This is a genomic window from Mesorhizobium sp. M0923, from assembly GCF_040319365.1.
Classification (GTDB): domain Bacteria; phylum Pseudomonadota; class Alphaproteobacteria; order Rhizobiales; family Rhizobiaceae; genus Mesorhizobium.
On sequence record NZ_JAMYNW010000007.1, the window covers coordinates 1 to 112,987 of the forward strand.

At 63.2% G+C, this 112,987-nt stretch carries 105 protein-coding genes and 2 tRNA genes (1 of these 107 cut by a window edge); 54 read left to right on the forward strand and 53 right to left on the reverse strand.

The window, feature by feature from the left end; genetic code table 11:
* Positions 1–184 (forward strand): hypothetical protein (locus NKH89_RS13755; protein WP_352909113.1); only part of this gene is annotated, 184 nt, incomplete at its 5' end.
* A 75-nt stretch (positions 185–259) separates the two neighbouring features.
* Positions 260–1,249 (forward strand): BMP family lipoprotein, encoded by a 990-nt coding sequence (locus NKH89_RS13760; RefSeq protein WP_352484655.1) that lies wholly within the window; start codon positions 260–262, stop codon positions 1,247–1,249.
* A gap of 67 nt (positions 1,250–1,316) precedes the next feature.
* Here NKH89_RS13760 and NKH89_RS13765 read toward each other — a convergent pair whose 3' ends face one another.
* Positions 1,317–1,526 (reverse strand): SlyX family protein, encoded by a 210-nt coding sequence (locus NKH89_RS13765; RefSeq protein WP_031194007.1) that lies wholly within the window; start codon positions 1,524–1,526, stop codon positions 1,317–1,319.
* 181 nt (positions 1,527–1,707) lie between these two features.
* On the opposite strand from NKH89_RS13765, the gene NKH89_RS13770 reads away from it, so the two are divergent.
* The 6 genes from NKH89_RS13770 to deoA are packed head-to-tail and all read left to right on the forward strand — an operon-like array spanning position 1,708 to position 7,879.
* Positions 1,708–3,240 (forward strand): ABC transporter ATP-binding protein, encoded by a 1,533-nt coding sequence (locus tag NKH89_RS13770; protein ID WP_023719006.1) that lies wholly within the window; start codon positions 1,708–1,710, stop codon positions 3,238–3,240.
* Positions 3,237–4,376, forward strand: a complete 1,140-nt coding sequence (locus NKH89_RS13775) for an ABC transporter permease (protein WP_352484653.1) — start codon at positions 3,237–3,239, stop codon at positions 4,374–4,376. The genes NKH89_RS13770 and NKH89_RS13775 overlap by 4 nt, the downstream gene beginning before the upstream one ends.
* 1 nt (position 4,377) lies before the next feature.
* Entirely contained in the window at positions 4,378–5,349 is a 972-nt protein-coding gene (locus NKH89_RS13780; RefSeq protein ID WP_352484652.1) for an ABC transporter permease, read from the forward strand.
* Positions 5,350–5,355: 6 nt separating this feature from the next.
* Positions 5,356–5,748: a cytidine deaminase gene (gene cdd / locus NKH89_RS13785; RefSeq protein WP_023719008.1), complete on the forward strand. Its 393-nt coding sequence runs from the start codon at positions 5,356–5,358 to the stop codon at positions 5,746–5,748.
* Positions 5,745–6,563, forward strand: coding sequence for a purine-nucleoside phosphorylase (locus NKH89_RS13790; RefSeq protein ID WP_023719009.1), 819 nt, complete (start codon positions 5,745–5,747; stop codon positions 6,561–6,563). Before cdd ends, NKH89_RS13790 begins: the two co-directional genes overlap by 4 nt.
* A complete protein-coding gene (gene deoA, locus NKH89_RS13795) occupies positions 6,563–7,879 on the forward strand; it encodes a thymidine phosphorylase (RefSeq protein WP_352494674.1) in 1,317 nt (438 codons plus the stop codon). The genes NKH89_RS13790 and deoA overlap by 1 nt, the downstream gene beginning before the upstream one ends.
* Before the next feature lie 3 nt (positions 7,880–7,882).
* On the opposite strand, the gene NKH89_RS13800 is transcribed toward deoA, so the two are convergent.
* From NKH89_RS13800 to NKH89_RS13810, 3 genes are all read right to left on the reverse strand, one after another.
* The gene (locus tag NKH89_RS13800; RefSeq protein ID WP_023719011.1) at positions 7,883–8,443 is read right to left on the reverse strand and encodes a TIGR02281 family clan AA aspartic protease; all 561 of its coding nucleotides are present in this window, start codon (positions 8,441–8,443) and stop codon (positions 7,883–7,885) included.
* A gap of 100 nt (positions 8,444–8,543) precedes the next feature.
* Positions 8,544–9,173 (reverse strand): uracil phosphoribosyltransferase, encoded by a 630-nt coding sequence (gene upp / locus NKH89_RS13805; RefSeq protein ID WP_023675320.1) that lies wholly within the window; start codon positions 9,171–9,173, stop codon positions 8,544–8,546.
* 136 nt (positions 9,174–9,309) lie between these two features.
* Positions 9,310–10,284 carry an adenosine deaminase gene (locus NKH89_RS13810; RefSeq protein ID WP_352484651.1) on the reverse strand — a complete coding sequence of 325 codons (975 nt, stop codon included), beginning with the start codon at positions 10,282–10,284 and terminating at the stop codon, positions 9,310–9,312.
* 168 nt (positions 10,285–10,452) lie between these two features.
* Between NKH89_RS13810 and ubiE the strand changes: the two genes are divergently transcribed.
* The 3 genes from ubiE (at position 10,453) to coaBC (ending at position 14,404) form a co-directional block, all read left to right on the forward strand.
* The gene (gene ubiE, locus NKH89_RS13815) at positions 10,453–11,229 is read left to right on the forward strand and encodes a bifunctional demethylmenaquinone methyltransferase/2-methoxy-6-polyprenyl-1,4-benzoquinol methylase UbiE (RefSeq protein WP_352484649.1); all 777 of its coding nucleotides are present in this window, start codon (positions 10,453–10,455) and stop codon (positions 11,227–11,229) included.
* Between the two features lie 70 nt (positions 11,230–11,299).
* Positions 11,300–12,874, forward strand: coding sequence for a 2-polyprenylphenol 6-hydroxylase (ubiB, locus tag NKH89_RS13820; protein WP_352909117.1), 1,575 nt, complete (start codon positions 11,300–11,302; stop codon positions 12,872–12,874).
* Positions 12,875–12,940: 66 nt separating this feature from the next.
* A complete protein-coding gene (gene coaBC / locus NKH89_RS13825; RefSeq protein ID WP_352909118.1) occupies positions 12,941–14,404 on the forward strand; it encodes a bifunctional phosphopantothenoylcysteine decarboxylase/phosphopantothenate--cysteine ligase CoaBC in 1,464 nt (487 codons plus the stop codon).
* A gap of 18 nt (positions 14,405–14,422) precedes the next feature.
* Here coaBC and NKH89_RS13830 read toward each other — a convergent pair whose 3' ends face one another.
* The 6 genes from NKH89_RS13830 to NKH89_RS13855 all read right to left on the reverse strand — a co-directional run bounded on the left by NKH89_RS13830 (position 14,423) and on the right by NKH89_RS13855 (position 19,717).
* Positions 14,423–15,922, reverse strand: coding sequence for an MFS transporter (locus NKH89_RS13830; RefSeq protein ID WP_502896893.1), 1,500 nt, complete (start codon positions 15,920–15,922; stop codon positions 14,423–14,425).
* A 373-nt stretch (positions 15,923–16,295) separates the two neighbouring features.
* The gene (locus NKH89_RS13835) at positions 16,296–16,769 is read right to left on the reverse strand and encodes a DUF992 domain-containing protein (protein ID WP_023719019.1); all 474 of its coding nucleotides are present in this window, start codon (positions 16,767–16,769) and stop codon (positions 16,296–16,298) included.
* Between the two features lie 136 nt (positions 16,770–16,905).
* Positions 16,906–17,751: a tetratricopeptide repeat protein gene (locus tag NKH89_RS13840; RefSeq protein WP_352791346.1), complete on the reverse strand. Its 846-nt coding sequence runs from the start codon at positions 17,749–17,751 to the stop codon at positions 16,906–16,908.
* Positions 17,752–17,912: 161 nt separating this feature from the next.
* Positions 17,913–18,185 carry a 30S ribosomal protein S21 gene (rpsU, locus tag NKH89_RS13845; RefSeq protein WP_023675331.1) on the reverse strand — a complete coding sequence of 91 codons (273 nt, stop codon included), beginning with the start codon at positions 18,183–18,185 and terminating at the stop codon, positions 17,913–17,915.
* A 265-nt stretch (positions 18,186–18,450) separates the two neighbouring features.
* Positions 18,451–18,849 (reverse strand): SET domain-containing protein, encoded by a 399-nt coding sequence (locus NKH89_RS13850; RefSeq protein ID WP_352909119.1) that lies wholly within the window; start codon positions 18,847–18,849, stop codon positions 18,451–18,453.
* 109 nt (positions 18,850–18,958) lie between these two features.
* Positions 18,959–19,717, reverse strand: coding sequence for an SDR family oxidoreductase (locus tag NKH89_RS13855; protein ID WP_352484642.1), 759 nt, complete (start codon positions 19,715–19,717; stop codon positions 18,959–18,961).
* Positions 19,718–19,914: 197 nt separating this feature from the next.
* Here NKH89_RS13855 and NKH89_RS13860 point away from each other — a divergent pair, with 197 nt between their 5' ends.
* The 7 genes from NKH89_RS13860 (at position 19,915) to NKH89_RS13890 (ending at position 26,603) form a co-directional block, all read left to right on the forward strand.
* The gene (locus NKH89_RS13860) at positions 19,915–20,655 is read left to right on the forward strand and encodes a hypothetical protein (protein ID WP_352909121.1); all 741 of its coding nucleotides are present in this window, start codon (positions 19,915–19,917) and stop codon (positions 20,653–20,655) included.
* Between the two features lie 128 nt (positions 20,656–20,783).
* Positions 20,784–22,037, forward strand: coding sequence for a sarcosine oxidase subunit beta (locus NKH89_RS13865; RefSeq protein WP_352909122.1), 1,254 nt, complete (start codon positions 20,784–20,786; stop codon positions 22,035–22,037).
* The gene (locus NKH89_RS13870; protein ID WP_023719024.1) at positions 22,037–22,459 is read left to right on the forward strand and encodes a hypothetical protein; all 423 of its coding nucleotides are present in this window, start codon (positions 22,037–22,039) and stop codon (positions 22,457–22,459) included. The genes NKH89_RS13865 and NKH89_RS13870 overlap by 1 nt, the downstream gene beginning before the upstream one ends.
* Before the next feature lie 8 nt (positions 22,460–22,467).
* On the forward strand, positions 22,468–22,764 hold the full coding sequence (locus NKH89_RS13875) for a sarcosine oxidase subunit delta (RefSeq protein ID WP_023719025.1): 297 nt from the start codon (positions 22,468–22,470) through the stop codon (positions 22,762–22,764).
* Complete coding sequence (locus NKH89_RS13880; RefSeq protein ID WP_352909124.1) at positions 22,761–25,754, forward strand: sarcosine oxidase subunit alpha; 2,994 nt, start codon at positions 22,761–22,763, stop codon at positions 25,752–25,754. The genes NKH89_RS13875 and NKH89_RS13880 overlap by 4 nt, the downstream gene beginning before the upstream one ends.
* A complete protein-coding gene (locus NKH89_RS13885) occupies positions 25,747–26,325 on the forward strand; it encodes a sarcosine oxidase subunit gamma (RefSeq protein ID WP_352845533.1) in 579 nt (192 codons plus the stop codon). The genes NKH89_RS13880 and NKH89_RS13885 overlap by 8 nt, the downstream gene beginning before the upstream one ends.
* A 53-nt stretch (positions 26,326–26,378) precedes the next feature.
* The gene (locus tag NKH89_RS13890; RefSeq protein WP_023719028.1) at positions 26,379–26,603 is read left to right on the forward strand and encodes a hypothetical protein; all 225 of its coding nucleotides are present in this window, start codon (positions 26,379–26,381) and stop codon (positions 26,601–26,603) included.
* A 100-nt stretch (positions 26,604–26,703) separates the two neighbouring features.
* On the opposite strand, the gene NKH89_RS13895 is transcribed toward NKH89_RS13890, so the two are convergent.
* On the reverse strand, positions 26,704–26,943 hold the full coding sequence (locus tag NKH89_RS13895) for a DUF680 domain-containing protein (RefSeq protein ID WP_352484636.1): 240 nt from the start codon (positions 26,941–26,943) through the stop codon (positions 26,704–26,706).
* 190 nt (positions 26,944–27,133) lie between these two features.
* A complete protein-coding gene (locus NKH89_RS13900; RefSeq protein WP_352909126.1) occupies positions 27,134–27,775 on the reverse strand; it encodes a TetR/AcrR family transcriptional regulator in 642 nt (213 codons plus the stop codon).
* Between the two features lie 193 nt (positions 27,776–27,968).
* On the opposite strand from NKH89_RS13900, the gene NKH89_RS13905 reads away from it, so the two are divergent.
* On the forward strand, positions 27,969–28,670 hold the full coding sequence (locus NKH89_RS13905) for a hypothetical protein (protein ID WP_156948069.1): 702 nt from the start codon (positions 27,969–27,971) through the stop codon (positions 28,668–28,670).
* Between the two features lie 27 nt (positions 28,671–28,697).
* Here NKH89_RS13905 and NKH89_RS13910 read toward each other — a convergent pair whose 3' ends face one another.
* Both NKH89_RS13910 and NKH89_RS13915 read right to left on the reverse strand, forming a co-directional pair.
* Positions 28,698–29,192: a MaoC family dehydratase gene (locus NKH89_RS13910; protein ID WP_352857436.1), complete on the reverse strand. Its 495-nt coding sequence runs from the start codon at positions 29,190–29,192 to the stop codon at positions 28,698–28,700.
* Between the two features lie 39 nt (positions 29,193–29,231).
* Positions 29,232–30,047 (reverse strand): SDR family oxidoreductase, encoded by an 816-nt coding sequence (locus NKH89_RS13915; protein WP_023719033.1) that lies wholly within the window; start codon positions 30,045–30,047, stop codon positions 29,232–29,234.
* Positions 30,048–30,385: 338 nt separating this feature from the next.
* On the opposite strand from NKH89_RS13915, the gene NKH89_RS13920 reads away from it, so the two are divergent.
* Positions 30,386–30,529 carry a hypothetical protein gene (locus NKH89_RS13920; protein ID WP_352484631.1) on the forward strand — a complete coding sequence of 48 codons (144 nt, stop codon included), beginning with the start codon at positions 30,386–30,388 and terminating at the stop codon, positions 30,527–30,529.
* A 34-nt stretch (positions 30,530–30,563) separates the two neighbouring features.
* On the opposite strand, the gene NKH89_RS13925 is transcribed toward NKH89_RS13920, so the two are convergent.
* On the reverse strand, positions 30,564–31,391 hold the full coding sequence (locus tag NKH89_RS13925; RefSeq protein WP_023719035.1) for a MurR/RpiR family transcriptional regulator: 828 nt from the start codon (positions 31,389–31,391) through the stop codon (positions 30,564–30,566).
* A 145-nt stretch (positions 31,392–31,536) separates the two neighbouring features.
* On the opposite strand from NKH89_RS13925, the gene NKH89_RS13930 reads away from it, so the two are divergent.
* The 17 genes from NKH89_RS13930 to NKH89_RS14010 all read left to right on the forward strand — a co-directional run bounded on the left by NKH89_RS13930 (position 31,537) and on the right by NKH89_RS14010 (position 50,113).
* The gene (locus tag NKH89_RS13930; RefSeq protein WP_023719036.1) at positions 31,537–32,361 is read left to right on the forward strand and encodes an N-formylglutamate amidohydrolase; all 825 of its coding nucleotides are present in this window, start codon (positions 31,537–31,539) and stop codon (positions 32,359–32,361) included.
* A gap of 22 nt (positions 32,362–32,383) precedes the next feature.
* Positions 32,384–33,952, forward strand: coding sequence for an amino acid permease (locus tag NKH89_RS13935; protein ID WP_352494685.1), 1,569 nt, complete (start codon positions 32,384–32,386; stop codon positions 33,950–33,952).
* Between the two features lie 84 nt (positions 33,953–34,036).
* On the forward strand, positions 34,037–35,407 hold the full coding sequence (locus NKH89_RS13940) for a glutamine synthetase family protein (protein ID WP_352494686.1): 1,371 nt from the start codon (positions 34,037–34,039) through the stop codon (positions 35,405–35,407).
* A gap of 137 nt (positions 35,408–35,544) precedes the next feature.
* Positions 35,545–36,933 (forward strand): aldehyde dehydrogenase family protein, encoded by a 1,389-nt coding sequence (locus NKH89_RS13945; RefSeq protein ID WP_352494687.1) that lies wholly within the window; start codon positions 35,545–35,547, stop codon positions 36,931–36,933.
* A 42-nt stretch (positions 36,934–36,975) separates the two neighbouring features.
* The gene (locus NKH89_RS13950) at positions 36,976–37,467 is read left to right on the forward strand and encodes a DUF2569 domain-containing protein (RefSeq protein WP_352494688.1); all 492 of its coding nucleotides are present in this window, start codon (positions 36,976–36,978) and stop codon (positions 37,465–37,467) included.
* 37 nt (positions 37,468–37,504) lie between these two features.
* Positions 37,505–38,677, forward strand: a complete 1,173-nt coding sequence (locus NKH89_RS13955) for an iron-containing alcohol dehydrogenase (RefSeq protein ID WP_023719041.1) — start codon at positions 37,505–37,507, stop codon at positions 38,675–38,677.
* 244 nt (positions 38,678–38,921) lie between these two features.
* Complete coding sequence (locus NKH89_RS13960; RefSeq protein ID WP_352909130.1) at positions 38,922–40,028, forward strand: ABC transporter substrate-binding protein; 1,107 nt, start codon at positions 38,922–38,924, stop codon at positions 40,026–40,028.
* 72 nt (positions 40,029–40,100) lie between these two features.
* The gene (locus NKH89_RS13965; RefSeq protein WP_352494690.1) at positions 40,101–40,994 is read left to right on the forward strand and encodes an ABC transporter permease; all 894 of its coding nucleotides are present in this window, start codon (positions 40,101–40,103) and stop codon (positions 40,992–40,994) included.
* Positions 40,991–41,785 (forward strand): ABC transporter permease, encoded by a 795-nt coding sequence (locus NKH89_RS13970; RefSeq protein WP_352909132.1) that lies wholly within the window; start codon positions 40,991–40,993, stop codon positions 41,783–41,785. Before NKH89_RS13965 ends, NKH89_RS13970 begins: the two co-directional genes overlap by 4 nt.
* A 15-nt stretch (positions 41,786–41,800) precedes the next feature.
* A complete protein-coding gene (locus tag NKH89_RS13975) occupies positions 41,801–42,865 on the forward strand; it encodes an ABC transporter ATP-binding protein (protein ID WP_023719045.1) in 1,065 nt (354 codons plus the stop codon).
* Between the two features lie 341 nt (positions 42,866–43,206).
* Positions 43,207–43,593, forward strand: a complete 387-nt coding sequence (locus NKH89_RS13980) for a class I SAM-dependent methyltransferase (protein WP_023719046.1) — start codon at positions 43,207–43,209, stop codon at positions 43,591–43,593.
* The gene (locus NKH89_RS13985) at positions 43,529–44,365 is read left to right on the forward strand and encodes a class I SAM-dependent methyltransferase (RefSeq protein WP_198030481.1); all 837 of its coding nucleotides are present in this window, start codon (positions 43,529–43,531) and stop codon (positions 44,363–44,365) included. The genes NKH89_RS13980 and NKH89_RS13985 overlap by 65 nt, the downstream gene beginning before the upstream one ends.
* 27 nt (positions 44,366–44,392) lie before the next feature.
* Entirely contained in the window at positions 44,393–45,343 is a 951-nt protein-coding gene (locus NKH89_RS13990) for an NAD-dependent epimerase/dehydratase family protein (protein ID WP_352909133.1), read from the forward strand.
* Between the two features lie 17 nt (positions 45,344–45,360).
* Positions 45,361–46,533: a glycosyltransferase family 4 protein gene (locus NKH89_RS13995; protein ID WP_023719048.1), complete on the forward strand. Its 1,173-nt coding sequence runs from the start codon at positions 45,361–45,363 to the stop codon at positions 46,531–46,533.
* Positions 46,534–46,601: 68 nt separating this feature from the next.
* Positions 46,602–48,152 (forward strand): cation:proton antiporter, encoded by a 1,551-nt coding sequence (locus NKH89_RS14000; RefSeq protein ID WP_352494694.1) that lies wholly within the window; start codon positions 46,602–46,604, stop codon positions 48,150–48,152.
* Between the two features lie 193 nt (positions 48,153–48,345).
* A complete protein-coding gene (locus NKH89_RS14005) occupies positions 48,346–49,260 on the forward strand; it encodes an endonuclease/exonuclease/phosphatase family protein (RefSeq protein ID WP_352494695.1) in 915 nt (304 codons plus the stop codon).
* A 7-nt stretch (positions 49,261–49,267) separates the two neighbouring features.
* On the forward strand, positions 49,268–50,113 hold the full coding sequence (locus NKH89_RS14010; RefSeq protein WP_023719051.1) for an EamA family transporter: 846 nt from the start codon (positions 49,268–49,270) through the stop codon (positions 50,111–50,113).
* Here the strand turns inward: NKH89_RS14010 and NKH89_RS14015 are convergent, their stop codons facing one another.
* From NKH89_RS14015 to NKH89_RS14075, 13 genes are all read right to left on the reverse strand, one after another.
* Entirely contained in the window at positions 50,114–50,425 is a 312-nt protein-coding gene (locus NKH89_RS14015; RefSeq protein WP_023719052.1) for a Dabb family protein, read from the reverse strand.
* 10 nt (positions 50,426–50,435) lie between these two features.
* Complete coding sequence (locus tag NKH89_RS14020; RefSeq protein WP_352494696.1) at positions 50,436–52,064, reverse strand: GMC family oxidoreductase; 1,629 nt, start codon at positions 52,062–52,064, stop codon at positions 50,436–50,438.
* Positions 52,065–52,093: 29 nt separating this feature from the next.
* On the reverse strand, positions 52,094–52,855 hold the full coding sequence (locus tag NKH89_RS14025; protein WP_023719054.1) for a 3-ketoacyl-ACP reductase: 762 nt from the start codon (positions 52,853–52,855) through the stop codon (positions 52,094–52,096).
* Positions 52,852–54,366: a GMC oxidoreductase gene (locus tag NKH89_RS14030; protein ID WP_352481921.1), complete on the reverse strand. Its 1,515-nt coding sequence runs from the start codon at positions 54,364–54,366 to the stop codon at positions 52,852–52,854. The genes NKH89_RS14025 and NKH89_RS14030 overlap by 4 nt, the downstream gene beginning before the upstream one ends.
* 5 nt (positions 54,367–54,371) lie before the next feature.
* Entirely contained in the window at positions 54,372–55,487 is a 1,116-nt protein-coding gene (locus tag NKH89_RS14035) for an ABC transporter ATP-binding protein (protein WP_023719056.1), read from the reverse strand.
* A gap of 4 nt (positions 55,488–55,491) precedes the next feature.
* Positions 55,492–56,436 (reverse strand): carbohydrate ABC transporter permease, encoded by a 945-nt coding sequence (locus tag NKH89_RS14040; protein ID WP_023719057.1) that lies wholly within the window; start codon positions 56,434–56,436, stop codon positions 55,492–55,494.
* Positions 56,433–57,392, reverse strand: coding sequence for a carbohydrate ABC transporter permease (locus NKH89_RS14045; protein ID WP_023719058.1), 960 nt, complete (start codon positions 57,390–57,392; stop codon positions 56,433–56,435). Before NKH89_RS14045 ends, NKH89_RS14040 begins: the two co-directional genes overlap by 4 nt.
* Before the next feature lie 144 nt (positions 57,393–57,536).
* Complete coding sequence (locus tag NKH89_RS14050) at positions 57,537–58,790, reverse strand: ABC transporter substrate-binding protein (RefSeq protein ID WP_031194023.1); 1,254 nt, start codon at positions 58,788–58,790, stop codon at positions 57,537–57,539.
* 60 nt (positions 58,791–58,850) lie between these two features.
* The gene (locus tag NKH89_RS14055; RefSeq protein WP_023719059.1) at positions 58,851–60,362 is read right to left on the reverse strand and encodes an aldehyde dehydrogenase family protein; all 1,512 of its coding nucleotides are present in this window, start codon (positions 60,360–60,362) and stop codon (positions 58,851–58,853) included.
* A gap of 15 nt (positions 60,363–60,377) precedes the next feature.
* The gene (locus NKH89_RS14060) at positions 60,378–61,154 is read right to left on the reverse strand and encodes an enoyl-CoA hydratase/isomerase family protein (RefSeq protein WP_023719060.1); all 777 of its coding nucleotides are present in this window, start codon (positions 61,152–61,154) and stop codon (positions 60,378–60,380) included.
* A complete protein-coding gene (locus tag NKH89_RS14065) occupies positions 61,147–62,748 on the reverse strand; it encodes an acyl CoA:acetate/3-ketoacid CoA transferase (protein ID WP_352909135.1) in 1,602 nt (533 codons plus the stop codon). Before NKH89_RS14065 ends, NKH89_RS14060 begins: the two co-directional genes overlap by 8 nt.
* Positions 62,745–63,761, reverse strand: coding sequence for a Gfo/Idh/MocA family protein (locus NKH89_RS14070; protein ID WP_352909136.1), 1,017 nt, complete (start codon positions 63,759–63,761; stop codon positions 62,745–62,747). The genes NKH89_RS14065 and NKH89_RS14070 overlap by 4 nt, the downstream gene beginning before the upstream one ends.
* Positions 63,758–64,813, reverse strand: a complete 1,056-nt coding sequence (locus NKH89_RS14075) for a LacI family DNA-binding transcriptional regulator (protein ID WP_352909138.1) — start codon at positions 64,811–64,813, stop codon at positions 63,758–63,760. Before NKH89_RS14075 ends, NKH89_RS14070 begins: the two co-directional genes overlap by 4 nt.
* A 244-nt stretch (positions 64,814–65,057) precedes the next feature.
* Here NKH89_RS14075 and NKH89_RS14080 point away from each other — a divergent pair, with 244 nt between their 5' ends.
* Both NKH89_RS14080 and fcl read left to right on the forward strand, forming a co-directional pair.
* Entirely contained in the window at positions 65,058–66,212 is a 1,155-nt protein-coding gene (locus NKH89_RS14080) for a dihydrodipicolinate synthase family protein (RefSeq protein ID WP_352909140.1), read from the forward strand.
* A 163-nt stretch (positions 66,213–66,375) separates the two neighbouring features.
* Entirely contained in the window at positions 66,376–67,338 is a 963-nt protein-coding gene (gene fcl, locus NKH89_RS14085; RefSeq protein ID WP_352481930.1) for a GDP-L-fucose synthase, read from the forward strand.
* Positions 67,339–67,430: 92 nt separating this feature from the next.
* Here the strand turns inward: fcl and NKH89_RS14090 are convergent.
* Positions 67,431–67,505, reverse strand: a tRNA-Val gene (locus NKH89_RS14090).
* Between the two features lie 103 nt (positions 67,506–67,608).
* Complete coding sequence (gene cpdR / locus NKH89_RS14095; protein ID WP_006199474.1) at positions 67,609–67,971, reverse strand: cell cycle two-component system response regulator CpdR; 363 nt, start codon at positions 67,969–67,971, stop codon at positions 67,609–67,611.
* Between the two features lie 153 nt (positions 67,972–68,124).
* On the opposite strand from cpdR, the gene NKH89_RS14100 reads away from it, so the two are divergent.
* On the forward strand, positions 68,125–69,066 hold the full coding sequence (locus NKH89_RS14100; RefSeq protein WP_023719085.1) for an N-formylglutamate amidohydrolase: 942 nt from the start codon (positions 68,125–68,127) through the stop codon (positions 69,064–69,066).
* Between the two features lie 358 nt (positions 69,067–69,424).
* Positions 69,425–70,198 (forward strand): histidinol-phosphatase, encoded by a 774-nt coding sequence (gene hisN / locus NKH89_RS14105; RefSeq protein WP_352909142.1) that lies wholly within the window; start codon positions 69,425–69,427, stop codon positions 70,196–70,198.
* A gap of 151 nt (positions 70,199–70,349) precedes the next feature.
* Here the strand turns inward: hisN and NKH89_RS14110 are convergent, their stop codons facing one another.
* Positions 70,350–70,808 carry a styrene oxide isomerase gene (locus NKH89_RS14110; RefSeq protein WP_023719087.1) on the reverse strand — a complete coding sequence of 153 codons (459 nt, stop codon included), beginning with the start codon at positions 70,806–70,808 and terminating at the stop codon, positions 70,350–70,352.
* A 144-nt stretch (positions 70,809–70,952) separates the two neighbouring features.
* Complete coding sequence (locus NKH89_RS14115; RefSeq protein WP_023719088.1) at positions 70,953–71,927, reverse strand: alpha/beta fold hydrolase; 975 nt, start codon at positions 71,925–71,927, stop codon at positions 70,953–70,955.
* Between the two features lie 475 nt (positions 71,928–72,402).
* Between NKH89_RS14115 and NKH89_RS14120 the strand changes: the two genes are divergently transcribed.
* Entirely contained in the window at positions 72,403–72,867 is a 465-nt protein-coding gene (locus tag NKH89_RS14120) for an Hsp20 family protein (RefSeq protein WP_023675381.1), read from the forward strand.
* A 93-nt stretch (positions 72,868–72,960) separates the two neighbouring features.
* On the opposite strand, the gene NKH89_RS14125 is transcribed toward NKH89_RS14120, so the two are convergent.
* Positions 72,961–74,013, reverse strand: a complete 1,053-nt coding sequence (locus tag NKH89_RS14125; RefSeq protein WP_352790804.1) for a threonine aldolase family protein — start codon at positions 74,011–74,013, stop codon at positions 72,961–72,963.
* A 475-nt stretch (positions 74,014–74,488) separates the two neighbouring features.
* Between NKH89_RS14125 and gltB the strand changes: the two genes are divergently transcribed.
* Positions 74,489–79,219, forward strand: coding sequence for a glutamate synthase large subunit (gene gltB / locus NKH89_RS14130; RefSeq protein ID WP_352909144.1), 4,731 nt, complete (start codon positions 74,489–74,491; stop codon positions 79,217–79,219).
* A gap of 143 nt (positions 79,220–79,362) precedes the next feature.
* Positions 79,363–80,817: a glutamate synthase subunit beta gene (locus NKH89_RS14135; protein ID WP_023719091.1), complete on the forward strand. Its 1,455-nt coding sequence runs from the start codon at positions 79,363–79,365 to the stop codon at positions 80,815–80,817.
* A gap of 36 nt (positions 80,818–80,853) precedes the next feature.
* Here the strand turns inward: NKH89_RS14135 and NKH89_RS14140 are convergent, their stop codons facing one another.
* Positions 80,854–82,104 carry an SGNH/GDSL hydrolase family protein gene (locus tag NKH89_RS14140; RefSeq protein ID WP_352494705.1) on the reverse strand — a complete coding sequence of 417 codons (1,251 nt, stop codon included), beginning with the start codon at positions 82,102–82,104 and terminating at the stop codon, positions 80,854–80,856.
* A gap of 26 nt (positions 82,105–82,130) precedes the next feature.
* Positions 82,131–83,357, reverse strand: a complete 1,227-nt coding sequence (locus tag NKH89_RS14145) for a lytic murein transglycosylase (RefSeq protein ID WP_023719093.1) — start codon at positions 83,355–83,357, stop codon at positions 82,131–82,133.
* Positions 83,358–83,564: 207 nt separating this feature from the next.
* Between NKH89_RS14145 and galU the strand changes: the two genes are divergently transcribed.
* On the forward strand, positions 83,565–84,470 hold the full coding sequence (gene galU / locus NKH89_RS14150; RefSeq protein ID WP_023719094.1) for a UTP--glucose-1-phosphate uridylyltransferase GalU: 906 nt from the start codon (positions 83,565–83,567) through the stop codon (positions 84,468–84,470).
* A 129-nt stretch (positions 84,471–84,599) separates the two neighbouring features.
* On the opposite strand, the gene NKH89_RS14155 is transcribed toward galU, so the two are convergent.
* A complete protein-coding gene (locus NKH89_RS14155) occupies positions 84,600–86,351 on the reverse strand; it encodes an outer membrane beta-barrel protein (protein ID WP_352481934.1) in 1,752 nt (583 codons plus the stop codon).
* A 150-nt stretch (positions 86,352–86,501) separates the two neighbouring features.
* On the opposite strand from NKH89_RS14155, the gene NKH89_RS14160 reads away from it, so the two are divergent.
* Positions 86,502–87,503: a KpsF/GutQ family sugar-phosphate isomerase gene (locus NKH89_RS14160; protein WP_023719096.1), complete on the forward strand. Its 1,002-nt coding sequence runs from the start codon at positions 86,502–86,504 to the stop codon at positions 87,501–87,503.
* A 7-nt stretch (positions 87,504–87,510) separates the two neighbouring features.
* On the opposite strand, the gene NKH89_RS14165 is transcribed toward NKH89_RS14160, so the two are convergent.
* The 8 genes from NKH89_RS14165 to NKH89_RS14200 form a co-directional block, all read right to left on the reverse strand.
* Positions 87,511–87,975 carry an NfeD family protein gene (locus NKH89_RS14165; protein ID WP_023719097.1) on the reverse strand — a complete coding sequence of 155 codons (465 nt, stop codon included), beginning with the start codon at positions 87,973–87,975 and terminating at the stop codon, positions 87,511–87,513.
* Positions 87,976–87,979: 4 nt separating this feature from the next.
* Positions 87,980–88,927, reverse strand: a complete 948-nt coding sequence (locus tag NKH89_RS14170; RefSeq protein ID WP_023719098.1) for an SPFH domain-containing protein — start codon at positions 88,925–88,927, stop codon at positions 87,980–87,982.
* Between the two features lie 129 nt (positions 88,928–89,056).
* On the reverse strand, positions 89,057–90,121 hold the full coding sequence (gene hemH / locus NKH89_RS14175; RefSeq protein ID WP_352481936.1) for a ferrochelatase: 1,065 nt from the start codon (positions 90,119–90,121) through the stop codon (positions 89,057–89,059).
* Positions 90,122–90,272: 151 nt separating this feature from the next.
* Positions 90,273–92,423, reverse strand: a complete 2,151-nt coding sequence (locus tag NKH89_RS14180) for a 5'-nucleotidase C-terminal domain-containing protein (protein ID WP_352494709.1) — start codon at positions 92,421–92,423, stop codon at positions 90,273–90,275.
* A 303-nt stretch (positions 92,424–92,726) separates the two neighbouring features.
* Positions 92,727–93,101, reverse strand: a complete 375-nt coding sequence (gene omp10 / locus NKH89_RS14185; protein WP_023720183.1) for an outer membrane lipoprotein Omp10 — start codon at positions 93,099–93,101, stop codon at positions 92,727–92,729.
* 187 nt (positions 93,102–93,288) lie between these two features.
* On the reverse strand, positions 93,289–94,734 hold the full coding sequence (locus NKH89_RS14190) for a homospermidine synthase (RefSeq protein WP_352909147.1): 1,446 nt from the start codon (positions 94,732–94,734) through the stop codon (positions 93,289–93,291).
* Positions 94,735–94,856: 122 nt separating this feature from the next.
* Positions 94,857–96,095: a hypothetical protein gene (locus NKH89_RS14195; RefSeq protein ID WP_352481941.1), complete on the reverse strand. Its 1,239-nt coding sequence runs from the start codon at positions 96,093–96,095 to the stop codon at positions 94,857–94,859.
* Between the two features lie 158 nt (positions 96,096–96,253).
* Complete coding sequence (locus tag NKH89_RS14200) at positions 96,254–97,303, reverse strand: LacI family DNA-binding transcriptional regulator (protein WP_023720186.1); 1,050 nt, start codon at positions 97,301–97,303, stop codon at positions 96,254–96,256.
* Positions 97,304–97,497: 194 nt separating this feature from the next.
* Here NKH89_RS14200 and NKH89_RS14205 point away from each other — a divergent pair, with 194 nt between their 5' ends.
* Both NKH89_RS14205 and NKH89_RS14210 read left to right on the forward strand, forming a co-directional pair.
* Positions 97,498–97,824, forward strand: coding sequence for a MoaF-related domain-containing protein (locus NKH89_RS14205; protein ID WP_156948115.1), 327 nt, complete (start codon positions 97,498–97,500; stop codon positions 97,822–97,824).
* Positions 97,825–97,839: 15 nt separating this feature from the next.
* On the forward strand, positions 97,840–98,283 hold the full coding sequence (locus NKH89_RS14210; protein ID WP_031194347.1) for a DUF6640 family protein: 444 nt from the start codon (positions 97,840–97,842) through the stop codon (positions 98,281–98,283).
* A 98-nt stretch (positions 98,284–98,381) separates the two neighbouring features.
* Here NKH89_RS14210 and NKH89_RS14215 read toward each other — a convergent pair whose 3' ends face one another.
* From NKH89_RS14215 to NKH89_RS14240, 6 genes are all read right to left on the reverse strand, one after another.
* Positions 98,382–99,320 carry a heme-dependent oxidative N-demethylase family protein gene (locus NKH89_RS14215; RefSeq protein WP_352909148.1) on the reverse strand — a complete coding sequence of 313 codons (939 nt, stop codon included), beginning with the start codon at positions 99,318–99,320 and terminating at the stop codon, positions 98,382–98,384.
* A complete protein-coding gene (locus NKH89_RS14220; RefSeq protein ID WP_023720190.1) occupies positions 99,317–99,604 on the reverse strand; it encodes a YciI family protein in 288 nt (95 codons plus the stop codon). Before NKH89_RS14220 ends, NKH89_RS14215 begins: the two co-directional genes overlap by 4 nt.
* A 17-nt stretch (positions 99,605–99,621) precedes the next feature.
* The gene (locus NKH89_RS14225; RefSeq protein WP_031194348.1) at positions 99,622–100,284 is read right to left on the reverse strand and encodes an aminotransferase class IV family protein; all 663 of its coding nucleotides are present in this window, start codon (positions 100,282–100,284) and stop codon (positions 99,622–99,624) included.
* On the reverse strand, positions 100,233–101,384 hold the full coding sequence (locus tag NKH89_RS14230) for an aminodeoxychorismate synthase component I (protein ID WP_352909149.1): 1,152 nt from the start codon (positions 101,382–101,384) through the stop codon (positions 100,233–100,235). The genes NKH89_RS14225 and NKH89_RS14230 overlap by 52 nt, the downstream gene beginning before the upstream one ends.
* 158 nt (positions 101,385–101,542) lie before the next feature.
* On the reverse strand, positions 101,543–102,373 hold the full coding sequence (locus NKH89_RS14235) for a helix-hairpin-helix domain-containing protein (RefSeq protein WP_352909150.1): 831 nt from the start codon (positions 102,371–102,373) through the stop codon (positions 101,543–101,545).
* Between the two features lie 391 nt (positions 102,374–102,764).
* Positions 102,765–104,600 carry a M3 family oligoendopeptidase gene (locus NKH89_RS14240; RefSeq protein ID WP_352909152.1) on the reverse strand — a complete coding sequence of 612 codons (1,836 nt, stop codon included), beginning with the start codon at positions 104,598–104,600 and terminating at the stop codon, positions 102,765–102,767.
* 152 nt (positions 104,601–104,752) lie between these two features.
* Between NKH89_RS14240 and NKH89_RS14245 the strand changes: the two genes are divergently transcribed.
* The 3 genes from NKH89_RS14245 to NKH89_RS14255 all read left to right on the forward strand — a co-directional run bounded on the left by NKH89_RS14245 (position 104,753) and on the right by NKH89_RS14255 (position 108,683).
* Positions 104,753–106,315, forward strand: a complete 1,563-nt coding sequence (locus tag NKH89_RS14245; RefSeq protein ID WP_352909153.1) for a sigma-54-dependent transcriptional regulator — start codon at positions 104,753–104,755, stop codon at positions 106,313–106,315.
* Positions 106,316–106,674: 359 nt separating this feature from the next.
* Positions 106,675–108,525 (forward strand): peptidoglycan L,D-endopeptidase MepK, encoded by a 1,851-nt coding sequence (locus NKH89_RS14250; protein WP_352909155.1) that lies wholly within the window; start codon positions 106,675–106,677, stop codon positions 108,523–108,525.
* Between the two features lie 84 nt (positions 108,526–108,609).
* Positions 108,610–108,683: transfer RNA gene (locus tag NKH89_RS14255), tRNA-Gln, on the forward strand.
* A gap of 51 nt (positions 108,684–108,734) precedes the next feature.
* Here the strand turns inward: NKH89_RS14255 and NKH89_RS14260 are convergent.
* Positions 108,735–109,373 (reverse strand): 2-dehydro-3-deoxy-phosphogluconate aldolase, encoded by a 639-nt coding sequence (locus tag NKH89_RS14260; RefSeq protein WP_352909157.1) that lies wholly within the window; start codon positions 109,371–109,373, stop codon positions 108,735–108,737.
* A 169-nt stretch (positions 109,374–109,542) separates the two neighbouring features.
* On the opposite strand from NKH89_RS14260, the gene trhO reads away from it, so the two are divergent.
* Positions 109,543–110,463: an oxygen-dependent tRNA uridine(34) hydroxylase TrhO gene (gene trhO, locus NKH89_RS14265; RefSeq protein WP_352481954.1), complete on the forward strand. Its 921-nt coding sequence runs from the start codon at positions 109,543–109,545 to the stop codon at positions 110,461–110,463.
* A gap of 22 nt (positions 110,464–110,485) precedes the next feature.
* Here trhO and NKH89_RS14270 read toward each other — a convergent pair whose 3' ends face one another.
* Entirely contained in the window at positions 110,486–110,845 is a 360-nt protein-coding gene (locus tag NKH89_RS14270) for a YybH family protein (RefSeq protein WP_023720199.1), read from the reverse strand.
* 277 nt (positions 110,846–111,122) lie between these two features.
* On the opposite strand from NKH89_RS14270, the gene NKH89_RS14275 reads away from it, so the two are divergent.
* Entirely contained in the window at positions 111,123–111,869 is a 747-nt protein-coding gene (locus NKH89_RS14275) for a tellurite resistance TerB family protein (RefSeq protein ID WP_023720200.1), read from the forward strand.
* Positions 111,870–112,092: 223 nt separating this feature from the next.
* On the forward strand, positions 112,093–112,848 hold the full coding sequence (locus tag NKH89_RS14280; protein ID WP_352845592.1) for an SDR family oxidoreductase: 756 nt from the start codon (positions 112,093–112,095) through the stop codon (positions 112,846–112,848).
* Between the two features lie 102 nt (positions 112,849–112,950).
* Here NKH89_RS14280 and NKH89_RS14285 read toward each other — a convergent pair whose 3' ends face one another.
* Positions 112,951–112,987, reverse strand: partial view of a YciI family protein gene (locus tag NKH89_RS14285; RefSeq protein WP_023720202.1) — the final stretch only. 344 nt of this gene lie beyond the right edge of the window; the window shows 37 of its 381 coding nt (coding positions 345–381); its start codon lies off the right edge, out of view; it ends in the stop codon at positions 112,951–112,953.

Here is a 112,987-nt window from a genome sequence, read left to right on the forward strand (position 1 = left end):
AACACCCCGCAATCCTCATTGCCCTGTTGTCTGGGGGGCGCGGATTTGTTTAAAATACAAACCGAAAATTGGTGGGGCGCCGCTTGGCGGCGCCACGCTTTTCCAACAGGTCAAAATTCCACGTGAATTTTGTTTCGGGCCGTGCCAGATTGGCCCGAAGCGGGAGGAAGACACTCCTGCCTGACGCCGAATGCCTGCCGGAGAACCGGGCCGGCATGCGGTGCATAATGGACAAATAACCGACAGGGGTGTGGATCACATGAAACGTATCGTTCTCGGCCTTATGGCCGCAGCTGCAATGGTTCTTCCGGCCTTCGCCGCGGACATTCAACCCGCGATCCTCTACGATCTCGGCGGCAAGTTCGACAAGTCGTTCAACGAGGCGTCCTTCAACGGCGCCGAAAAGTTCAAGACCGAGACCGGCATCCCCTATGTGGAATTCGAGGTCAGCAACGCCACCCAGCGCGAGCAGGCGCTGCGCCGCTTCGCCGAGGATGGCCGCAATCCGATCGTCATGGCGGGCTTCTCCTGGTCGGATGCGCTTGACAAGATTGCCACGGAATTCCCCGAGACCAAATTCGCCATCATCGACATGGTCGTCGACAAGCCCAATGTCCGCTCCCTCGTCTACAAAGAGCAGGAAGGCTCCTATCTCGTCGGCGTGATGGCGGCGATGGCTTCGAAGTCGAAGAAGGTCGGCTTTATCGGCGGCATGGATATTCCGCTGATCCGCAGATTCGGCTGCGGCTTTGTCGGCGGCGCCAAAGCGGCCGGCGCCACCGACGTCATCCAGAACATGACCGGCGATACGCCCGCAGCCTGGAACGATCCCGCCAAGGGCGGCGAGATCGCCAAGACGCAGATCGACCAGGGTGCCGACGTGATCTATGCTGCGGCTGGCGGCACCGGTGTCGGTGTGCTGCAGGCGGCGGCCGACGCGGGCAAGCTCGGCATCGGTGTCGATTCCAACCAGAACGGCTTGCAGCCCGGCAAGGTGCTGACCTCCATGGTCAAGCGTGTCGACGTTGCCGTCTACAACACCTTCATGGATGCCAAGGACGGCAAGTTCACGGCCGGCATCAACGATCTCGGCCTCAAGGAAGGCGGCGTCGACTACGCCATGGACGACAACAACAAGGCGCTTGTCGACGATGCGATGAAGGCAGCGGTCGAAAAGGCCAAGGCCGACATCATCGCCGGCACCATCAAGGTGCACGACTACATGTCGGACAATGCCTGCCCGTATTGATCGACAGACATTGCTGAGCTGACGAGCCGTCGGGTGAAAGCCCGGCGGTTTTGCATTGTCAGGCCGCTCACCAGTGCGGCGGCTTGGTCACCGGCACGTCGGGTGCGGCCTGTTCCTCCAGCGCCAGGAAGCGCTCGGCCAGCGCGTCGAGCTTGCGCTGCATGCGCTCGATCACCTTCCACTGCTCGGCGATCTGGCCGGACAGTTCCTCGATGGTCTTCTCCTGCTCGGCGGCGCGGATTTCCAGCGTCGTCAGCCGGTCGTCGGGCATGGTCATTTGAATTCCTCGATCAGGCGATTGTGCAGGGTGCGGCCACGTTGGAAATTGACAAGCATGACGGGATTTGTCGAGAGTGAACCGTGCTCCGGCCAATTGGCACAGACCCAATTGGCACAGACTGGGCGTCATGCTAGGCGTTTGACCAAGCGGTAAAAAAATAACAGTGGGAACAGGCTGCATGGCGCAAGCCGCAATCGAGCTGATCGGCATCGACAAGAGCTTTGGCGCCGTGCGCGCCAACCGCGACATCAATCTGGAAATTACGCGCGGCACCATCCATGGCATCGTCGGCGAAAACGGCGCCGGCAAGTCGACGCTGATGTCGATCCTTTACGGCTTCTACCAGGCCGACAGCGGCGAAATCCGTGTCGGCGGCCAGCCGGCATCGATCAAGACACCGAACGATGCGATCGCGCTCGGCATCGGCATGGTGCATCAGCACTTCATGCTGGTCGACAATTTCTCGGTGCTGGAAAATGTCATTCTCGGCGCCGAAAGCGATGCGCTGCTGAAGAAAAGCATCGCCAAGGCGCGTTCCGAGCTGGAGCGGCTCGAGCGCGAATACGGGCTCGAAGTCGATCCGGACGCCATCATCGAGGAGTTGCCAGTCGGCCTGCAGCAACGCGTCGAAATCCTCAAGGCGCTCTATCGCGGCGCCGAGATCCTGATCCTCGACGAGCCGACGGGGGTGCTCACGCCGGCCGAGGCCGACCACCTGTTCCGTATCCTCAGGCAGCTGAAGGAGCAGGGCAAGACGATCGTGCTGATCACCCACAAGCTGCGCGAGATCATGGCGATCACCGACACGGTCTCGGTGATGCGCCAGGGCACCATGGTGGCGACACGCGAAACCAGGAAGACCACGGTCGAGGAGCTGGCCGAGCTGATGGTCGGCCGGCGCGTGCTGCTGCGCGTCGAGAAAGGCGAGGCGAAGGCCGGCGGCGTCAAGCTCGCGGTCAAGAACCTGACGGTCAAGGATTCCCGCGGCGTCACCATGGTCGACGACGTCTCCTTCGATATCCATGCCGGCGAGATCGTCGGCATTGCCGGCGTCGCCGGCAACGGACAATCCGAACTGCTCGAGGCGATTTCCGGCATCAGGCGCGCCGTTTCGGGTTCGGTCACGTTGGACGGCAAGCCGATCGACCTCACCGGCGCCGCCGATCCCGGTGAACTGCGCGAGCGCGGCCTTGCCCATGTGCCGGAGGACCGCCATCATGTCGGCCTGGTGCTGGCCTTCGAGGAGAACGAGAATTCGATCCTCGGCTACCAGGACGACGAGCGCTATCTGAAGGGGCCGTTTCTCGACATCGACGCCATCCGTAACGATGCCAGGGACAAGATCGTCAAATACGACATCCGACCGGCGGACTGCCGCCTCAAGACCGCCAATTTCTCCGGCGGCAACCAGCAGAAGATCGTGCTGGCGCGGGAAATGGAGCAGGATCCCGGCGTGCTGATCGTCGGCCAGCCGACGCGCGGCGTCGATGTCGGCGCCATCGAATTCATCCACAAGCGCCTAATCGCGATGCGCGACCAGGGCAAGGCGGTGCTGGTGGTTTCGGTCGAGCTCGACGAGATCCGCTCGCTTTCCGACCGCATTCTGGTGATGTTTGCCGGCCGCATCGTCGGCGAGCGCGGCCCCGACGCGACCGAGGGCGAACTCGGCCTGCTGATGGCCGGCGTCGAGCACCGGGAGGCCGCGGAATGAGCACTCCCTATGCCAAGCTGCCGGCCTGGGCCGATTATGTGCTGATCCCGCTGATCAATCTGTTCGTCGCCTTCGTCGTTGCCGGTTTCGTCGTCATATTGGTCGGCGAGAACCCGCTGCGTGCTGCGGTCATCCTGGTCGAGGGTGCCTTCGGTCGCGGCCAAGGCATCGCGTTCACGCTTTTCTATGCCACCACCTTCATCTTCAGCGGGCTGTCGGTGGCGGTTGCGGCGCATTGCGGCCTGTTCAACATCGGTGGCGAGGGCCAGGGCTATATCGCCGGTCTCGGTATCGGCATCGTTTGCCTGGCCTTCGACAGCGTGCTGCCTTGGTGGCTGACCTTCCCGATCGCCATTATCGCCGCCGCGGCGATGGGCGCGCTGTGGGCGCTGATCCCGGCCTATCTGCAGGCCAAGCGCGGCTCGCACATCGTCATCACCACCATCATGTTCAATTTCATCGCCGCCAGCGTCATGGTCTATGCGCTGGTGGGCATGCTGAAGCCGCCCGGCTCGATGGCGCCGCAGACGCGCACCTTCCTCGAAGGCGCACAATTGCCGAAGCTCAACTGGATCATCGAATTGTTCGGCGCCAAAATCCGTTCGGCGCCGTTCAACGTCAGCTCGCTGCTGGCGCTGGCCATGGCCTTTCTGGTGTGGGTCCTGATCTGGCGCACCAAGCTCGGCTACGAGATGCGTACCTACGGCCACAGCCCGAAAGCGGCGCGCTATGCCGGGATTTCGGAAATCCGCATCATCATCATTGCGATGATGATCTCGGGCGCGCTGGCCGGCATGATGGCGCTCAACCCGACGATGGGCGACCAGCACAATGTCGCGCTCGAATTCGTTTCGGGCGCCGGTTTCGTCGGCATCGCGGTGGCGCTGATGGGGCGACTGCACCCGGTCGGCATCGTGCTTGCCGCAATCCTGTTCGGCATGCTCTACCAGGGCGGCGCCGAGCTCGCCTTCGAGATGCCGGCGATCAGCCGCGACATGATCGTCATCATCCAGGGCCTGGTCATCCTGTTCGCCGGCGCGCTCGAGCATATGTTCCGGCCCTATGTCCAGGCGCTGTTCGCCTCGCTCAGCCCGAGATCGGTCGGCATGGAAGCGGTCAAGGGGAAGGGCGCCTGAGATGGATTTCTTCAACGCCATCGTACAGGTCCTGGACTCGACCATCCGTCTGTCGGTCCCCTTGCTGCTCGCCTGCCTCGCCGGCCTCTATTCAGAGCGGGCCGGCGTCTTCGACATCGGGCTCGAAGGCAAGATGCTGGTTGGGGCCTTCGCCGGTGCCGCCGCCGCCTCGGTCTTCCACTCGGCCTATCTCGGCCTCGGCATGGCCATCCTCATTTCGGTCGCCTTCGCGCTGATCCATGGCTTTGCCTCGATCACCCACCGCGGCAACCAGATCGTTTCCGGTGTCGCGATCAATTTCATTGCCGCCGGATCGACGATCATGCTCGGCCAGGCCTGGTTCCAGCAAGGCGGGCGCACGCCGGCGCTGGCCGCCGGCGAGCGCTTCGAGACAATCATCTGGCCGGGCGCGGATGCGCTCAGGAGCATGCCGATCCTCGGGCCGATCTATTCGGAACTCATCTCCGGCCACTCAGTGCTGGTCTATCTCGCCTTCCTGGCCGTGCCGTTCACCTGGTGGGTGCTGTTCCGCACCCGCTTCGGCTTGCGCCTGCGCGCCGTCGGCGAGAACCCGGCCGCGGTCGATACCGCCGGCATATCGGTCGCCTGGCTGCGCTATCGGGCGCTGATCTGCACCGGCGTGCTCACCGGCATTGCAGGTGCCTACCTGTCGATGGTGCAGAATGGCGGCTTCGTGAAGGACATGACCGCCGGCAAGGGCTATATCGCGCTGGCCGCGCTGATCTTCGCCAAATGGAAACCGGTCAACGCCATGTTCGCCTGCCTGCTGTTCGGCTTCCTCGACGCGGCGTCGATCCGCCTGCAAGGCACGCCGCTGCCGCTGATCGGCAAGGTGCCGGTGCAATTCATGCAGGCGCTGCCCTATGTGCTGACCGTCATCCTGCTTGCAGGCTTCATCGGCAAGGCAATCCCGCCGCGTGCCGGCGGCGTGCCTTATGTCAAGGAACGCTGATTTATCATGGCTCGTGATCTGTTCGAAGCGGCGAAAGCCGCCATGGCCAAGGCCTATGCGCCCTATTCGAAATTTCCGGTCGGCGCGGCGTTGCGCACCGAGGACGGCCGTGTCTTCACCGGCGCCAATGTCGAGATCGCGTCCTATCCGGAGGGCTGGTGCGCCGAAACCACCGCGCTCGGCCACTACATCATGGGTGGCGGCGGCAAGATTACGGAAATCGCCGTGATCGCCGAACGCGTGGCAAAATGCTCGCCCTGCGGCGGCTGCCGGCAGCGGCTGGCTGAATTCTGCCGGCCGGAAACGAAGTTCTATCTCTGCGATGATAGCGGCGTGGTCGAGACCGTGACCATGGGCGAGTTGCTGCCATACGGCTTCCAGGGCGATGTGTTGAAATGAAGGAAGCACTCGATCACCTCGTCGAAAGGCTGGACGGGCTGGCGCCGACCACTGCGCTGGTGCTGGGATCGGGGCTTGGCGGGCTTGTCGACAAGGTCGAGGATGCGGTGCGCATTTCCTATGCCGACTTGCAGGGCTTCCCCAGAAGCGGCGTCAGCGGCCATGCCGGCGAGGTGGTGGCGGGGCTCTTTGCCGGCACGCCGGTGCTGATGCTGTCCGGTCGCGCACACTATTACGAGCACGGCAACGCGGCGGCGATGCGGCCTGCACTCGAGGTGCTCGCCGGCCTCGGCATCTCCAGGCTGATCCTCACCAACGCCGCCGGTTCGGTCGATCCCGGGATGGGCCCGGGCTCGGTGATGCTGATCACCGACCACATCAATTTCTCAGGCTCCAACCCGCTGATCGGCGAGCCGAGCGACCGCCGCTTCGTCGGCCTGACCGAAGCATACGACGCCGGTCTCCGCTCCGCCATCGAGCAAGCCGCGAAGGCCACCGGTACCAGGCTGCACAAGGGCGTCTACATGTGGTTCTCCGGCCCATGCTTCGAGACGCCGGCCGAGATCCGCATGGCTCGCATCATGGGCGCCAACGCGGTCGGCATGTCGACGGTGCCGGAGGTCATTCTCGCCCGCTTCCTCGGGCTGCGCGTCGCAGCCTGTTCGGTCGTCACCAACCTTGCCGCCGGCATGACCGGAGCCGAGCTGTCGCACCAGGAGACCAAGGACATGGCGCCGGTCGGCGGCGCGCGGCTGGCGACCATTCTGCAGCGTGTTTTTCAGGACGGGCTTCCGGAGCACAGGGTAGACGCCTGATGCTTCCCCAGGAAATCATCCGCCGCAAGCGCGACGGTCAAAAACTCTCGGCTGAGGAGATATCGGCTTTCATCGAGGGCCTGACCGCCCGCACCGTTACCGACGCGCAGGTCGGCGCCTTCGCCATGGCGGTGTTCTTCAACGGCATGAGCCGCGACGAGGTGGTGGCGCTGACTATGGCGATGCGCGATTCCGGCGATGTGCTCGACTGGTCGGATCTGCCCGGCCCGGTCACCGACAAGCATTCGACGGGCGGCGTCGGCGACAATGTCTCCTTGATGCTGGCACCGATCGTCGCTGCCTGCGGCGCCTATGTGCCGATGATTTCCGGCAGGGGCCTCGGCCATACCGGCGGCACGCTGGACAAGATGGATGCCATCCCCGGCTACATCAGCCAGCCGGATGTTGCACGCTTCCGCAAGACCGTGCTCGAAGCCGGCTGCGCCATCATCGGCCAGACCGCCGACCTCGCACCCGCCGACGCCAGGCTCTACGCCATCCGCGATGTGACGGGAACGGTGGAATCGGTGCCGCTGATCACCGCTTCGATCCTGTCGAAGAAGCTGGCGGCCGGCATCAATTCGCTGGTGCTCGACGTCAAGGTCGGCAACGGCGCTTTCATGGAGAAATCGCGCGATGCAACGGTGCTGGCCAACAGCCTGGTCGACGTCGCCAATGGCGCCGGCCTTAGGGCCTCGGCGCTGGTCACCGGCATGAACGAGCCGCTGGCGTCCGCTGCCGGCAATGCGGTCGAGGTGCGCAACGCCGTCGACTTCCTCACCGGCCGCTTCCGCGACCGGCGGCTGGAGGAAGTGACGCTGGCGCTGGCCGCCGAGATGCTGCAATCGGCAGGCCTGGTGCCGTCCAACCAGGACGGCCTGCGTCGCGCCGCCGAGACGCTGGCCGGCGGTCGCGCCGCTGCCATCTTCGCGCGCATGGTGGCGGCACTTGGCGGTCCCGCCGATTTCATCGAGAATCCGGAAAAATATCTGCCGAAAGCGGCAACGGAATTCGCCGTCAAGGCGAGCGCGAACGGCTTTGTCACCGGCATAGCAACCCGCGAGATCGGGCTTGCCGTGGTCGGGCTTGGCGGCGGGCGGACGCGGCCGGACGACAGGATCGATCACGCCGTCGGCGTCACCAGGCTGCTGCCGGTCGGCGCTGAAGTGCGGACCGGCGAGGCGCTGGCGCTGGTCCATGCCCGCAATGCCGGGGATGCCGAGGCGGCCGCGGCCGCCGTGCTTTCGGCCTATACGATCGGGACTTCCAAACCGGCCGCGGAGAAAACCGTCATCCGGCGGATCCTGCCGCGCTGATAGTCACTGAACCAGCAGCAGCGTGCCGTCTTCGACCTGATATTTTTCGAGCCGCTGCAGAAAGCTCATGCCGATCAGGTTGGTGTGCAGCGCCCTGTCGTCGAGTACGACGGCCTCGACGCCCTCGACGGTGATCCTGCCGATCTGCAGGCGGTCGATCGTCACCACGGCGGCCTTGATCGCACCGTTGGCGGTGTTGACCTGATGGCTGAAGTCGGTCGAATTGAGCGAGATGCCGATCCTGCGCGCGGTCGAGCTGTTGATGGCGACGAGCGTCGCACCGGTATCGATCATGCCTTCGATCTGGCGGCCGTTCAACTTGAAGACCGACATGAAATGCCCGCGCGCGTCCGCGGTGACGACGACCTTGCGGCCGAGCGGCTGCGGCGTCGCCGGCCTGTCCGGGACGGCGGCGAGGTTCAGGTCGGTTTGGGTGTCGGCCGGCTTGGCTCCGATGGCGGATTTCAACAGCCGCTCGATCGTCTGTGGATTCGACTGATAGACGATCGGCAGCGATGCCGACGTTCCGGCAAACACGCCAAGGATGAGAAGCTTGCGCAGCATGGACCGGCCTTTGTGGTTGCCGATCCTTAGTCCGACAAGGTGTTTGCCGCTTTAACGAATGCGGAAACCAGCCGTTTGCGTAAACAATCGGTAAACGGACCTATTTGGTGCCGTACATACGGTCGCCGGCATCGCCGAGGCCGGGCATGATGTAGCCCTTCTCGTTGAGTTGGCGGTCGATGGAAGCGGTGAAGACCGGAACATCGGGATGCGCCTGGGTAAAACGCTCGAGGCCCTCTGGTGCCGCCAACAGGCAGAGGAAGCGGATGTTGGTGGCGCCGCGGCCTTTCAGCTTGTCGATCGCCGCGATCGCCGAATTGGCGGTCGCCAGCATCGGATCGACGACGATCACCAGCCGGTCGGCGAGGTCGCCCGGCGCCTTGAAGAAATATTCGACCGCTTCCAGCGTCTCATGGTCGCGGTAGAGGCCGATATGGGCGACACGCGCCGCCGGCACCAGATCGAGCAGGCCTTCGAGCAAGCCGTTGCCGGCGCGCAGCACGGAGGCGAAGACGAGTTTCTTGCCCTCCAGCGTCGGCGCCTCCATCGTCTCGATCGGCGTCTCGATCGTCGTCGTGGTCAGTTCGAGGTTGCGGGTGACCTCATAGCCGAGCAGTAGCGAGATCTCGCGCAGCAGCCGCCGGAACCCGGCCGTCGAGGTTTCCTTCTTGCGCATGATGGTCAGCTTGTGCTGGACAAGCGGATGGTCGACGACGGTGACGCCCTTCATGGTGTTCTCCGAACTGCGCAGGTGAATAGTGAATGGTGTATGGTGAATAGTGAATAGTGAACTGGTTTGCGAGTCCTTGGTTGCGCGGAAAAACTCGCGGTTGACGGACCGAAGCGCCAGGCTCGCAATTCACCATTCACCTGCCCTTGGCGCCGAGCCTGCCCAGCAGCGCCGCCCTGGTCTTCCTGTCGACGAAAGCTGCCTCGATGGCCGTCCTGGTGACGGCGGTGAGCGCCTTGTCATCCATCGCAAAATGTTCGGCGGCGATGTCGTATTCGCGCTTCAGCGAGGTCCAGAAATAGGGTGGGTCGTCGGAGTTGAGCGTCACCTTGCAGCCCGCCGCCCTCAAAGCAGGAAAGGGATGGTTGGCGAAGCTGTCGAAGATTTTCAGGGCGATGTTGGAGCCGGGGCAGCATTCGAGCACGACGCCTTCGTCGGCGATGCGCCGCACGAGATCGGGGTTCTCGATGGCGCGCACGCCGTGGCCGATGCGAGAGGGGCGGATATGGTCGAGTGCCGCCTCGACGCTCTCCCAGCCCATCAATTCGCCTGCGTGCACGGTGATGCCGAGGCCGGCCTCGCGGGCGATCTCGAAGGCCCTGACATAATCTTCCAAATCGCCAATCCGCTCGTCGCCGGCGACGCCGAAGCCGGTGACCAGCGGATGCCCGCTGCGGGCGGCGAAACGCGCCGCCCGCTCGATCGATTCGACACCGAAATTGCGCACGCCGGTGACGATCATGCGGCCTTCGATGCCGGTCTTCGCCTTGGCGCGGGCCATGCCTTCGCCGAGCGCATCGGTATAGGCCTTCGGCGACAGCCCGGCCTTGCCGGCATGGTCGGGCGAGGTGAAAACCTCGGAATAGATGGCGCCGTCGCGGGCGAGGCTGGTCAGGTAGTGATCGGCCAGCCGCGCATAGTCTTCTTCGGTGCGGAACAGGTCGGAGGAGAAGTCGTAGGCGGCGAGGAAAGAGGTGAAATCGTGCCAGACGAAGGAGCCGTTCTGGATATAGGGCGAGGCATCCCTGCCGTATTTCTCGGCCTGGCGGAGGACGAGTTCAGGCGCCGCTGCCCCTTCGATGTGGCAGTGCAGTTCTGCTTTCAAAGGCATTCAATCATCCCGTCAGGCCTTTTTCTTATGACGCAGGTTCTGGTCGGAAAACCGTGCGACGCTTTTCCGGAACCTGCTTCGAAGCGCGGCCGAACACCGCGCCTTAAACAATAGCGCCCGCACCATCGATCGGCTATGGTCCCGCCGATTTTATGGCGGATCAAAACGATGTCGGTTGAAAGAACCACGGCTGCGGGCGGCATGGAAACGTCCTATGGTTTCAAGCGGGTAGGGCCAGGCGACAAGCAGCCCCTGGTCAATGATGTTTTCCACAAGGTGGCGAACCGGTACGACCTGATGAACGACCTGATGTCGGCCGGGTTGCATCGGTTGTGGAAGGACGCCATGGTCGCCTGGCTCAATCCACCGAAGCGGCCGGGCTGGCGCGTTCTCGACGTTGCCGGCGGCACCGGCGACGTCGCCTTCCGCATCGTCGAGGCGAGCGCCAGGCACGCCCATGCAACGGTTCTCGACATCAACGGTTCGATGCTCGCCGTCGGCCGCGACCGAGCCGAGAAAAAGGGCCTGTCGGCAAATACCGATTTCGTCGAGGCCAATGCCGAGGAACTGCCTTTTGCCGACGCTACTTTCGATGCCTACACCATTGCTTTCGGCATCCGCAACGTGCCGCGCATCGATGTGGCGCTTGCCGAAGCCTATCGCGCGCTGAAGCCTGGCGGGCGCTTTCTCTGCCTTGAATTTTCCGAGGTCGAGATGCCGCTGCTCGACAAGGTCTATGAGGCATGGTCGTTCAACGCCATCCCGCGGATCGGCAAGGCGGTGACCGGCGACGGCGAGCCCTACTCCTATCTGGTCGAATCGATCCGCAAATTTCCCAACCAGCAGAATTTCGCGGCGATGATCTCGCGCGCGGGCTTCGAGCGCGCCTCATTCCGCAACTATTCCGGCGGCATCGCCGCGCTTCATTCGGGCTGGAAGCTTTGAGGCTGGCCCGCATTTTCATAGCCCGACGTGCCTTTCGCCAGTTCAGGAAACCGGCAAGGCAAAGCCAGCCATGAGCAGCATAGGCGCTGGTTTCAGGCTCGTGCGGGCCGGCTGGGTGCTGGTCCGCGAGGGTGTCATCGCGGCGTTGCCCGGCGACGAACTCTTCGGCCTGCCGAAATTCGGCTGGCGCATGGCCCGGCTGTTCACCCGCCGCCGCGCGCTTGCCTACGAGCGCGGCGACCGGCTGGCCAAGGCGGTCGTGCGGCTCGGCCCATCCTACGTCAAGCTCGGCCAGTTCCTGGCGACGCGGCCGGACGTCGTCGGCAACGACATAGCGCTCGATCTCGCCATGCTGCAGGACAAGATGCAGACATTTCCGAAGGCCGAAGCCATAGCGGCAATAGAGGCCTCGCTCGGACGCAAGGTCGGCGAGCTCTATGCCAGTTTTGGCGAGGCCGTCGCCGCCGCCTCGATCGCCCAGGTCCATACCGCCGAAACCCTGCAGGACGGCGTCGTTACCCGGGTGGCGGTGAAGGTCATCCGGCCGGGCGTGCGCCGCCGCTTCTTTCGCGATCTCGAGAGCTATTTCCTCGCCGCCCGGCTGCAGGAAAAATACATCCCGTCGTCGCGCCGGCTGCGGCCGGTCGAGGTGACCGAGACGCTGGCCCAGACCACCAAGATCGAAATGGATTTGAGGCTGGAGGCGGCGGCTTTTTCGGAGCTCGCCGAAAACACCAAGGACGATCCCGGCTTTCGCGTGCCGTCGGTCGACTGGGAGCGCACCGGCCGCGATGTGCTGACCATGGAGTGGGTCGACGGCATCAAGATGAACGATATTGTCGGCCTGACCGCCGCCGGCCACGACCTGAAGGCGATCGCCGCCAACCTGGTCCAGTCGTTCCTGCGCCATACGCTGCGTGACGGTTTTTTCCACGCCGACATGCATCCGGGCAACCTGTTCGTCGAGGCCGACGGCACCATCGTCGCCGTCGACCTCGGCATTGCCGGCCGGCTCGGCAGGAAGGAGCGCCGGTTCCTCGCTGAAATCCTCTACGGCTTCATCACGCGCGATTATCAGCGCGTCGCCGAGGTCCATTTCGAGGCCGGCTACGTGCCGCGCCAGCACAATGTCGCGGCCTTCGCCCAGGCGATCCGGGCGATCGGTGAACCGATCCACGGCCAGCCTGCCGAGACAATCTCGATGGCCAAGCTGCTGACGCTTTTGTTCGAAGTGACCGACCTCTTCGACATGGCGACGCGGTCCGAGCTGGTGCTGCTGCAGAAGACCATGGTCGTCGTCGAAGGCGTCGCCCGCACGCTCGACCCGGCCTTCAACATGTGGAAGACGTCGGAGCCGGTGGTGAGCGGCTGGATTGCCCGCAACCTCGGCCCGCGCGCCCTGCTGGCCGATGCGCGCGACGGTGCCAGTGCGCTGCTGGCGCTGGCCCGCCAGGCGCCGGACCTCGCCGCACGCACCGAGCGGCTGTCGCGCGAGATCGACCTGATGGCCGAAAACGGCCTGCGTTTCGACGAAAGGACCGCGCACGCGATCGGCAAGGCCGAGGCGCGCTACACCCGCTCCGGCCGGCTGGCGCTGTGGGTAATCGCATTGACGCTGGTGTACATCGCCTGGAAGCTGCTTTAGCGGCTTGTTCCCGATTGATCGCATTGATATCATTGCTTGCAGCGATCTCGGGCAAAGTGCAATCACATGGCCAGCATCACCATCCGCAACCTTGATCACGAGGTCAAGGATATGCTGCGCCGATTGGCTGCGGAGAATGGCCGGTCGATGGAAGACCAGGCGCGGGTCATGATCCGCGCAGCGGTCGAAGGTCAACTCGGTTCGTCCGGCCGCATCGACCAGATCGAGAAAACGTTGCGCGAACTGACAAGCTTGCAGAATCCTGCAGCTCCGGTGGTCGCGGTCCCCAGCCAAGTCGCGCGAGGTGTCCTCTCCGGCAAGCGCATCCTGCTGATCATCGGCGGCGGTATCGCCGCCTACAAGGCGCTCGACCTGATCCGCCGGCTGCGCGAGCGCGGTGCTTCGGTGCGCGTGGTGATGACCGCCGCGGCGCAGCAATTCGTCACCACGCTGTCGGCCGGAGCGTTGTCCGCCCATCATGTCTTCACCGAGCTGTTCGACCGGCAGGACGAGCACGACATCGGCCACATCCGGCTTTCGCGCGAGGCCGACCTTGTGGTCGTGGCGCCGGCCACCGCCGACCTGATGGCAAAGCTCGCCAACGGCCACGCCAACGATCTTGCCTCGACGGTGCTCATCGCAACCGACAAGCAGGTTTTGATGGCGCCGGCTATGAACCCGAAAATGTGGACGCACCCGGCGGTCCGGCGCAACCGCTCGACGCTGGGCAAGGACGGCGTCGCATTCGTCGGCCCGGCGAAAGGCGAGATGGCCGAAAGCAACGAAGCGGGCGAGGGCCGCATGGCCGAGCCGCTGGAGATCGTGACCGCGATCGAGGCGCTGCTCGACAGTCGGCCAAAGCCGCTGGCGGGCAGGAAGATCCTTGTCACTTCTGGGCCGACGCATGAACCGATCGACCCGGTCCGCTACATCGCCAACCGTTCGTCGGGCAAGCAGGGCCATGCCATCGCGGCGGCGCTGGCCAGGCTCGGCGCCGACGTGCGTCTCGTCTCCGGTCCGGTCGGCATTGCGGATCCGGCCGGCGTCGCCACGCTGCATGTCGAAACGGCCGTCGAGATGAAGGATGCGGTCGAACAGCTGCTGCCGGCCGACGCGGCAGTGTTCGTCGCGGCTGTCGCCGACTGGCGCACTCAAAGTTCGGCCGGGGAAAAGATCAAGAAGGTGGCGGGCGAGGGGCCGCCGGCGCTGCAGATGGTGGAAAATCCCGATATTCTTGCCGGTGTCGGGCATCACAAAAGGCGGCCGATGCTGGTGGTCGGTTTCGCCGCGGAGACGCAGGACCTGGTCAGGAGTGCCGAGGCCAAGCTTGCGAAAAAGGGTGCCGATCTTATCGTCGCCAATGATGTCTCGCATGAAGATGGTTCCCCGGGCGTGATGGGCGGCGACCGCAACAAGGTGCGGATCGTCTCGAAGGCCGGCGTTGAGGAATGGCCGGAGATGAGCAAGGACGAGGTGGCGACGCGGCTCGCGGCACTGATCGCCGACCGGCTGAAGACGGTCGTGGTTTAGCGATCTCCCCTCGGGTGTTTAGCCGATCTCACCTCTCGTGGGGGAGATTGGCAGCTTCGCCGGCCGCGCGTCGTCGCGAGCCCCCGAAATCCGCAAGGCGGCAAGGCATCCCAGGATGCCGAGCGGTATGAAGGCGAGGAACAGCCAGGCGGCGACGTTTGCCGCGGCCTCGCGGTTCAGGCCTTCGGAAAAGCCGCTGGCGTTGGCGACGATGCCGGTCAGTGCCGCACCCACGGCATAGCCGATGCGCTGCATGGTCGGCACGGCGGCCGAGGCGATCGTCTGCTCGCCTTCCTTGGCCGATGCCACGATGACACGCGTGACAAACGGCCAGGCGATGCCGAAACCGCCGCCTTGCAGCAAGGCACAAAGCAGGATCAACGGGATCGAGCCCGCCGGCACCGTGTAGGCGAAACCCGCGACGCCCGTGGCGATCATCAGCGCCCCGCCGACGATGATCAGCCGCTCGCGCTCCGGCGGGGCATTGGCGACGAGGATCGACAGGATCGACCAGGCGATCGATTCGGCGGCGATGATATAGCCGGTGGTGAGGATCGGAATGTCGTGCAGGCTGGTCAGGAGCAGTGGCCCGTAGACCGCAAACGAGCAGGTCGCCACCGAAAACGCCGCGACCATGGTCATGCCCGCGCCGACCGGCGAGCGCCATGAAAACAGCCGCGACGGGAACAGCCGCGAGCGCGGCTTCAGCGCGTCGATATAGACGAACAGCGCCAGGCCGATCATGCCGAGGGTGAGCAGCAGCGACGAGCGCAGCAGGGCGATGTCGACGCCGGCGGTGGCGATCAGCACGACGCTGACGGCAAGACAGCCAAGTGCCGCAAACGGGAAGGGCGGCGCCGACCCGCCGGTCGCCTGCGGCCTTGTTGCTTTAGGTGTATCGAGCACGAGGAAGCTTGCCAGCGCCATGGCCGTGCCGCCGAGGGTGAAGACGCCGAAGGCCCAGCGCCAGGACAGCAATTCGGTCATGACCGCGCCGAGCACCGGCCCGCTGAAGGCGGCGACGCCCCAGATCGCCGACATAACGCCGAAAAGCTGCGGCCAGATCGCGCGGGCAAACAGCCGCTCGACCGAGACGAAGGCCAGCGACACCAGCGCGCCACCGCCAAGCCCTTCGATCAGGCGGCCGGAGAGGAACAGCGGCATCGACGGCGCGGTGGCGCAGACCAGCGCGCCGGCGGCATAGAGCAGGGCGGCGGCCGTCATGTTGGTGCGCAGCGCGACATAGCTCACCAGCCGTCCGGCGGCCGCACCGGCAACGATGGCGCCGAGCTCGTAGATCGCCAGCGACCAGCCGACCAGCTGCACGCCGGCGAGCTCGCCGACCATGGCCGGCATGACCGTTGCCACCATGGTTTCGTTGGTGGCGTGCAACAGGATGCCGAGGCTGATGAAGCAGAAGCGCGCCAGATCGCCGCTCGCCCACAGCGCGCGCCAATCGACCCTGTTTGTGCTTGTCTTGGTCAAGTCCACCCCCGAATTTCTGCCGAGCCAGAGCATCTTTGCCACTTCAGGCGCGATGCGCGCCTTGTTCGCGTGCGGTTTGTAAAACCTCAACCGCGGTTGAGCTCAAGCGGTTTTTTGATCGCCGTTAGCGCGGCGGATGCCAAAGATCATGCGGCGCGAGACAGTCACGAGATGTCGAGATCTTAGTCAGGCCGAAGATGTAAGCAATATTGGATCGCCGCAATCTTCGGTCACGGTAACGGCATGGATCCTAGGATCCATGCCGTGATCTTCGAGCGCTGCAACTTTGAACATCAGGGCGGCCCATCCTCTGCGGAGCGGGCCTGCCGGAATCCATGAGCTTTCGGCAGCTATTCGCAGGCCGACACCTACGCTGCCCGGCTGCTCGGGGAGCCATGCTACGCCGCTATTTGAACGAATGGATCAAGTCCAGCGAAGTGACGGCGACCGCCAGATTGACGCCGGTCTGCGCCTGGACACTGAGCGGCTGCAGCGAAAAGGCGCTGCCGAGGCCGCCGACCAGAAGATTGGCGCCGCCACCGGTGACCACGCTCGCCTCGGCATTCACGCCATAGTAGCTGCCGGCAAGGTCGCCTTCATCATGGTTGCGGGTTGCCGCCAGAACCGCCCATGCCAGTTGGCCCTGATGCGTCCGGCCGACGTCGACGCCGAGCTTGGAAATTACCCCGGTATAGACTTCGGGTGGGCCGCCACGATGCGGACGAAAGACACAGGAAACACCCTTGTTGGAGGTGACCAGATAGGCCGTGCCGCCGTCGATGGTGCAGTCGAGCACGCCGAGCTGGAGCTTGCCGGCGCTGGCGGGAGCGGCAACGACGGTCGTGGCGAGTGCGGCGGCACAGGCAAGTTGCTTGATCATGGGAGGGTCCTTTCCAAATGGCTTTGAACAACGGCTGAGCACGCCGAGCGTTCCGCCGAAAACTTGGCGCCAGCAAGGCAAGGCTAAACGCAGGGTTGTCGGAGTGCGGAAACGGAGGCCCGATAAACCGGCCCGGTCAGCCGGCGCTGGTGCGGGCCAGACCGTCCTTGGCCGGTTGGTAGTTCGGATTGAGGTGCACTGCCTCGCGGTAGGACTTCGCGGCCCTGACCTTGTCGCCGCGCCGCTCGTAGATCAGCGCCTGGTTGGACCAGGCCTCGGCGTTCTTGCCGTCGAGCTTGATGGCCATGTTGAAGTCGGCGAAGGCATTGTCCTCGTCGTTCATGGCAAGGTAGGAGAGGCCGCGTCCGTTGTAAGGCTCGGAAGCATCCGGCGCCAGCGAAATGGCGGTCGAGAAATCCTCGATGGCAAAGGCGTGCTGGCCCTGGCTCTGGTAGATCAGGCCGCGATTGTGATAGGCGCGCGCGTCGGTCGTGTCGAGCTGGATCGCTTTCTGGAAATCGTTGAACGCCTCCTGGACCCGGCCTGCCTTGCGGTAGAGATTGCCGCGGCCGATATAGGCGGCGTCGTAGTTGGAATTGATCTGGATCGAGCGGTTGTAGTCGGCCAGCGCGCTTGCCTGATCACCGAGGAAGCGCTGGATGAGCGCCCGGTTGGAATAGGCCTGGTAGAAATTCGGATTGAGCTGGATGGCAGTGTTGAAGTCCTTCAGCGCTGCCTGGTACTGGCCGCCGCGGCCATAGGCCGAGCCGCGCACATTGTAGGCTTCCGGATCCTGCGGGTTGCGCTGGATCACCGCCGACAGCGAGGAAATGTTCTCGGTCGAGGCTTGCGCCTTGTCGATGTTGTTGAACTCGCCGGTCGGAACGCTCTGGCAGCCGGCAAGCGTCAACCCGGAGAGCAGGGCTGCCGTCAGGGCGAGGCCGCGCCACGCGGTTCTGCGCTCTACGGTGATTGCGTCCATGTCTGCCCTGTCCTTACTGCGCCGTCTGGTCCGTTCCCCCTCCGAACCGGCATCTCTCCCAACCGGTCCTCTCGGACCGGGTCGAAATCACAACAAAAAGGTGGCGGCGATTCCGCATCGCGCCACCTTGGATATCCTTGGAAAAGGACGAAAAATTGACGTCAGAACCGCGGCGGACGCGGAGCACCGGCGCCGGCAGCACCGGCCGCGACCGGACGTGGCGTCATCGGCAGAAGGCCTTCGCGCTGGGCGCGCTTGCGGGCCAGCTTGCGGGCGCGGCGCACGGCTTCCGCCTTTTCACGGGCGCGCTTCTCGGAAGGCTTCTCGTAATGTCCGCGCATCTTCATTTCGCGGAAGATGCCTTCACGCTGCATCTTTTTCTTGAGCGCGCGAAGCGCCTGATCAACATTGTTGTCGCGGACGAGTACCTGCACGTGCAATCCTGTCTTTCGGTTTGAAATCAACAGGCAAGCGGCCATAGCCACAAGCCTCCGCGGCGCGTTACACCACGAATTGGGGCGGCTGATAGCAGAATCAAGGGGCGCTGTCCACAGCCGATTGAGAGGCGGTGCCGATCCCGAAACGAAAAACCCGCCTCGGCGGCGGGTCTCTGGTGTGAATCAGCACCATGCGCAATTTAGTAGCATAGCTGCCGGCACAAAGCAAGAACAAAATTCGCCTTGGGTCAGATAGACGCCGCTATGCCGTGGCCAGGGCCGTGGCCAGGTGGAGCTGCTCGAAACCCTCGAAGAACTCGCCGTAGTCGCAGGTTATCTCCTCGCCGGCGGCGATATCGCGGATCGCGGTGGCCCCGCCATATTGCGAAAAATCGGTGTTCGGCTTGTCGGCATGGTTCATGAAGCGGCCATTGTCGACCTCATAGACCATGAAGCCCGGCCGGTCCGGGCTGGGATAGGCATATCTGTCGAGCAATTCCTTGAGGTGCGGCGGCGCCGTCTCGTATTTTTCCCTCGGGATCAGCCGGTCGAAGTCCGGATCGAGCCGCCAGATCTGCGCGCCTTTCCGGATCGGCTCGGCGGCAAACACACCGACGCCTTCGATTGCGCTTGCAGCGATATAGGTCCTGATCAGCAACATGTTTCCAACCCGTCTTCGAGGAGAAGACGGAATCGTCAAATCGCCGAAAAAATCAAGGGCCGGTTCGCGACATTTCGGCTGGCGGGCATGCGTTGCGCCCTCCGAACCCTCACGTCCGGGTGATCGAGACGCCGCCGTCGGCGAACAGCGCCGCGCCGGTGGTGAAGCTCGATGCGTCGGACGCCAGGTAGAGCGCCGAGCGGGCGATCTCCTCAGGCTCGGCGACGCGCTTCAAGGCATGCAGGTTTTCGACGAAGGCTCGCGATTCAGGTGTCTTGAACGTCGCCGAAGGCGTGTCGGTGCCGCCCGGCAGCAGCGCGTTGACTCGAATGCCCTTGGCGCCATATTCGGCGGCCAGCACCTGCGTCAACCCGATCAGTCCGGCCTTGCTTGCGGCATAGCTGGTCATGCCCGGCATGCCGACGGTGTGGCCGACGAAGGTGGAGGTGAAGATCAGCGAGCCGCCGCCGCGATCGATCATCGCCGGCACCTGGTATTTCGCGCCGAGAAAGGCGCTGGTCAGATTGGTATCGAGCGTCTCGCGCCAGCCCTCCAGCGACAGCTCCGAAACCGGCCCCATCCTACCGACCGAGCCGGCATTGTTGAAGGCGATGTCGAGCCCGCCGAATTTCCCGACCGCCAGGTCGACGAGGGCTTTTGCGTAGGCTTCGTCGCGGACATCGCCGGCAAGAGCGACGGCGGTGCCGTCGGCGTCTTCGATTTCGGCAACCAGCGCATCGAGCTCCGCCTGGCGGCGGGCTGCGACGACCACCTTGGCGCCTTCCTCCGCAAACACCTTGGCCGTGGCGCGGCCGATGCCGGAGCTGGCGCCGGTGACGATGGCGACTTTGTCGGTAAGTGCGAACATTTTCTGCATCCTTTTCTTCGCGCCAGCCCTTGCCGGCAATCGGGATGCTTGGTCGCAGATCGAGGCGGCGCGGGCCACCCGATACCTGCGCTGTTTTCAACAGCGCTTCTTGACGCCCGCTGGCCACCAAGCTACGGGTCCTCATCCAAAATCGCGGGTGGACGCGCCACCCATTTGCAATGACCCCCCAAGACATGATGAGCAAGTTGCTGGAGCCCGGCTACGAGGGCGACGGCGAATTGGCGAATGCGCTTCGTTCGGAATTCCTCAAGGGTTTTCCGCTCGAAAACCTGCGGCAATTGTTGGTGTCCAGCAATGTCCAGACCCAGGCCGCGGCCGTCTTTATAACGGTCGAAACGGTCTTTAGGTTGGGCTTCGAGCTGAATTGTGTAGCGGCGGAAATAGCCAACCTGCTCGACAGCAAAAGTTCAACGATACGCTTCGATGCGATCCAAACGCTCAGAAGTTGTACCACACCTGCAGATGGCGCCTTTCTAGGTCGCGTGATGCTGCGACTGGATGATGAGCATGCGGGCGTTCGGTGGTCCGTCGTCAAGTTCATCTGCTTTGCGCAGCGCTGGCAGTTGCGGCTCGGGGTGGAAAATGCCGCCGCACTGCGTCCAGACTCTGCTTTCGCGATGCTGGTTAACGCTTACGGCAGGTATTTCATGCCGAGCGCCAAGGACCTGCGGCGACTGCTCGAGGATCCGGATGCGGTGTTGCGGCGCTTTGCAGCGGCAGTGGCTATCAGGCCACGCGACGTGATCATCGAGCGCTTCGTGGCCATGGCGGAGCAGTCGGACGACGCGGAAGTTCGTAAAATCGCCAGCGATTGCCGTGAAGGTTATTTGCGGCCGACCTATGCAATCGGGCCGTCCATCTTCAAGCGTGCTTCGTCTGAAACGTCAAAAGGCGAAACTCAGAACAGCGGCCGTTGAAGGCACGGCGCAAAACGGCAAGCGCCGTCGCAAACAGTGCAAGGCTGGCAGTGCGGTTTCGCTAGTGATACAGCTCGCGCGCCGGGGTTGGCTGATCTGCCCGGCCGCCATTTGCGAGGCCTGCAACGTTGAAGAAATACTCGGTATTCGCTATCGCCCGCGAGGCCATGCGCGGCCACAAGGGCTGGGAGGAACAGTGGTCCTCGCCGGAGCCGAAGAAGGAGTATGACGTCGTCATCGTCGGCGCCGGCGGCCACGGCCTGGCCACAGCCTATTACCTCGCCACCGTGCATGGCATCACCAACGTCGCGGTATTGGAAAAAGGCTGGCTCGGCGGCGGCAATACCGGCCGCAATACCACCATCATCCGCTCGAACTATCTCTATGACGAGAGCGCCGGCATCTACGACCATGCGCTGAAGCTGTGGGACGGGCTCAGCCAGGAGCTCAACTACAACGTCATGTATTCGCCGCGCGGCGTCATGATGCTCGCCCACAACATCCACGACATTCAGGTGCTGAAGCGCCACGTCCATGCTAACCGGCTGAACGGCATCGACAATGAATGGCTGACGCCGGAACAGGCCAAGGAATTCTGCCCGCCGCTCAACATTTCGCGCGATGCCCGTTATCCCGTGATGGGTGCCGCGCTGCAGCGCCGTGGCGGCACGGCGCGGCACGATGCTGTCGCCTGGGGCTATGCGCGCGGCGCCTCGGCGCGCGGCGTCCACATCATGCAGAATTGCGAGGTCACCGGCGTCAAACGGGCGCCGAACGGCGCGGTTACCGGTGTCGAGACGACGCGCGGCTTCATTGGCGCCAGGAAGGTCGGCGTGGTCGCCGCCGGCCACTCCTCGGTGATCATGAACATGGCCGGCGTGCGCATGCCGCTGGAAAGCTATCCGCTGCAGGCGCTGGTGTCGGAGCCGGTCAAGCCGGTGGTGCCTTGCGTGGTGATGTCGAACACGGTGCATGCCTATATCTCGCAATCCGACAAAGGCGAGCTGGTCATCGGCGCCGGCACCGACCAATATGTCTCCTATTCGCAGACCGGCGGGCTGCACATCCTGCAGCACACGCTCGACGCGATCTGCGAGATGTTCCCGATCTTCACCCGCATGAAGATGCTGCGCTCATGGGGCGGCATTGTCGACGTGACGCCGGACCGTTCGCCGATCCTGGCCAAGACGCCGGTGCCCGGCCTCTACGTCAATTGCGGCTGGGGCACGGGCGGCTTCAAGGCGACGCCGGGTTCGGGCCACGTCTTTGCCCATACGATCGCCAGGGACGATCCGCACCCGATCAACGCACCCTTCACCATCGAGCGCTTCCGCACCGGCCGCCTCATCGACGAGGCGGCGGCGGCGGCGGTGGCGCACTGATGATGACCGAGATGGCCGTCGCCATGCCGCTGATGCTCGCCGGCGAGCAAGGCCTGTTTCATTTTCCGTCACCGGACGAGGTGCGCACGCAGCCGATCAGTCGCGCCGGGAACGAGGCCGACTGGCCGTTTTCCATCGATGACGGCATGCTGACCTGCGTCTGGAGCGGCGGGCGAAAGATCGTCTTCTTCTTCGAGGCCCGTCCTTCCGATCTGGATCCGGACGAGCCTTTCCAACCGCGCGGCGTCATCGTCACCACCGATCCAATCCAACTGACCATCGGCAACATGGCCAATCGCGCTCTGTTTCGCCCTGCGGCAAGCATCGAGGAGCGCATCCGGCTCGTCGCGCCTTTCGTCACGATGGGTCAGAGGCTTTGCGACCAACCTGCCGGCGCTCGCGTCGGCCACGGCGAACTGTAGGACCAACCATGCTTCTCATCCGCTGCCCCTATTGCGAGGAAGAGCGTCCCGAGCTCGAATTCCGCAACGCCGGTGAGGCGCATATTGCGCGTTCCCCAAACATCGCCGGCGAGAGCGACGACGACTTCGAAAAGTTCTTCTTCATCCGCTCCAATCCCAAGGGGATCATCTATGAGCGGTGGCGGCACATGCATGGCTGCGCGCGCTTCTTCAACGCCGTGCGCGACACCGTCAGCGACAGGTTCCTGATGACCTACAAGGCCGGCGAGCCAAAGCCGGCGAAGCTGCCGGGAGCCGCCAAATGAGCGCGACGTTCCGCATTGCCGGCGCCGGGCGGCTCAAGCAGGCAAAGATAGCTGGCTTCAGCTTCGACGGCCGCCCCTATACCGGCATCGAGGGCGACACGCTGGCCTCGGCGCTGCTTGCCAATGGCGTCCATCTCGTCGGCCGCTCGTTCAAATACCACCGGCCGCGCGGCTTCCTGTCGGCCGGCGCCGAAGAGCCGAACGCGCTGGTCGAGATCAAGCGCGACGCGGCACGCAAGACGCCGAACGTCCGCGCCACGGTGCAGGAACTCTATGACGGGCTGACGGCACAGTCGCAGAACCGCTGGCCGTCGCTCGCCTTCGACATCGGTGCGGTCAGCAGCATCGCCTCGCCGATGCTTTCGGCCGGCTTCTACTACAAGACCTTCATGTGGCCGAAGGCTGCGTGGAAGAACCTCTACGAGCCTAAGATCCGGGCCGCGGCCGGTCTCGGCGTCGCCCCCGACCAGCCGGATCCCGACCATTATTCGGCGCGCTTCGCCCATTGCGAGGTGCTGGTGCTTGGCGGTGGTGCGGCGGGTATTGCCGCGGCATTGGCTGCCGCCGAAACCGGCGTGCGCGTCATCCTTGCCGACGAGCAGGCGGAATTCGGCGGCAGCCTTCGCTTCGAGAGCGGGGCGAAGATCGAAGGCCAGGACGGCTTTTCCTGGGCGCAATCCGCTCTCGCCAAGTTGAGCGCGATGGACAATGTCCGCGTACTGCCGCGCACCACGGCCTTCGGCTATTACGCGCAGAATTTCGTCGGACTGGTTGAGCGCGTCAGCGACCATCTGCAGAGCCCCGGCCGCGACCTGCCGCGCGAGCGGCTGTGGCAGGTTCGCGCCAAACGCGTGGTGTTGGCGACCGGCGCCATCGAGCGCCACATGGTGTTTGCCGACAACGACCGTCCCGGCGTCATGCTGGCGTCGGCGGCGCGCACCTATCTCAACCATTACGGCGTCGCGGTCGGCAGGAATATCGGCGTCTATACGGCGAACGATTCCGCCTATGCGGCGGCGATCGACCTGAAGAAGGCCGGCATCAACGTGGCGGCGATCGTCGATCTGCGCGACAATCCGACCGGGCCGGTGATCGACGAGGCGAGGGCGCTCGGCATCGAGATCAATTTCGGCCGCGCGGTGATCCGCGCCGGCGGCAAATTGCGCGTGTCGTCGATGACCGTGCAACCGAAGAATGGCGGCGGCGAGCGCACCATGCCGGTCGACGCAATCCTGATGTCGGCCGGCTGGACGCCGTCGGTGCATCTGTTCTCGCAATCGCGCGGCAAGGTTGCCTTCAACGACGAGACCAAGCGCTTCGTGCCCGGCATTTATGCACAGGATTGCGGCTCGGTCGGCGCCTGCAACGGCACGGACGGGCTGTCGGCGACCATCGACGAGGCCTATGCAGCGGGCGTCAAGGCGGCCAAGGAAGCCGGCAGCAAGCCAGCCAAGGGCACCAAGCCGAAAGTCGATGTCGGCGAGAGCTGGTCGCGCGGCATGCTGGGTGCGGCGCCCGGCGCCGGGGCAGAAACGACGGTAAAGGCGTTCGTCGACTTCCAGAACGACGTCACCGCCAAGGACATCCGCCAGGCGGTGCATGAGGGCATGCGCTCGATCGAGCACGTCAAGCGCTTCACCACCAACGGCATGGCGACCGACCAGGGCAAGACCTCCAACATGCACGGCCTGGCGATTGCCGCCGAGACGTTGGGCAAGCCGATCCCGCAGGTCGGGCTGACGACGTTCCGTGCGCCCTATACGCCGGTGACGTTCGGCTCGATCGTCGGGCATGCGCGGGGTCCCCTGTTCGACCCGACCCGCAAGACGGCGATCCATCCCTGGGCAGAGCGTCAAGGCGCGATGTTCGAGGATGTCGGCCAGTGGAAGCGCGCCTGGTATTTCCCGAAGCCGGGCGAGGACATACATGCGGCCGTCGACCGCGAATGCGTCACGGTGCGCAAGACGGCCGGCCTGTTCGACGCCTCGACGCTGGGCAAAATCGAGGTGGTCGGGCCGGATGCGGCCAAATTCATGGAACTGCTCTACACCAATCCATGGGAGAAGCTCGAGCCCGGCCGCTGCCGCTACGGCATCATGCTGCGCGAGGACGGTTTCATCTATGACGACGGTGTCGTTGGCAGGCTTGCACCCGACCGTTTCCACGTGACGACGACGACCGGCGGCGCGCCGCGCGTCATGAACCATATGGAGGACTATCTCCAAACCGAGTTCCCGCATCTCAACGTCTGGCTGACCTCGATCACCGAGCAGTGGGCGGTCATTGCCGTGCAGGGGCCGAAGTCTCGCGACATCATCGCACCGCTGGTCGAGGGCATCGACATGTCGGATGAGGCGCTGCCGCATATGTCGGTGCGCGAAGGCCGGATCTGCGGCGTACCGACCAGGCTGTTTCGCATGTCGTTCAGCGGCGAGCGCGGCTTCGAGGTCAATGTGCCGGCCGATTACGGCGAGGCGGTCTGGGAAGCGCTATGGGCCGAGGGCCAGAAGCATGGCGCCTGTGCCTACGGCACCGAGTCGATGCATGTGCTGCGCGCCGAAAAGGGCTACATCATCGTCGGCCAGGATACCGACGGCACAGTGACGCCGAACGACGCCGGGCTCGACTGGGCGGTCGGCAAGAAGAAGGCCGACTTCGTCGGCATTCGCGGCATGGCGCGGCCGGATCTGGTCGCCAAGGGCCGCAAGCAGCTTGTCGGCCTGAAGACCAGGGATGCCAAGGTGGTGCTGGAGGAGGGAGCGCAGATCGTCGCGGACCCGAAGCAGGCAATCCCGATGAAGATGATCGGCCATGTCACGTCGAGCTATTGGTCGCAAAATTGCGGCCGCTCGATCGCACTGGGGCTGGTTGCCGGCGGCCGCGATTGCATAGGCAAGACGCTCTATGTACCGATGCCGAACGGGGTGATTGAGGTGGAGGTTACCGGTATGGTGTTCTTCGACGAGAAGGGGGAGCGCCTCAATGGCTAAGGCCGCTGTGAAAACCGCCGTCGCCGGGCCGTCGGTCGAACGCCGTCCGGCTCTCGCCGGCCAGTCGCTTTCCGCCACCGCCGTCACACTTGCCGTGCTGCCGCCGGCCGAACGCATATCGCTGCGCGCGCCGGACGCCTCGATCGCGGCACTTTCGAAAGCACTCGGGGTCGCCCTGCCGCAAAGGCCGAAAACCTCGGCGGCAAAGGTTGGACGCACCGCCTTGTGGCTCGGGCCGGACGAATGGCTGGTCATCGATGAGAGCGGCAAAGATCCACTCGCCGATTGCGCCAAGATTTCCGCGCTGCATTCGGCGGTTGGCATCTCGCACCGCAATGTCGCGATATCGGTCACCGGTCCGGCGGCCGCGGCGACGATCAATGCCGGCTGCCCGCAGGATCTGTCGCTCGACGCCTTTCCGGTCGGGGCGGCGTCGCGCACCATTCTCGGCAAGGTCGAAATCGTGCTGTTGCGCACGGCGGCCGACGCGTTCCGCGTCGAATGCTGGCGTTCCTTCTCCGACTATGTCTTTACTTTTCTGTCGGAGGCAGCGCGCGACGCGGCAGCATAGCAATGTTCGCCGCGCCCAGCCGTTCTGCGACAGCGAGCCGAGGGAGAATGCAAATGCCGTCGAACTCCGCGCCGAAGTTGCCGGCCAAGACGCCGGCCGTGCGCTCTTTCGAACACGAGCAGCGCACTGAGGCGGATGTCGAAGAGGAACTCGAGGAAGGCCTCGAGGATACGTTTCCGGCCAGCGATCCGGTGTCGATCACCGGAACGGCCATTCCCGGCGCGCCGGCAAGACCCGGCAAGGCGAAGAGGGTGGCGGGACAGAAGCGTAAGAAGTGATCTGCACGGCGCGATAAAGCAGGGCTGAGGCCGGCAAGATAGGCGGCCGGAAATTGCTGCCGCCCTTTCGGTTCATCGCCGCATATTATCGCCGGTCGGCTCAGAAGCTGCTGGGCACGATCCACGGGTCGATGCCGATGCCGAGCCTCGGGCCCTTGCTGCCGGCCTTGTGGGTCTCGGTATCGGCATTTTCAAGCGATCCGGTCGGCGCGCAATCGAGCTTCACATCGGTCTTGGTGTCGATGCAGGCCGCTTCTTGCTTGCCTGTCTGATTGCTGCCGGCAATTGCGGCGCCAGAGAGCGCCAGCAGGGCGGCGAGCGTGAGAATTGCCTTCTTCATGATCGGTCTCCGGTTCCAGCTAGTGAATTCGTACATGTACGGTATTGCGTACAGATACGCCCAAGCTGAGGGAGTTCAAGCAAAAATCGTACACGTACGGAGAAATTAGGCGCAGGAATTGCCGGACGCTCGGCACCGGAGCGCGGATCGTTCGGAGAAAGATTTTACAGATCGGGAGGAGCGCCGCTCCTCAGCAGTTGACCGGCGGGCCGAGGGGCGCAATCTCGTGCGCGGCGATGGCTTCGAGCATGATGTCGCCGATCCGTGTGATGAACGTCGTCTGGTCGCCGAACGGGTAGAACGGGAAGGTGATCAGCAGCGAGATGGCGCCGTGGCCGACCGCCCACAGCATGGTGGCGATGGCGCGCGGATCGCCCTTGAGCCTGCCGGCGGCAACGCAGGCCTCGACCCTCTCGATCAGCACTTTCATCGCCGGGTTGCCGCTCTGCATTTCGGCGAACGTCTTGCCGGCCGGCGGCCTGACTTTTTCGGTCATGAAGACGGTGCGGTATTCGTTGGGATTCTCGAGCCCGAAGGCGGCATATTCGACCAGCACCGCCTTGAGCGCCTCGATCGGGTCGTCGGCCGTATGATTTTCGATGTGCCTGGCCAGGGTCTCGAAGGCGTTTTCGGCCAACGCGAACAGGATGTCCTGCTTGTCGGCGAAATAGGAATAGACCGACATCGGCGCATAGCCGACGCGCTTGGCGAGCTTGCGGATGGTGAGGCCGTCATAGCCTTCTTCCTGGACAAGCTTGTGCGCGGCGTCGACAAGTTCGGAACGCAGTTCGGCCTTTTGTTTTTCGCGGCGCTCCTGGACGCTTAGCTGCAATTGTTCGACTGCCTTTAATTACTGATGGCTGGATGCAGCATATATACGCTGTACGACGTCGGGCAAGGGTGGCACGAAGCAGAAGCTTGACGTCACAAAACGATGTAACCCGGCAATAAAGCCGGCAACATCGGACTGTTACAGACAAACGCTAATTCGCGGCTCTGCAAGAATTGTGATCTGGGAGGCCAACATGGCCCTGACTGAGCTTTCGTCCGGCGTGCCGGACGTGAACCCGCTTTCCCATCGCGCCAGGATGGCGCTCAGGCGCGTCGTCATGGTCGCATGGCTGGCGATCGCGCTCGGCTTCGCCATGGAGGCTCTCATTCTGACCGTCAGATTTGCGGCAGGTTCCTACCCGGCGACGACGCTGATCCTGATCGAACTGGCGCAAGGCGTGACCTGGTCGTTCTTCGTCTGCGCCGGCGTCAGCCTCGGCACGGCGCTCGCCAAAGTGCGAGCCTCGCTCGGCGGCCTGATCGCCGCGATCTCGGCACCGCTGGCCATGGGCATCGCCAAGGGGACGCAAAAGGTCATGGTCAGCGCGCTCGACGCGGCGGCAAAGCCGGCCATCCTGTCGCTCACGACGCTGGGCGTCCTGCGGGCGATCGAATACGGGCTGCTCGGCTGGATACTGGCGTCGCTGGCATCGAAGGAAGAACCCCGACCGCTTCATTTCGCGCTGGCAGGCGCCCTGATAGGCGCGGTATTCGGTGGCGGCATCACGGTGCTGACGATTGAGACGGCCGCGGCGAACGACGCTGCTCTGGCACTGCCACAGGCTATCGCAACCGGCCTCAACGAGATCGTGTTCCCAATCGGTTGCTCATTGGTCGTCTACATTGCGCTGCAGGTGAGCCGCCACATGAAGTACGTCGCGGCCGAAGCCAAATAGATTTAGGTTCCCAGGCCCGGATGCCAGTCAAACCGCTTCCGGCTGGCGTTCGATCAGCGTCAGCGTCAGCCAGCGCGCGGTCAGCGCCGGTTTTTTCGAGCCCTCGATCTCGATCGTCACGTCGTGCGCAGTCTGCACCCAGCCCGACGGCCTGACCTTGACATCGGCCAGCACGAAGCGGGTGCGGATGCGCGAGCCGGTTTTCACCGGCGCCAGGAAGCGCAGCGAATCGAAGCCGTGATTGACGCCCATCTTGCTGTTTTCCAGCGGCGGCATGGTTTCGAAGGTCATTGCCGACAACAGCGAAAGCGACAGGAAGCCGTGCGCGATGGTGCCGCCGAACGGCGTCGCGCTCCTGGCGCGCTCCGGATCGCAATGGATGAACTGATGGTCGTCGGTGGCATCGGCGAACTGGTCGATCATGCGCTGCGTGACCACCCGCCATGGCGACACGCCGACTTCCTTGCCGACGTTGGCCAGAAGCACATCGAGACTGATCGGTTCCACGCTGATGTCCTCCATCTTCACCCCCGGCATTTCACTCGCCGGATGGCGTGCGTCTCATTCCTTGAACAATGTCAGCCCGTGTTGCACCGACTGCCCGCCATCGATCGGCAGGATGGCGCCGGTGACATAGCTGCCGGCACGGCTGCACAAATAGAGCGTTGCGCCGGCAATGTCATCCGGTGCGCCGATGCGGCCGATCGGAACGTGGTTGCCGACATGTCTTGCCTGGTCTTCGGTGCCGGTGGCGAAGGCCGTCATCCGGCTCTGGAAAGGGCCGGGCGCAAAGGCGTTGACGGTGATGCGTCGGGCGGCCAACTCGATCGCCAGGATGCGTGTCAGGTGGTGAACCGCAGCCTTCGAGGCCGAGTAGGAGTAAGCGTCTTCGGCCAACGGCTGCGTGCCCATCACCGATCCCAGATTGATTACCCGGGCCGGGTCGGCCTCGCTGGCAGCGGCCTCGAGCAGAGGCAGCAATTCGCGCGTCACATAGAAGACCGCAGTGACGTTGACGCCGAACACCTTGGCCCAGGCATGATAGGGAAAGCTTTCCAGCGGCGCGCCCCAGGAGATGCCGGCATTGTTGACCAGGATATGCAGCCGTTCGGTCCGCGCCCTGACCTCGGCGACAAGCGCTGCAATGCCGGCCTCGCTGGACACGTCGCCGGCGAAACCCTCGGCCCGGCCGGATGCCCCAAGCCCGTTCAGCTCGTCCGCTACCTTGGCGCAATCCTCGCCCTTGCGCGAGGCAATCATCACCGAGGCGCCGGCCCTGACCAGAGCGGTCGCCGCCATGCGGCCGATGCCGGTGGCGGCGCCGGTGACCAGCGCCGTCTTGCCGGCGACTGAGAACAGCTCGTCCAGATAGCTCATCGAAATCCTCCGCGCAGTTCACCGCTGTTTGATGGTGGGTCAAGGAGCGGCTTCGCGTCGCCAAGGCTAGCCGAACTTCGATCACCCTTGCCACGGGTAAAGTAGCTGGAGTGGGGCGATGGCACCCCTTGCGGCTGAAATGGTTAAGCCCCAGCAGCAAGGTGGTCATTCGGCCGTGACATGGGTCGGATGAATGATGCAGCCGTCCCCCTAAGCGAGCACCTTGGCCAGCGGTTCATTTCGCGCGTGAAGCAACTCGTCATTACTCCTCCGCCCAAGCCGCAGGCAGATCTTGAGGACTTGGGACGGTAGCCGAGCGATAGGCAGGACTGACGTTCGTGATCGTGGGGGAGCTATGCCTTCCCGAGGGAGCTGTGGGTAAGAAACAACGCATCGTCCTGTTGGCAGCGGTCTTTGCGTCTGTCTTTGGCGTCTTTTTGCTGATCCTGATCCTGCAGATGGTCAGCCTTTTGGTTGACTAGACCCCAACGAAGACCGTTCGCCCGAAGGGCCGCTTTACCGTAGGCTTTCCAACTCGCGGATGCGTTTGGTGCCGTCGGCCTCGAGCTGCCTTGTGACGGCGCCGATCAGCGTTTCGACGACGACGAAAAGTGCGGCGGATGAGTCCCAGGCCGAAGGCACGGCGGTGCGCCCGGCGATGACGTGGCGGGCGAAGCGGGCGATCGGCGACAGCCACTGGTCGGTAAACAGCACGATCTGCACGCCACGCTGGTTGGCCGTCTCGGCGAAGCGGACAAGGCTGTCCTGGTAGCGCCTGATGTCGAAGATCACCAGCACGTCGCGTTTACCCATGTCGATCAGCCGGTCGCGCCAGACGCTTTCCTGCCCGCCGAGGTGAAAAACGTTGGGCTGGATGATGGCGAGGTGGGCGGCCATGTAGCGCGCCAGCGGGTCGGTGAAGCGGCCACCGATCAGGAATGTCTTGCCGCGCCGGTCGGCCAGCTTGGCGACGATGTCGGCAAGCTGCTTATCCGAAAGGTGCCGGAAGGTCTCGCGCATATTGTCGAGCGTCGCTTCCAGCATCGGCGACACGGCGCTGCTGCCCGGCGATGGCGGATTGAGCGTGCGCGAGGCCGGCGACTGCAATTGCGCCGCCAGTTCGTCTTGCAGCGCCGACTGGAATTCCGGATAGTTCTGGAAGCCGAGCCGGGCGACGAAACGCAGGATCGTCGGCGACGATACGCCGGCGGCAGCCGAGAATTCGGCGACCGTCTTCAGCCCGATCAGCGGATAGCTGGCGATCAGCGTTTGCGCTGCGCGCCGCTCGCCGGCCGGCATGGTGCCGATGCGGTCGGAGATCAGTTCGGCAATGCTGGAAACCATGTTTTTCCCCACCCTGGCCGGGCCGTTACCGCATTATCGAAATCGCGTTTGACAAAGCCGGCCAAACTGTATGAAATCATCCGTAGGGACGCAATGAGGCAAAATACGTAACATACGGTACAGCGCTCCCCGGGGACGGCAGACAATGGAGACAGCACGGCCCGCCAGCCTTGCATCGCCTGAAACCGTAAGGGTGACGAACCCCGGCGGATTGAGCCCTTTCGTGCTAACCTGCGACCACGCCTCCAATTTCCTGCCGCCGGAATTCGGAACGCTCGGACTTGCCGCCGAGGAGCTTTCCCGCCACATCGCCTGGGATCCCGGCGCCTTGCCGGTGGCGCGCCGCATGGCCGAGGCACTCGATGCGACGCTGGTCGAGACCTGCATTTCGCGGCTCGTCATCGACTGCAACCGCCCGCTCGATGCACCGGACCTGATAGTGACGGTCAGCGCCAGCGAAAAAACCGTGGTCCCGGCCAATCAGGGGCTTTCGGCCGATCAGCGGGAGGCGCGCATCGCGCTCGCTTGGCGGCCGTTCCACGACCGGATCGCGACGATCATCGACGAGCGCCTGGCGGCCGGACGGGAGACGCGGCTGGTCTCGGTCCATTCTTTCACCCCGGTCTACAAGGGCGGCAGCCGGCCCTGGCATATCGGCGTTATCCACGACGAGGACCGCCGGCTGGCGGCGCCGCTGATCGCGGCGCTGCAGCGGGTCGCCGGCGTCACCGTCGGCGTCAACGAACCCTATTCGCCGGCCGACCGCGTCTATTTCACGCTGGAACGCCATGCCCGCTCGCGCGGGCTGCCCTGCGCAATGATCGAAATCCGCAACGACGAGATCTCCGGCGCAGCCGGGCAGCGGAAATGGGCGGATCTGCTCACGGGTATTTTTCTCAATCTGGAGCCCGAAGCGGCCAAGGCCTCCAGACCAAGCGCAGTCGGAAAGTCAGTTCAATCGGCCAGCTAAGAAACCAAAAGGGGACTTCAAAATGGTAGCACCGGGTTACAGCGAAGGTGACAAGAAGGAGGACCTGAAAGTTCTCCACGGAATGGGCTATGCTCAGGAACTGTCGCGAAGCATGAGCCGCTTCTCGAATTTCGCGATCTCGTTCTCGATCATCTGCATCCTCTCAGGCGGCATCAATTCCTTCGCGCAGGCGACATCGTCCATCGGTGGCGCCGGCGCTGGTATCGGCTGGATCGTCGGGTGCATGGTTTCGGGATTTTTCGCGCTCGCCATGGCCCAGATCGCCTCGGCATTTCCGACCGCCGGCGGCCTCTATCACTGGGCATCCATTCTGGGGAACCGTTTCACTGGCTGGCTTACCGCATGGCTCAATTTGCTCGGCCTGATCACCGTGCTCGGCGCGATCAACATCGGAACGTCTTTGTTTTTCTACGGGACCTTCGGCGCAGGGCTTACCACCGACGGTGTTGCGTCTCCGGCTCAAGTCGTTGGTTTTGTTGCCATTATCACGGTCCTTCAGGCGCTGTTCAACCATTTCGGCATCAAGCTGACCGCCATGCTGACGGATGCGTCCGGCTTCCTGATTCTCGGAGCGACGGCGGTGCTGATCGTCGCCTGCCTGGTGTTTGCTCCAGCGATCGACATCACCCGGTTGTGGACGTTCACGAACTATTCGGGCGATGCGGGCGGCGGTGTTTTCCCGCAGTCCGATTCCATGACGTATCTCTTCCTGCTCTGCCTGCTGCTGCCGGTTTACACCATTACTGGCTATGATGCGTCGGCGCATACCTCGGAAGAAACGTTGAGGGCGGCGCACTCGGTTCCGCGGGCAATCGTTTCATCCGTGCTCTGGTCGTCGCTGATCGGCTGGGTGATGCTGTGCGCGATCGTGCTGGCAATTCCGGATATGGCGGCAGGCGCCAAGCAAGGGTGGGCCGTGTTCTTCGAAACCATGAACGCGATCTTGCCAGGATGGTTAAGGACACTGCTCTATCTGGCCATCCTGATCTCGCAGTTCCTCTGCGGCCTCGCTACGGTGACCTCGGCCTCGCGCATGCTGTTTGCCTTCTCTCGCGACGGCGGCATGCCGGTCGGTTCGGCCGGGCTCGCCAAAGTCAGCCCAACCTGGCGCACGCCGGTCAATGCCATCTGGACAGCTGCGATCCTCGAGATCATCTATGTCTTTCTTGCCCAGTTCATTTCGATCGGCGGCACCAACATCTACACCATCGTCGTCAATTCGACGCTGGTGTTCCTGTTCCTGTCCTTCACCATTCCGATCGCGCTCGGCATGATGGCTTTCGGAACGGCGAAATGGCCGAATCCCGGCCCATGGAATCTCGGTGCCGGCCTGTTCAAGCTGTTTTGCATCCTGTCGGTCATCGGCATGGCGATCATCTTCTACATCGCCATCCAGCCGCCGAACGACAAAGTGCTCTATATCACCCTGGGCTTCATTGTACTGACTGCGGTGCTTTGGTTCGGTTTCGAGAACCGCCGCTTCCAGGGTCCGCCCATCGGCGACCAGATCGCGAAGCGCCAGGCGGCGATCAAGGCAGCCGAGATAGCTGTCGGCGAAGCCGGCGCCTGACGCTCTCTCATGACCATGGCCGGCATCGCGCCGGCCATGGTTTCATTCCCTTTTCAAAACGACTAGCGCTGGAGTGCCGTAAGAATGGCCGGAAATTTCTCGTTCGATCAGTTGAAGCAAGCGGTCTCCAGCGGCGAGGTCGACACCGTGCTGGCCTGCATCGTCGACATGCAGGGGCGGCTTGCGGGCAAGCGGTTCCTGGCCCGGTATTTCGTCGATTCCGCGCATGACGAGACGCATGGCTGCAACTATCTGTTGGCCGCCGACATCGATATGGAACCGGTGCCCGGTTACAAGGCGGCGAGCTGGTCGAAGGGTTATGGCGATTTCGTCATGAAGCCGGACCTTGCGACGCTGCGGCGCATTCCGTGGCTGGAGAAGACGGCGCTGGTGATCTGCGACGTGCTCGACCACCATACCCATGACGACCTGGCGCATTCGCCGCGCGCCATGCTGAAGAAGCAGGTCAAGCGGCTGCAGGAACGCGGCTATATCGGCTATTTCGCGTCCGAGCTCGAATTTTATCTGTTCAGCGAGACCTACGATTCCGCCCGCAGGAAGCACTGGCAAGGCCTCGAGACGGCATCGCCCTATATCGGCGACTACCAGATCGGCATCACCACCAAGGAAGAGGGCGTCATGCGCCGGCTGCGCAACGAGATGGAGGCGGCCGGCATCCCGATCGAGAATTCCAAGGGCGAGTGGGGTCCCGGCCAGGAAGAGATCAATGTTCGCTATGCCGAGGCGCTCGACATGGCCGATCGCCACGTCATCCTGAAGAACGGCGCGAAGGAAATCGCCGAGTCCGAAGGCAAGGCGATCTCGTTCATGGCCAAGTACAATTACGGACTCGCCGGCAATTCCAGCCACATCCACAATTCGCTATGGAGCGCCGACGGCAAGACGCCGTTGTTCTACGACAAAAATGCTGAGTGGACGCTGTCGACACTCGGCCAGCAATGGGCGGCCGGCCAGCTCAAATATGCCAAGGAATTCACCTGGTTCCTGGCGCCCTACATCAACTCCTACAAGCGCTTCCAGGCCGGCACCTTTGCGCCGACCAAGATCATGTGGAGCGAGGACAACCGCACCGCCGGTTTCCGTCTTTGCGGCGAGGGCACCAAGGGCATCCGCATGGAATGCCGCATCGGCGGTGCCGATTTGAACCCCTATCTGGCTTTCGCCGCGCTGATCGCGGCCGGGCTTGCCGGCATCGATGAAAAGCTTGAACTGCAGAAGCCCTTCGTCGGCGACGCCTACCAGGCCTCGCAGTTGCCTGAAATTCCAAAGACATTGCGCGACGCTACCGCGACGCTGGTGGAATCGAAGATGCTGAGGCAGGCACTCGGCGACGATGTGCTGGAACATTACGTCCACACGGCACACTGGGAACAGTTCGAATACGACCGCCGGATTACCGACTGGGAACTGCACAGGGGGTTCGAGCGGTATTAAATGACCTGGCAACGTCGGCGCCGCCCGCCCCTCACCTTTACCCGCTCTCTGTGAAGAACGGGGCCAACGCCGGTGTTTCGTCCCTTCTAGAGCGGCGTCACCAACGAGAATTATTGTAGAATGTGAGGACCCAAGGCATGACCGAAACGGTCAAGATAAAATCCCCCATCGACGGTTCGATCTATGCCGAACGGCCTCTGGCCACGGACCAGGCGATCGGTGCCGCGGTCGAACGTGCCAAGGCGGCGCAGGAGAAGTGGGCGCAGACGCCGGTCGTCGAGCGCGGCAAGTACATGCTTGCCATGCTGGAAGCGCTGGTCGCCATGAGCGACGAGATCGTGCCGGAGATCGCCTGGCAGATGGGCCGGCCGGTGCGTTATGGCGGTGAGTTCGGCGGCGTCAAGGAACGCGTCAGCTACATGGTCGAGATCGCCGAGGCGGCACTGAAGCCGGTCATGGCTTCCAACCCGAAGCACGGCTTTCGCCGCTATGTGAAGAAGGTGCCGCTCGGCGTGGTCATGGTGATCGCGCCGTGGAACTATCCCTATCTCACTGCCGTCAACACGATCGTGCCCGCGCTGATGGCGGGCAGCGCCGTCATCCTCAAGCACGCGGCACAGACATTGTTGGTCGGCGAACGGTTTCAGCAGGCGTTCGACAGAGCCGGCCTGCCCAAGGGCCTGTTCCAGAACCTCGTTCTGAACCATGCGCAGACCGAAAGGCTGCTCGGCTCCGGCAAGATCGACCATGTCAACTTTACCGGCTCGGTCGCCGGCGGCCGCGCCATCGAAAAGGCGGCGGCGGGCACCTTCATGACGCTCGGCCTCGAGCTTGGCGGCAAGGATCCGGCCTATGTGCTGCCGGATGCCAAGATGGACCATGCCGTTGCCAATCTGGTCGACGGCGCCTTCTTCAATTCCGGCCAGTGCTGCTGCGGCATCGAGCGCGTCTATGTCCACGAGAAGGTCTACGACGAATTCGTCGAAGGCTTCATCGCCGAGACCAGGAACTACGTCGTCGGCAATCCACTCGACCAGGCGACCACTATGGGGCCGATGGCGCAGGCGCGCTTCGCCGACCTGATCCGCGAGCAAAAGGCGGAGGCGCTACGCAAGGGCGCCAAGGCGCACATCGACATGAAGGTGGCTAACGACAGGCAAGGCTCGCCCTATCTGGCGCCGGAAGTGCTTACCCAGGTCGACCACCAGATGAGCGTGATGCGCGAGGAAAGCTTTGGCCCGATCGTCGGTATCATGAAGGTGCGCCACGACGAGGAGGCGATCGCGCTGATGAACGACAGCCCCTATGGGCTGACGGCCTCGATCTGGACGCGCGACACGGACCATGCGGCGGCGATCGGCGATCGCGTCGAGACCGGCACCGTGTTCATGAACCGCTGCGACTATCTCGATCCGGCGCTGGTCTGGACCGGCGTCAAGGACACCGGCAAGGGCGCGGCACTGTCGGCCATCGGCTACGACAATCTGACCAGGCCGAAATCATACCATCTGCGCGAGGTGATCTAAGGTGGCGATCGGCAAGCCAACGATCGCTGTTGAGAGGGAGTAATGGCGGATACGCAACAATCGGCGCTGCCGGATCGTGAAGGTCCCGAGGGTATCGGCGGTTGGCTTGTCCTGCCGATGCTCGGGTTGATGCTCACCCCGATACTAGGGTTGGTACAATTGCACAATACCGACTATCTCGGCATGTTACAGAACTGGCAGGCCTTCAGTTTGTCCCAAGGTGTGCTGATTGTTGTCGAATTGGTGATATCCGGCATACTAAACCTTACGGCCCCGGCCCTATTATTGTTCTTCATGTTCAAGCGCTGGCAGATATTCCCCGGCTGGTACATGATTTGGGCATTCGCGATGCCGATATATTCCGTTGTCGATTCATGGGCCGGGTATCTGGCTTTTCCCGACAGCTTTCCATCGCTGGACGATGCGTTCGATAAAGAAACGATGCGCGACATTTACCGTTCGGTCTGGGCCGCAGCCATCTGGATTCCGTACATGATGCGGTCAGACCGTGTGGCCAATACCTTTGTGAATTAACAACAGCCGAGAGCATGAAAGCAGTCAGAAGGTCGAAATGACAAAACTCGTTTCCAAATGGAATTACCCGACGACCGTCCGCTTCGGCGCCGGACGCATCAAGGAACTGCCGGAGGTGCTGGCGGCGACCGGCATCAAGCGGCCGCTGTTCGTCACCGACCCGGGACTGGCCAAGCTGCCGGTGGTGGCCTCGACGCTGAAGATCCTCGACGACGCCAAGGTGCCGTATGGCGTGTTTTCCGAGGTCAAGCCGAACCCGGTCGATTCCAACCTGACCGCCGGCATCGCCGTGTTCAAGAAGGGCAAGCATGACGGCGTCATCGCCTTTGGCGGCGGCTCGGCACTCGACCTCGGCAAGCTGATCGCCTTCCAGGCCGGGCAGACGCGGCCGGTCTGGGATTTCGAGGATGTCGGCGACTGGTGGACGCGCGCCGATGCCGATGCGATCGCGCCGATCATCGCGGTGCCGACCACGGCCGGCACCGGCTCGGAGGTCGGCCGCGCCGGCGTCATCACCAATGAAGCGACCCACACCAAGAAGGTCATCTTCCATCCGAAACTTTTGCCGGCGATCGTCATTGCCGATCCGGAACTGTCGGTCGGCATGCCCGGTTTCATCACCGCCGGCACCGGTATGGATGCGCTCGCCCACTGCCTCGAAGCCTATTGCGCGCCGGGCTATCACCCGATGGCCGACGGCATCGCCGTGGAAGGCATCAGGCTGGTCTTCGAAAACCTGCCGAAAGCCTATGCCAACGGCAAGGATCTGGTCGCCCGCGCCAATATGATGAGCGCCGCCGCCATGGGGGCCGCCGCCTTCCAGAAAGGGCTTGGCGCCATTCATTCGCTGTCGCATCCGATCGGCGCGCTCTACGACACCCACCACGGCATGACCAACGCAGTGTTCATGCCCTATGTGCTGGCCTTCAATCGCGAGGCGATCGAGCCGCGCATCGCCCGGCTCGCCGCCTATTGCGGCATCAAGGGCGGTTTCGACGGCTTTGCCAAGGCGATCGTCAAGCTGCGCAAGGAGCTCAAGGTGCCGCACGCGCTGCCCGGCCTGATCAAGGGGCTCGACATGGACAAGAAGCGCAAGGGCCTGATCGCCGACATGGCGGTGGTCGATCCGACCGCCGGCGGCAACCCGGTCAAGCTGACCAAGAAGGCGGCGCTGACGCTGCTGGAAAACGCCATCGCCGGCGCCGTCTGAGGCAACTTCAGCATTGCAAATCCATTTGGGAAAAAAGAGGCGAAGAAAGGGGGAAAGGATGAAAGGCAAGGCCGAAACTAGTTAGCCGGAAAAATAACGGCGTAGCGATTGCTACAGCCGGTTAAAAAGAGTTTACTTTTTCGTACTGCAGGGCATCGCTTTCACAAAGCTTTCATCTGGCTGTCACACGAAAACGATACCGCATCGCAGGCGTCCAACGGCGTCAGTTCAACGGAGAGAACACATGTTCAAATTCACGGGAAAACTGCTTTCCCTTTCGGCCGTCGCCCTGATGGCGACCTCTGCCATCTCGTCGGCCCAGTCCATGGATGAACTGGTCGCCGCAGCCAAGGCGGAAGGCCAGCTCACCACGATCGCGCTGCCGCACAGCTGGTGCGGCTATGGCGACGTCATCGCCGGCTTCAAGGCAAAATATCCGGGGATCACCGTCAACGAACTCAATCCCGATGCCGGCTCCGGCGACGAGATCGAGGCGATCAAGGCCAACAAGGACAATAAAGGCCCGCAGGCGCCTGATGTCATCGACGTCGGCCTGTCTTTCGGCCCGTCCGCCAAGGCAGATAACCTGATCCAACCCTACAAGGTGTCGACCTGGGATACGATCCCTGACAGCGCCAAGGATGCCGATGGCTTCTGGACCGGCGACTACTACGGCGTGCTCGCCTTCGGCGTGAACAAAGCCGTCGTGCAGAACGCGCCACAGGACTGGGCTGACCTGCAGAAGCCGGAATATGCCAACTCGGTGGCGCTCGCCGGTGACCCGCGCACGTCGAACAACGCCGTCATGTCGGTCTACGCTTCGGGCCTCGCGGCTGGCGGTACCGGCGGCCAGGACGCCGCCGCCAAGGGTCTGCAATTCTTCAAGCAGCTCAACGATGCCGGCAACTTCGTGCCGGTCGACGCTGAAGCGGCAGCCGTCGCCCAGGGCACGACGCCGATCGTGATGAACTGGGACTACAACCTGCTTGCCATGCGCGACAAGATGGCCGGCAATCCGGAAATCGAAATCGTCGTGCCAAAGGGAGCGGTGGTCGCAGGCGTCTACGTTCAGGCGATCAGTGCCTATGCGCCGCACCCGAATGCCGCCAAGTTGTGGATGGAGTATCTCTATTCGGACGAAGGCCAGCTCGGTTGGCTGAAGGGCTACTGCCACCCGATCCGCTTCAACGATCTCGCCAAGAAGGGCGTGATCCCGAAGGAGATGCTGGACAAGCTGCCGGCCGCCGAGAACTATGAAAAAGCGGTCTTCCCTACTTTGGACGAACAGAACGCTGCCAAGAAGGAAATCAGCACGAACTGGGATGCCATCGTTGGCGCCGTCGTGAAGTAATTCATAGGGCGCTGGGCGGTTCGCCGCCCGGCGCCCTATGCCAACTTCGGGAACTCCATGGCAGATTCCACAATGTCCCAGACAGCCAGCGTCAGTCCTGGCGCGCCGGAGATCAGCCGCCTTCGGCTGCCACTGCATTGGTTAGGCGTAACTCCGTTCTTCATTTTCGCGCTGCTCTTTCTGATCTTGCCCACGGTAGGGCTGGTCGCGGGCGCGTTCAAAAATGCAGCTGGCGACTATACGCTCGATAACATCATAGCGTTGTCGCAACCCAAGCTCGCGGCGGCCTATTGGGTATCCATTCAGATCAGCTTTGTTTCTGCGATCCTTGGCGCCTTGATCGGCCTGGCAATGGCCGTGGCAGTCGTTCGCGGAGGTTTGCCGTCGTGGTTACGCTCGGCGACCTTGACCTTCTCGGGCGTCGCCTCGAATTTCGCCGGCGTGCCGCTGGCATTCTCGTTCATCGCGACGCTAGGTCGGCTCGGAGTGGCGACAATCCTGTTGCGAGACATTTTCGGCATCAACATCTATTCGCTCGGCTTCAGTATCTTTTCGTTTTGGGGCCTAATCCTCACCTACCTTTATTTCCAGATTCCATTGATGATTGTCATCATCACGCCGGCGGTCGATGGGCTGAAGAAGGAATGGGGTGAAGCTGCCGCCACGCTCGGCGCAAGCAATTGGCAATATTGGCGCATGGTGGTCATCCCGGTCTTATGGCCGAGTTTTCTCGGTACGACGGTCCTCCTCTTTGCCAACGCGTTCGGGGCGGTCGCAACAGCCTATGCACTGACGGGGCCGTCACTCAACATCGTGCCCATCCAGCTGTTCGCGCAGATTCGCGGCGACGTGCTTTACAATCCGAATCTAGGCTACGCGCTTGCATTCGGCATGATAGTCATCACCGGCTTGGCCAACCTCTTCTATATCTTGTTCCAACGGCGAGCCGAGCGGTGGCTGAAATGAAGCAAGGCAGCCGCTTTTGGGCTTGGCTCGTTTTTGGCGTGGGAACCGCCTATTTTGTCCTGCCGCTTTTGGCGACCTTTGAATTCTCCTTGCGTAAGCGGCGCGGGGAATACTCCCTTGACGCCTACCGCTCAGTCTTCGAAGATCCGAATTTCCAGACGACATTTACCTACTCCGTCGTTGTGGCGGTTTTCACCATTCTTTTGGGCGTGCTCCTCGTTGTCCCGACGGCCTACTGGATTCGGCTGCGGCTACCGAATCTGCGGCCGCTCATAGAGTTCATCACTCTGCTGCCGCTGGTTATTCCCGCTATCGTCATCGTCTTCGGCTACATCAGAATGTTCGGTTCGAATTCAACGCTGCCTTTCCTGGCGACAGCGCGCGGCACCGATGTTCTGCTGGTCATCGGCTATGCAGTGCTGGCGCTGCCTTATATGTACCGGGCGGTCGATACCGGTCTCAGGACCATCGACGTCAGAACGCTCACCGAAGCCGCACAAATCCTCGGCGCCGGCTGGACCACCATCATCGCCCGCATCATCCTGCCGAACGTACTGATCGCCGTCTTATCCGGCGCGTTCCTGAGTTTTGCCATCGTCATCGGCGAGTTCACCATGGCCTCGCTGTTGAATCGCCCAGCCTTCGGCCCCTATCTGCAGAACATCGGCGCCAACAGTGCCTATGAGCCGTCGGCACTGGCGATCATTTCGTTCGCCATCACCTGGGGCTGCATGTCGCTGATCCAGATCCTGTCGCGCTTCGCGCCGAAATCGGCAAACCGCCCGAACTGATCGAAAGAAAAAGTCATGGCCGAGCCATTCCTCTCAATACAGCAGGTGCAAAAATCCTTCGGCGCCACCACCGTGGTGCAGGATTTCAACCTCGACGTCGAGCCGGGCGAATTCGTCTCCTTCCTCGGGCCATCGGGCTGCGGCAAGACGACGGTGCTGCGCATGGTCGCCGGCTTCGAGGAGCCGAGCGCCGGCAAGATCGTGGTGGCCGGCAAGGACATCACCCGGCTCAAGCCCAACCAGCGCAATGTCGGCATGGTGTTCCAGGCTTACGCGCTGTTTCCGAATCTGACCGTGGCGCAGAACATCGGCTTCGGGCTGAAGGTCGCGGGCATGCCCAAGCCCGATGCCGACAGGCGCGTTGCCGAGATGCTCGACCTCATCAAGCTGCCGCAGATGGGCGATCGCTATCCCTATCAGCTCTCCGGTGGCCAGCAGCAGCGTATCGCGCTGGCGCGGGCCATCGCGCCGAAGCCGAAGCTCCTGCTGCTCGACGAGCCGTTGTCGGCGCTCGATGCCAAGGTGCGCGTATCGCTGCGCGAGGAAATCCGCTCGATCCAGAAGAAGCTCGGCATCACCACCATCTTCGTCACCCACGATCAGGAAGAGGCGCTGTCGATTTCCGACCGCATCGCTGTGATGTATGGCGGCAAGGCCGAGCAAGTCGGCACGCCGTTCGAGATCTACAACCGACCGGCAACCAAATTCGTCGCCAATTTCGTCGGCACGCTGAACGTGCTGGAAGGCACGGTCACCGACGCGGCTTCGGGCAAGGTGCGCGTCAACTCGCAAGAGGTCTCGCTCAAGGGCAAGCTCAACGGCTCGAAGTCCGGGGACACGCTGTCGCTGGCGTTGCGGCCCGAGGCGATCTCGCTCGGCCGCCACCCCGGCCGCGACTCCAGCCTTTCGGGTGAAATCGCCGAGGTGCATTTCCTCGGTTCGGTGATCCGGGTGCGCGTCGGCATCGGCGGCAGCACGGTCTCGCTAGACACATTCAACAGCCCGGCAACGCCGCCGCCTGCAGTCGGCGAAAAGGCCGAGATTTCGTTCTCGTCCGGCGACATGCTTGTGCTGCATTGAGGCAGTTCTGGAAAAACTGTTCCACATTTTCCTGGGATCGCCTTCAGGCGATCCGCCAATAGACAGGCGGATTTGCCTCGGCGCGAGCAAAAGAACCGGATCTGCTCAGACCCAAGCTTGGTAGCGTGACAATTGTCGATCGGACGAATATACGGAGGTCGCGACGGTGTGATTTCCTGTGCTCCACATTTAGTCAGGAATGTTGCAATCGCGGTCAATCTCATGCGTCAAAAGAGACAAGCAGACCGCCAAGGGAAACCCGCTGGGGAGTGAAGATTGATCCTTGAATTGGAATTGTCTGCAGCCGGTTTTGTGACCTGCAGTTTGGGACATTTTGGCTGATGGGCTCCAGCAATTTCCTGGACTCTGAAGACGCTGTGCGCAGGTTGCCTGGTCATCCGGAACAGGCCGACTTGGCGCGCGCAGCGTATTTCCATCAACTGAAATCGATGCCGGCGCGCCGCTATCATGGAAGTGCCGAGTTGCGCCGCAATTTGCCGAAGCAGCTTGGGCGAGCCTTTGATCTCGGGGTGGGCAATGGAACCCTGTCTCTTGCGTCGGCGGCCGATGGATGGCAGGTCACGGCGGTTGAGCCGGACCCTAGCGCGTTGACCGGAACTGATGCGATTCGGGCGCCCGCCAGAAACACCGGTACGCGCATTGATGTCGTCGAAGCCGGTCACCTGGTATCGTTCATTTGTGAAAAGGAAGATCGTGATGTCGGCTAAAGGGGTCGAAGAAGCGCGGCCGATAACAGTCACTGATACCGCGGCTGACATCTACTCGGACAGTCAGTACCTTGCCAACAATCCTGACTGGCATCTGGCCGATACAGCCTGGAAGGCGCGCGAGATCGCAAACATCCTGGAGCGCAACAATGTTGTCTGGCGCGACGCCGTCGAGGTCGGCTGCGGCAGCGGCGGCATCGTCGGCAAATTGGCCGCGCAATATCCGGGCAGACCTATTCATGGATACGATATTTCCGAAGACGCAGCAAAACTCTGGCCGCTGCAAAAGGCGTCTGGCGCGATCTTCCACCACGAGGATTTTCTGGCGACCAAGTCAGTGCATGACCTTGTCATGCTGATCGACGTCTTCGAACATGTCGAAGACTATATGGGCTTTTTGCGGGCACTGCGCCCGCACGGCCGCTATCACGTTTTTCATATTCCTTTGGACCTTCACGTCCAGGGACTGGTTCGGCGAGCTTACATGCACGCACGTCAGAAGGTGGGGCATCTCCATTATTTCACGCGCGAGACCGCGCTTGCGACGCTTGAGGACACGGGTTACACGGTGGTCGATTGGCACTTTACCGACGTGGCGGGCGAAGCCAACGTTTCCACGAGGCCTCTGCGCACCAAATTGCTCAATCCAGTGCGCAAACTGATAGGCAGCGTTGCCCCCGCTACCAGCGCGCTGCTGCTGGGCGGCTTTTCCCTCATGGTGCTCTGCCGGCCGCGCGATGATCCGTCCGCCCCGGCTGCCATGCCCTTGTGAACTTCAGATAGCCGGAGAGAAATCCTGATGACGAATCCCCAACGCGTCCTCGTTACGGGCGGAGCTGGTTTCATAGGCTGGCGGTGCGCGCGAAATCTCGCCAAGGACGGCGCTCGGGTGTTGATCGCCGATAATCTTTCGGTCGGCATGCCGATGCCTGACATGGACGGATGCGAGACGCGGGAGATCGACATCCGCGACAAGAGTGGGATGGTAGAGTTGGCTGAGGGTTTCAAGCCCGACACCATTATCCACCTGGCGGCTATTCACCACATTCCGACATGCGAGCGACAGCGCGCCTATGCGTTGGACGTGAACGTGGTCGGCACCGAAATCGTCCTCGATGCTGCTGAAAAGGCTGGTGTCGGAACGGTCGTGCTGGCGTCCAGCGGCGCGGTGTACGACTGGGTCGATGCCCCGCTCGACGAGGATGCGACCAGGACCTGGCCTTGCGACAACTATGCTCTGTCCAAGCTGACCAATGAAAGCCAGCTTCGTTTCTGGGCCGACAGGACCGGCGGGAGGGGGCGTGTGGCGCGCATCTTCAACACTATCGGCCATGACGACCCCAATGCGCATCTCATTCCCGATATTCTCAACCAGCTCTACAATGCCAAGGGCCAGGCCAGGATCGCATTGGGCAATCTGAAACCGCGGCGCGACTACATCCATGCGGAGGATACCGCTGCCGGGGTGGCGGCTTTGGCCGGCGACACTGGTGAGGCGAGTTTCGATGTCATGAATATCGGTTCCGGCAGGGACGCATCGGTGGAGGAGCTTGTTCGCCTGATCGGAGCGGCGATGAAGGTCGATATCGAGATCGTCGAGGACAAGGCGCGCTTACGCAGGGTCGACCGCGCAACGCAACTGGCCAAGGTGGACAAGATCGGAAATCGAGTTGGCTGGTCCGCCAAGATCGAACTTCCAGCCGCCGTGGCCGATATCGTGCGCGGGTTTCCTTTCAGAAAGGCAGGCTGAGGCATCGAGGGGCGAAGATGATTACCGCGGGCTTCACGCTCATCGGCCGAGGCAACTGGTCAGGTGGGGAGACCTACCTGCGCAACATGCTCGGCGTTATTTCCAGCGAATTGGCCGGGAAGTTGCAGGCCAAGCTGTTCTTAACTCCGGCGCAGGCAGAAAAGATCGGCACATCGATGGATGCTTTCCTGGCCGCGCCGCCGATCGTCGATGCGAAGGTTGCTGATTTTGGCCGCGGTCGCAACGCCATCCGGGCGCTGGCCAGCGGCAGCGACGCCGATGCGGCACGGATACTAAGCCACGAAGGCGTCGACGTGGTGTTCGAGCCGGCGCAGTTCTACGGCAACCGTTTTCCGATTTCTGTCGTATCGTGGATTCCTGACTTCCAGCACCGACACTTGCCACACCTGTTCTCGCGCTCCATGTGGTGGCGTCGCGATTTGGGATACCGTCTGCAGACGTCCGGCAAACGCATCATCCTGTTGTCGAGCGATGACGCCAGGCGGGACTGCGAGACGTATTATCCCGCAGCACGCGGCAAGACGGCGGTCGTTCGGTTTGCAATCGATCTTGATCCGGCCCCGCATATAGCAAGGCAGGCGGAGGTGATCGCACGGTATGAACTGCCGCAGCGTTATTTCTACCTACCGAACCAGTTCTGGTCGCACAAGAACCATGGGCTTGTGATCAAAGCATTGGCGCACATATCGGCAAATGGCGGGCTTGATAAGGTTGCCCCCGTGATCTTGACCGGGCGAACCGAAGACCCGCGCAATCCCCGACATTTCGACCAGTTGCTGGCTAGCGCCAGGGAGGCCGGCGTGTCGGGTCATTTCCGTCATCTGGGCCTTGTGCCTTACGAGGATGTGTTCGGCCTCAACGCTGCTTCCGATGCTCTCATCAATCCTTCGCTGTTCGAGGGCTGGTCAACCACGGTCGAGGAAGCCAAGGCGCTCGGCACACGGATGCTCCTCTCGGATATCAGCCTTCATCGGGAGCAGGCGCCAAACGCGACGTTCTTTCCGGTCGACGATGCCGTGGCGTTAGCGTCCGCCATGGTCACCATGTCTCAGGGACCGGCGCGAACGCATGAAAAGGCCGAAAAGCTGCGTGCCGATCATGCGGCGCGTCGCCAGATGTATGCGGACGCGCTTCTTGGAGCATTCCAGCGCGCCGCCGCAGTTCGCTGACCGCCCTCAGTCATGATCGAACCGTCCAGGCCCCTGCCGTCGGTCGCTTTTCACGGTTATAACTGGGCATGGCGCTTTTTGAACTGACCCTTGTTCTTCTCCTGGCCGCGGTCGCCCTGACGGCGTTGTCACGGCGTCTGCAGATTCCCTATCCTTCGTTGCTGGCGCTGGCCGGCGCCGGCATAGCCTTCCTGCCGTTTGCACCGACCATCGAGATCGACCCGGAGCTGGCGCTCGCTCTGTTCATCGCGCCGGTGCTGCTCGACGCGGCCTATGACACGTCGCTGCGCGATCTCAACCGCTACAAGGTTTCGCTCATCCTGCTGGCGCTCGGCGCCGTCATCTTTACCACCGTGACCGTGGCATTTGTCGGTTGGACGATGGCAGGCCTGCCCATTGCCGCGGCCATAGCACTTGGGGCGATCGTGGCGCCGCCCGATGCCGTCGCAGCCGCGGCCGTGCTCGGACAGTTCAAGGTGCCGCACCGCATCACCGCCATCCTGGAAGGCGAGAGCCTGCTCAACGACGCCACGGCGCTGTTGATCTACAGGATGTCGGTTTCCGCAGCCGCCGGCTCCATCCTGTTCAGCAGTGCCGTACCAATGATCCTGCTGTCGACGGTTGGCAGCCTTGCCGCAGGCTATGTGCTCGGCCGGTTGTCTCTCGCGATACTCGGCCGCATCGACGACCCGGCGAGCGGCACCGTGGTGCAATTCGCCTCAACGTTCGGCGTCTGGATCCTGGCCGACAGGATAGGGCTTTCCGCCATCATCACGATCGTCGTCTATGCCATGACGATCGCACGTACGTCGCCGCGCCGCATGCCGGCAAGGAATCGTGTCAGTTCCTACTCGGTCTGGGAGACGGCGGTGTTCGTGCTCAATGTCTTGGCCTTCGTTCTGATGGGACTTCAGGCACGGTTGATCGTCGGCCGCCTTGCTGAGCAGGGGCAGGTCGAAGCATTCATCTTCGCCGCAGCCGTGCTGGCTGTCGTCATCGTCTCGCGGCTGGTCTGGGTGCTGGGCTGTGGCGCGATTCTCAGAAGGCTGGCACGTCTGGGCGATGAGGACAGGCGGAGAGACGCTCCGACATTTCGCGGCGGCGTGCTCATCGGCTGGTGCGGCATGCGCGGCCTGGTGACGCTTGCGGCAGCCTTCGCCTTGCCGGCCGATTTTCCCGGCCGCGACCCGATCGTGCTCGCCGCTTTCACTGTCGTGCTCGGCACGCTGGTGCTGCAAGGCGTCAGCCTGAAGCCGTTGCTGCTTCTGCTCAATTTCGACCCCGACCAGACCGTCGACCGGGAGGTCGCGCAGGCGCGCGTCGCCATCATGCAGGCGGCGCTGGACGTGCTGAGCGGCAAGACATCGAGTGCGGCAGGGGCGGTGCGAGAGCAATATGCGGCGCAGCGCGCCATCGCCGAAAACCCGGAGGATGCCCAGGCCGCGACCGAGTATGACAGATTGCGTCTTTATGCCATCAAGAGCCAGCGCGATGCGCTGGAGCGTTTGCGCATCGACGGAACGATCGGCGACGAAGCCTACCACCGCCTTGAGGAAGAAATCGACTGGTCGGAACTGGCAGCATCCCCGCCCGGTCGGTTCCAGCCGCTGACCACTTAAAGCGCGTCGCGTTTGGACAGCCTCTTGCGACGCGCTTTAAGTTTTTGTCTCTATGCATGTCGTTATCCCAAAACCGCTGCGCACTTTTGGGCGACAAGCATTAGCATCTGGCCCAAGCTCCCTCCGCCCGGCTGCACATTGCAAGGCTGTCAGCGAACGGCTACTGCCAGCAGGAAACTGAGCCGGATAAGCAATGAAGCTGGTCAGCTACAACATCCAGTACGGCTTCGGCAGCGATGGCCGCTACGATCTGGCGCGCTGCGCCAAGGTCGTTGCCGGCGCCGACATCATCGCCTTACAGGAAGTGGAGCGGCACTGGTTGCGCAGCAACGAGGACGACCAGCCGGAACTTCTTTCGCAATTGCTGCCCGACTACCATTGGGTCTATGGCCCGGCCTTCGACATGGATGCCAGCCGACGGCGTGAAGGCCGCATCGTCAACCGGCGGCGGCAATTCGGCACCATGCTTCTGTCGAAGCTGCCGATCGCCTGGTCGCGGCTGCACACGCTGCCGCTCAGGCGCACGCTGCGGCCGCTCAACACCCGCAATGCCGCACTCGAGTGCATGATCCGCACCCCTGCCGGCCCGGTGCGGGTGCTGTCGCTGCATCTGGCACATATTGCCGCCGAGGAGCGGCTGGAGCAGATCGAATACCTGCTCGCCGAGCATCACCGGGCGCCGTCCGAGGGCGGGCCATGGAGCGGTGCCGACGATGAGCCGGCGCGCAACTGGAGCAATGGCGAACAGGAGCCGGAAAGCCCGCTGGCGGCGATCTGGATGGGCGACTTCAACATGGAGCCGGGCAGCGCCGAGTACCGCCGCATCGCCGGCAGCGCGCCCTATCATCGCGGTGCCGCCTATCTCGACGGTTTTGTCGATGCCGCCGCCGTCGCCATGGAACCGACAACGGATTTCCATACCCATGTGAAGACCATCGACGGCAGAGTAGCAAAGCGCCGGCTCGACCATTGCTTCGTCGGCGGCATGTTTGCCGGGCGCGTGCGTTCGGTCAGTGCCGATGTCGGCCAAATCGCCTCCGATCATTTTCCGCTCTGGGTCGATATCGACATGGAAGCGCCGGTAGCCACCGGGATCGGCGGCGGATGAGCCGCCGATGAGCCTGTTTGTCTTTTTCGCGGTGCTTGCCGCTGCGGCCATGCATGCGATCTGGAACGCGCTGGTCAAGGTCCATCTCGACCGTTTCCTGTCGATTACGCTGATGACGGCCGGCATGGGTGCCGCCGCGCTGGTGACGTTGCCTTTCGTCGAGGTGCCGAAGCCGGAAGTGTGGCCATACATCCTCGCCTCGGTTGTCTTCCACATGGGCTACAGGACGTTCCTGATCGGTGCCTACAAGGCCGGCGATTTCGCCCAGACCTATCCGCTGGCGCGCGGCACCGCGCCGCTATTGGCTGCTTTGGGGGGCATTGTGGTTGTGGCCGAGATGCCGGCGCCGCTCGCTATCGTCGGCATCGTCTTGTTGTCGGCGGGCACGCTGGTGCTGTCGTTTCGCGGCGGCGCGCATCTGGAGAAGTTGAACCTGCGCGCCGTCGGCTTCGCGCTGGGCACATCGATCTTCATCGCCAGCTATACGCTGTCGGACGGCAGCGGCGCGCGGCTCGCCGCCACCGCGTCGAGTTATGCGGCCTGGCTGTTCGTCTGCGACGCGCTGTGGGCGCTGGTGCTGTGCGTCGTCTTTCGCGGCCCACGGGCGCTGCCGGTGCTGGCGCGCGACTGGAAGGCGGGAATCTATACCGGCGTGCTCAGCGGCGGCGCCTACTGGATCGTGATGTGGGCGATGACCAAGGCTCCGATCGCCTCGGTGGCGTCGCTGCGCGAAACATCGATCCTGTTCGCCATGATGATCTCGGTGTTCGCGCTCGGCGAGAAGATGACGGCATGGCGAGGTGCTGCGGTGCTTAGCATCGTCGCCGGCGTCGTTGCGCTGAGACTGGGATAGTCACGCGATCTCCAGGTCGCACACTATCAGCCCGTCCGTGCCACCTTCGAGCGCCGCGACCAGTCTCGCGCCGGCTCGCTGGTGCGCTTCATGCTCCAGATAGGCATCGCGTGCCGCCGCATCGCGAAAGTCGATGGTGAAGCCGTGCGTGAAGCCGCGGGCGAAGGGTTCTGGGCTGGTGTTGGCGCTGAACTCGACCTTGCCCATGCCGTCGATCACCGGCCGCAACGCTTCGAGATCGCCATGGATTGCCGCGCGCTCGGCGATGGCGACATCGTTGCGGAATCTGACGAAAACACAGTGCCTGATCATTCTTTGTCCCTCATGCCGCTCGGTTGGTGGAAAACACCGCCGGCGGCAGCGGCTCCCGGCCAAGGATCAGATCGGCGCCCTTTTCGCCTACCATGATCGTCGGCGCGTTGGTGTTGGAGGAGGGGATGCGCGGCATCACCGAGGCGTCGCAGACGCGCAGGCCCTCGATGCCGCGCAGCTTGAGATCGGGCGTTACCACGCTCATCGCATCGTGGCCCATGCGGCAGGTGCCGACCGGGTGGTGGTCGGTCTTGGAACTGCGGCAGGCGTAGTCGAACAGTTCGTCGCCGGTCTGCAGGTCGGGTCCCGGTAGTACCTCGCGCAGCACGTAGGGCTGCAGCGCCTTCTGCCGCATGATCTCGCGCGCCAGCCTCAGCCCCTTGATCGACATGTCGCGGTCACAGGGATCGGACCAATAGTTCGGATCGATCAGCGGGCGGTCGGCCGGGTCGGCACTGTTCAGCCGCACCGTGCCGCGCGAGCGCGGGCGCAGGAAGGCCGAGTTCAGTGTCACGCCCGGATTGTTCAGCTTCTCGATGCCGGCCTCGATGCCGGAGCCGAGGCCGAGATGCAGCTGGATATCGGGAGAGGCGGCGGTCGGATCGGCGTACCAGAAGCCGCCGGTCTCGAACAGGCTGGAGGCCACGGGGCCCTTCTTCAGGAGAAGATACTGCAGGCCGGCCCACGCCGTCCAGTGCAGCTTGGCGTAGTTGTCATAGGTGTGGTTGCCGGTGCATTCGGCGATGACGAACAGGTCGAGATGATCCTGCAGATTGGAGCCGACGCCGGGCAAATCGTGCACCGGCGTCACGCCGACCGCCTTCAGATGGTCGGCCGGGCCGATGCCCGACTGCATCAGAAGCTTCGGCGAGCCGATGGCGCCGGACGAGACGATCACCTCGCGTTCGGCGTGCAGGGTCGTTGGCTGGCCGCCCGGCCCGTCGACGATCTCGACGCCGACGGCGCGGCCCTTGTCGACGACGATGCGTGTCACCAGAACGCCGGTCCTGACGGTGAGATTCTTGCGCTCGCGGATCGGCCTGAGATAGGCGACCGAGGCGGAGGAGCGTTTTGCGTCCTTCTGCGTCAATTGGTAGTAGCCGACGCCCTCCTGGCTGGCGCCGTTGAAGTCGGGATTAAAGGGAATGCCCATCTCTTGTCCGGCACGGAAATAGGCCTCGCAGATCGGCAGCGGCGCGATCGGGTTCGATACGCCGAGCGGGCCTTGGTCGCCGTGAAAATCGTTGGCATAGCGCTGGTTGTTCTCGGCGCGCTTGAAATAGGGCAGCACGTCGCGATAGCCCCAACCGGCAAGGCCTTCTTCCTTCTCCCAGGCATCGTAGTCGCGTGCGTTGCCGCGCGTGTAGATCTGGGCGTTGATCGAAGAGCCGCCGCCGATCACCTTGGCCTGCGTGTACCGGAAGACGCGATCGTTCATGTACTTTTGCGGCACCGTCGACCAGCCCCAGGCGGCGATGCCCTTGGTCATCTTGGCAAAACCGGCCGGCATGTGGATCAAGGGATGCCAGTCCTTGCCGCCGGCTTCGAGCAGCAGCACCTGATGCGACGGATCTTCGCTCAGCCGATTGGCGAGTACGCAGCCGGCCGGGCCGGCGCCGACAATTATGTAGTCAGTCATGGGATGTAGTCGATCATGGCGTCACCTGTTCATAGCCTCGGCACGGACAGCGCGCCGTCGACATTGATGACCGAGCCGGTCGAAAAGCCGAGCTTGCCCCCGGCGAGCGCCGCCACGGCGGCACCGATATCCTTGCTCTCGCCCCAGCGCATTGCCGGCACCAGGCCGCCGTCGATCAATCCGTCATATTTGGCGGTGACACCCGCGGTCATGTCGGTGCGGATGATGCCCGGCCGCACTTCGAACACGGCGATGTTTTCGGCGGCAAGCCGCAGCGCCAGGTTCTTCACCCACATCGAAAGCCCGGCCTTGGAAATGCAGTAATCGGAGCGTTCCGGCGAGGCCATGGCGGCACTGACCGAAGTGATGGTGATGATCGACCTCGCACCATCGCTCGGCAAGTCGAGCATCGCTTTGGCAACGGCCTGGCTGAGGAATACGGTGCCGCGCAGATTGATGCTGAGCACTCGGTCGAAATTTTCCGGCTTGAGTTCAAGCAGGTCGCCGCGCAGGACGGTGCCGATGCCAGCATTGTTGACCAGGCAGTCGATGCGGCCGAAGGCGCTTGTCGCGGCATCGATCAGCGCTGCATGGTCGTCGAGGTCGGCGATGTCGCCGCTGACATAGGCGAACTTCGCGCCGCGCCCGGTGATGTCGGCGGCGAGCCCGTCGGCGGCTTCGTTGGCAAGGTCGGCGACGAGGATGTCGAAGCCGGCGCTGGCCAGCGCCTCGGCGCAGGCAAGGCCGATGCCGCGCGCGCCGCCGGTGACGATCGCTGCCGGGCGGCTCATGTTGCGAGCTCCGTCTTGCGGATGTGGTCGGCGACGCGCAGCGCCTGTGCGGCGATCGACAGCGCCGGATTGACGGCGGCCGAATTCGGCAGGAAGCCGGCATCGACGACGAACAAATTGCTGTGGTCGAAGGAGCGGCAGAATGGGTCGAGCGGCGAGGTCGCCGGGTCATTGCCCATCTTCACCGTGCCGCACTGGTGCGAGGGCGTGCGCTTGTCGAACGGCCGCGACAGGACGATCGGATAGCCGCAGGCGCGGAAATTCTCGCGCATCACCTTGGTCAGCCCGTCGAGCGACTGCATGTTGGAGCGCCGCCACTGCATGACGATGTCCTTGCCGTCGACCATGATGCGGCTCTCGGGATCGGGCAGGTCCTCGCACATCAGATACCAGTCGACGGCGCGGCCGGCCATGAAATCGAGCGCGAATTTGGGCGCGCGCCTGACATTGGCCTTGAGGATGTTGCCGTCGATCTTGCCGAGGAGTTGGACATTGCCGAGCGGCTTGCCGCCCTTGCCGTCGGACAGATAATAGTCGTTCAGCATCAGCGTCTTCTGGTAGACGGATTTGTTCCGGCGGCGCGGATCGATCGCCAGCATGGCGCTCGAATTGTGGTTCATGAAGTTGCGGCCGACCTGGTCGGAGCGGTTGGCCAGGCCTTTGCCGCCGCCTTTGCCGTTGGGGGAAGGCGAACGCAGCAGGATGGCGGCGGAATTGACCGCGCCGGCCGACAGGATGACCAGCTTCGGCGCGACGCTCTTCAGCGTACCGTTCTGTCGATAATGGACGGCGGCGATCGTCCTGGCGTCCGGCGATGCTTCGAGATGTTCGACATGCGCGCCGGTCTCGAGCTTGATGTTCTGGTCGGCAAGGGCCGACGCCAGCGGCCCCGTTTGCGCGTCGACCTTGCCGGCGCCGGTGTTGGGAAACGCATCCCACGGCGTGCTGCCGTCTTTCAGCCAGGCTTCGATGTCGACGCCGAGCGGCAGCGATGCCGGATGCAGGCCCAGGCTCTTCAACTCGGCGCGCGCACGCGCGATAGGCGGCTCGTCGGGTACCGGGCCGAAAGGGTAGGGCGTCGAGTGGAACGGCTCGGTCGGGTCTTCGCCGAGCGCACCACGCACGCGAAAAAGCTGCTCGGCCCTGGAATACCAGGGTTCGAATTCCTCATAGGAAAACGGCCAGGCCGGCGAGATGCCGCCATAGTGCTCCATCTCCGAAAAGTCTTGCCTGCGGTAGCGGATCAGCACCGCGCCGTAGAATTTCGAATTGCCGCCGACATAGTAGTAATTGCCAGGGTTGAACGCGGCACCCCCGGCCTCGAGCCACATCTCCTTCGGCCGGTAGTGGCCATCGACGAAGATGGCGCGGGTGTCGCGTGTATGCGGCGTCGCCGGCAGCGGTTCGCCGCGCTCCAGCATCAGGATCGAGGCGCCACCGCCGGCAAGGCCGGAAGCGATCGTGGCGCCGCCTATGCCGGAGCCGATGATGACGATATCTGGATTTGTCATGGCCGTCAGACGATGCGTCTCTCGGTCGCCGGATCGAAGAACACCGCCTTGGTCAGGTTGAAGGCGAGCGGCGTGACCGTGCCGGGCTGGATGTTGGCGTCGGCGCGCAGCCGCGCCACCACCGCCTTGCCGCCGAGATTGGTGACCGCGAACGTATCCGAGCCGGCCGGCTCGATGACCTCGATGTGACAGTCGGCGCGGGCGATGTTCGAGGCGTTGCGTTCGGCCCCTTCGGGATCGGTCAGTGCTTCCGGGCGGACGCCGAAGATGATCGGTTTTCCCTGGAACGCCGACAGGCCGGCCGGCGCATTGGCCAGCGGCAGCGAGATCGGCTGGCGCGCCTCGCGCTCCATGACGACGGAGAAGCCGCTGCCGTTGCTGCCGATCGTCGCCGGGATCAGGTTCATCGCCGGCGAGCCCATGAAGTCAGCAACAAACAGGTTGACCGGATTGTTATAGATTTCGGCCGGCGTACCGAACTGCTGCACCTCGCCGTCGCGCATCACCGCGATCTTGGTGGCCAGCGTCATCGCCTCGATCTGGTCGTGCGTGACGTAGACGATGGTGGTGCCGGTGGTGGCGTGCAGGCGCTTGATCTCGATGCGCATGTCGACGCGCAGCTTGGCGTCGAGGTTGGACAAAGGCTCGTCGAACAGGAACAGCTTTGGATCGCGCACCAGTGCCCGGCCCATGGCGACGCGCTGGCGCTGGCCGCCGGAAAGCTGGCTTGGCTTGCGCTTCAGCAAATGGCCGATCTGCAGGACCTTCGCCACCTTGTCGATGGCCTTCTGGCGCTCGTCGGCCGGCACGCCGCGCATCTCCATGCCGAAGGCGATATTGCCGGCGACCGTCATGTTCGGATAGAGCGCGTAGCTCTGGAAGACCATCGCGATGTCGCGCTTGGAGGGGTGGAGATCGTTGATCGTGCGTCCGTCGACGCGGATTTCGCCTTCGGTGATGGTCTCCAGGCCGGCAATGGTGTTGAGCAGCGTGGACTTGCCGCAACCGGAGGGCCCGACCAGCACGAGAAAGCCGCCCTTTTCGAGGTCGAGATCGATGCCTTTCAGGATCTCGACCGCTCCGAAACGCTTCTTCAACCCGTCAATTTCCAGAAAAGCCATGCGATTATCCTTTGACGGCGCCGGCCATCAGGCCGCGCACGAAATAGCGGCCGGCGAGCACATAGACGAGGAGCGTCGGCAGCGCGGCGATCATCGCCGCCGCCATGTTGACGTTGTATTCGACGACGCCGGTCGAGGTGTTGACGACGTTGTTCAGCGCCACGGTCATCGGCATCACGTCGCCGGAGCCGGCATAGGCGGAGGCAAAGAGGAAGTCGTTCCAGATATTGGTGAACTGGTAGATCACCGTCACCACGATGATCGGCAGCGAGTTGGGCAGCATGATGCGCCGGAAGATCTGGAAGAAGCTGGCGCCGTCGATCTGCGCCGCCTTCACCAATTCATTCGGAAACGCTTCGTAGTAATTGCGGAAGAACAGGGTGGTGAAGCCGATGCCGTAGACGACGTGGACGAACACCAGGTTCACCGTCGGATTGCCGAAGCCGAAGGTGAGGCCGGTCGCGTTCTGCAGTTTGACGCCGAACCGGCCGAAGCTGCCGAGGATCGTTGCCATCGGCAAGAGAACCGATTGGAACGGGATGAAGCAGGCAAACAGCATCAGCCCGAACACCAGCGTCGCCCCGCGAAAGCGCCACTTCGTCAGCACATAGCCGTTGAGCGCGCCGAGCAGGGTCGAGATGACGACCGCTGGAACCACCATCTTGATCGAGTTCCAGAAATAACCCTTCATGCCGACGCAGGTGAGACCCGAGCAGACCTCGCTCCACGCCCTTATCCAGGGTGCGAAAGTCGGCGCTTGCGGCAGCGCCAGCATGTTGCCGTTCTGGATTTCGTCCATGGTCTTGAACGAGGTCACCAGCATGACGAATAGCGGCATCAGGTAGAACAGCGCGAACAGCGCCAGCAGCCCGTAGATGACGATGCGGTTGACCGTCCTGGCGCGGATACCGCCAGTGTTCTGGCGAGCAGGAGTGGCCACGGCGCTCATCGCGGCTTCTCCCGGAGCTCGGAATAGAGATAGGGAACGATGATCGCGGTGATGGTCATCAGCATGATCACGGCGCTGGCCGAGCCGACGGCCATTTCGTTGCGCTTGAAGGTGTACTCATACATGAAGTTCGACGGCAGCCAAGCCGAGCCGCCCGGCCCGCCGCTGGTCAGCGCGACGACCAGATCGTAGGACTTGATGGCGAGATGCGCGAGCACGATCAACGCCGAAAGGAAGATCGGCCGCAGCAGCGGAATGACGATGCGGCGGTAGAGCTGGAAGGTGGTGGCGCCGTCGATCTGCGCCGCCTTCATGATCTCGCCGTCGATCCCGCGCAGGCCGGCCAGGAACATCGCCATGATAAAGCCCGAAGCCTGCCAGACGCCGGCGATGACCACCGTGTAGATGACGAAATCCTTGTTCTTGATCCAGTCGAAATGGAAGCTCGTCCAGCCCCACTGGTGCAACGTCTGCTCGAGGCCGAGGCCGGGGTCGAGAAACCATTTCCAGGCAACGCCGGTGACGATGAAGGACAGTGCCATGGGGTAGAGATAGATCGGCCGCAACATGCCTTCGCCGCGGATCTTCTGATCAAGCAGGATCGCCAGGAACAGGCCGAGTGCCAAGCAGATGGAAATATAGAGGAAGCCGAAAATCCCCATATTGGTGATCGACGTGTACCAGCTGGACGGCGGATCGCTTTCGAAGGTCCAGCGCCATAGCCGCTGATAGGCGCGTGGCCCGGTGATGGCGTAGGAGGGAAAGGTCTTGGAGTTGGTGAAGGACAGATAGATCGTCCACAGGATGAAGCCGTAGACGAAGACGACGGAGGCGGCAAAGCTTGGCGCTAGCACGAGCTTCGGCAGCGCGTCCTGAAGGCGCGAGCGCACAGAGGCGCCCGGACGGGCATCGTGCTCCGGCGTCAGCGTGATACTGGTTTCAGCAACTGTACTCATCTGTCCATTCCGTATGGCGGGTCCGGAATTCGGCTGTCGCGGGCTCTGCGGCACGAAAGCGTGCCGGTCGGCGCAACCGCAAAACCTCGCCGCAGGGAAATCTCCCCGGCTTGCGCCGGGGAGATCATTCACATCGGCGGTGCCTTACTTGGCGTCTTCGATCGCGCTGACCAGTTGGGTCACGGCCTCGTCCGAGGTCTTGATCTGGCCGTGCACGAACTTCGAGACGACATCCTTGTAGGCGTTGGCAACCGCCGGAGGCGCGCCATAGCCTTGCGCCAGCGAACCGAACAGCGTGCCGCCTTCATTGGCGGCCTTCAAATCGGCCATGCCCTTCTTGCCGCAAGCGTCGAAATCGGTGTCCGGCACGTCGGTGCGGGCCGGAACAGAGCCCTTGACGACGTTGAAGGCCGACTGGAAGCTCTTCGACAGAGTGGCGGTGGCCAAGGCGATCTGGGCGGCCTTGCGGTCCTCCGGAACGTTGAACATGCCGAACATGTCGGAGTTGTAGACGACGCTGCCATCGGTGCCGGGGAAGCGGTAGCACAGGAAGTCGGTGCCGGGGACCTTCTTGGCGGCGTTGAATTCGCCCTTGGCCCAGTCACCCATCACCTGCACCAACGCATCGCCCTTGATGACCATGGCGGTGGCGAGGTTCCAGTCCCGGCCCGAGAAGTTCGGGTCGACATAGGTGACGAGCTTGGCGAGATTGTCGAACGACTTCTTCATCGTGTCGGACTTCAGCGACTCCTCGTCGAGGTCGTTGAAGGCCTTCTTGTAGAACTCGGGCCCGCCGGTCGACAGCACGACCGAGTCGAACATGGTGGCTTCCTGCCAATTCTGGCCGCCCAGCGCGAGCGGGATGACGCCCGCCGCCTTGGCTTTGTCGAGCAGCGCGATGAAGTCGTCGAAGGTCTTGGGCTCGGTGCCGCCGATCTTGTCCATCACCGCCTTGTTGATCCACAGCCAGTTGACCGAGTGGACGTTGACCGGGGCCGCGACCCACTTGCCGTCATAGACCGAGAATTTCTGCAGGGCCGCGGGAACGGACTTGTCCCAGCCTTCCTTTATCGCCGTCTCGGTCAGGTCGCCCATGACGCCGGCTGCGGCGTAGTCGAGCACGGTATAGCCAAGCATCTGCGAGGCGGTCGGGTAGTTGCCGGCCGCCACCATCGCCTTCAGCGCGGTCATGGCGGCGTCGCCGCCGCCGCCGGCCACCGGCACGTCCTTCCAGGCAAAGCCTTCCTTGGCCAGATCCTGCTTGAGCACGTTCAGAGCGGCAGCTTCGCCGCCCGACGTCCACCAATGCAGCATCTGGACTTCCTTGACGTCCTCGGCATGGGCCGCGAACGCAACGCCCGACGCGAGTGCCGTCCCGATAAGCAGTTTGCGCAACATGTACTTCCTCCCTTGTTGAACTTACAACGACCGGCGGATGGCCACCGGGTTCTTCCCAACTCAGCCGACCCACCATCCGGTGCGCTGGCCGCGATGAAACTGGATTGTCTTTTCCTCGGTATAATCCTCGACGGCGCGCTTGCCGAGTTCGCGTCCCAAACCGGACTGCTTGTAGCCGCCGAAAGGCAGTTCGGGGTAACCCTCCATGAACGTGTTCATCCAAACGGTTCCCGAACGCACATTCCGCGCCACCGACATGCACGTATCGATGCTGGCGCTCCACACGCCCGCCGACAGACCATAGGGCGTGTTGTTGGCGATGTGCAACGCCCTTTCAATCGATTCAAAAGTCAGCACCGAGAGCACCGGACCGAACACTTCCTCGCGCGCAATGGCCATGTCTTCGGTGACGTCGCGAATGATGGTCGGGTCGAGATACTGGCCGGCGCTGGAAGCAAGTTGCTTGCCGCCAGTATAAATCCGGCTGCCGTCGTTTTCCGCTGCCGTCACGTAGCCGGTGACCTTGGCCACATGGTCGGCGGAGATCATCGCGCCAACCTTGGTGCGGTCGTCGAGCGGGTCGCCGACAACCACCTTGGCGGTGAGGGCTTTGACGGCGCCGAGGAACTCGTCGGCGATCGCCTCATGGACGATCAGCCGGCTGCCGGCATTGCAACATTCGCCGGCATTGAAGAAGCCGCCGAATACCGCCGCGTCGGCGGCGGCCTCGAGGTCGGCGTCGGGAAAGACGATCTGGCCGTTCTTGCCGCCGAGCTCCATCGAGACTTTCTTCAGCGAGTTGGCGGCAGACGCCATGGTCATCTTGCCGACGCGGGTGGAGCCGGTGAACGACACCATTTCGACCAGCGGATGGCTGACCATCGGTGCGCCGACATCGGCGCCCAGCCCGGCAAGGATGTTGACGACGCCATCGGGCAAGCCGGCCTGCATCAGGATCTCGCCGAGCACGAAGGTCGAGGCCGAGGTCATCTCGCTCGGCTTGACCACCGCCGTGCAGCCGGCGGCGAGCGCGAAGGGCAGTTTCTGGCTGACGATAAGGAACGGGAAATTCCACGGCGTGATGATCGAGACGACGCCGATCGGTTCGCGCAGCACGACACCGAGCATGGCATCGCCGAGATTGGCGTAGCTTTCGCCGTGAAGCGTGCGGGCGAGTGCCGCAGCATAGCGCCAGATGTCGATGGCGCCGCCGATCTCGCCGCGCGCCTGGGCAATCGGCTTGCCGGATTCCAGCGCGTCGAGCCGGGCAATCTCGTCCAGTCGCGCCTCGATCAGGCCAGCCGTCTTGAGCAGGATCGCGGCGCGCTCGGCGGCTTTCATGCGCGGCCACGGGCCGGTCTCGAAGGCCTTGTGCGCGGCCTGTACCGCCGCCTCGACGTCCGCCGCGCCGGCTTGCGCATAGCGCGAAACGGTGAAGCCGTGGCCGGGGCTGCTGCGCTCCAGCGTGCGGCCGTCCTGGGCATCGACGAACTTGCCGTCGATCAGCAGCCGGTAGCTTTTCGGCGCTGCGGCTGCCTCGGCGGGCATAGTGATGTTAAGAGGCGCGTTCATGTGAGTTTCAGGTTCCTAAGATCTTGAGAACGCCGGCTTCTGCTTGGCTTTGAAAGCCTCGACGCCAGCCCTGAGATCGCTTGTCAGCGCAATGAAGCCGCTGGCGAGCGCTTCGGTCGCGGCGGCACTCTCCTCGCCTTCGGCAATGGCAATCATCAGCTTGGCAGCCTCGGCCGCCAGCGGCCCGCGCTCGGCGATCTTGCCGGCCCAGGCCTTGGCTTCGGCGAACGCCTTACCGGTCTCGACCACCCGGTCGACAATCCCCAGAACAAGAGCCTCGGTAGCCAGAAACACTTCGCCGCCGAGCGCCATCCGCCGCACTGCCTGCGCACCGAAGCGGCGCACGGCGCGCTGGGTGCCGGACCAGCCGGGAACGACGCCGATCGAGGTTTCGGGGAACCCCAGCTTCACCTGTGTTTCCGCCACGCGGAAGTCTGCAGCCGCCGCCAGTTCCAGCCCGCCGCCCAGCGCATGGCCGGCAAGCACGGCGATCGTCGGCTGCCGCAGCCGCGCCAGCCGATCAAAGACGCGGTGGCCGTAGCGCACCCATTGCACCTGGAAATCGGCGGCGCTCATTTCTGCCCAAGCCTCGACATCGCCGCCGGCGCAAAAGCCCTTGCCTTCGCCGCAGATCAGCACGATGCGGACGGTCTGCGCCGCCTCGGCTTCGTCGAGCGCTGCTTCCAGCGCCCGCAGCATCGGAATATCGAGCGCGTTGAATTTCTCCGGCCGGCGCAGCGTGGCAATGCCTATGGCGCCGTCGGTTTCAAAGGTTACCAGACGCTCAGCCATGTGCGCCCCCAAGCGACGCGCCGCCATTGAGCGACAGGCCGATCGGCCGGTCCCGGTAGAGCGCATCCGGTGTGATTTTCAGGTCGTTGGCGACGGCGAGCGGGATCTCGGCCTGCGCCAGCACATCGCGCTCGAGGTCGATGCCCGGCGCCAACTCGGTCACCATCAGCCCCGCCGGCGTCAGCTTCATCACGCAACGCTCGGTGACATAGGTGATATCCTGTCCCTGCGCGACGGCACGCTTGCCCGAGAAGGAGATATGCTCGACCTCGTCGACGACTTTTTTGACCTTGCCCTCCTGGTCGATGCGGATGCTGCCACCGGCAAGCGACAGCTTGGCGCCGGCGTTGAAGAAACCGGAAAAGACGATCTTCTTCGCCCGCGCGGTGATGTCGACGAAGCCGCCGGCGCCGGCGGTGACATGCGGCCGCGCCGAAAGCTTCGAGACATTGACAGAGCCGTGGCGGTCGATCTGCAGGAAGGACAGCAGCGAGGCGTCGAAGCCGCCAGCCTGAAAATAGATGAACTGGTGCGGCGAGGGCATGAAAGCGTCGGCGTTCGACGAGCAGCCGAACTTGAAGTCGAGCAGCGGCACGCCGCCAACCGCGCCCTGTTCGATGACCCAGGTGACCTTGCCGTGCTGGCCTTCCTCGAGCAGGATGCGCGGCACATTGGCCGAGATGCCGAAGCCGATATTGACGGCCATGCCGTCGGCAAGCTCCATGGCGACGCGGCGGGCAATGACCTTCTGGACGTTCATTTCAGCGTTGCGAAAGCTCGACAGTGGCCGGAAGATCTCGCCGGAGATGGCCGGATCGTAGGGCGTCAGCGTCGTCTGCAACTGGTCGGGCGCCACCACGATATGATCGACCAGCACGCCGGGCACACGCACATCGTGCGGCTTCAGCGTGCCGTTCTCGACGACGCGCTTGACCTGCGCGATGACGATGCCGCCATTGTTGCGAGCGGCCAGCGCCTGTTCGAGGCCGCCGAGATAGGCGCCTTCATGCTCATAGGTGAGGTTGCCGCGCTCGTCGGCGGTGGTGGCGCGGATGATCGCGACCTGCGGCACGATCGAGCGGAAATAGAGCCACTCCTCGCCATCGAACTGCTGCACGGAAACGATCGGCTCGCTGGCGGCGGCATTCATGGCGCAGCCTTGGTGGCGCGGGTCGGCGAAGGTGTCGAGCCCGACCTTGGTCAGCACCCCGGGGCGCTTGGCGGCGGCCTCGCGATGCATGTCGAACAGGATGCCGGACGGCACGTTATAGGCGGCGACCGAATTGTCGCCGATCATCTTCCAGATCTGCGGCGGTTCGGACGAGGACGGCCCGGATGGATAGGAGCCGCACAAAGTGCGCTTCAACAAGCCGGGCTTGGCGAGATGATCAATGCCCTTGATGCCGTACATGTCGCCGGCGGCGATCGGGTGCAGCGTCGTGATATCCTTGGGATGCCCATCCGCGTCGAAGCGCTCGCCGATGGCGGCCAGCACCGCGTCCGGACAGCCGAGGCCGCTCGACGACGACACGGAAACGACCATGCCATCCCTGATCAGGCCGGCAGCCTCAGCCGCGGAGACGAGCTTGCTCACCCAGCGCTCCCGAGCTTCGGGTCGATGGCAACGGCCTTGCCGGACCTGGCCGACTGCAATGCCGCTTCGGCCGCGGTCAGCGACCAGACGCCGTCCTCGCCGGTGCCGGAAGGCTGGCCCTCGCCGCGGATCGCCGCGTGGAATTGGCGCAGCGAACGGGCATAGAGGTCTTCGCGATCGAAGCTCAATTCCTCCTCGCCCTGTGCCGTTCGCAGCAACACAGAGCCGACTGGCTTCTGCGTCATCACGTCCCTGCCGATCAGCGAGCCTTCGGTGCCATGCACCTCGAAGCCGGTCCCGGCGAACTTGGTGGTGAAGCCCTCATGCGACTGGGCGATGACGCCCGATGCGAAGCGCCAGAGGCACATGGCGCCGTCTTCCAGCCCGCCGGCGGCCATGCCGGCCGATTGTGTGAAGGCCGAGATCCCGACTGGATCGTCGCCAAGCACGAACCGCAGCGTATCGGCATCGTGGACGGTGATGTCGAGCACCACGCCGCCGCCGGCGTCCGGCCTGGTGATGCGCCAGCCCTGCAGGTTTTCCGGAAGATAGACAGAGTGGAAGACGCGCGCGGCGATCGGCCTGCCGATGCGGCCGGCAGCGATCGCTGCGCGCATCGCCCGATGCGAGCCGGCATTGCGCAAATGGTGATTGGTGCCGAGCACGACGCCGGCGGCCCTGGCCGCCGCGACCATCTTGCGGGCGTCGGCGCTGGTCAGCGCCAGCGGCTTTTCGCACAGCACATGTTTTCCCGCCTTGATGGCGGCGAGTGCCTGTTCGAGATGCAATTCGTTGGTGGTCGAGATGTAGACGGCGTCAATATCGGATTTGAGCAGGGTGTCGAGCGTCGAGACCGCCGCCGGAATGCGGTTTTCGCTGGCGTAGGGGGCGGCGCGCTCCGGGCTGGAGCTCATCACCGCGGCGATCTCGCCGTCCGGCTGCGCGCGGATGGCGCCGATCATGAATTGCCTTGCGATCGTGCTGGCGCCGATCAATCCCCATCGGACGGTCATGCCGCGTCTCCCATTCCCGCACGCCGAGTTCCATCGCGATCGGGGCCGCAGCTTTCCCTGACCACGAGGTTGACGGCGCCGATATGATCCTCGGCGCGCGTGGTGCGCGACTGGATCATCTTCAGCACGACATGGGCGGCGCGCTCGCCGAGGCCGGCGGTGTTCACCGACACGCTGGTCAGCGCCGGCATATAGTGCTCGGCCTCGGCGACGTCGTCGAAGCCGACGACGGCAAAGTCCGCGCCAGGCTCCAGGCCGCGCTTGCGTAGCGCCAGCAAGACGCCGAAGGCGACCGCATCGTTGAAGCAAAGCGCCGCAGTGGGCGGCGCGGCCATGGCGAGCGCGGTTTCCAGGCAGGCAATGCCGCCCTTGCGGCTGGTTTCGCCCTCGAAGACCAGCCTGTCGGCCGGTGCGATGCCGAGCGCTTCACAGGCCTCGCGAAAGCCGCCCAGCCGCTCGTGATAGACGACAAGATCGGGCGAGCCGCCGAAGAAGGCCAGCCGGCGATGCCCCTTGCCGATCAGATGGGCGGTGGCAAGATAGGCGCCGCGATGGTTGTCGGGCGCGATCACCGGAATGCGGCTTTCAGGAAGCCGGCGCATGACAAAGACGACCGGAACGCCCGCGGTCTCAAGCCGGCGGAAGGCGCCAGGCGCGGTGCCGCGCGCCGGCGACACGACGAGCCCGGCGACCCCTTGCTCCATGAGCGATTTCAGCACCTCTTCCTGGCGCACCGGGCTCTCCGCCGTGTTGGCGATGAAAGGCACGATGCCGGCCGACTGGAAGACGCGCTCCATGCCGACCGCCATCTCGGCGAAAAACGGATTGGTAAGATCGTTGATGACCATGCCGATGACGTTGGAATGGGCCTTGCGCAGATTGGCGGCGCCGCGGTTGTAGACATAGCCGACATCCTCGATCGCCTTGCGCACCTTGAGCGCGGTCTCAGGCCGGATCAGCCCGCTGCCTTGCAGCACGAGCGATACCGTCGATTTGGACACGCCCGCCTCGCGGGCGATGTCGAGTATCGTTGCTTTGGCCCGGCTGGCCATCCAGATGCGTCCTCCCGGTCGGTTTCTTGTATGAATTTATTGGAACGTTCTAATCCCTGCTGTGGATTTGAGTCAATCGCGTTTTTGGGAATTCGGAGAAATGCATAATCTGCAGGCGGAATTCGGCGCAGCGCAGGGCTTCTCCTGCTGCAATGCAGCAATCCAGCCCGTGCGAGACAGGGCGACAAAATATCTTGATTTATTGGAACGTTCCATTTAAGGCAGCCGTGAAGGGAGAGGAGCCATGGACATCACCTTGCCCGGGGAGGGCGGCCGCGGCACCCGCTACCGGCTCGTCGGCCAGCCGGTGCAGCCCGTGGCCGGCGCGCGGTTCTCGCGCATCGCCTACGCTGCCGCCCATGTTGTCGCCGATCCGCTCGCCATGACCGATCCGTGGTCCAGGCCCGCGGTCGACTGGGACAAGACGATGGCGTTTCGCCATCATCTGTGGCGGCTCGGCTTCCGCGTCGCCGAAGCGATGGACACCTCACAGCGCGGCATGGGTTTCGACTGGGCAAACGCCAGGGAACTGATCCGCCGCTCGATTATCGAGGCGCGAAGCGTCGATGGCGCCGATCTCGCGTCGGGCGCCGGCACCGACCATCTGGCGCCGGGGGCCGCGAGCACGCTCGACGATGTCGTCGCGGCCTATGAAGAGCAGTTCGGCTTCATCGAAGGCCTTGGCGGCAAGGCGATCATGATGGCCAGCCGGGCGCTGGCGGCGGTCGCCAAAGGGCCCGACGATTATGTCAGCGTCTGCGACCGCATCCTGTCCCAGTCCTCCGGCAAGGTCATCCTGCACTGGCTGGGCGACATCTTCGACCCGGCGCTGAAAGGCTACTGGGGCAGCAGCGATTTCGAAACCGCCCTCGAGACGGTGGTCGCGATCATCGAGCGCCATGCCCGCAAGGTCGAGGGCATAAAGATATCGCTGCTCGATGCCGGCAAGGAAATCGCGCTCCGGAACCGGCTGCCCGAGGGCGTGGTCATGTTCACCGGCGACGACTTCAATTATCCCGAGCTTATCGCCGGCGACGGCGACCGACATTCGCACGCGCTGCTCGGCATTTTCGATGCGATCGCGCCGGTCGCCAATGCGGCGCTGGCAAAGCTGGCCGACGGCGACCGCGCCGGCTATGACGCGCTGATGGTCCCGACAGTGTCGCTATCGCGCAAGATCTTCGAGACGCCGACCGAATATTACAAGGCCGGCATCGTCTTCATGGCGTGGCTGAACGGTCATCAGGAGCATTTTTCGATGATCGGCGGCATGCAATCGGCGCGCGGCATCCGTCACTATGCCGATGTCTTTCGCCTTGCCGATCAGGCGGGGTTGCTGGCCGAGCCGGAACTCGCCATCGCCAGAATGACAAGCCTCTGCGCGGTAGCGGGTGTCTGATCGCTAGACGTTACAGCGTCTGATCCAAACGCCTGGTTTGGGTGGTTTTGCGATTTGGCTTGTCTGGATAAATCTGTATGCGGTATGCGTCCGGCAACAGAGAAGCCGATCCGGCGCTCCGCCGGCCACTGGCAAAGCTGCCGTTCTGCATTGGGGTGAGCTGATGACCTTCGACCTTCAGGGCAAGCGCGTTTTTGTCGCCGGGCATCGCGGCATGGTCGGCTCGGCCATCCTGCGCAGATTGGCCGACGAGGATTGCGAGGTCCTGACCGCCTCGCGCGCCGAGCTCGATCTTCTCGACCAGGCCGGGGTGCGGCGCTGGATGGCCGACCGCAAGCCGGATGCAGTGGTGATGGCAGCGGCCAAGGTCGGCGGTATCCTGGCCAACGACAGGCTTCCGGTCGATTTTCTGCAGGACAACCTCGTCATGCAGAACAATGTCATCGACAGCGCCTTCCGTAACGAGGTGCAGAAGCTGCTGTTTCTCGGTTCATCCTGCATCTATCCCAAATTCGCCGCGCAGCCGATCTCCGAGGACGCCTTGCTGAGCGGCCCGCTCGAACCCACCAACGAATGGTATGCGATCGCCAAGATCGCCGGACTGAAACTGTGCCAGGCCTACCGGCGCCAATACGGTGTCGACTACATCTCGGCGATGCCGACCAATCTCTACGGCCCGGGCGACAATTTCGACCTCAATTCCAGCCATGTCGTGCCCGCTCTGATGCGCAAGGCGCACGAGGCCAGGCGCGCCGGCCGCAAGAGCCTGGAGGTGTGGGGATCGGGCACGCCGATGCGCGAATTCCTGCATGTCGACGACGCCGCCGACGCCCTGGTCTGGCTGTTGAAGAATTATGCCGGCGACAGCCACATCAATGTCGGCTCTGGGGAAGACATCACCATTGCCGACCTTGCCCGCACCATCGTGTCGGTCGCCGGCGCCGATGCCACGATCACATTCGATCCGACAAAGCCGGACGGCACGCCGCGCAAGCTGATGGACGTGTCGCGCCTGTTCGCCACCGGCTGGCGCCCGCGCTACTCGCTGCGCAGCGGATTGGAACAGACCTATGCCTGGTTTCTAGAGCATGTCGAGACCGGGGATCTCCGCCTCGGGGCGGCCTGAGGTCGGTATTGGCGAGCTCGGCGTCAGGATCGGATCAGGCCGAGAACGTCAGCCGATGAAAACACCGACGGCCGATTGAGGGATTGTCTGGATGGTGGGCGTGACAGGGATTGAACCTGTGACCCCTGCAATGTCAATGCAGTGCTCTCCCGCTGAGCTACACGCCCATCCGAAGCCGCGCATACACCATTTTTGGTTCAGCGCGTCAATAGCGGGAAAGGGAAAGAATGGCTGGCTTGCCGCGTCGGTCAAGACGCGACAAAAAGCGCGTCAGGCGGCCTGCAACATCTTTTCGACTTCGTTGACGAGGTCGCGCAGGTGGAACGGCTTCGACAGCACCTTGGCGTCTTTCGGCGCTTTCGAATCGGGGTTCAGCGCGACGGCGGCGAAGCCGGTGATGAACATCACCTTGAGATCGGGGTCGATCTCGGTGGCGCGGCGGGCGAGCTCGATGCCATCCATCTCGGGCATGACGATGTCGGTCAAAAGCAGCGAAAAAGGTTCCTCGCGCAGCCGCTCATAGGCGCTGGCGCCATTGTCGAAATCGCTGACCTGATAGCCGGCGCGCTCCAGCGCCTTGACGAGGAACCGGCGCATGTCATCGTCGTCTTCCGCCAGCAGAATGCGTGCCATCTTGTCCCGTCCGAATCACCCAACCGACAATGCCGTGCGGCAAGCCCGTTAACCATGCTGTATATGAGGAGGTGACGGTAAACATCAAGTGAACGTTGGGCGCACAATCCTGATTTGGCTAGCGCTTCGGCGGCTGGACATGCGGGCGGCGAGGTGGCACTTTCCTGTCATGATGCATTGGTATTTCCGGGTTCGTTCAAATTGAAAACGGCAGCCGAGGATTTTTCGGTCGTTCCACCCTTCGAAATCCGATCGGGCGCCGAACAGCGCGTTCCCTTCCTCTTCAACTCGCCGCATAGCGGCCGCTACTATCCGGACCGGTTCATGGCGATGGCCAAGCTGGACCGCAACGCCATCCGCCGCTCCGAGGACTGCTATGTCGAGGAATTGTTCGGCGGTGCCGTCGCGCTCGGGGCGCCGATGCTGGCGGCAAACTTCCCGCGCGCCTATCTCGACGTCAACCGGGAGCCGTGGGAACTCGACCCTCGCATGTTCGCCGAACCGGTGCCGTCCTTCTGCAACATCCGCTCGGCGCGGGTGGCCGGCGGGCTCGGTACCGTGCCCAAGCTGGTAGGCGAGGGGCTCGACATCTATTCCGGCCGCTTGCCGCTGGCCGAAGCCGTGGCGCGCATCGAAGCGGTCTACAAACCCTATCACGAGACGCTGAAACGGCTTTTGACCAGAACCCATGCGCGCTTCGGTTATGCCGTACTAATAGACTGCCACTCGATGCCGGCAAGCATAAGAGTTGGCGACAGCGGATTGCGGCCGGATTTCATCGTCGGCGACCGGTTCGGCATCTCCGCCGCGGCGGCGTTGACCGAGACGGCGATCGGCCTGCTCACCGGCATGGGCTACAGCGTCGCCCACAACAAGCCCTATGCCGGAGGCTTCATCACGGAGCACTATGGCCGCCCGGTGCGCCATCTGCATGCGCTGCAGATCGAGGTCAATCGCGGGCTCTACATGAATGAGCGGACGTTCCAGAGATCAGCTGGTTTCGACGCATTGGCCGACGACCTGGCGCGGTTTTCGGCCGAGTTGATGGCAATGCCGGATCATCATTTCGTCGATCTGCCGCTGGCCGCCGAATAGCGGCCGGAATCGCGGCATTCGCCGCTCATGTGGCAGCGTAAAAAGCGTAAAAAAAGACCGCATCGTTTGCACGACACGGTCGAAGTCTAGGGAGGAAACGCCCAAGGAGGGCATGGACAGGAATCCCTGTCCGAGAACAAACGTATTGTGCGCTGCACAAATGTCAAGGCACGTTCCGGCTTTTTTAATTCACTGTGAAGTGGAAATTGCATTTCCATGATGACTGCGTTGCATTCGAGCAACAGTTGGCGTCGTGCGAAAGGCTCCGAATGCCCTTGTTTCGGTACAAAACGCCCTTGTTTCGGCACAAATCCGTAGGCAAACCGGCATCTCAAACATGCTGGAGCGGGAGAATCAGTTGGACATCAGCATCGATTTCATGCGGCGCATTGCGCGTGCCGCCGCAGCCGAGACCTTGCCGCGCTTCCGCAGCCAGGGGGCGGTCTCCAACAAGGAGCACGGCAGCTTCGACCCGGTCACCGAGGCCGACCGTGAGGCCGAGCGCGCGATCCGGGCGCTGATATCAGCGCAATACCCCGAGCACGGCATTCTCGGCGAGGAGCATGGCAGCGAAAACATCTCCAGCCGGCATGTCTGGGTGATCGATCCGATCGACGGCACGCGCGCCTTCATTTCCGGCCTGCCGGTATGGGGCACGCTGGTCGGGCTGACAGTCGACGGCGATGCCGTCGCCGGCATGATGTCGCAGCCCTTCACCGGCGAGCTGTTCTACGCCAACGCTTCCGGCTCGCATTATGAAGGTCCTGGTGGCCCGCGAAAACTCACGACGCGCAAGACCACAAATCTCGCCGACGCGACGCTGTTCACCACCACGCCGGCGCTGTTCAAGGGAGACGCGCGCCTGCGCTACGACTTGTTCGAGCAACAGGTCCAACTCGCCCGCTACGGCACCGACTGCTATGCCTTCGCCATGGTGGCGGCGGGCAGCGTCGATATCGTTGCCGATCCGGGATTGAAGCCCTACGACATCGTTGCGCTTATCCCGATCATCGAGAAGGCAGGCGGCGTCGTCACCACTTTCGAGGGCGGACCGGCGGAAAAGGGCGGCGACATCCTGGCGGCGGCGACGCCGGAGCTGCACGCAGCAGCAATGGCGGCGCTGCGCGGCTGAGGATCCGTATACCCAAGCGTTTGTTTTGCGCAAATCCGACGGAAACCGTGGTACGGTTCTAAAGCGCGTCGGGTTTGAATCGACTCATGGGAGACGCGCTCGTTTGGATGTCGTTATCGCAAAACCGCTGCGCACTTTTGCGGGACATGCATTAGCTATCGGCAGGCCAAGCGTCCGAGAGACGCAGGCCCCACAAAATGAGCACGAAAGAGATGAGGCCGGTCGGCGCAGACGAATACGCCACGCCTTTGATGACGGTTTCCTGAAAGGCACTTCCGTGGAAGGCTCCGGCCGCCAACGGCATTGTCTCGTTGCCGGCCCCCCAGGCGCTGGCGATCACGTAGGCGGCCAGGATCGCCAAAGCCGAATAGATCAGGAGCCAGAACGCAATCCGCGACATCGCCGCGCCGAGATTGAGCCTAGACCATGTGAGGCCTAGCGCCAGCAAGAGAACGCCCTCCAGGGCGCTGAGCGTGTGGGCGGACAGTCCAAGCCGCGGTGCGGCGAGGTACGGTATTGCAAACCCTTCGAATGACGAAAACAGCAGCAGCGCGACGCCAATCTGCAGTAGCCGATGCCCCTGACGTGACAGCGTGTTCGATGCGTTCATGGTCGTTTTTCTCCCGGTCTCTGCCGAATTGCCTCCAATCTCTTTGGCCGCTACCTAGCGCTCGATGCCTGAACGGGAATAAGGGGCAAGCTGCGCCGGGCAAGCAACCCGCGCAGGCTTTGTTGCCGGGCGCTGGCGAAGCGGTTAAACAGCGTCGCCGGTTCCTGGGATGAAAGCATCGAATGCCGCAAGCAGTTGCTCGCGATAGAGGTCGGCCTCCTGCAGGATCTCGTGGCGAGCGCCGTCGATCATCACTAGCGAGCCGACGCGCAGACGTCTTGCATAGGCTTCGACTGCCCTGGTCGAGACGACCTGGTCGGCGCCGGCGGCGATCATCAGCAATGGCACCTGGACCTTGGCCATGAAATCCCGGTCGCTGACGATCAAGGACGCCTCCGTGGCCGCCTTCAGCCAGCAGATCGTCGGTCCGCCGAGCGCCAGCTGCGGATAGGTTTCGTAGATCAGCGTGTTGCGTCGATAGCGTTCCGGGTCGCTGGTCAGCTTGTTTATGGCGAAGGGCACCGATTCCTTCGGCCGCGGCCCCCATGCGGCATAGAGCCGGCCAAGGCCGAGAAGGCAGAACAGCGAACAGATGCGGCGAACGGTTTTTACCGAAACCGGGAGGTCAGGCACGGTGAAGAACGGTGCGATCAGCACCATGCGACGTACGCGGTTCGCCATTGAGGGTGCGGCGAGCAGCGCAATTACCGCCCCGGCCGAATGGGCCAGTATGTAGTAGGGTCCCCGGCAATCGGGCAGCACGATCTCTTCGAAGAACTGCTCGAGATCGCCGGTATAGTCGAAAAAGCTTCGGACGTAGCCGCGCTGGCGATCGCCGATCATCCGGTCGGAAGCGCCTTGGCCGCGCCAGTCGAGGGTCGCCACGCCAAAACCCCGGTCGGCAAGGTTGCGAATGGTCTCGAAATACTTCTCGATGCACTCGTTGCGGCCGGTCAGGACGACGACGGTGCCCTTCATCGGGCGGGCAACCGCGGCAAACAGCCCATAGCGGATCTTCTTGCCGTCGCGCGTGGTGAAGAAGCCGCCGGCCGCGTTTTCCGGCAGCGGATTGCCTGGAGTTTCGTAGAACAGGGAGGGCTGGGGGAACAGATCGGTCATACGGTGTTTGCTTGGCGTCGGTGACGGCGTGGGCGCAAGTCAGGCATAAACGCCCATGCGCCAAAAGCAAAGGAATTCGGGACGCCGGGGACGTCGACCCAGGCAGCGAACAAGTAAGGCCGGAAGCAGCCTAGGGCGTGCTTCCGGCCTCTGTCGACCCGGGAGGAAGGGACGTTACACCCGGTTCGGCCTCGTCGTGTCGCCTCTCAGGCGACCTGTTTCTGATCTCGAGAACAGTTTTAATGCCGTCTGGCTGAACGCTCGCCGAAGCCACGGTTCATCTGCCGTTCATCGGCATCGGGACGTGATCAGGGGCCGATGCGGTTCGGACGCGGGCAAATCTTGAAATGCCGTCGCCCGCTTCCCAAATTTGTTATGCGGCCGCCAATGTCGGGGCCGCTGGCCCATCCGGAACGCCGTCACGGGTTTCGCACCGGCCATACGCAAACCTTGTTGCTCAACAGGAGAACACACCATGCGTCACGTTGATTTTTCCCCGCTCTACCGTTCGACCGTCGGTTTTGACCGGCTGTTCACCATGCTCGATTCGCTTGCGCAGCCGGAAGGCCAGACCTATCCGCCTTACAACATCGAGCGCACCGGCGAGGACGCCTATCGCATCTCGATGGCTGTGGCCGGCTTCTCGGAAGATGAGATTTCGATCGAAGCTCACCGCAATGTGCTGACCGTCAAGGGTGAGCGCAAGGAGGAAGGCAATGGCGAAGGCTCCGAACTGCTCTATCGCGGTATCGCCAGCCGAGCCTTCGAGCGCCGCTTCCAGCTTGCCGATCACGTCGAGGTTGTCGGCGCCGCGCTGAAGAACGGCCTGCTTTTTGTCGACCTCAAGCGCAACATCCCCGAAGAGCTGAAGCCGCGCAAGATCGCGATCACCTCGGCTCCGGCCAAGGCCAAGCAGATCGAGGCCAAGACCGCCGCCTAAATCGGGCAGCTAAACTCCCCGGGACGCCAACTCCCCGGGAAAAAGGGGCGGTGCAGCAAATGCGCCGCCCCTTTTTGCTGGTGGTAAGACTTGCTATCCGGCGAGCAGGTAGCCGAAACGGTCGACCTCGTCGGCCGTGGTCGCGAAGCTGGTGACGAAGCGATAGAGAGCTTCGTCCTCGCCGACATGGTTGTCGTAGCCGAGCGGCCTATGCCAGTCGTGGAACACGGCGCCTGCTGCTTGCACTCTTTCGGCCTCGGCCTTTTTCATGACCGCGAAGACCTCGTTCGCCTGCGGTAGCCAGGCCAGCCGGGCTGAAGGGGAATCTTCGATCGCCGCGGCTAGGCGTGCCGCCATCGCATTGGCGTGCCGTGCCGTGTCGAGCCATAGCCCACCCCTGAAATAAGCATCGAATTGCGCGGCGATGAAGCGCGATTTCGAGAACAGTTGGGCGGCGCGCTTGCGCAAAAACGCCAATTCCTTGGCTCGCTCGAGGTCGAACAGCACGATCGCCTCGGCGCACCAGCAGCCATTCTTGGTGCCGCCGAAGGAAAGGATGTCGACGCCGTGCTTCCAGGTCATTTCCGCCGGCGTCGTTCCCAGCGCGACGAGCGCATTGGCAAAGCGGGCCCCGTCCATGTGCAGCGGCAATCCGTGCTGCTTTGCAATCGCCGAAATCCTGGCGATTTCGTTCAGCGTGTACACGGTGCCGACCTCGGTCGATTGGGTGATCGAAACCGCCATCGGCCGCCCGGAATGGACGTTTTCGGGTGCGAAACGGTCCACTGCCCGTTCCAGATCGCCGGCATCGATCTTGCCGAGTGCGCCGTCGATTGTATAAAGCCGCGAACCGCCGGTGAAATATTCCGGTGCACCGCATTCGTCCTCGATGACATGCGATTCGCGATGGCAGAAGGAAATGCCGCCTGGCTTGTTGTAGGTAGTCAGCGACAGCGAATTGGCAGCGGTGCCGGTGGCCACGAAAAACACCGCGACCTCGCATTCGAAGATTTCACTGAAGCGCTGGTAAACGGCCTTGTCGAGGACGCCGTCGCCATAGGCGGTGGAGAAGCCGTCGGTATGGGCCGACAGGCCGGCAGCGATACGGGGATGGGCGCCTGCCCAATTGTCGGAAGCGAAAATCATGCGTCTGCCTATGCTGGGAAAATTGGTGCGAGCTTGGCCGCTTTCGCATGCCGGCCGCAAGTGGCAGATGCCGAAAATCCGCTAAAGCCAGCGAAAGCCAGACCGTAGATGCAGCGACTGAAGGTTACGCTGTCGCCGCGTTCCGCGCAATTTTCTGTCGCCAACGCTCCAATAATTTTGTGAATCGGTCTTGTATGCGCTTAAGATTTCTGTCATAAAAATTTAGGACAGTAGTGCTGTCTTATTTTGTCGCACAAAACTGGCCGCATTGGCATATGATTGCGCCTCTACGGCCATTGCCGCGAGCGACAGCTAGACAGCCTGGCTCTGGCCTGTACGAATACCATATGCGAACCATGCGGAAAGCCGCACGGTCGGCAAGAATTTCGCCAGACGTGCCGCAAGATTGAAAGGGGAGCCACGCGCTTCCCGACGGAAACCAGCGCCCGAAAGGGACGGAACGGAGGACAGGACGATGACGGACATGACGCCATCTGCGACGAAGGCCGCGCAGACGAAAGCGGCAGTCGTCAAAAATCCGTCCCTGACCAATATTGGGCGAACCAGCACCGGCTATGCCGCGCACGGCCTCTACGATCCGCGCAACGAGCATGATGCCTGCGGCGTCGGCTTCATCGTCAACATGAAGGGCGTGAAGTCGCATCAGATCGTCGAGGACGGCCTTGCCGTGCTCGAAAACCTGACGCATCGCGGGGCCGTCGGCGCCGATCCGCTGGCCGGCGATGGCGCCGGCGTGCTGGTGCAGCTTCCAGACCGTTTCTTCCGCGAAGAGATGGCAGCCCAGGGCATCGAACTGCCGCCGGCCGGTCAGTACGGTGTCGGACACTGGTTCATGCCGCAGGATGCAGCACTTCGTGCTCACATCGAGGACATCATTGCCGAATCGGCGCAGTCCGAGGGGCTTCCGCTCATCGGTTTCCGTGATGTGCCCGTCGACAATTCGTCCTTGTCGACGGCGCCTGATATCGTGGCGTCCGAGCCGTTCCATCGTCAGATATTCATCGGCCGTACAGCCGACATTCTTGACGACGAGGAGTACGAGGCCAGGCTCTATCTGTTGCGCAAGGTGATATCGGGCCGCATCTACGCCGAGAACGACAACAAGGACATCGGTTCCTACTGCGTGTCGCTGTCGGCGCGCACCATCGTCTACAAGGGCATGTTCCTGGCCTACCAGGTCGGCGCCTATTACAAGGACCTCACCGATCCGCGCTTCGAAACCGCGCTGATCCTGGTCCACCAGCGCTTCTCGACCAACACGTTCCCGTCGTGGAAGCTGGCGCATCCCTACCGCATGGTCGCGCACAATGGCGAGATCAACACCGTGCGCGGCAACAACAACTGGATGGCGGCGCGACAGGCGTCCGTCGATTCCGAACTGTTCGGCAACAACATCTCGAAGCTTTGGCCAATCTCCTACGACGGCCAGTCAGACACCGCCTGCTTCGACAATGCGCTCGAGTTCCTGTTCCAGGGCGGGTACAGCCTCAGCCACGCCATGATGATGCTGATCCCGGAAGCCTGGGCCGGCAACAAGCTCATGGATGCCGACCGCAAGGCTTTCTATGAATACCATGCCGCGCTGATGGAGCCGTGGGACGGACCGGCGGCGGTGGTCTTTACCGATGGCCGCCAGATCGGCGCCACGCTCGACCGCAACGGTCTGCGCCCGGCACGCTACATCGTCACCGACGATGACCGCGTCATCATGGCCTCGGAAGCCGGCGTGCTGCCGGTGCCGGACGAGAGGATTGTCAAGAAGTGGCGGCTGCAGCCCGGCCGTATGCTTCTGATCGACCTCGAGAAGGGCCGCATCGTCTCTGACGAGGAGCTCAAGTCGGAGATTGCGACCAGGCATCCGTACAAGAGCTGGCTCGCCAACACGCAGCTCATCCTCGAAGACCTGAAGCCGGTCGAGCCGCGCGAATTGCGCAGGGATGTCAGCCTGCTCGATCGCCAGCAGGCGTTCGGCTACAGCCAGGAAGACACCAAGCTGTTGATGTCGCCGATGGCGACCACTGGCCAGGAAGCCGTGGGATCGATGGGCACCGACACGCCGATCTCGGCGATGTCGGACAAGTCGAAGCTGCTCTACACCTATTTCAAGCAGAACTTTGCTCAGGTCACCAACCCGCCGATCGACCCAATCCGCGAGGAGTTGGTGATGAGCCTGGTGTCCTTCATCGGGCCGCGGCCCAACATCTTCGACCTGGTTGGCAATTCGCGCCGCAAGCGGCTCGAGGTGCGCCAGCCGATCCTGACCAATGGCGATCTCGAAAAGATCCGCTCCATCGGCCACACCGAGGACCGGTTCGACACCAAGACGATCGACATTACCTATGGCTCGAACGAGGGCGCAGCGGGCATGCAGGGTGCCATCGACCGCTTGTGTGAGCGGGCGGAGGCGGCGGTCGCCGGCGGCTACAACATCATCATCCTGTCCGACCGCCAGGTCGGGCCGGACCGGATCGCCATCCCGGCGCTTCTGGCGACAGCCGCGGTGCACCACCACCTGATCCGCAAGGGATTGCGCACTTCGGTCGGGCTGGTCGTGGAATCCGGCGAGCCGCGCGAAGTGCATCATTTCTGCTGCCTTGCCGGCTATGGCGCCGAGGCGATCAACCCTTATCTTGCCTTCGACACGCTGCTCGATATGCACAAGCGTGGCGAACTGCCGAAAGAGGTGGACGCCTACGAAGTGGTCTCCCGCTACATCAAGTCGATCGGCAAGGGCATCCTCAAGGTGATGTCCAAGATGGGCATCTCGACCTACCAGTCCTATTGCGGCGCGCAGATCTTCGACGCCATCGGGCTGAAGACCGATTTCGTGCAGCAATACTTCACCGGCACCGCGACACTGATCGAGGGCGTCGGACTGGACGAGATCGCGGCCGAGACGCTCAGCCGCCATACCGATGGTTTCGGCAACGACCCGGTGCTGCGCAACAGCCTCGAGGTGGGCGGCGAATACGTGTTCCGCATGCGCGGTGAAGCACACATCTGGTCGCCGGATGCGGTGGCCACCTTGCAGCACGCCGTGCGCCAGGGCTCGTGGGAAACGTTCAAGGACTATTCCGCCCAGATCGACAGCGAGACGGCCCGTGCCCAGACCATTCGCGGCCTGTTCAAGATCAGGCTCGCGGAAGAAACTGGGCGCAAGAAGGTTTCGCTCGACGAGGTCATGCCGGCGGCCGACATCGTCAAGCGGTTCTCGACCGGGGCGATGTCCTTCGGCTCGATCTCCAGGGAAGCGCACACGACGCTGGCGCGCGCCATGAACGCCATCGGCGGCAAGTCGAACACCGGCGAGGGCGGCGAAGAGGCCGACCGCTATCTGCCACTGCCGGGCGGCGGCAAGAACCCCGAACGCTCGGCGATCAAGCAGGTCGCCTCGGGACGCTTTGGCGTCACGGCGGAGTATCTTGTCAATTCCGACATGATGCAGATCAAGGTCGCGCAAGGGGCAAAGCCCGGCGAGGGCGGCCAGTTGCCGGGCCACAAGGTCGACGCGACCATCGCCAAAGTCAGGCATTCGACGCCGGGCGTCGGCCTGATCTCGCCGCCGCCGCATCACGATATCTATTCGATCGAGGATCTGGCGCAGCTCATCTACGACCTAAAGAACGTCAATCCGGCGGCGGACGTATCGGTCAAGCTGGTCTCGGAAGTCGGTGTCGGCACGGTTGCGGCCGGCGTCGCCAAGGCGCGTGCCGATCACATCACCATATCAGGCTATGACGGCGGCACTGGCGCTTCACCGCTGACCTCGCTCAAGCATGCCGGCAGTCCGTGGGAAATGGGCCTTGCCGAGACGCACCAGACGCTGGTGCTCAACGGCCTCAGGTCGCGCGTCGCGCTGCAGGTCGATGGCGGCCTGCGCACCGGGCGGGACGTTGTCATCGGCGCGCTGCTCGGCGCCGACGAGTTCGGTTTCTCGACCGCGCCGTTGATCGCGGCCGGCTGCATCATGATGCGCAAGTGCCATCTCAACACCTGCCCGGTCGGCGTCGCGACGCAGGACCCGGTACTGCGCAAGCGCTTCAAGGGCACGCCCGAGCACGTCATCAACTTCTTCTTCTATGTGGCGGAAGAGGTCCGGGCGCTGCTCGCCGAGATGGGCTACACCCATCTCGACCAGATCATCGGCGACACCGACCTTCTGGAAAAGCGCGAGCTGATCCAGCACTGGAAGGCGCGCGGGCTCGACTTCAGCAAGATGTTCTACAAGCCGGATGCGCCGCACGAGGCGGTGCACTGGACCGAGCGGCAGAAGCATCCGATCGACGACGTGCTGGACCGCAAGCTGATCGAACTGGCAAAGCCGGCGCTCGAAGCCAGGCAGCCAGTCAGCATCGAACTGCCGATCCGCAACGTCGACCGTTCGACCGGCGCCATGCTGTCGGGTGAAGTGGCAAAGCGCTTCAAGCACAAGGGCCTGCGCGAGGACACGATCTCGGTCAAGCTCACCGGCACGGCCGGCCAGTCCTTCGCCGCCTTCCTGGCGCGCGGCGTCTCGTTCGAACTGGTAGGCGCGGCCAACGACTATGTCGGCAAGGGCCTGTCGGGCGGCCGCATCGTCATCCGTCCGCCGGAGAACACGAAAATCGTTGCTGCCGAGTCCATTATTGTCGGCAATACCGTGCTCTACGGCGCGACCGAGGGCGAGGCCTATTTCTGCGGCGTCGCCGGCGAGCGTTTTGCCGTGCGCAATTCGGGCGTCGCCGCCGTCGTCGAAGGCGTCGGCGACCATGGCTGCGAATACATGACCGGCGGTATCGTCGTCGTCATCGGCCAGACCGGTCGCAACTTCGCCGCCGGCATGTCGGGCGGCGTCGCCTATGTGCTCGACGAGGCGGGCGATTTCGCCGAACGCTGCAACATGGCGATGGTCGAGCTGGAGCCGGTTCCGGAAGAGGACGACCTGATGGAAAAGCTGCTCCACCATGGCGGCGATCTCGACCACAAGGGCCGTGTCGACGTATCCGGCGATATGACCAGCCATGACGAGGAGCGGCTCTACCAGTTGATCTCCAACCACGTCCACTACACGGGCTCGGTACGAGGTCGCGAAATCCTCGACGATTGGGCGATTTTCCGGCCGAAATTCCGGAAGATCATGCCGGTCGAATACCGCCGCGCGCTGATCGAGATGGAACGTATGCGCATGAACGTGGCGGCGGAATAGATTTGGAAATTGCCGGGAAGCCATGCGTCCCGGCAACCATCTTCATCAACAATCCTGACCTCGGACTGAAGGTTGCCACGGCTGCCTTATGAGGTTAACGGGTGCGTCGCCAGGCGTGCCTTCCGGACAGCAGGGACTGGACTATGGGCAAGGTAACAGGGTTTCTCGAGATCGATCGGCAGGTGCACAAGTACCAGCCGGCTTCCGACCGCATCCGGCATTTCCGCGAGTTCACGCTGCCGATGTCGGATAAGGAGGTCGAGAAACAGGCGGCGCGCTGCATGGATTGCGGCATTCCGTATTGCCATGGACCGACCGGCTGCCCGATCCACAACCAGATCCCGGACTGGAACGACCTCGTCTACAATGGCGACTGGGACAACGCGATCCGCAACCTGCATTCGACCAACAATTTTCCGGAATTCACCGGCCGCATCTGTCCGGCACCTTGCGAGGAAGCCTGCACGCTGAACCTCGAGGACATTCCGGTCGCCATCAAGACGATCGAGCAGGCGATTGCCGACAAAGCCTACGAAACCGGCCATATCCGGCCCTATCCGCCGGAACGGAAGACCGGCAAGCGCGTCGCGATCATCGGCTCGGGGCCGGCCGGCATGGCGGCCGCCCAGCAACTTGGCCGCGCCGGCCATGACGTTCACGTCTATGAGCGCGAGAGCCGGCCGGGCGGGCTGATGCGTTACGGCATCCCCGATTTCAAGATCGAGAAGCATTATATCGACCGGCGCATCGAGCAGATGCAGGGCGAGGGCGTCAGCTTCCATTGCGGCGTCAATGTCGGCGTCGACAAGCCGGTCGCCGAACTGCTCGCCGAATACGACGCGGTGCTCTATTGCGGCGGTTCCGAAACGCCGCGCCCGGCCAACATCCCGGGCGACGATCTCGACGGCGTGCACGACGCGATGCCGTATCTGGTGCAGCAGAACAAGCGCATCGGCGGCGAGCCGATCCAGTCGGTGGCATGGCCGTCGCGCCCGATCGTCGCCGGCGGCCAGCATGTCGTCGTCGTCGGCGGCGGCGACACTGCCTCCGACTGCGTCGGTACCGCCTTCCGCCAGGGCGCGGTGCGCGTCACCCAGCTCGACATCCGGCCGCAGCCGCCGGAAAAGGAAGACAAGCTATCGGTCTGGCCCTACTGGGCGACCAAGATGCGCACCTCGTCCTCGCAGGCCGAAGGCGCCGAGCGCGAATTCCAGGTGGCGACGCTTGAATTCATCGGCGAAGACGGCCAGCTGACCGGGGTCAAATGCTGCGAGGTCGACGAAAAGCGCAAGCCGATCGCCGGCACCGAATTCGTCATCCGCGCCGATCTCGCGTTCATCGCCATCGGCTTTGCCGGGCCAGCCGCTCGAGGGCCGGTGTCGGAACTCGACGGGCAGATGACGATCGTCACCGACAGCCGCCGTTCGAAGAACGTCGAGGCCAATGACCGCGATTACAGAACCAGCGTCGAAAGGCTCTATGCGGCTGGCGACGTGCGGCGCGGCCAGTCGCTGGTCGTCTGGGCAATCCGCGAGGGCCGCCAGGCGGCGCGCGCCATCGATGAGTCTCTGATGGGATCGAGCGTGCTGCCGCGCTGAGTCCGTTCCGAAACTCTACAGAAAGAGTCGCCAGTTTTACTGCCGGATCGCCGTCGTCGTGTCGGATGCAGCAGCCGCAGTCGCAGGTTGTATCTTGGGCGGCCACGAGAAATCGTCGGCGCGGCCGGGCGAGGCGTCGGTCGCCTTGCCCTCGACGATCAGCTTTTCGCCGGGCAAATTCTTGTCCGCCTTTGCCGGCGGGGCGGCGCCGAGAAGTTCCGAGCCGCCGTCCAGCGCCGGATCGCTGAGCAGCATCGGCACAGTGCGATCGGCGGCTATCGGTGCGGCAGCAGGTGCCGGCGCCTCGACGGGAGCGCCGGCCGGGGCAGAAGCTGTGACCACGCTTCCCGGAGCGGCCAGCCCAAGGATCTTCATCAGCGGCTTTTCGGTGTAGAAGGCGAGCTTGCGCTTGCCGGCCTTCGACATGTTGATGCCGTCGTCGGAGCGCAGGCGCACCGATTGGCCGTTTATGTCCGGTCCGCTGGTGATAAAGGCGCCGTTCTCGTCGACGAACCCGTCCCAGACATCGACGAATTCGCCGCCGTGGCTTTCGGCGGACGAGCGGTAGATGTCGTTGAAGGCCAGCATGTCGGAGGTCATTTTCGAGACCCGGAAGGCCGGCATGCCAACCCACAGATACGGCACCTTGGCTGAAGCGATGGCTTTGCCGAGCGCTTCGGTCCGGCGCTCGTACTCCTTGGTCCAGTTTTCGGATCGCGGCTGCTCACGCACATCGCCGACGCGCATCTGCTGACGGTCGTTCGATCCGAGCATGACGACGACGGCTGCCGGTTTTTCGGCAGCGATCAGCGACTTGACCTGTTCGGGCCAGTTGTAGACATCGTCGCGCACGAAGCCGGACGAGCCGTTGGCGCGGACGACAATCCTGACGCCGGTGTTTTCGGCAAAGGCGGCGTCGAGCCCCTCAGCCAGTCCAGACGCCATGAAATCGCCGACCACCAGAACGACGCGCGCATCGGGCGCCTTCTCGGCCACCGGGGTTGTCGGCTCGGCCGGCGCCGGCCGGCGAACGGACCGGGGCTTCCTCAGCTTGGGTCTGGGCTTTGTTCTCTGGAATTCTCTCGGGAATTCGGGCGGCGGCTGCTCAAACCGCTCGCTTCTGCGCGGAAACAACAGGTCGCGCAGCGACCAGCCACGACTTTCCGGCTCCTGCGCCATGGCCGAGGTATGAAAGGCGCTGGCCGCGCCGACTGCCAGAACGACGATCGCCAGAACGAGGATCGGCACGCGACGAACGATCAACCGGATGCGCGCAGCCGAAACCAATCACCCTCTCCATCCCGTAACCGGCTCTAGTTTTGCCTGAGCCATTTGAGCACTTCCTTGCTCGGATACCCGTCCTGGGTCAAGCCGGCCTTTGCCTGGAAGGCCATGATGGCGGTTTTCGATCCGTCACCGATCTTGCCATCGAACTTGCCGTCGTAATAGCCGTGCTCGGAAAGTCGCTTCTGAAGCTCCTGCCTTTCCTCGAAGGAGAGCTTGGTAAACGGTCGCTTCCAGTCCTGCACAAGCCCGCCATAGCCGGCGATTTCGTCGGCAAGAAGGCCCACGGCGAGCGCATATTTGTCGGCATTGTTGTAGCGCTTGATGACCGAGAAATTCTTGATCATCAGGAAAGCCGGCCCGCCCCGGCCACCGGGCAGCTTCAACGTCGCCTTGTCCCCACCGTTCTTGAACGGCTTGCCGTTGGCACGGGTGACGCCAAGCGCCTGCCATTGCGACAGCGACTTCGAGCCCCCGGGCAGCTTCTTGCCGTCCGGAAGGCTGACCTCATAACCCCAGGTCTTGCCTGCCTGCCAGCCGTTCTTCCTCAGCAAATTGGCGGCTGTCGCCAGTGCGTCGGGAATCGAATTCCAGATGTCGCGCTTGCCGTTGCCGTCCATATCGACCGCATAGGACAGGTAGCTGGTGGGGATGAACTGGGTATGACCCATCGCGCCGGCCCAAGAGCCGCTGAGATGGCTTTCGTCGATGTCGCCGGTCTGCAGGATCTTCAGCGCCGCGATCAGCTGGGTGCGGGCAAATTTCGCGCGCTTCGGGTCGGCATAACCAAGCGTCGCCAGCGAGCGCACGACATTGCGCATGATGTCATCGCGCTTGAGGGTTTCGCCGTAGTTCGACTCCATCGACCAGATGGCCAGCAGGATGTAGCGGTCGACGCCGTATCTTGCCTCGATCCTGTCCAGCCACGGCTTCCATTTCCTTGCCATCTGCTGGCCGACGGCGACCGACTGGTCATGGACGCGGTTGTCGAAATAATCCCAGGCGGGTGCGGTGAATTCGGGTTGAGTACGGGCCTTTTCCAGCACCATCGGATCAGCATCGCTGATGCCCTTGAATGCCTGGTCGTAGACGGAGCCGGAAACGCCGCTCGCCACGGCGGTAGCACGGAAGCTGGCGACCCATTGGCGGAAGCCGGCATCGGCAAAAGCCGGCCCGCTGGGCATGAGCAAGGCAAGCGAGAGGCTGGCGGCCGTCAGGACGCTGGTGAAGCGCCTTGCGACGTTGCGAACGGACATCTTTTCCTCCTTCTTTATCTCAGGAAGACTATTCATCGCCGAACCCGGTTAGCATTTGGTTTACCATAGGTGCCGTCCGGGATGAAAAGATGCGTCGACGCTTTACCAGCTGAGATTTCTGTCCCGTCGTTCAGTAATGCTCGATTTCGGCATGAAAATGTCTCGAATCGGGATTGCCGAACCGGCATGCAAATGGATAATTGGCACATGAAGAGAGTTCGCAAGGCAGTATTCCCGGTTGCCGGTCTCGGCACGCGCTTTCTCCCCGCCACCAAGGCCATTCCCAAGGAAATGCTGACGGTCGTCGACAGGCCGGTCATCCAGTATGTGGTCGATGAGGCGCGCGAAGCCGGGATCGAGCATTTCATCTTCGTGACCGGCCGCAACAAGGCGGTCATCGAGGATCACTTCGATGTCCAGTTCGAGCTCTACGACACGCTTGCGCAGCGTGGCAAGGATGATCAGCTCGCCCGCCTGCAGCGGCTGCAGCCGGCGCCGGGGCAGACCAGCTTCACCCGCCAGCAGGTGCCGCTCGGCCTTGGCCACGCCGTCTGGTGCGCGCGCGAGCTTGTCGGCGACGAGCCCTTTGCGCTGCTGTTGCCCGACATGATCATGCAGTCGGAAAAAAGCTGCATGAAGGACATGGTCGAGCTTTACGCCGAGACCGGCAACAACATCGTCGCCGTGCAGGAATGCGATCCCGCCGAGGCGCACAAATACGGCATTGTCGGCCGCGGCGAGGACGCCCATCACGGTTTCAGCATCACCGGCATGGTGGAAAAGCCGAAGACCGGCACCGCGCCGTCGAACCTCTTCATCAACGGGCGCTATATCCTGCAGCCGGAGATATTCAAGATACTCGAAGGCCAGGAAAAAGGCGCCGGCAACGAGATCCAGCTCACCGATGCAATGCTGAAGCTGCAGAAGCAACAGCCCTTCTACGGCTACCACTACCGCGGGCGGACGTTCGACTGCGGCTCGCCCGAAGGCTTCGTCGAGGCCAACGTTGCCTTCGCACTGTGGCGCAGCGACATGAATGCAAGCATGGCCGGTGTCATTCGCACGCTTCTCGACGAACTCGCGCCGTCAGAACGCCGCGGCGTAGCCTTCTAGCTTCAACACCGGTTCGCGCTGACTGGCTAAAGTGCGCCGCATTCGACCAGCCTTATGCGATGCGCTTTAGGTTCTTGTTTTATGCATGTCGTTATCGCAAAACCGCTGCACACTTTTGCGCGACATGCATTAGCGCTGCAACTTCAAGCCGACGAAGATACTGTTGGCCGTGTAGTCGCGTCCAACCAGGTTGCTGGTCAGTTTTTCAGTCCTGACGCGGGTGGTGAGCCCGGCATAGCGGTTCAGCCACCATGTCAGCCCAGCCTCGGCGCTCAGCGTCAAATCATGATCGTCGGAGCCGGTATAGTCGCGCCATTCAACGCCGAGAGCGGCATTTCCGGTCAGGTTGGCGCGGATTTGCCGCTCGCCGGTGAGGCTGCTGGAATAGAGCATGTCGCCGCTTTCGCCCGCGTTCGTCGTGTTCTCGGCGGTCGTCTGTGCGGTGAGGCCGATCGTGGTGCCGCGTTCCGGCGACCATTTGAGATCGGCATTAACCGTCGCGCCCGAAATCGCCGGCAGGGCGTTGTCGTCGATAGCTTCGCGCAGCCAGCCGACCGAGAACTCGCCGGTAAGCTTCTCGCGGAGATCGAGCTCGACGCCGGCCCGTGCGCCAAGCCGCGTCGAGGAGCGCTGGAAGCCGTTTGGATCGACGCGCAAATCATAAGCGCGCCGGCCGACCTCGATTTCGGTGAACGGAGTGATGGCAGGCGAGATCTCGTAGCCGGTGCGCAAAATGGCCGTATAGAGCGTCGAGTCGCGGCCCTTCTGCGACAGCGATCCCCCCGACGAAAGCTTGGCGTCACCAAAGATGTCGTGCTCGACCGCGCCGGTCAGCGCGAAGCGCATCTTTCCCGCATCCTTCTCGACGGCGAGGCTGCCGCTCACGGTCTGGCGCACCGGCTGCCCAACGGCGCCGACGATGGCGTCCGGCGCCGAGGCCGATTCGGGCACGGCCTCGTAGCCAAGTTTGGCGATGGCGCGCAGATCATTGTCGAGATCGATGTTGAGCGTGCCGTCGACGCGGCCTTGCGCCTCGTGAACGTCATAGCCGGACAACGTCTCGCGGAAGATGCCATAGCCCTCAATCGTCGCCGAATTCTCCCGCCAGTCGGAGACGGCGTTGAAGCGCAGCGTCGTTTCCGACAGCAATGCCGGCTTGCCGAGGCTGCTCGAATCGGCGTTTGTTGAATACGTCAGGCCTTGCTCGAGCGTCGGCCGGATCACGAAGGAGCCGAGCTGGATGCCGGTGGCGGCGAACGGGTCGTCCTCGTTCTTCTTGTCCTGGCCTTCGATGGCTTCGGTGCGCTCGGCGCCGGGGTCGAGCTTGAGCCTTTCGGCGGAATCGATGGTCACCGCACGGCGGTTGGCCGTATCCTGCTCGTCTATGGCGGCGGTGTCGGTGTCGTCGGTCGTCGGCGTCGCTGCAGTCGCAGTGGCGCCTCTCTTGCTCTTCTTGTTGTCCACGGCCTCATCTTTGGCCTTGCCTTCTTCGACGGCGCGTTGCGTTGCGCTCGGCCGCCGTCGTGGCGGCGGAGCAGGGTCGGCAAACGGGTCGTCGCTGGCCGCTGGTGGATCGAAAGTGCCGCCGGTTGTGGCCGCCGCCTCGCCCGTGCCGTCGTCAGGCAAGGCCCCCGGGCTGGCCGGACGATAGGTAGGCAGCGGCGTATCGTCGTTGGCGGTTGCAGCAGCCATGCCCAACTGCCTGATCCTGTACTGCTGGTCGTCCAGGATTGTCGATTCCGAAACCTCACCGCGCAGCTCGGTTTCCTGGGCGCAAAGCAGTGCCGGACGCGACAACGCAAGGACACTGGTTGCCAGCAGCAAAGCGCAAACCGCCTTGCCCTTTCGTCCTATTTTGTTTTGAGGCTGAAACCCGGACATCGGCACCACTGCTTGCGCGGCGCACGCGCGCCATACTTACGAAACCGTAAATGGGGATGGTTAACGGAGCGTTGAGGGATCGCCCGCCAAGGTGTTCTGGGCGGCAATTCCGTTGGACAGGCGCGCGCCGAAGCGCTAATCGCATCGTCCATGGACGTGAAATCCCCAGACAGGAAGCCGCTCGACGAGCAGGCCGCGATTGCCTCGGCGCTGAGAACGGTGGCGACAGAGCAGGCCGGCGTCGCGGCACTGGCAGACGCGCTCGAAAACGGGCTGGCCGAGCCGTTCGCACGGGCAGTCGACATGGTGTCGCAGATCGATGGCCGCGTCATCGTCACCGGGGTCGGCAAAAGCGGCCATATCGGCTCGAAGATCGCCGCAACGCTCGCTTCGACCGGCACGCCGGCCTTCTTCGTCCACCCTGCCGAAGCCAATCACGGCGACCTCGGCATGATCGCTCGGAACGACGCCATCATCGCCCTGTCGTGGTCGGGGGAGAGCCTTGAGCTCAAGGGCATCATCGCCTATTCCAGGCGCTTCTCGATCCCGCTGGTCGCGGTCACCGCCGGCGAAAAATCGGCTCTGGCGCGTGCGGCCGACGTGGTGCTTCTGCTGCCGCGAGCCCCGGAAGCCTGTCCGCACGGCCTTGCGCCGACGACCTCGACGCTGCTGCAAATGGTGATGGGCGATGCGCTGGCCATCGCGTTGCTCGAGGCGCGCGGCTTCACCCCGGACCATTTCCGCACGTTCCATCCCGGCGGCCAGCTCGGAGCCAACCTGACGCAGATCCGCGAGATCATGCATGTCGGCGACAGGCTGCCTCTGGTGTCGTCCGGCACCGGCATGCGCGAGGCGATCCTCGAATTGTCGCGCAAGGGGTTTGGCTGCGTGGCGGTCACTTCGGCGGACGGCAAGCTGATCGGCATCATCACCGATGGCGACATCAGGCGCCATATCGGCAGCGATCTTCTGGCCATGAGCGTGGATCAGGTGATGACCAGAGAGCCAAAAATGGCGGCGCCCGACACACTGGTTGCGACGGCGCTGCAGACGATCAACGATTCTGCCATTACCAGCCTGATGGTGGTCGAAGGCAGACGGCCGATCGGGCTCGTCCATCTGCACGACCTGCTGCGCATCGGTGCTGCCTAGCGGGCTTCTAGACTGCCTCGACCGTCAGTTCCAGGTCGGTGTCGGCGGCACCGGTCACGCGCACCTGCGTGCCGGCCGGCAGGTCAGGGCCGGAGACGCGCCACAACGTGTCGCCGAGCTTGATGCGGCCGCGCCCATCCTTGATCGGCTCGGCAAGGGTCGCCGTCCGGCCGACCATCTGCGCGCCGCGCCGGTTGAGCAGCGGCTGGTCGGTTTCCTCATGCCGCCCGCCCACCAGCCGCTTGCCGACATAGGCCGAGACCAGCGACAGCGCGAGGAAGGCGAGGACCTGGACCTGCCAGCTCCAGAAACCGGCGTCCCAGATGAGCAGCGAGACGACGCCGATCAACAGCGCGGCAATGCCGATCCACAGCATGAAAATGCCCGGCGCGACGACCTCCATCACCAGCAGGACGAAGCCGAGGACCATCCAGCTCCACGGACCGAGTTCGGAAATGATGCGATCGAACATGGCCTCAGGTCTCGCTGGGACGAACCACGGGCGGGCGGGCCTGTCGTGCTGGACTGGCGGTGCCTTCGCCCTTGAAAACTTCCCTGGCGATTTCACCAATGCCGCCGAGCGTGCCGATCAGTGAGGAAGCCTCTATCGGCATCAGCACGAGTTTGCTGTTTGTCGCTGCACCGATCCTGGTCAGCGCTTCGGTGTATTTCAGCGCGACAAAGTAGTTGAGCGCCTGCACGTCACCCTTGGAAATCGCCTCCGATACCACCTGCGTGGCGCGTGCTTCAGCCTCGGCCGAGCGCTCGCGCGCCTCGGCATCGCGGAAGGCGGCTTCCTTGCGGCCCTCGGCCTCCAGGATCTGCGATTGCTTGAGGCCTTCGGCGGCGAGGATCTGGGCGCGCTTGTTGCGCTCGGCCATCATCTGGCGGCCCATCGATTCGACGAGATTGGCCGGTGGATTGATGTCCTTGATCTCGACACGGGTGATCTTGATACCCCAGGGGTGCGCGGCCTCATCAACGACGCGCAGCAGGCGCTCGTTGATGGCATCACGGTTTGACAACAGCTCGTCGAGGTCCATCGAGCCCATCACGGTGCGGATGTTGGTCATCGTCAAATTGAGGATAGCGTTCTGCAGGCCGGCGACCTGGTAGGCGGCCTGCGCCGCGTTGAGCACCTGATAGAAGGCAACGCCGTCGACGGCCACGGTGGCGTTGTCGCGGGTGATGATCTCCTGGGTCGGAACGTCGAGCACCTGCTCCATCATGTTCATCTTGGCGCCGATACGGTCGACGAAGGGCACGATGAGGTTGAGGCCCGGGCTCAATGTCTTGGTGTAACGGCCAAAGCGTTCGACGGTATAATTGTAGCCTTGCGGAATTGTCCGGATGCCCTTGAAAAGCACCAGCACGACAAGGGCGACAAGAACAAGAAGCGCAATATCGAAACCACTGAAACCCATTTTGGCTCTCCCCTCAAAGGCCATGTTGGACATTGCCACGCGGCCGATTCCACCAAACACTTAAGTGTGTTTCAGCAATGTTACAATCAGGTGATCTCGGATTGCGGGTGCATGGACTGCGGGATCCATTCAGGCCCAGCCGGACAGCTCGCGCCGCACCATTGCCTCGATCACCGCCATGCCCTCTGCACTGTCGTTGAGGCAAGGGATGTGTGCGAACTTTTCGCCGCCGGCATGGTGGAAGGTCTCGGCCGCTTCCCTGCCGATCTCGTCCAGCGTCTCGATGCAGTCGACGGAAAAGCCCGGATTGACGATGGCGATCGATTTCACGCCTTCGCGTCCCAGTCTTTCGACCGTCTTGTCGGTGTAGGGCTGCAGCCATTCCTGCGCGCCGAAGCGCGACTGGAAGGTGGTAATCAGCTTGTTCTCATCCCAGCCGAGCTTTTCGCGCAGCAGCCGCGTCGTCTCCAGGCAATGCGCCTGGTAGGGATCGCCCTTGTCGGAGTAGGATTTCGGAATACCGTGATAGGAGGCGATGACGATTTCCGGATCGAAGTCGAGGCTCGCCAGATGCCCTTCGATCGAACGGGCGAGCCCCTCGATATAGGCCGGCTCGTTGTAATAGGGGGGCACGCTGCGAATGGCCGGGGCGCGGCGCATCTTCATCAGCGCGCGAAACAACTGGTCGTTGGCGGTCGCAGTCGTCGTCGCCGAATATTGCGGATAGAGCGGGAAAGACAGGATGCGGTCGCAGCCTTGCTCGACCAGTCTGTTGGCCACGCTCTCGGTCGAAGGGTTGCCGTAGCGCATCGCCCAATCGACGATCACATGGGATAAATCGCCGAGCGCAAGCCCGAGTTTCTCGGACTGGGCACGGGTATAGGTGCGCAGCGGCGACTCGTTGCGCTCCCGGTTCCATATCCTGGCATAGTTGGCGCCCGACTTCTTCGGCCGGGTGGTGAGGACCAGGCCGTAGAGGATCGGATACCAGACCGCCTTGTTGAGTTGGATGACGCGCGGATCGGACAGGAATTCCCTGAGATAGCGCCACATCGGCTTGAAGTCGGTGCCGTCCGGGGTGCCGAGATTGATCAGCATGACACCGATCTTGCCTGTCCCGACCGGAGGGTGTCCTGCCGGGAGCGCGCCGGCGGTCGTTTCGGCTTTGCTTTCAGCAGGGTTGGCAAGCGTCATGGGGTTCTCCAACACCGCGAAACCAGCGGTGCCGCGGCGAAGGTAGCGATGCCGCGCCGGTTTTCAAATGCAGCGTCTGGCCGCACCTTATCCCAGAAATGCAGCACCCGCCCGGTTTGCCGGGCGGGTGCATTGCGTTCCTGCGGCCGGATTACTTCGAGGCCGCCGGGATAGTCAAGGTTGCGCCGACCGGCAGCCGGCGTGGCTCGTAGGCTTTGTTGGCATCGAAGATCATTTTCCATTTGGTGCCGTCGCCATAGGCCTTCACCGCGAGATCCCAATAGGTATCGCCGGCGACGATTACATGGCTGCTTTCGGCCGGTGCCGGCTCAGCCGGCTTGGCGGGCTCGGCAGGTTTTGCCGGCTCACTTGGGGCCGGTTCACTCGGGGCCGGCTGACTCGGGGCCGGCTGACTCGGGGCAGGCGCCGTCTCGGCCGGTTTGGCCGGTACAGCCGGAGCAGGGGTGGCCGGAGCCGGTGTGGCCGGAGCCGCAGGTGCCGCCGGCTGGGCCGGCTCGGCGGGTGCGGGGGCCGCCGGCGCGGTTTCAGCCGGGACGGCCGGTGGTGTTTTGGAAATGTCGCCGGAGCCGGCCGGCATTTCGGGCATTGCCGGCTCAGCAGGCTTTATCGGCGCTGCCTCAGCAGGTTTTGGCGGTTCGGCCGGGTTGGCTGGTTCCGCGGCCGGGGCTCCGGTCGCGGCGATCTCGGTGATGCGGCCGTCGAGCTTCGGCGTATAGGGCCGGTGCGCGCCGAGGTAATCGGCGACGACCTGTTCCAGCCCCGGGCCGTAATCATAGGCGTTCTTGGCCTTCTCGGCGAATACCTTGTAGCCGTCACCGCCCTGGCGGACATAGTTGTTGGTGGCGACCAGATAGTCCTTGTCCGGTTTGATCGGCGTCCAGGCGCCGCCTTCCATGACCTCGACCGATTTGACGCGTCCATTAGGCGGCGCCGATTTGTCGAACGCATATTTCAGGCCGGCAACCTGCGGGAAGCGCCCGGCGCCGTCCTCGACCTGGCTGAGGCCGCTTTCCAGGCCGGCAACCAGATCCTTGCCGGTGATCTGGAAGGTCGCCAGCGTGTTCTGAAACGGCAGCACAGTGAGAACCTCGCCCATGGTGACGGTGCCTTGGTCGATCGAGGCGCGCAAGCCGCCGCCATTCGAGATGACGATCTCGACACCTTGGCCCTTGACCCGGTCGAGGACGGCGTCGGAGACCAGATTGCCCATCTCGCATTCGCGGGCGCGGCAGTTTTCGCGGCTGCCGTCGATCGCCTTGGTGGTCTCGGCGACTTCCTTGTTCTTCAAAGCCTCGATCGGGGCGCCGAGTTCCTTGATGCGGGCAAGCACGGCGGGGTCGGGCGTGATCGATTTGTCGAGATGAATGGGATCGCCGCTTGCCTCTTCGACGACGCCATTGTCGTCGAAGACGACCTTGAACTCGCCGAGATATTTCGAATAGGACGCCGCCTGCACGACCGGCACTTTGTAGCCGTCCGGATTGTCGACCATCGTCGGATAAGGGCCTTCCGCCTTGGGGTCGGTGTTGGACAGCAGCGAGTGGCTGTGGCCGCCGACCACCACGTCGACGCCCGGGATCTTGGCGATCACGTCGCGTTCTCGCTTGTAGCCGATATGGGTGACCGCGATGATCTTGTTGACGCCCTCTCGCTTCAGTTTCTCGACCTCGGCGGTGATCGACTTGACGTCGTCCTCGATGGCGATGTTCGGGCCAGGCGTGGCAAGCTCCGGCGTGTCGTTGGTGACCGCGCCGACGATGCCGATCTTCTGGCCGCCGACCTCGACCACGATCGACGGCTTGACGCGGTCGCCGAGCTTGGATTGCGCATTGGCCTTCACATTGGCGCCGAGCACCGGAAACTGGATCATGTCGAGGAACGGCGCCAGCGCCGACTCGCCATCGTCGAACTCATGGTTGCCGACCACCTCGGCATCGAATTTCATCTGGTTGAGGAATTCGCCTTCGGTCTTGCCCTTGTAGGTCGTGTAGAAGAGCGAGCCCTGGAAATTGTCGCCGGCGCTGAGCAGCAGCACGTTCTGGCCTTGCAGCTTCTTGCGCTCCTGCGCGATCGCGGTGACCAGGCGGCCGGCGCCGCCGACGCATTCGCCCTTGGTCTCCTCCTCGGCCGAGCAGGTCGATTCATACTTGTTGTTGCTCTCGATGCGGCTGTGCCAGTCGTTGATGTGCAGGATGTTCAGCGTGTAGTCGGCAAAGGATACGCCTGCCGACAGGCCAAGCGCCGATGCCGACAGCGCGGCGATGGCAGCGATCTTCTTCATTCTCGTCTCCCGGATAACTTGAGTACAGCGCCGCGCGTCATTTGGGACGCGCAAAGTACCAATTTTATTTTGCGCATGATCCTTTCCGAAAATCGACTCCGATTTTCGGGGTCATGCGCAGACGCGTTTAAAGCTCTTGTTTGACTGGGATGTAACAGCCCTCTCGGGCCATGTTCACATCGCGTTTCAGTCGATGCAAGCGGAAATCGGCATCAGCTTTGCCGGCGTAAAAAGGCTTTGCCGGCGTAAAAAGCGGCGGCTTCAAGCCGCCGCCCTTTTGCAAAGTCAATTCGGAATCGGATTTCAGGTGCGCCTGGTCAGCACAAAATTCTGCCCGCTCGCGCTGGTGCAATTGAGCTGGCTTGTGGAGACCATCAGGCAGTTGAAGCTGATCGGCGTCTGGCGGATCAGCGAAGTGCCATGGATCTCGACCGAGGTGCCGCCGGTCATGGTGTAGCTGCCATCGGCAAGCTTCTGGCCGGTGTCGGTTGCGACGGTCGCGAAGCTGCCGCCCTTGAAGGTGGACAAGCCCGTGCCCTGCGCGTCGATCCAGGAGCCTTCAACCCCTTTGGCCGTGATCACCGGCGGCTCGCCTGGGCCGGTTGTGGTGCAGGCCGCCAACGCGACCGTAGCGGCCGCGGCAATGCCAGCCGAAAGCAGTCTTTGCGCGATCGTCATCTTCAAAATCCTCTCCTCTCGCATCGGCCCGAAAATCGATCCGATTTTCGGAAAGCACGATGCTCACATTCAAAGTGCTAGAGCGTACTTTGTGCGTCCAAATGGACGCACGTCGCTCTAGGCCGCTCCTCTTCAATCGCCCGATTTCCGGGCGATTGCAAGCTGGCGGAGTGTCGACGCAACGCTGCTATCGAACGAGGATGTTGCGGAATTGCCACGGGTCTTTGGTGTCGAGGTCCTCGGAAAACAGACCAGGTCGATTGTCGAGCGGTGTCCAGTCGGTATAATAGCTCCTGACCGGCCCGAGATATGGGTTCTGCACGTCGAGGCAGCGCTTGTAATCCATCTCGTCGGCTTCGACGATGCCGGCCTCGGGATTTTCCAGCGCCCAAACCATGCCGGCCAGCACCGCCGACGTGACCTGCATGCCGGTGGCGTTCTGGTAGGGCGCCAGCTTGCGCGCCTCGGCCAGCGACAACTGCGAGCCGTACCAGTAGGCGTTCTTGGCGTGACCGTAGAGCAGCACGCCGAGTTCGTCGATGCCATCGACCAGTTCGTTTTCGTCGAGCACGTGATGCACGGGCTGAGCCTCGCCGGCGGCACCGAACATCTCGTGCAGTGACAGCACGGCGTCGTTGCAGGGATGATAGGCGTAATGGCAGGTCGGCCGGTACTGCACCTTGCCCTTCTTGCCGCGCAAGGTGAAGAAATCGGCAATTGAAATCGCCTCATTATGCGTCACCAGGAAGCCGTATTGCTGACCGGGCGTCGGGCACCATGTGCGCACGCGCGTGTTGGCGCCGGGCTGCTCCAGAAAGATCGCGGCCTTCGAGCCGTTCTTGTGTTTTTTGGCGTTCTTCGGCATCCACGTCTCATGCGTGCCCCAACCGAGCTCGGCCGGCTGCAGGCCTTCCGAAATGAAGCCTTCGACCGACCAGGTGTTCCAGAACACGTTCATCGGCTTGGGTTTCTTGGTGCGCTGGGTGTCGCGCTCGGCGATATGGATGCCCTTGACGCCGGCTTTCTTCATCAGCCTGGCCCAGCCTTCGCGATCGTGCTGCGCGGGCTCCGAGAAATCGAGGCCAAGATCTGTGGCGAGGTTGACCAGCGCCTGCTTGACGAACCACGAGACCATGCCCGGATTGGCGCCGCAGCACGAGATCGCCGTGGTGCCGCCTGGGTTCTTCGCGATTTCAGTACGCACCGTCTCGCGCAGCGCATAGTTGGTGCGTGAGGCATTGTCGGCCTTTTCGTCGAAATAAAAGCCGAGCCAGGGCTCGACCACCGTGTCGATATAGAGGACGCCAAGCTTGCGGCAGAGCTTCATGAGTTCGAGCGAGGAAGTGTCGACCGACAGGTTGACGCAAAAGCCCTGGCCGCCGCCATTGGTCAAAAGCGGTGCCAGCAGCTTCTTGTAGTTCTTCTTGGTCACCGCGTCCTGCATGAAGGTGATGCCGCGCTCGTCGAGCAATTTGCGGTCGGTGTCGCGCGGGTCGATGACCGTCATGCGCGACTTGTCGAATTTGAAATGGCGCTCGATCAGCGGCAGCGTTCCCCGTCCGATCGAGCCGAAGCCGATCATCACCACAGGGCCGGTGATCTCACCGTAAACGGGCCAGTTTTCATTCGCCATTTATCGATTACTCCCTCAAAAAACGCTTCGGAACAGCGGCTTGGCCGCGGCGCGACAAACCATAGATCATTGTCACAATAAAGCGAAAATCGGACGGCCGGCGTTACGCCGCGCCATCCCGGCTACGGCTCGACCAGACTTGCAAACTCCGGCTTGAAGAGGGCACGTGCCTCGGAGACCGGCAGTTCCAGCAGATCGTCGGCGCAGGCCTGGATGGCATGCGGCAGGGTCTGGAGCCCGAACACCAGAACCTGCTTGTCGCCCTCGCGCCAGAGGCTGGCAGCCAAATTTTCGTCGATCAGATCGTCGATGCCGCATTCGGCTTCGTGATCAATATCGGTCTGATCGCTCGGTTTCTTGCGCCGCTGCTTGACGAAGGAGGCGAGGGAAGGACCGGGCTTGCCATCTATCGTATCCAAGAAAATGTCCTGAAGGCCGAGCAGGACGCCGCGCCGCACATCCATGATGTAGGCGTCCGAATAGTTGGTCGGATGCGCTCCGCCGCAGAAGATGCTGCCGGACTCCCGCCAGCTCATCAGCCGCGGAGTCAGCGAGGTCACTTCGAATGTGCTGTCCTCATAGCCGCCGAGTGTGCCGCCGTTCACACCGTCAATCGGCCCGCCTTCGTTGAAACCGGCATATTGCGCCGCCACGCAGCCCAGTGCGCCGATGTTGGCGCGCCAGTGCCTGTCTTGCAGCAGAGCGTTCGCGGCCTCGATTGGAACGTCGCCGGACAGTTCGACAATGCGCGGCGTGGCAAATTTGGTGCGGGGGTCGACGACATAGCGGTAGGTTGCGTCCGGCCAACCAGTCGTCTTGCCGTTATCGAGCTGAGTGTCCACCCGTAGATAGTCATAAGGGGACGTTTCCATGGTGAGCGGCGTGTCATTGCCGAAGAACTTCATGAAGCTGAAATCGTAGAGATCGAGCGGGCTGCTGGGCTCGTTCTCGGTCACCTGCCGACTTGCGACCCGTTCCAATCTGAGCGGCAGCGCGCTCTTTCCGTTCCAGCTGCCTTCAAGGGTTTTGCCGTTACTGGATGAGGCCAGGCGCCAGACGGCGGCAATCGGCGCAGCCTTTCCGTCATCGCAATTGTCGGCGCCGCATGCCTCCTCCTCGGCCAGTTCGAACTTGCTGCCCTTTTGAGACCGGGCCTGCAGCGGGATGTCGACGCCCTTCGAGCGGTAGAAATAGCGGCCGGCCAGCGGGCCGCCGGGCGCGGCGGGGTCGCCGGTGAATTCGACGACGATATCGCTCTTTCCAAGCTTGCCGGCATAAGTCACCGGCTCCGCCTCGGCTGCTGTCGACAGTACCAGGATCGCGGCCATTAACGTGACCGGCCTGCTAAGATGCTGGATCATTTTTCCCCCAAGCCGCGAGTTACAGCTGTCTTGCGCCAGCAGTCACGGTCGGCTGTCAGGCCCTTATAGTCAAGTTGTGCCTCGTCCCGCACCTGAGGCTGCTCAGCGAAAAGACGCGGCGAGCGCCGCCCCTGGTGCGGATGGCGCATCCGCCCGTTTCAGCGGGTTTTTGTCCTCGGCGCGGCTGTGGAGGCTCGAACCACCAGTTCTACCGGCAGAACGACTTGGCGGGGGGCTTCATTGTCAAGGACCATTCGGGCGGCAAGCCGGCCTTTTCCGATCACGTCTTGTGCGACAGTGGTCATCGGAGGCGTGGTGCGTGCGGATTCAGCGGTGCCATCGAAGCCGACGACCGACACGTGGCCCGGCACGTCTATGCCGCGACGAACCGCCTCGTCGAGTATCGTGATCGCCTGCCAGTCCGACATGGTCAGGATCGCGGTTGCTTCAGGCGCCCTGTCGAACACCACTGATCCGGCAGATGGCTCGCCTGGGATTGTCTCGATGATCGGGACATCGTCGATCGACAAATTTGCCTCCGCCAAACCCTGTTTGAAACCGTCGAGCCTTTCATCGTCGAGCGGGAAGCCGGCCAGAAGCGGGCGCGTTGCCTGTCCGGGCATGTGGACGATCGGCGGGCCGGGAGTGCGGCGCACCGAAAGGATGGCAAAATGCCGGTGCCCCAGCCCGGTCAAATGCCGGACGGCAGCAACCGCACCACTCCTGCCGTCGATCTTTATCGAATTGATGTCGGGACCTGCGTCGCTTTCGAGAATGACGAAGGGCAGACGCCGTCTCTGTACAGAAATTATGAGACCAATGTCGGCGCTGTGACCAAGGATAAAGCCGTCAACCAGGGCATCGCGGATGCTGGCGAAGCGCGTGTTGTCGGTGCCGTTTACCAGGCTGAGCGTCGTTCCAGCCTCGTCGCAGGCGAGCGAAACGCCGAGCACCAGCTCGCGGCCGTATGGGCTTCTCATCACTTCGGAGATGGCGTAGGCGCCAGGCGGCATGAACCCGATGGCATTGAACTTGCCGTCCCGCAGCAATCGTCCTTTCGGATCGGGGCCGCCAAACCCGAGCGCTCGCGCGGCCGCTTCGACGCGCTCGCGCAATTCGGGCCTGACCAGCTCCGGCCGGTTGAAGACGTTGGAGACAGTCCCCCGGGAAACTCCGGCAGCCTTGCCGACATCGGCTAGGGTGGGCATTGGCGATTCACTCGTTTTCCCTGAGGTAGACCATTTTTTGGAGCGCTCCAAGAATTTTATTGACTCAAAACCAAAATAGGGGGATCGTGCTCCTTGGAGCGCTCCAAGAGCATATACTGAGGGTGTTTCTGCGACTGAGACACCGAGAATCGTCACATGGCATGGTCGCAGCGGCCAATGCCCAGGAGAGGATGATGGCAGAAACCGATGCTTTTCCAGCCTCGCTCGTAGGCAAGACTTTCGACTGCGTTTTCGGCCCCTTCGTACCGCGGCTGACGTTTCTTTCGCCGCAGGAATTGCATATCCAGGCGTCGATCGGGACCACTGAAATCGACGAGGTGGTCAAGGTCGGCCTGACCAGCGTGCGTCCGAATCTCGTGCTCGCGAGTTGGACGGAGCAGAGCGGCAACTTCATTGTGCAGTTGCAGGATCACGAGAACCGGATCGTCCATAATTATGCGCGGCTGGCCGATGGGCAGCTCTTCTGTGCTCAGGGCGCCATTCAAGCCGTTCCGGCGTGAGGGGAGGAAAATGCGATGGAACTCGCTTATGACAGTCATCTGCTTGCTCGAATTCTGCTGAGCGTCGCGACCGTGGGTTACGGTGTAGCGACGATCAAAGCCGACTTGAACGCCACCCACGCCACCAATCCACTGTGGACTCCCCATGCCCGGTTTCACGTCGTCTGGCAGGTGCTGAGCTATACCGGGGTGGCGCTGATTGCCCTCGGACTCATCTGGATCAAGGGGCAACTCGAAGCCGAGCGGCTCTATCTCGCCGGCGGATTGGCCGCGGCCATGTATGGGGCATTCTTCGCGGCCATGCTCTCGCGGCCGATCTATGGTGGCGTGCTGTATGACGAGAACGGCTACCCGCCGTTCCGGCCGCCGTTTGGACCGGCGGGCTGGCGGTGGGATGTCAACGTCACCGTCTTTACCGCGATGTCGGCGATCCTGCTGCTGGGCCTGGCTGCGATTTAGGGCAATTCCGGGAAAAGTGTGAGACGGCTTTCCGTCCGGAATTGCGCAAGAACAAAGAGGTGGAGCGGTTCGGCGTTTCCGTGAAACGATGAACTGCTCTAGGACAGCGCCAGCGCCCTAAGCCACGCGACCAGCCGGTCACGATCGGCGGTCATCCCCTTGTAGTCGAGCTGGGCCTCGTCCAGCGCCAGAAGTTGTTCGGCCAAGGACGCTGCGAGCGCCGCACGGTCGCGGTGGCGCTCCAGCACGGCGAGCGGGTCGAGATGGATGCGGATGGTGAAGAGTACGTCGCCCGAAACGGGGAGCTTTCTCAGCGTCTGCCGCTCGACGCGGATAAAGGCATGGGCGTCGATGTCACCGTCCGGGAATCTCGACGGGCGACTGCTGGCGCGGTCGATGCGTTCGACATTGGAGAGCGGATGGTAGAGCGCGTTGCCCGCCTGGATCGACCAGTTGTAGCGCTCGACGGCTTGGCCCTGGAGGCCGTCGAACATGCGGTTGATGAGATCGGCCGGGCGTGTGCCTGGACCGAAACCCGGTACCGGCGCGTGGATCTGCTGCAGCGGCTTGCCGAATTTTTCGGTCAGCGACCATGACGAGGGGAAGCAGAGCGAGCCGGCCGCCAGACGCCAGCCGCTCTCGTCGCGGCGCATCAGGATCAAATCCTCCTGGACGAGCAACGAGGCCGCGACAAGCGGCGCATCGCTGAAAGAAGCTGCGGTGCCTGAGCCTACAAGACTGTCGGTGCCGCCGATCACCACGATCCCGTTGTCGGTACGCCTGTGGGTCCCAGGAAAGTTCGCCGCCAGATGCGCACCGAGCAGATCGAGCACTTCGCGTTGGGCGTCGCGTGTGGCTTGCTCCTCGACAAAAACCTTGTCTGGAATTTCGGCATAAAGCCGGCGTTTCTCGGCAAGATAGGGCAGCAGATATTCGTCGATCTCGATCCATCTATCTAGATCGAGCGGCTTCAGCCCGATGGTGAACAGTTTCGACGAGCCGTCATAGGGTGTGTGGGTCGGTGGGCGGAAACTCATGCTTCTTTGTAGGCTTCCAGTGCGGCGGCGGCCATTCTCGCCGTGAATTCGGTGATTTCGTAATCGGCGGCGCCTGCCTTGGCGAAGGGATCGTCCGCCAGTCTGGCATCGAGCACGTCGCGTGGACCGCGCGCGATGATGATGCCGCCGGTCCTCGGCCGCTTCGGCCCGGAGGCGACAAAAATGCCTTCCGCATAACAGGCCTTCAGCCACTCGACATGCGCTTGCTGCAGGCTGTCGATCTCGGTCAGCGGCACCGTATACTTCAGCGAAACCACGAACATTGTTGTCTCCCGATGCTTCAGCCCAGCCGCGCCGGGATCAATCCGCGCAGCGAGTTGCCGACGAACAGCGCCTTGGCCGATTTCAGTTCGCTCCATGTGTAGATTGCTTCGCGGGCGCGGCCTTGATCCAGCAGTTCGCCGCGCAGGACGCCAGGCAGCAGGCCGCAATCGAGCCGCGGCGTGGCCAGCACGCCGTCGCCGAATTCGGCAAAGACATTGGTGATCGTGCCCTCGCAGATTTCGCCGCGCTCATTGGCGAGCAGCACCTCGTCGGCCCGGCCGGCGAGATATTCGGCGCGGGCGCGCGTATAGATTTGTCGGCGGCTGGTCTTGTGGCGCAGCAGCATATCGCTCGAATCAAGCCGCACGCGCGCCAGCTGCACGGTCCAGACCTTGTCTGCGGCGAGCGGCGCGTAGGGCTGCACCGAAACCGCTACATCGCCCTTGCGCGACAGGACGAGGCGAGTGCGCAACGCAATGTGCTGGCGGCCGACCGCATTCATCAGCGCTTCACCGACCCGTTGCGGGTCGCAGCCGAAGCCGAGTTCGTCTGCCGAGCCGTAAAGCCGCGCGAGATGGCGGTCGAAACGGAGGAAACCCGAGCCGGGTTCCCAGCGCATTGTTTCGATCAGTTCGAAATCGGCAGTGTTCCCGTCGCGAAACGGGCTTTCAGCAGACACTCCTGGTACTCCTCTTCGGCTGTCGAATCGAAGACGACGCCACCGCCGACATTGTAGACTGCCTCGCCATTGGCAAAGAGCGAGATGGTGCGGATCGCCACCGAAAAGCGCATCCGGCCGCCGGGGGCGATCCAGCCTATGGCGCCGCAATAGACATCGCGCGGGCCACCTTCCAGCTCGCGCAGGATCTCCATGGCACGGATCTTCGGCGCGCCGGTGATCGAACCGCAGGGGAACAGCGCGGCGAAAATCTGGCGGATGGCGAGGCCGGGCAAAAGTTTCGCCCGCACGCGGCTCACCATCTGGTGGACCGTCGGGTAGCTCTCGATGCGGAAAAGCTCCGGCACATCGAGCGTGCCAACCTCGCTGATCAGTGAGATGTCGTTGCGCAGGAGATCGACGATCATCCGGTTCTCGGCCTGGTTCTTCTCGTCGTTGCGCAAGAACGCTTTCAGGCGATCGTCCTCCGCCTTGGTGGCGCCGCGCGGCGCAGTGCCTTTCATCGGATGCGTCTCGATCATGCCTTCCGCGTCGACCTCGAAGAACAGTTCCGGCGAACGCGACAAGACGATCGGATCGCCAAGCGCGACCAGCGCCCCATACTTCACCGGCTGGCGTTCGGTCAGCGCGTTGAAGGCGTCCAGCGGATCGCCCGACCATTGCGCGTGGACCGGAAAGGTCAGATTGCCCTGGTAGCAGTCGCCCTTGCGGATGTGGTCATGCAGCCTGGCAAAGCGTTTGGCGTAGTCGTCCGAGGACCAGGCTGCCTTGGGGTCGAAGATTGGGCCGATGCTAGCCGGCAGATCGCCTGGCGCGACCGTCTCTTCGACCGGCGGGTCGAACACGCCGAGGCAGAAAAGCGGGGCGCGGCGGCCGGCTGGCAGCAGCGGAACGAGCTTGGGCTCGAGCAGGTAGCCGGCCTCGTAGGAGAAATAGCCGGCCAGCCATTTGCCGCCATCATGTGCAGCCTGCGCGGCTTCAAGCGCCGGCAGGAAGTCCGCCTCGCCATGCGCCGAGATGATCTCGGCCGGCCGGTCGAAAACGAGCTGACGCGCGGTCTCGTCGTTCCGGAAAATTGCAAAGGGCAGGGGCAGGGACATAAGGCTCGGATGCTGCGGTCACCAGCGATCGATCTATATGGGGGCTCGACCGTGCGCAATCGAGGGAACGGCGTCTCAAGACGCAAAGGCGCGGCGGGGCAAAAACAAAAGCGGCGCCCGAGAGCGCCGCCTTGTTCCAAATGCCGCCTTGCGATGGATCAGGTGTTGCTGGCTTCCCCCGCGGTCGGGAAGCGGCGCGCAAATTCCTTTTCGTCGCCGGCGGCAAGCAGTTTCGCCTGCTCGATCCAGCGTTCACGTTCGATGCGGCCGTCGAAATTCAACGTCGCCTCGATCCGCCTGACATCGTCGGGCGTCCAGGCGGCGATCTGGGCATAGGTCGTGACCCCAAGCCCTTTGAGCAGCCGCTCGTTGGTCGGGCCGATGCCGATCAGGCGACGCAGATCGTTGGCTTTGCCCGCCGCTGCGGTCGTTGCGTTGCCGGTCGCGGCTTTCTTTGCCGCCGGCGCAGCCTTGCTTGCCGCTGGCGCAGTCTTTTTTGCCGCTGGCGCAGTCTTTTTTGCCGCTGGCGCAGTCTTGGGTGCGGCGCTCGCTTTCGATGCAGCCGGCTTCGGCGTCGCCGTTTTCGCCGCACTTGCGCGTGGCGCGGTCGCAGCCTTGGCCGTTGCAGATTTCTTCGGCGCCGGTTTGGCCGGCGCGGATGTCGACATCAGGGTTGACGGTGCCTGCATCGCCGCCTTGGTTGCGCCGGCCTTGGCGGCTGGCGCCTTGGCTGTTGCCGCCTTCGCGGTTGGCGCCTTGGCGGCCGGCGCCTCGCCCAGCCGCCGCTCGAGGTCGGCGCGGGCGCGGCCGCATTCATCCAACTCACCGGTCAGGCGGTCGCTATCGGCCCGCAATCTGTCACGTTCGCTGCGCGTGCGGTCGAGATCGCCGCGCAAACTGTCGAGTTCGCCACGCAGGCGTCCCCAAATGAACCAGCCAACCAACACACCTACCAGGAACGCCAGGAGCATGTAGAAAAAAGTGCCCATTGTCTTTCTCTCTCCAGTCCGATCCGTCCGCCCTGGCCTGTGGAGCCATGACCTCGGCGAAGGACCATTCGATGGTGGTTCCGCAATTTGCAGAACAGCCGGCTTCGATCGAGCTGTCGGCGACCGGTTTGCCCCTGGCCAACAACCGTTGTCGCATCCGCCGACGCGCCATGACCGGTCGGGACTTTCCGACCGGATCCATTCGTGCCCGGCTGAGCTTGAGGGCGGACGCTATCATACAGCTTACGGGAATCTAACGGAAAACTTCCATGGAAAGTTATTTAAGAACAAATATCCAAGACAAGAATAGAACCATCGTCAATATGCATTGCAGCTAAACTGTTCTGGAAAACCCGATCACCCGGTGTTGCGCATCACCCAGTGTTGCGCATCACTTGTCCAGTGCTTCCAGCTCGTCGATCAGTCCGCTGATCACACCAAGCCCGATCTGCCAGAAGGCAGGGTCGGTCGCGTCAAGGCCGAACGGCGCCAGAAGCTCGGAATGATGCTTGGTGCCGCCGGCGCGCAGCATGGCAAAATATTTCTCCTGAAAGCCGCGCTCGGCGTTCTGGTAGACCGCGTAGAGCGAGTTCACCAGGCAATCGCCGAATGCATAGGCATAGACGTAGAAAGGCGAGTGGATGAAGTGCGGGATATAGGTCCAGAAAACCTCGTACCCCTCGCGCAGCTTGATCGCCGGCCCGAGGCTTTCCGCCTGCACTTCCAGCCAGAACTGGCCGAGCTTGTCGGAGGTCAATTCGCCGCTCTTGCGCTCGGCATGCACCTTGCGCTCGAACTCGTAGAAGGCGACCTGGCGCACGACCGTGTTGATCATGTCCTCGACCTTCTGGGCGAGCATGGCCTTGCGTTCGCGCTTGTCGGTGGTCTGCTCGAGCAACGAGCGGAAGGTCAGCATCTCGCCGAACACCGATGCGGTTTCGGCCAGCGTCAGCGGCGTCGACGCCATCAGGGCGCCCTGGCCGCCGGCCAGCACCTGGTGCACGCCGTGGCCGAGCTCGTGCGCCAGCGTCATCACGTCGCGCGGCTTGCCCATGTAGTTGAGCAACACATAAGGATGCGCCGAAGGCACCGTCGGATGGGCGAAGGCACCAGGCGACTTGCCGGGTCTCACCGGTGCATCGATCCAGTTGCGGTCGAAGAAAGTTCTGGCGATCTCCGCCATGTCGGGTGAAAAGCGCTGATAGGCGGAAAGCACGGTGTTCTTGGCCTCGTCCCAGCCGATTACCGCCTGCGGGGTCTCCGGCAGGGGCGCATTGCGGTCCCAGTGGTTCATCACCTCCATGCCGAGCCAGCGCGCCTTCATCGCATAATAGCGATGCGACAGGCGCGGATAGGCGTCGCGAACCGCCGCGGCGAGTGCGTCCACCACGCTGCGTTCGACGCGGTTGGCGAGATGGCGGGAATCGGCAATGTCCTCGAAGCCGCGCCAGCGGTCGGAGATCTCCTTGTCCTTGGCCAGCGTGTTGGTAATCAGCGTGAAGACGCGCAAATTCTTGCGGAAAGTTGCGGCCAGCGCTTCGGACGCCCGGCGGCGCACCTCGCCGTCGGCGTCCTGCAGGCGATTGAGCGCCGGCTCAAGCGTCAACTCCTCGCCGTCGAGGCCGAAGCGCAAATCGGTCATCGTCTCGTCGAACAGGCGGTTCCAGGCCCCGCGCCCGGTGATCGACTTTTCGTGGAAGAGTTGCTCGATGCGGTCTTCGAGCTGATAGGGCTTGTCCTTGCGCAGATCGAGCACCCAGGGCCGGTAGTGGGCGAAGGCCGGATCGGCGGCGAGTGCGTTTTCGATCGCGCCATCGTCGATGAGGTTCAGCTCGAGCGCGAAAAACAGCAGGTGCGCGCTGGCATCGGTCATCTTTTCCTGGATGTCGCCATAGAGCTTGGCGCGCTGCGGATCCGACGTGTTGCCGGCATAGACAAGCCCGGCATAGGAGACGATCCGGCCGATCAGCTCCTCCAGCGCTTCATAGGCCTGGAGCGCCTCGCCCAGCCTGCCGGCGCTGCCACGCCCGGCCTCGGCGGCGAGCGTGCCTTTCCAACGGCTCTCGAAGGCGATGGCATCGGCGGCGGCCTTGGCGATGTCGCGCTTCAACTCGGGCGCTTCCATGCCCGAATAGAGATCGGCCAGATTCCATTCCGGCAGGTCGCCAAGCTCCGCCACGCCCTGACTGGACGCCGCCGCCAGCTTTCGAGCAAAAACCATGCGCATTGCCGATCCTTCCAAACACGAAAATTCGAGGAAACGAGAAGCCGGTCAAATCCTAAGGAATTCATTCACCGGTTTTTTTGAAAGCTTATTTAGAACCCTGTGCCAAGATGATCCATAGGGCGCATTCTCGGGCGGGCACGGTCGGATCAGTCATGGCAGCTTCCATACTCATAGTCGATGACGATCCGGTGCAGCGCAGGCTGCTCGAGGCAGCGGTGACGAAATTCGGCCACACCGCGATCGTCGCCGATGGCGGCGAGGCCGGTCTCGATGTTGTCGACGGGCCCAATGCGCGCGACGTCTCGGTGGTCATCCTCGACCTGATGATGCCGGGCCTCGATGGCATCGGCGTGCTGAAGGCAATGCGCGAGCGCGGCATCCACATTCCCGTCATCGTGCAGACCGCCCAGGGCGGCATCGAAACCGTCGTTTCGGCAATGCGTCACGGCGCCTTCGACTTCGTCGTCAAGCCGGCCTCTCCCGACAGGCTGCAGGCGTCGATCGGCAATGCCCTCAAGGTCGAAGCGCTCGAAGGCGAAGTGAAGCGCTCGTCACGGCAGCGCGGCGGCCATCTGACGTTCAAGGACATGATCACTCACAGTCCGGCGATGGATCGGGTGATCCGGCTCGGCCGCAAGGCGGCGGCGTCCAACATTCCGATCCTGATCGAGGGTGAATCCGGCGTCGGCAAGGAACTGGTGGCGCGCGCCATCCAGGGCAGCGGCGACCGCCGCTCGAAACCCTTCGTCACCGTCAATTGCGGCGCCATCCCCGACAATCTGGTCGAATCGATCCTGTTCGGTCACGAAAAGGGCTCGTTCACCGGCGCCACCGAAAAACACACCGGCAAGTTCGTCGAAGCGCATTCGGGCACGCTGTTCCTCGACGAAATCGGCGACCTGCCGCTCGACGTGCAGGTCAAGCTGTTGCGCGCCGTACAGGACGGCGAGGTCGATCCGGTAGGCGGGCGCTCGACCGTCAGGGTCGACATCAGGCTGATCTCGGCAACCCATCGCAACCTGCTGCAGCAGGTAAAGGACGGCAAGTTCCGCGAGGATCTGTTCTATCGTCTGAACGTCTATCCGATCTTCGTGCCGCCATTGCGCGACCGTCGCGACGACATTCCCCATCTGGTCGAGCACTTCATGGAGAAGATGGCGCCCGCCGATCCGCGCCACCGTCTGCGAGGCATCTCGGCTGCGGCGCTCGCCATGCTGCAGGCCTATGACTGGCCGGGCAATATAAGGCAGCTCGAAAATGCCGTCTTCCGGGCTTCGGTGCTCGCCGAGGGCGACATGCTGACCGAAGAAGAGTTCCCGCAGATCCGGGCGCAGGTCGAGGGCACGGTCAATCTCGATGCGGATATCGCCTCGCCAGCTTCAGGAGGGCCAGCTTCAGGGTGGCCAGCTTCCGGATTGGCTTCGGGCAGCCTGCCGCGTGATAACGTCCCGGCCGCCGTCGGCGCCGCCGCAGCCGAGCCCGACGCGCCGGCCAGACCCCGCTTCGGCACACTGCGGGCGCTCGACGACCGCGGCAATGTGCGTGCGCTGGCCGATGTCGAGCTCGAAATGATCAAGCTCGCCATCGACCACTACAACGGCCAGATGAGCGAGGTCGCCCGCCGCCTCGGCATCGGCCGGTCGACGCTCTACCGCAAGCTCAAGGAATACGGCATCGACCCGGAGACCGGCCGTTTCGAGAGGCTCGCTTCCTGAGTCACAGGGCCAAGCCGGTTCTCATCCGGACATCATTCCAGGCAACTGAGTCTCGTAATGACGTGTTCGCCGCAATGTTCACGTATTAAGGCGGACGGTAACAGATCGTGTTTCGAGCTGGCGCCAAAACATGATCTAAACCAGCGGTTTACCAAGATATCCTGCGCAATATTTTTGGCGGGATATCGCCACGGTGTTACCGCATTTCGGCTTCAATAAGCGATGATTAACCATTAGGATCGATATTCGGATGCACATCTAACGCATCCGTTTGGTCAAATCCGGGGACAAAACGGCAGCCTGCAAGGCCTTTTGATTTGAACAGAATCGAACGACACAAAAACGGGCGGCATTATCACATGAGCGTCTGGCCGAGATGGCTGGCAGCGGTGATTGTTGCCGTCGGGTTCCTTGCAGCGGCGGCAACCGGCGCCGGCGCCGAGACACGTTCGCTGAAGCTCTATCATCTCCACACGCATGAAAAGGCGGAGATCGTCTACAAGCGCAACGGCCGCTACGATCAAGCGGGCTTGCGAAAGATCAACATCATCCTGCGCGACTGGCGTCGCAACGAGCCGACCAAGATGGATCCGCGCCTGCTGGACCTGGTCTGGGAAGCCTATCGGGAGAGCGGCGCCACCGACTATATCCAGGTCGTCTGCGGTTATCGTTCGCCGTCGACGAATTCGATGCTGCGCAGCCGCAGTAGGGGCGTCGCCGAGAAGAGCCAGCACATGCTCGGCAGGGCGATGGATTTCTACATTCCCGGTGTGCCGCTGAAGAAGCTGCGCGACATCGGCCTCAGGATGCAGGGCGGCGGCGTCGGCTATTATCCCAGCTCCGGCTCGCCCTTCGTGCATATGGATGTCGGCAATGTGCGCCACTGGCCCGGCATCAGCCGCCAGGAACTGGCGCGCGTGTTCCCCAACGGCAAGACGCTGCATGTGCCGAGCGACGGCAAGCCGCTGCCCGGTTATCAACAGGCGCTCGCCTCCTACAAGGCCCGTAAGGGCGCCGGCGCGCCGGCCATCGAACTGGCCAGCGCAAGCGGCGGTGGAAAAAAATCCCGCGGCTTCCTGGCAGCCTTCTTCGGCGGCGGCGACGACGAGGCGGACGACAGCGCCGATGTGGCGATGGCCGAGCCAGCGCCAAAGCCCCGTAACGTGAAGCCAGCGCCGTCGGCCAAGAGCAGCAATCTGCCTGGCATCGCCATCGTGGCGCCTCGGGATGCCAAGCGTGCCGAGATTCCGGAAGTCGCCGATGCTCCGGCGCCTGCGCCTGAACCGGAGAACGACACGCCGGAGACGATCATCGCGGCATTGCCGGCGCGCAGCATTCCGCTGCCGGATTTTGCTCCGCGCCCGAAGGCCGACATCGGTGCCCAGCCGCCTGAAAACGTTCCGTTCGGCGTGGCGGATGCGACTGCATCCACCGAACAGGCGGTGGCAACCGCGCAAGCGCCGGCAAGTGTGGCGTCGGCAAGTGTTCCGTTCGGCATGGCAGACGCGTCGGCTACGGCCGGCCCGGTGCAGGTCGCGACAAACAACATTCCCGTGCCGAGTTGGCGGCCCGATCATTCGCTGCCGGCCGATCTTTCGTCGGCTGGTCTTGCGCCGCAGGACAAGCAAGTATTGCTGGCGCTCGCGAGTGCGGCCGAGCGGAGCAACACCGCCACCGATGCATTCTCGGTATTGCCGTCGGCGCGGCCCGACAGTTCGCAGCCCGACGAGGTCAAGGCCGTTCTGGAACGGGTCAGCGCGACCGACGAATACAAAGTCGCTTCGCTTTCCGAGCAAGCATCGGTGTTCGAGGAACCGGCGAGTGACGACGCATCGAGCGACGGGGCGTCGCCGCGCAAGGCCATCGTTGCCCGCCCGGCCGGCTCCGACCCGACGGCCGTCATCGGCGCGGGCGTGAAGACCACACGCAAGGAACCCAGGGCCACCGCCCGCGACCTGAAACCAGGCCCCAAGCCGGTGGTGGTCGCTGCCGCGCCGCAGGCTGCCCGTTGGGCGCTGCACAGCGGCGAGTATGTCGCGACCGTTTCAGACGCGACAACGGCGCCGCGCTATGCTTACGACTTCGTCCGTACGGCACCGAGCGAGGTCTATACCGTCGGCTTCCAGCCGGGCAACGAGATGGCCGACGCAAACCGGTTCACCGGCAAAGCCGTCAAGTTCATGTCGGTTGCCCGCTTCAAGACCGAGTAGGCCGCGCTGGGCACCTCGCGCGTCTGCCTCCACCGCCGGCACTGGCTTCCTTCATCCAGGGATGCTAACCACTGGTCGGCATTCTCCCGCTTCGTCTAATGGTAGGACAGCGCCCTTTGAAGGCGTGAATCGTGGTTCGAGCCCATGAGCGGGAACCAGCTGGCGAACCAGATCGGCCAGATCGGCGGCGACTTTTGATGCAGAAGATGCTAGCGCCGGAGCTTGCTTGCCGCGCGCGCCAAGGCTTCGATCTCGTCCCATTTGCCGGCCTTGACCAGATCGTCCGGCGCCACCCAGGAACCGCCGACGCAGATGACGTTGGGCAGGCTGAGATAGTCGGCGGCATTCTGGCCGGTGATACCGCCGGTCGGGCAGAATTTCACGTCGGCGAGCGGCGAGGCGAAGGCCTTGAGCGAGGCGATGCCGCCCGACTGTTCGGCCGGGAAGAATTTCAGAAAGCGCAGGCCGGCTTCGCGCGCGGCCATGACCTCTCCCGGCGTGATGGCACCGGGCAGCAACGGCACTTCGCTGTCCTTGGCTGCCGCGAGAAGCTCGCGGGTGATGCCGGGGCTGACGATGAACTTCGAACCGGCGGCCGCCGCCTCGCCGAACTGGCGGGCGTCCAGGATGGTGCCGGCGCCGACGACGGCGTCTTCGACCTCGCCCGCCACCCGGCGGATCGCCTCCAGCGCGTCGGCGGTGCGCAGCGTAATCTCGATCGCCGGCAGGCCGCCGCGGGCCAACGCCCGGGCCAGCGGCACCGCGTCGGCGGGATTGGCGATCTTCAGCACCGGTATGACCGGCTGGCCGTTGAGGAGCGACAGGAGCTTTTCGGTCGTGCTGGGCATTCGTCGTCTCTCCTCTGTTGATCAAGTCGACCGGTTAGCAGAAGGCGGTTTTTCTGTCCACGAAACGCGGCGTGTCGCGATGTCACGCGTGGTGTTCGAAACCCGTCGCGGGCAGACCGCTCCCGGCTCTGCCTTGATCCGGCTGTCGTGAGCGTTTAGTGGCTTGGAGATGACACTGTCCGGCCAAGCCTTCCGTGTTGCCGCGCTTTACCGCTTCGCCCGGCTCGACACCTTCGAGGCGCTGCGCGCGCCGCTCGCCGCCTTCTGCTGCGCACGCGGCATCAAAGGCACGCTGCTTTTGGCGCGTGAGGGCATCAACGGCACGGTCGCCGGCAGTGAAGCGGCAATCGCGGCGCTCATCGGTCATCTCGAATCCATCGAAGGTCTCGCCGGCCTCGAGATCAAATACAGCAGCGCCGCAGCGATGCCATTCCACCGCATGAAGGTGCGGTTGAAGCGCGAGATCGTCACCATGGGCGTGGACAATATCGACCCGGCGGCAGGTGCAGGCACCTATGTCGCGCCGGCCGACTGGAACGCATTGATCTCGGATGCAGGCACCATCGTCATCGATACGCGCAACGCCTACGAGGTATCGCTCGGCACCTTCAAGGGCGCTGTCGATCCCGCCACTGCCAGCTTTCGCGAATTCCCGGCCTGGGTCGAGCAGCATCGGCATGAGCTCGAGGGGCGCAAGGTCGCCATGTTCTGCACCGGCGGCATACGCTGCGAGAAGGCGACGGCCTATGTGAAGTCGCTTGGCTTCGAGGATGTTTTCCACCTCAAGGGCGGCATTCTGAAGTATCTCGAAGACGTGCCCGCCGAACAGAGCCTCTGGCAAGGCGAATGCTTCGTGTTCGACGAGCGCGTTTCGGTATCGCACGGGTTGGTCGAAGGCGAGGCCGAACTCTGCCGCGCCTGCCGGCATCCGCTAGCCGCAGAAGACCGGCTGTCGCTGGAATATGCAACCGGCGTTTCATGCCCGCATTGCTTCGATGCCCGCTCGGAGGAGGATCGCGCCCGCTATGCCGAGCGCCAGCGCCAGGTCGAGCTGGCGCAAGCGCGCGGCGATCGTCACATCGGAAGTTAGCTTCACGTCAAGCAACTTCACATTAAGCAACAGAGAAGCGATCGATGACCCACAGCCATGTCCCGTCGTTCTGCCGGCGTGCGACCTCGGTGGTGATCGTGCCGTCGGGAAGCCGGGTCGAGGTGAGCGCGAGGTCGCCATTGATGACAGCCGGACGCTGATCTCCGGACTGAAATTTTCGGCCGGTTGCGGTGATCTCCGCGAACAGCGTTTGGATGGCTTCGCGGCCGAACGTCAGTTGTCCGCCACCGCTGTCGATGACTGCATGCGGCTCAAAAAGCGCGGCCATGCCGTCAATGTCTCCGACCCATTGCCGTGAAATCAGCAGGCGCTCCAGTTCCTGGGGATCGCGTGCCGGCTGGCGGTCAGTCTCATCGGTCATGCCAGGCTCCTCGCAAGCGACATGCCGCGACATTACTCGAAGTCGGGGCTGGTTTCGACACTTCCAAGGTCCACAGCACTGCATGTTTTTAGGGTGCGGAAGGAGGCTGAAGCAGTTTGATTTCCGTGTGAAATCCCAGCAGATGTCGGTGCGAGGTCACGCGTGGCAGCGGGCAAAAGGATGCACCGCGTCATTGTAATGTCAAACTGCGGGACCTAGGTCTTCGACGTGCAAACCTGCCCGCGCACCTTCGGCCGGGCCAATTCTGGAGGCATAGATGTTCGATCCCAAGAAGCTCCTCGACGACCTGCTCGGCTCGCAAGTTCCCGGTACCGGATCGACCGTCCGTGACAAGGCGGGGCAGGCGGTGCAGATGGCCAAGGACAATCCGCTTGCCGCCGGTGCGCTGGCCGCGGTGCTGCTCGGAACCGGCCCAGGCCGTCAGGTCACCGGTGCGGCGGTGAAGCTCGGCGGCCTGGCCGCGATCGGCGGCCTCGCCTACAAGGCTTACCAGAACTACAAGAGCGGCAACGCGCCGGCCGAAACGCAAGCCGCCGGTGAACCGGAATTGCTGCCGCCGCCGGCCGATACCGCCTTCCATCCGTCGCAAGCGCCGCAGGGCGAAGACGAATTCACGCTGACGCTGGTCAGGGCGATGATCTCGGCGGCGAAGGCCGACGGTCATGTCGATGACGAAGAGCGGCAGAAGATCGCCGGCAAGCTCAGCCTCGCCGGCGTCGGCGCCGAAGCGGAGAAATTCCTGATGTCGGAACTGGACGCGCCGCTCGATCTGGATGTGCTGATCGCCGGCGCCAAGACCGATGCGCAAAAGCTGGAACTCTACACCGCCTCGCGTCTTGCCATCGATCCGGACACGCGGGCCGAACGCGGCTATCTCGACCTGCTTGCTGGCCGCCTCGGCCTGCCGGACGCGCTGGTCGACCATGTCGAGGCGACGGTGACGGCGGCGAAGGTGCCGGCAGCGGGCAGCACGGCCAAGCCGGTGACCGGTTCGCGCTGGTAGCTTGAAGGGGAGAGCCTCGGAGCGCTCGGCGGCATTCGCGTTAGCTCTCGTTAATCCGGTGAGCGCATGATTTCAGGCAGTCGGATCGGCTTTCCTCCTCCCAAGGCCGGTTCGGATCAGGGGCGGTCGCCAATGGCCGCCCTTTTTGCGAGCACAGGCCTTGGGCCGGCTTGCCATGGTTCCCGTCATTTGCGATGCCTCATCCCTTTCAGGGAGTACAGCCATGAGCGACTATAAAACCGCCATCGTCACCGGCGCCGGTACGGGCATCGGCAAAAGCGTCGCCACGGCGCTGCTCAAGGCCGGCTGGAATACGGTCTTCTGCGGTCGCCGCAAGCCGGTGCTGGAGGATGCGATCGCCGCCGCCGGGCCGACACAGGCCAAGGCATTGGCGGTCGCCTGCGACATCAGCAAGGCCGATCAGGTCGACGATCTGTTCGAGACGGTGGCAGCGGCCTTCGGGCGCGTCGACCTGCTCTTCAACAATGCCGGCACGAGCTACAAATCGACATTGATCGACGATATCCCGGTCGAGGTGTGGAACGACATCGTCGGGGTCAATCTCACCGGCTCGTTCCTGTGTGCTCGCGGCGCGTTCGGCGCCATGCGCAGGCAGCAGCCGATGGGCGGCCGCATCATCAACAACGGCTCGGTATCGGCCTATGCGCCACGGCCGGGCTCGGTGCCCTATACGGCGACCAAGCACGCCATCACCGGGCTGACCAAGACGCTGGCGCTGGACGGCAGGCCCTTCGACATTGCTTGCGGTCAAATCGACATCGGCAACGCGCTGACCGACATGGCGCAAGCGATGACGGTCGGCGTGCCGCAAGCCAACGGCACCATTGCCGCCGAAGCGGTGATGGATGTCGAGCGCGTCGCCGATGCCGTCCTTCACATGGCCAGCCTGCCGCTCGACGCCAACGTGCTGTTCATGACCGTGATGGCGACCAAGATGCCGTTTGTCGGCCGCGGCTAGTCTCAGCCCGGTCGCGTTCGACCGGCCTCATGCGACGCGCTTTAGGTTCTTGTTTATGCATGTCGTTATCACAAACCGCTGCACACTTTTGCGCGACATGCATTAGGGCCGCGTGACGGGAAGCGGCACGCCGGGAAGA

What these genes read in the sequence shown, in the direction of transcription:
- NKH89_RS13760 (WP_352484655.1), top strand. Translation starts at nt 260, where the DNA reads ATGAAACGTATCGTTCTCGGCCTTATGGCCGCAGCTGCAATGGTTCTT.
- NKH89_RS13765 (WP_031194007.1), bottom strand. Translation starts at nt 1,526, where the DNA reads ATGACCATGCCCGACGACCGGCTGACGACGCTGGAAATCCGCGCCGCC.
- NKH89_RS13770 (WP_023719006.1), top strand. Translation starts at nt 1,708, where the DNA reads ATGGCGCAAGCCGCAATCGAGCTGATCGGCATCGACAAGAGCTTTGGC.
- NKH89_RS13775 (WP_352484653.1), top strand. Translation starts at nt 3,237, where the DNA reads ATGAGCACTCCCTATGCCAAGCTGCCGGCCTGGGCCGATTATGTGCTG.
- NKH89_RS13780 (WP_352484652.1), top strand. Translation starts at nt 4,378, where the DNA reads ATGGATTTCTTCAACGCCATCGTACAGGTCCTGGACTCGACCATCCGT.
- cdd (WP_023719008.1), top strand. Translation starts at nt 5,356, where the DNA reads ATGGCTCGTGATCTGTTCGAAGCGGCGAAAGCCGCCATGGCCAAGGCC.
- NKH89_RS13790 (WP_023719009.1), top strand. Translation starts at nt 5,745, where the DNA reads ATGAAGGAAGCACTCGATCACCTCGTCGAAAGGCTGGACGGGCTGGCG.
- deoA (WP_352494674.1), top strand. Translation starts at nt 6,563, where the DNA reads ATGCTTCCCCAGGAAATCATCCGCCGCAAGCGCGACGGTCAAAAACTC.
- NKH89_RS13800 (WP_023719011.1), bottom strand. Translation starts at nt 8,443, where the DNA reads ATGCTGCGCAAGCTTCTCATCCTTGGCGTGTTTGCCGGAACGTCGGCA.
- upp (WP_023675320.1), bottom strand. Translation starts at nt 9,173, where the DNA reads ATGAAGGGCGTCACCGTCGTCGACCATCCGCTTGTCCAGCACAAGCTG.
- NKH89_RS13810 (WP_352484651.1), bottom strand. Translation starts at nt 10,284, where the DNA reads ATGCCTTTGAAAGCAGAACTGCACTGCCACATCGAAGGGGCAGCGGCG.
- ubiE (WP_352484649.1), top strand. Translation starts at nt 10,453, where the DNA reads ATGTCGGTTGAAAGAACCACGGCTGCGGGCGGCATGGAAACGTCCTAT.
- ubiB (WP_352909117.1), top strand. Translation starts at nt 11,300, where the DNA reads ATGAGCAGCATAGGCGCTGGTTTCAGGCTCGTGCGGGCCGGCTGGGTG.
- coaBC (WP_352909118.1), top strand. Translation starts at nt 12,941, where the DNA reads ATGGCCAGCATCACCATCCGCAACCTTGATCACGAGGTCAAGGATATG.
- NKH89_RS13830 (WP_502896893.1), bottom strand. Translation starts at nt 15,922, where the DNA reads ATGCTCTGGCTCGGCAGAAATTCGGGGGTGGACTTGACCAAGACAAGC.
- NKH89_RS13835 (WP_023719019.1), bottom strand. Translation starts at nt 16,769, where the DNA reads ATGATCAAGCAACTTGCCTGTGCCGCCGCACTCGCCACGACCGTCGTT.
- NKH89_RS13840 (WP_352791346.1), bottom strand. Translation starts at nt 17,751, where the DNA reads ATGGACGCAATCACCGTAGAGCGCAGAACCGCGTGGCGCGGCCTCGCC.
- NKH89_RS13850 (WP_352909119.1), bottom strand. Translation starts at nt 18,849, where the DNA reads ATGTTGCTGATCAGGACCTATATCGCTGCAAGCGCAATCGAAGGCGTC.
- NKH89_RS13855 (WP_352484642.1), bottom strand. Translation starts at nt 19,717, where the DNA reads ATGTTCGCACTTACCGACAAAGTCGCCATCGTCACCGGCGCCAGCTCC.
- NKH89_RS13860 (WP_352909121.1), top strand. Translation starts at nt 19,915, where the DNA reads ATGAGCAAGTTGCTGGAGCCCGGCTACGAGGGCGACGGCGAATTGGCG.
- NKH89_RS13870 (WP_023719024.1), top strand. Translation starts at nt 22,037, where the DNA reads ATGATGACCGAGATGGCCGTCGCCATGCCGCTGATGCTCGCCGGCGAG.
- NKH89_RS13875 (WP_023719025.1), top strand. Translation starts at nt 22,468, where the DNA reads ATGCTTCTCATCCGCTGCCCCTATTGCGAGGAAGAGCGTCCCGAGCTC.
- NKH89_RS13880 (WP_352909124.1), top strand. Translation starts at nt 22,761, where the DNA reads ATGAGCGCGACGTTCCGCATTGCCGGCGCCGGGCGGCTCAAGCAGGCA.
- NKH89_RS13885 (WP_352845533.1), top strand. Translation starts at nt 25,747, where the DNA reads ATGGCTAAGGCCGCTGTGAAAACCGCCGTCGCCGGGCCGTCGGTCGAA.
- NKH89_RS13890 (WP_023719028.1), top strand. Translation starts at nt 26,379, where the DNA reads ATGCCGTCGAACTCCGCGCCGAAGTTGCCGGCCAAGACGCCGGCCGTG.
- NKH89_RS13895 (WP_352484636.1), bottom strand. Translation starts at nt 26,943, where the DNA reads ATGAAGAAGGCAATTCTCACGCTCGCCGCCCTGCTGGCGCTCTCTGGC.
- NKH89_RS13905 (WP_156948069.1), top strand. Translation starts at nt 27,969, where the DNA reads ATGGCCCTGACTGAGCTTTCGTCCGGCGTGCCGGACGTGAACCCGCTT.
- NKH89_RS13910 (WP_352857436.1), bottom strand. Translation starts at nt 29,192, where the DNA reads ATGGAGGACATCAGCGTGGAACCGATCAGTCTCGATGTGCTTCTGGCC.
- NKH89_RS13915 (WP_023719033.1), bottom strand. Translation starts at nt 30,047, where the DNA reads ATGAGCTATCTGGACGAGCTGTTCTCAGTCGCCGGCAAGACGGCGCTG.
- NKH89_RS13925 (WP_023719035.1), bottom strand. Translation starts at nt 31,391, where the DNA reads ATGGTTTCCAGCATTGCCGAACTGATCTCCGACCGCATCGGCACCATG.
- NKH89_RS13930 (WP_023719036.1), top strand. Translation starts at nt 31,537, where the DNA reads ATGGAGACAGCACGGCCCGCCAGCCTTGCATCGCCTGAAACCGTAAGG.
- NKH89_RS13935 (WP_352494685.1), top strand. Translation starts at nt 32,384, where the DNA reads ATGGTAGCACCGGGTTACAGCGAAGGTGACAAGAAGGAGGACCTGAAA.
- NKH89_RS13940 (WP_352494686.1), top strand. Translation starts at nt 34,037, where the DNA reads ATGGCCGGAAATTTCTCGTTCGATCAGTTGAAGCAAGCGGTCTCCAGC.
- NKH89_RS13945 (WP_352494687.1), top strand. Translation starts at nt 35,545, where the DNA reads ATGACCGAAACGGTCAAGATAAAATCCCCCATCGACGGTTCGATCTAT.
- NKH89_RS13950 (WP_352494688.1), top strand. Translation starts at nt 36,976, where the DNA reads ATGGCGGATACGCAACAATCGGCGCTGCCGGATCGTGAAGGTCCCGAG.
- NKH89_RS13955 (WP_023719041.1), top strand. Translation starts at nt 37,505, where the DNA reads ATGACAAAACTCGTTTCCAAATGGAATTACCCGACGACCGTCCGCTTC.
- NKH89_RS13960 (WP_352909130.1), top strand. Translation starts at nt 38,922, where the DNA reads ATGTTCAAATTCACGGGAAAACTGCTTTCCCTTTCGGCCGTCGCCCTG.
- NKH89_RS13965 (WP_352494690.1), top strand. Translation starts at nt 40,101, where the DNA reads ATGTCCCAGACAGCCAGCGTCAGTCCTGGCGCGCCGGAGATCAGCCGC.
- NKH89_RS13970 (WP_352909132.1), top strand. Translation starts at nt 40,991, where the DNA reads ATGAAGCAAGGCAGCCGCTTTTGGGCTTGGCTCGTTTTTGGCGTGGGA.
- NKH89_RS13975 (WP_023719045.1), top strand. Translation starts at nt 41,801, where the DNA reads ATGGCCGAGCCATTCCTCTCAATACAGCAGGTGCAAAAATCCTTCGGC.
- NKH89_RS13980 (WP_023719046.1), top strand. Translation starts at nt 43,207, where the DNA reads ATGGGCTCCAGCAATTTCCTGGACTCTGAAGACGCTGTGCGCAGGTTG.
- NKH89_RS13985 (WP_198030481.1), top strand. Translation starts at nt 43,529, where the DNA reads ATGTCGTCGAAGCCGGTCACCTGGTATCGTTCATTTGTGAAAAGGAAG.
- NKH89_RS13990 (WP_352909133.1), top strand. Translation starts at nt 44,393, where the DNA reads ATGACGAATCCCCAACGCGTCCTCGTTACGGGCGGAGCTGGTTTCATA.
- NKH89_RS13995 (WP_023719048.1), top strand. Translation starts at nt 45,361, where the DNA reads ATGATTACCGCGGGCTTCACGCTCATCGGCCGAGGCAACTGGTCAGGT.
- NKH89_RS14000 (WP_352494694.1), top strand. Translation starts at nt 46,602, where the DNA reads ATGGCGCTTTTTGAACTGACCCTTGTTCTTCTCCTGGCCGCGGTCGCC.
- NKH89_RS14005 (WP_352494695.1), top strand. Translation starts at nt 48,346, where the DNA reads ATGAAGCTGGTCAGCTACAACATCCAGTACGGCTTCGGCAGCGATGGC.
- NKH89_RS14010 (WP_023719051.1), top strand. Translation starts at nt 49,268, where the DNA reads ATGAGCCTGTTTGTCTTTTTCGCGGTGCTTGCCGCTGCGGCCATGCAT.
- NKH89_RS14015 (WP_023719052.1), bottom strand. Translation starts at nt 50,425, where the DNA reads ATGATCAGGCACTGTGTTTTCGTCAGATTCCGCAACGATGTCGCCATC.
- NKH89_RS14020 (WP_352494696.1), bottom strand. Translation starts at nt 52,064, where the DNA reads ATGACTGACTACATAATTGTCGGCGCCGGCCCGGCCGGCTGCGTACTC.
- NKH89_RS14025 (WP_023719054.1), bottom strand. Translation starts at nt 52,855, where the DNA reads ATGAGCCGCCCGGCAGCGATCGTCACCGGCGGCGCGCGCGGCATCGGC.
- NKH89_RS14030 (WP_352481921.1), bottom strand. Translation starts at nt 54,366, where the DNA reads ATGACAAATCCAGATATCGTCATCATCGGCTCCGGCATAGGCGGCGCC.
- NKH89_RS14035 (WP_023719056.1), bottom strand. Translation starts at nt 55,487, where the DNA reads ATGGCTTTTCTGGAAATTGACGGGTTGAAGAAGCGTTTCGGAGCGGTC.
- NKH89_RS14040 (WP_023719057.1), bottom strand. Translation starts at nt 56,436, where the DNA reads ATGAGCGCCGTGGCCACTCCTGCTCGCCAGAACACTGGCGGTATCCGC.
- NKH89_RS14045 (WP_023719058.1), bottom strand. Translation starts at nt 57,392, where the DNA reads ATGAGTACAGTTGCTGAAACCAGTATCACGCTGACGCCGGAGCACGAT.
- NKH89_RS14050 (WP_031194023.1), bottom strand. Translation starts at nt 58,790, where the DNA reads ATGTTGCGCAAACTGCTTATCGGGACGGCACTCGCGTCGGGCGTTGCG.
- NKH89_RS14055 (WP_023719059.1), bottom strand. Translation starts at nt 60,362, where the DNA reads ATGAACGCGCCTCTTAACATCACTATGCCCGCCGAGGCAGCCGCAGCG.
- NKH89_RS14060 (WP_023719060.1), bottom strand. Translation starts at nt 61,154, where the DNA reads ATGGCTGAGCGTCTGGTAACCTTTGAAACCGACGGCGCCATAGGCATT.
- NKH89_RS14070 (WP_352909136.1), bottom strand. Translation starts at nt 63,761, where the DNA reads ATGACCGTCCGATGGGGATTGATCGGCGCCAGCACGATCGCAAGGCAA.
- NKH89_RS14075 (WP_352909138.1), bottom strand. Translation starts at nt 64,813, where the DNA reads ATGGCCAGCCGGGCCAAAGCAACGATACTCGACATCGCCCGCGAGGCG.
- NKH89_RS14080 (WP_352909140.1), top strand. Translation starts at nt 65,058, where the DNA reads ATGGACATCACCTTGCCCGGGGAGGGCGGCCGCGGCACCCGCTACCGG.
- fcl (WP_352481930.1), top strand. Translation starts at nt 66,376, where the DNA reads ATGACCTTCGACCTTCAGGGCAAGCGCGTTTTTGTCGCCGGGCATCGC.
- cpdR (WP_006199474.1), bottom strand. Translation starts at nt 67,971, where the DNA reads ATGGCACGCATTCTGCTGGCGGAAGACGACGATGACATGCGCCGGTTC.
- NKH89_RS14110 (WP_023719087.1), bottom strand. Translation starts at nt 70,808, where the DNA reads ATGAACGCATCGAACACGCTGTCACGTCAGGGGCATCGGCTACTGCAG.
- NKH89_RS14115 (WP_023719088.1), bottom strand. Translation starts at nt 71,927, where the DNA reads ATGACCGATCTGTTCCCCCAGCCCTCCCTGTTCTACGAAACTCCAGGC.
- NKH89_RS14120 (WP_023675381.1), top strand. Translation starts at nt 72,403, where the DNA reads ATGCGTCACGTTGATTTTTCCCCGCTCTACCGTTCGACCGTCGGTTTT.
- NKH89_RS14125 (WP_352790804.1), bottom strand. Translation starts at nt 74,013, where the DNA reads ATGATTTTCGCTTCCGACAATTGGGCAGGCGCCCATCCCCGTATCGCT.
- gltB (WP_352909144.1), top strand. Translation starts at nt 74,489, where the DNA reads ATGACGGACATGACGCCATCTGCGACGAAGGCCGCGCAGACGAAAGCG.
- NKH89_RS14135 (WP_023719091.1), top strand. Translation starts at nt 79,363, where the DNA reads ATGGGCAAGGTAACAGGGTTTCTCGAGATCGATCGGCAGGTGCACAAG.
- NKH89_RS14145 (WP_023719093.1), bottom strand. Translation starts at nt 83,357, where the DNA reads ATGTCCGTTCGCAACGTCGCAAGGCGCTTCACCAGCGTCCTGACGGCC.
- galU (WP_023719094.1), top strand. Translation starts at nt 83,565, where the DNA reads ATGAAGAGAGTTCGCAAGGCAGTATTCCCGGTTGCCGGTCTCGGCACG.
- NKH89_RS14155 (WP_352481934.1), bottom strand. Translation starts at nt 86,351, where the DNA reads ATGTCCGGGTTTCAGCCTCAAAACAAAATAGGACGAAAGGGCAAGGCG.
- NKH89_RS14160 (WP_023719096.1), top strand. Translation starts at nt 86,502, where the DNA reads ATGGACGTGAAATCCCCAGACAGGAAGCCGCTCGACGAGCAGGCCGCG.
- NKH89_RS14165 (WP_023719097.1), bottom strand. Translation starts at nt 87,975, where the DNA reads ATGTTCGATCGCATCATTTCCGAACTCGGTCCGTGGAGCTGGATGGTC.
- NKH89_RS14170 (WP_023719098.1), bottom strand. Translation starts at nt 88,927, where the DNA reads ATGGGTTTCAGTGGTTTCGATATTGCGCTTCTTGTTCTTGTCGCCCTT.
- hemH (WP_352481936.1), bottom strand. Translation starts at nt 90,121, where the DNA reads ATGACGCTTGCCAACCCTGCTGAAAGCAAAGCCGAAACGACCGCCGGC.
- NKH89_RS14180 (WP_352494709.1), bottom strand. Translation starts at nt 92,423, where the DNA reads ATGAAGAAGATCGCTGCCATCGCCGCGCTGTCGGCATCGGCGCTTGGC.
- omp10 (WP_023720183.1), bottom strand. Translation starts at nt 93,101, where the DNA reads ATGACGATCGCGCAAAGACTGCTTTCGGCTGGCATTGCCGCGGCCGCT.
- NKH89_RS14190 (WP_352909147.1), bottom strand. Translation starts at nt 94,734, where the DNA reads ATGGCGAATGAAAACTGGCCCGTTTACGGTGAGATCACCGGCCCTGTG.
- NKH89_RS14195 (WP_352481941.1), bottom strand. Translation starts at nt 96,095, where the DNA reads ATGATCCAGCATCTTAGCAGGCCGGTCACGTTAATGGCCGCGATCCTG.
- NKH89_RS14200 (WP_023720186.1), bottom strand. Translation starts at nt 97,303, where the DNA reads ATGCCCACCCTAGCCGATGTCGGCAAGGCTGCCGGAGTTTCCCGGGGG.
- NKH89_RS14205 (WP_156948115.1), top strand. Translation starts at nt 97,498, where the DNA reads ATGGCAGAAACCGATGCTTTTCCAGCCTCGCTCGTAGGCAAGACTTTC.
- NKH89_RS14210 (WP_031194347.1), top strand. Translation starts at nt 97,840, where the DNA reads ATGGAACTCGCTTATGACAGTCATCTGCTTGCTCGAATTCTGCTGAGC.
- NKH89_RS14215 (WP_352909148.1), bottom strand. Translation starts at nt 99,320, where the DNA reads ATGAGTTTCCGCCCACCGACCCACACACCCTATGACGGCTCGTCGAAA.
- NKH89_RS14220 (WP_023720190.1), bottom strand. Translation starts at nt 99,604, where the DNA reads ATGTTCGTGGTTTCGCTGAAGTATACGGTGCCGCTGACCGAGATCGAC.
- NKH89_RS14230 (WP_352909149.1), bottom strand. Translation starts at nt 101,384, where the DNA reads ATGTCCCTGCCCCTGCCCTTTGCAATTTTCCGGAACGACGAGACCGCG.
- NKH89_RS14235 (WP_352909150.1), bottom strand. Translation starts at nt 102,373, where the DNA reads ATGGGCACTTTTTTCTACATGCTCCTGGCGTTCCTGGTAGGTGTGTTG.
- NKH89_RS14240 (WP_352909152.1), bottom strand. Translation starts at nt 104,600, where the DNA reads ATGCGCATGGTTTTTGCTCGAAAGCTGGCGGCGGCGTCCAGTCAGGGC.
- NKH89_RS14245 (WP_352909153.1), top strand. Translation starts at nt 104,753, where the DNA reads ATGGCAGCTTCCATACTCATAGTCGATGACGATCCGGTGCAGCGCAGG.
- NKH89_RS14250 (WP_352909155.1), top strand. Translation starts at nt 106,675, where the DNA reads ATGAGCGTCTGGCCGAGATGGCTGGCAGCGGTGATTGTTGCCGTCGGG.
- NKH89_RS14260 (WP_352909157.1), bottom strand. Translation starts at nt 109,373, where the DNA reads ATGCCCAGCACGACCGAAAAGCTCCTGTCGCTCCTCAACGGCCAGCCG.
- trhO (WP_352481954.1), top strand. Translation starts at nt 109,543, where the DNA reads ATGACACTGTCCGGCCAAGCCTTCCGTGTTGCCGCGCTTTACCGCTTC.
- NKH89_RS14270 (WP_023720199.1), bottom strand. Translation starts at nt 110,845, where the DNA reads ATGACCGATGAGACTGACCGCCAGCCGGCACGCGATCCCCAGGAACTG.
- NKH89_RS14275 (WP_023720200.1), top strand. Translation starts at nt 111,123, where the DNA reads ATGTTCGATCCCAAGAAGCTCCTCGACGACCTGCTCGGCTCGCAAGTT.
- NKH89_RS14280 (WP_352845592.1), top strand. Translation starts at nt 112,093, where the DNA reads ATGAGCGACTATAAAACCGCCATCGTCACCGGCGCCGGTACGGGCATC.